General features: G+C 65.6%; 112 protein-coding genes and 2 tRNA genes (2 of these 114 cut by a window edge). 67 read left to right on the top strand and 47 right to left on the bottom strand.

The genetic code is table 11. From position 1 onward, the window contains the following. Positions 1–16 carry the 5' end (the start) of a polyprenyl synthetase family protein gene (locus E5162_RS05895; protein ID WP_135944155.1) on the bottom strand. It extends 935 nt beyond the left edge of the window, so 16 of the gene's 951 nt are visible here — the first part of the coding sequence; it begins with the start codon at positions 14–16; its stop codon lies beyond the left edge, outside the window. 200 nt (positions 17–216) lie between these two features. Here E5162_RS05895 and E5162_RS05890 point away from each other — a divergent pair, with 200 nt between their 5' ends. From E5162_RS05890 to E5162_RS05880, 3 genes are read left to right on the top strand one after another with little or no spacing between them, the layout of a single operon-like run. After that, on the top strand, positions 217–447 hold the full coding sequence (locus E5162_RS05890; RefSeq protein ID WP_135943989.1) for a putative signal transducing protein: 231 nt from the start codon (positions 217–219) through the stop codon (positions 445–447). After that, positions 444–1193, top strand: coding sequence for a tRNA1(Val) (adenine(37)-N6)-methyltransferase (locus tag E5162_RS05885; RefSeq protein ID WP_135943988.1), 750 nt, complete (start codon positions 444–446; stop codon positions 1191–1193). The genes E5162_RS05890 and E5162_RS05885 overlap by 4 nt, the downstream gene beginning before the upstream one ends. Before the next feature lie 45 nt (positions 1194–1238). Beyond that, on the top strand, positions 1239–2078 hold the full coding sequence (locus E5162_RS05880; RefSeq protein WP_233342155.1) for a S49 family peptidase: 840 nt from the start codon (positions 1239–1241) through the stop codon (positions 2076–2078). Positions 2079–2236: 158 nt separating this feature from the next. On the opposite strand, the gene meaB is transcribed toward E5162_RS05880, so the two are convergent. Continuing rightward, on the bottom strand, positions 2237–3274 hold the full coding sequence (gene meaB / locus E5162_RS05875) for a methylmalonyl Co-A mutase-associated GTPase MeaB (RefSeq protein ID WP_135943987.1): 1038 nt from the start codon (positions 3272–3274) through the stop codon (positions 2237–2239). 119 nt (positions 3275–3393) lie between these two features. On the opposite strand from meaB, the gene E5162_RS05870 reads away from it, so the two are divergent. Further along, on the top strand, positions 3394–4632 hold the full coding sequence (locus tag E5162_RS05870) for a DUF445 domain-containing protein (RefSeq protein WP_158291211.1): 1239 nt from the start codon (positions 3394–3396) through the stop codon (positions 4630–4632). Between the two features lie 70 nt (positions 4633–4702). Here E5162_RS05870 and E5162_RS05865 read toward each other — a convergent pair whose 3' ends face one another. Both E5162_RS05865 and E5162_RS05860 read right to left on the bottom strand, forming a co-directional pair. Continuing rightward, positions 4703–5134: a peptidase S1 gene (locus E5162_RS05865; RefSeq protein ID WP_135943985.1), complete on the bottom strand. Its 432-nt coding sequence runs from the start codon at positions 5132–5134 to the stop codon at positions 4703–4705. A 212-nt stretch (positions 5135–5346) separates the two neighbouring features. Next, entirely contained in the window at positions 5347–5847 is a 501-nt protein-coding gene (locus E5162_RS05860; RefSeq protein WP_135943984.1) for a CC0125/CC1285 family lipoprotein, read from the bottom strand. A gap of 247 nt (positions 5848–6094) precedes the next feature. Here E5162_RS05860 and E5162_RS05855 point away from each other — a divergent pair, with 247 nt between their 5' ends. Beyond that, positions 6095–6745 carry a hypothetical protein gene (locus E5162_RS05855; RefSeq protein ID WP_135943983.1) on the top strand — a complete coding sequence of 217 codons (651 nt, stop codon included), beginning with the start codon at positions 6095–6097 and terminating at the stop codon, positions 6743–6745. 15 nt (positions 6746–6760) lie between these two features. On the opposite strand, the gene E5162_RS05850 is transcribed toward E5162_RS05855, so the two are convergent. The 3 genes from E5162_RS05850 to E5162_RS05840 are packed head-to-tail and all read right to left on the bottom strand — an operon-like array spanning position 6761 to position 11394. Further along, positions 6761–7294: a hypothetical protein gene (locus E5162_RS05850; RefSeq protein WP_135943982.1), complete on the bottom strand. Its 534-nt coding sequence runs from the start codon at positions 7292–7294 to the stop codon at positions 6761–6763. Between the two features lie 6 nt (positions 7295–7300). After that, positions 7301–9433, bottom strand: a complete 2133-nt coding sequence (gene scpA / locus E5162_RS05845) for a methylmalonyl-CoA mutase (protein WP_371872211.1) — start codon at positions 9431–9433, stop codon at positions 7301–7303. Further along, on the bottom strand, positions 9430–11394 hold the full coding sequence (locus E5162_RS05840) for a methylmalonyl-CoA mutase family protein (protein ID WP_135943980.1): 1965 nt from the start codon (positions 11392–11394) through the stop codon (positions 9430–9432). Before E5162_RS05840 ends, scpA begins: the two co-directional genes overlap by 4 nt. Positions 11395–11561: 167 nt before the next feature. Here E5162_RS05840 and E5162_RS05835 point away from each other — a divergent pair, with 167 nt between their 5' ends. Continuing rightward, positions 11562–12383, top strand: a complete 822-nt coding sequence (locus E5162_RS05835; protein ID WP_158291209.1) for a DUF2793 domain-containing protein — start codon at positions 11562–11564, stop codon at positions 12381–12383. On the opposite strand, the gene E5162_RS05830 is transcribed toward E5162_RS05835, so the two are convergent. Beyond that, entirely contained in the window at positions 12369–13388 is a 1020-nt protein-coding gene (locus E5162_RS05830; RefSeq protein ID WP_135943978.1) for an alpha/beta fold hydrolase, read from the bottom strand. The genes E5162_RS05835 and E5162_RS05830 overlap by 15 nt on opposite strands. Before the next feature lie 83 nt (positions 13389–13471). On the opposite strand from E5162_RS05830, the gene E5162_RS05825 reads away from it, so the two are divergent. Then, positions 13472–14086: a YqaA family protein gene (locus E5162_RS05825; RefSeq protein WP_135943977.1), complete on the top strand. Its 615-nt coding sequence runs from the start codon at positions 13472–13474 to the stop codon at positions 14084–14086. 60 nt (positions 14087–14146) lie between these two features. Here the strand turns inward: E5162_RS05825 and E5162_RS05820 are convergent, their stop codons facing one another. From E5162_RS05820 to E5162_RS05800, 5 genes are all read right to left on the bottom strand, one after another. Then, positions 14147–14932 (bottom strand): slipin family protein, encoded by a 786-nt coding sequence (locus E5162_RS05820; RefSeq protein ID WP_135943976.1) that lies wholly within the window; start codon positions 14930–14932, stop codon positions 14147–14149. Positions 14933–14987: 55 nt separating this feature from the next. Continuing rightward, positions 14988–16451: an NfeD family protein gene (locus E5162_RS05815; RefSeq protein ID WP_135943975.1), complete on the bottom strand. Its 1464-nt coding sequence runs from the start codon at positions 16449–16451 to the stop codon at positions 14988–14990. Between the two features lie 105 nt (positions 16452–16556). Further along, positions 16557–17162: a mobile mystery protein B gene (locus tag E5162_RS05810; RefSeq protein WP_135943974.1), complete on the bottom strand. Its 606-nt coding sequence runs from the start codon at positions 17160–17162 to the stop codon at positions 16557–16559. Continuing rightward, on the bottom strand, positions 17159–17626 hold the full coding sequence (locus E5162_RS05805) for a mobile mystery protein A (RefSeq protein ID WP_135943973.1): 468 nt from the start codon (positions 17624–17626) through the stop codon (positions 17159–17161). Before E5162_RS05805 ends, E5162_RS05810 begins: the two co-directional genes overlap by 4 nt. Positions 17627–17830: 204 nt before the next feature. After that, positions 17831–17905: transfer RNA gene (locus E5162_RS05800), tRNA-Thr, on the bottom strand. Between the two features lie 323 nt (positions 17906–18228). Between E5162_RS05800 and murA the strand changes: the two genes are divergently transcribed. The 8 genes from murA (at position 18229) to E5162_RS05760 (ending at position 23189) form a co-directional block, all read left to right on the top strand. Further along, positions 18229–19494, top strand: coding sequence for a UDP-N-acetylglucosamine 1-carboxyvinyltransferase (gene murA, locus E5162_RS05795; RefSeq protein WP_135943972.1), 1266 nt, complete (start codon positions 18229–18231; stop codon positions 19492–19494). Between the two features lie 13 nt (positions 19495–19507). Then, on the top strand, positions 19508–19996 hold the full coding sequence (locus tag E5162_RS05790; protein ID WP_135943971.1) for a DUF2948 family protein: 489 nt from the start codon (positions 19508–19510) through the stop codon (positions 19994–19996). Next, positions 19993–20469, top strand: a complete 477-nt coding sequence (locus E5162_RS05785; protein WP_135943970.1) for a UPF0262 family protein — start codon at positions 19993–19995, stop codon at positions 20467–20469. Before E5162_RS05790 ends, E5162_RS05785 begins: the two co-directional genes overlap by 4 nt. Continuing rightward, entirely contained in the window at positions 20466–20909 is a 444-nt protein-coding gene (locus tag E5162_RS05780; RefSeq protein WP_135943969.1) for an arsenate-mycothiol transferase ArsC, read from the top strand. Before E5162_RS05785 ends, E5162_RS05780 begins: the two co-directional genes overlap by 4 nt. 152 nt (positions 20910–21061) lie before the next feature. Next, positions 21062–21280 carry a translation initiation factor IF-1 gene (gene infA, locus E5162_RS05775; protein WP_009800516.1) on the top strand — a complete coding sequence of 73 codons (219 nt, stop codon included), beginning with the start codon at positions 21062–21064 and terminating at the stop codon, positions 21278–21280. Between the two features lie 12 nt (positions 21281–21292). Next, complete coding sequence (locus tag E5162_RS05770; protein ID WP_135943968.1) at positions 21293–21916, top strand: Maf family protein; 624 nt, start codon at positions 21293–21295, stop codon at positions 21914–21916. Continuing rightward, complete coding sequence (locus tag E5162_RS05765; protein WP_135943967.1) at positions 21913–22983, top strand: ribonuclease E/G; 1071 nt, start codon at positions 21913–21915, stop codon at positions 22981–22983. Before E5162_RS05770 ends, E5162_RS05765 begins: the two co-directional genes overlap by 4 nt. 5 nt (positions 22984–22988) lie before the next feature. Beyond that, entirely contained in the window at positions 22989–23189 is a 201-nt protein-coding gene (locus E5162_RS05760) for a DNA gyrase inhibitor YacG (protein ID WP_135943966.1), read from the top strand. Between the two features lie 3 nt (positions 23190–23192). Here E5162_RS05760 and E5162_RS05755 read toward each other — a convergent pair whose 3' ends face one another. Next, positions 23193–24242 (bottom strand): PAS domain-containing sensor histidine kinase, encoded by a 1050-nt coding sequence (locus E5162_RS05755; protein ID WP_135943965.1) that lies wholly within the window; start codon positions 24240–24242, stop codon positions 23193–23195. 266 nt (positions 24243–24508) lie between these two features. Beyond that, on the bottom strand, positions 24509–27163 hold the full coding sequence (locus E5162_RS05750) for a TonB-dependent receptor domain-containing protein (protein WP_135943964.1): 2655 nt from the start codon (positions 27161–27163) through the stop codon (positions 24509–24511). A 191-nt stretch (positions 27164–27354) separates the two neighbouring features. Between E5162_RS05750 and E5162_RS05745 the strand changes: the two genes are divergently transcribed. Then, positions 27355–27430, top strand: a tRNA-Phe gene (locus E5162_RS05745). Between the two features lie 212 nt (positions 27431–27642). Further along, positions 27643–28944 carry an HWE histidine kinase domain-containing protein gene (locus E5162_RS05740; RefSeq protein WP_158291208.1) on the top strand — a complete coding sequence of 434 codons (1302 nt, stop codon included), beginning with the start codon at positions 27643–27645 and terminating at the stop codon, positions 28942–28944. A 121-nt stretch (positions 28945–29065) separates the two neighbouring features. Here E5162_RS05740 and E5162_RS05735 read toward each other — a convergent pair whose 3' ends face one another. Then, the gene (locus tag E5162_RS05735) at positions 29066–29731 is read right to left on the bottom strand and encodes a Fe2+-dependent dioxygenase (protein WP_135943962.1); all 666 of its coding nucleotides are present in this window, start codon (positions 29729–29731) and stop codon (positions 29066–29068) included. A gap of 95 nt (positions 29732–29826) precedes the next feature. On the opposite strand from E5162_RS05735, the gene E5162_RS05730 reads away from it, so the two are divergent. Then, positions 29827–30729 carry a hypothetical protein gene (locus E5162_RS05730; RefSeq protein WP_135943961.1) on the top strand — a complete coding sequence of 301 codons (903 nt, stop codon included), beginning with the start codon at positions 29827–29829 and terminating at the stop codon, positions 30727–30729. A gap of 157 nt (positions 30730–30886) precedes the next feature. Then, complete coding sequence (locus tag E5162_RS05725; protein WP_135943960.1) at positions 30887–31453, top strand: HdeD family acid-resistance protein; 567 nt, start codon at positions 30887–30889, stop codon at positions 31451–31453. 58 nt (positions 31454–31511) lie between these two features. Here E5162_RS05725 and egtB read toward each other — a convergent pair whose 3' ends face one another. The 3 genes from egtB to E5162_RS05710 all read right to left on the bottom strand — a co-directional run bounded on the left by egtB (position 31512) and on the right by E5162_RS05710 (position 34574). Further along, positions 31512–32807, bottom strand: a complete 1296-nt coding sequence (gene egtB / locus E5162_RS05720) for an ergothioneine biosynthesis protein EgtB (protein ID WP_135943959.1) — start codon at positions 32805–32807, stop codon at positions 31512–31514. 90 nt (positions 32808–32897) lie between these two features. Then, positions 32898–33218, bottom strand: a complete 321-nt coding sequence (locus E5162_RS05715; RefSeq protein ID WP_135943958.1) for a hypothetical protein — start codon at positions 33216–33218, stop codon at positions 32898–32900. A 51-nt stretch (positions 33219–33269) separates the two neighbouring features. Beyond that, positions 33270–34574, bottom strand: a complete 1305-nt coding sequence (locus E5162_RS05710) for a pyridoxal phosphate-dependent aminotransferase (protein ID WP_135943957.1) — start codon at positions 34572–34574, stop codon at positions 33270–33272. Positions 34575–34776: 202 nt separating this feature from the next. Here E5162_RS05710 and E5162_RS05705 point away from each other — a divergent pair, with 202 nt between their 5' ends. Further along, the gene (locus tag E5162_RS05705) at positions 34777–35751 is read left to right on the top strand and encodes an NADPH:quinone oxidoreductase family protein (protein WP_135943956.1); all 975 of its coding nucleotides are present in this window, start codon (positions 34777–34779) and stop codon (positions 35749–35751) included. Between the two features lie 3 nt (positions 35752–35754). On the opposite strand, the gene E5162_RS05700 is transcribed toward E5162_RS05705, so the two are convergent. Continuing rightward, entirely contained in the window at positions 35755–36756 is a 1002-nt protein-coding gene (locus E5162_RS05700) for a LysR family transcriptional regulator (RefSeq protein WP_233342154.1), read from the bottom strand. Positions 36757–36860: 104 nt separating this feature from the next. Here E5162_RS05700 and E5162_RS05695 point away from each other — a divergent pair, with 104 nt between their 5' ends. From E5162_RS05695 to E5162_RS05655, 9 genes are all read left to right on the top strand, one after another. Next, positions 36861–37499, top strand: a complete 639-nt coding sequence (locus E5162_RS05695; protein WP_188634448.1) for a hypothetical protein — start codon at positions 36861–36863, stop codon at positions 37497–37499. Then, a complete protein-coding gene (locus tag E5162_RS05690) occupies positions 37486–38181 on the top strand; it encodes a GNAT family N-acetyltransferase (RefSeq protein WP_135943955.1) in 696 nt (231 codons plus the stop codon). Before E5162_RS05695 ends, E5162_RS05690 begins: the two co-directional genes overlap by 14 nt. Before the next feature lie 3 nt (positions 38182–38184). Continuing rightward, on the top strand, positions 38185–38781 hold the full coding sequence (locus tag E5162_RS05685; RefSeq protein WP_135943954.1) for a cysteine hydrolase family protein: 597 nt from the start codon (positions 38185–38187) through the stop codon (positions 38779–38781). Between the two features lie 70 nt (positions 38782–38851). After that, entirely contained in the window at positions 38852–39934 is a 1083-nt protein-coding gene (locus E5162_RS05680) for an isoaspartyl peptidase/L-asparaginase family protein (protein WP_135943953.1), read from the top strand. Between the two features lie 3 nt (positions 39935–39937). Further along, positions 39938–40576, top strand: coding sequence for a TIGR02466 family protein (locus E5162_RS05675; protein ID WP_135943952.1), 639 nt, complete (start codon positions 39938–39940; stop codon positions 40574–40576). Between the two features lie 88 nt (positions 40577–40664). Then, positions 40665–41807: a homogentisate 1,2-dioxygenase gene (locus E5162_RS05670; RefSeq protein WP_135943951.1), complete on the top strand. Its 1143-nt coding sequence runs from the start codon at positions 40665–40667 to the stop codon at positions 41805–41807. Next, the gene (locus E5162_RS05665; RefSeq protein ID WP_135943950.1) at positions 41804–42826 is read left to right on the top strand and encodes a hypothetical protein; all 1023 of its coding nucleotides are present in this window, start codon (positions 41804–41806) and stop codon (positions 42824–42826) included. The genes E5162_RS05670 and E5162_RS05665 overlap by 4 nt, the downstream gene beginning before the upstream one ends. 43 nt (positions 42827–42869) lie before the next feature. After that, entirely contained in the window at positions 42870–43499 is a 630-nt protein-coding gene (locus E5162_RS05660; RefSeq protein ID WP_135943949.1) for a carbonic anhydrase, read from the top strand. A 75-nt stretch (positions 43500–43574) separates the two neighbouring features. Then, the gene (locus E5162_RS05655) at positions 43575–44588 is read left to right on the top strand and encodes a fumarylacetoacetate hydrolase family protein (RefSeq protein ID WP_135943948.1); all 1014 of its coding nucleotides are present in this window, start codon (positions 43575–43577) and stop codon (positions 44586–44588) included. Between the two features lie 37 nt (positions 44589–44625). Here E5162_RS05655 and hspQ read toward each other — a convergent pair whose 3' ends face one another. Continuing rightward, a complete protein-coding gene (hspQ, locus tag E5162_RS05650) occupies positions 44626–44961 on the bottom strand; it encodes a heat shock protein HspQ (protein ID WP_135943947.1) in 336 nt (111 codons plus the stop codon). A 249-nt stretch (positions 44962–45210) separates the two neighbouring features. Here hspQ and E5162_RS05645 point away from each other — a divergent pair, with 249 nt between their 5' ends. The 5 genes from E5162_RS05645 (at position 45211) to E5162_RS05625 (ending at position 50944) form a co-directional block, all read left to right on the top strand. After that, a complete protein-coding gene (locus E5162_RS05645; RefSeq protein WP_135943946.1) occupies positions 45211–46317 on the top strand; it encodes a Ppx/GppA phosphatase family protein in 1107 nt (368 codons plus the stop codon). A gap of 2 nt (positions 46318–46319) precedes the next feature. Continuing rightward, positions 46320–47036, top strand: a complete 717-nt coding sequence (locus tag E5162_RS05640) for an RlmE family RNA methyltransferase (RefSeq protein ID WP_206751048.1) — start codon at positions 46320–46322, stop codon at positions 47034–47036. Between the two features lie 30 nt (positions 47037–47066). Next, a complete protein-coding gene (locus E5162_RS05635; RefSeq protein ID WP_158291207.1) occupies positions 47067–47855 on the top strand; it encodes a Coq4 family protein in 789 nt (262 codons plus the stop codon). A 185-nt stretch (positions 47856–48040) separates the two neighbouring features. Beyond that, the gene (guaB, locus tag E5162_RS05630; RefSeq protein ID WP_135943944.1) at positions 48041–49516 is read left to right on the top strand and encodes an IMP dehydrogenase; all 1476 of its coding nucleotides are present in this window, start codon (positions 48041–48043) and stop codon (positions 49514–49516) included. 108 nt (positions 49517–49624) lie between these two features. Further along, positions 49625–50944, top strand: coding sequence for an RsmB/NOP family class I SAM-dependent RNA methyltransferase (locus tag E5162_RS05625; protein ID WP_135943943.1), 1320 nt, complete (start codon positions 49625–49627; stop codon positions 50942–50944). On the opposite strand, the gene E5162_RS05620 is transcribed toward E5162_RS05625, so the two are convergent. Together E5162_RS05620 and E5162_RS05615 are read right to left on the bottom strand one after the other, a co-directional pair. After that, positions 50908–51717, bottom strand: a complete 810-nt coding sequence (locus E5162_RS05620; RefSeq protein ID WP_135943942.1) for a sulfotransferase family protein — start codon at positions 51715–51717, stop codon at positions 50908–50910. The genes E5162_RS05625 and E5162_RS05620 overlap by 37 nt on opposite strands. Continuing rightward, positions 51710–52507 (bottom strand): sulfotransferase family protein, encoded by a 798-nt coding sequence (locus E5162_RS05615; RefSeq protein ID WP_135943941.1) that lies wholly within the window; start codon positions 52505–52507, stop codon positions 51710–51712. The genes E5162_RS05620 and E5162_RS05615 overlap by 8 nt, the downstream gene beginning before the upstream one ends. Positions 52508–52777: 270 nt before the next feature. Between E5162_RS05615 and guaA the strand changes: the two genes are divergently transcribed. Beyond that, positions 52778–54346 (top strand): glutamine-hydrolyzing GMP synthase, encoded by a 1569-nt coding sequence (guaA, locus tag E5162_RS05610; RefSeq protein ID WP_135943940.1) that lies wholly within the window; start codon positions 52778–52780, stop codon positions 54344–54346. Positions 54347–54350: 4 nt separating this feature from the next. Next, positions 54351–54551 (top strand): SlyX family protein, encoded by a 201-nt coding sequence (locus E5162_RS05605; RefSeq protein WP_206751047.1) that lies wholly within the window; start codon positions 54351–54353, stop codon positions 54549–54551. 8 nt (positions 54552–54559) lie between these two features. Here E5162_RS05605 and E5162_RS05600 read toward each other — a convergent pair whose 3' ends face one another. The 3 genes from E5162_RS05600 to E5162_RS05590 form a co-directional block, all read right to left on the bottom strand. Beyond that, entirely contained in the window at positions 54560–56584 is a 2025-nt protein-coding gene (locus E5162_RS05600; protein ID WP_135943938.1) for a CocE/NonD family hydrolase, read from the bottom strand. After that, positions 56581–57885, bottom strand: a complete 1305-nt coding sequence (locus tag E5162_RS05595; protein WP_135943937.1) for an ATP-grasp domain-containing protein — start codon at positions 57883–57885, stop codon at positions 56581–56583. Before E5162_RS05595 ends, E5162_RS05600 begins: the two co-directional genes overlap by 4 nt. Before the next feature lie 123 nt (positions 57886–58008). Further along, complete coding sequence (locus E5162_RS05590; RefSeq protein ID WP_135943936.1) at positions 58009–60495, bottom strand: NAD-dependent epimerase/dehydratase family protein; 2487 nt, start codon at positions 60493–60495, stop codon at positions 58009–58011. Positions 60496–60634: 139 nt separating this feature from the next. Between E5162_RS05590 and E5162_RS05585 the strand changes: the two genes are divergently transcribed. After that, positions 60635–61402: a cytochrome c oxidase assembly protein gene (locus tag E5162_RS05585; RefSeq protein ID WP_135944151.1), complete on the top strand. Its 768-nt coding sequence runs from the start codon at positions 60635–60637 to the stop codon at positions 61400–61402. Beyond that, positions 61399–61944 carry a CopD family protein gene (locus tag E5162_RS05580; protein ID WP_158291206.1) on the top strand — a complete coding sequence of 182 codons (546 nt, stop codon included), beginning with the start codon at positions 61399–61401 and terminating at the stop codon, positions 61942–61944. Before E5162_RS05585 ends, E5162_RS05580 begins: the two co-directional genes overlap by 4 nt. On the opposite strand, the gene E5162_RS05575 is transcribed toward E5162_RS05580, so the two are convergent. After that, positions 61854–62417 carry a DUF2231 domain-containing protein gene (locus tag E5162_RS05575; protein ID WP_135943935.1) on the bottom strand — a complete coding sequence of 188 codons (564 nt, stop codon included), beginning with the start codon at positions 62415–62417 and terminating at the stop codon, positions 61854–61856. The genes E5162_RS05580 and E5162_RS05575 overlap by 91 nt on opposite strands. A 24-nt stretch (positions 62418–62441) precedes the next feature. On the opposite strand from E5162_RS05575, the gene E5162_RS05570 reads away from it, so the two are divergent. The 3 genes from E5162_RS05570 to E5162_RS05560 are packed head-to-tail and all read left to right on the top strand — an operon-like array spanning position 62442 to position 65970. After that, the gene (locus E5162_RS05570) at positions 62442–63098 is read left to right on the top strand and encodes a cytochrome c oxidase subunit II (RefSeq protein ID WP_206751046.1); all 657 of its coding nucleotides are present in this window, start codon (positions 62442–62444) and stop codon (positions 63096–63098) included. Then, a complete protein-coding gene (ctaD, locus tag E5162_RS05565; protein ID WP_206751045.1) occupies positions 63095–65617 on the top strand; it encodes a cytochrome c oxidase subunit I in 2523 nt (840 codons plus the stop codon). Before E5162_RS05570 ends, ctaD begins: the two co-directional genes overlap by 4 nt. After that, positions 65614–65970: a hypothetical protein gene (locus E5162_RS05560; RefSeq protein WP_135943933.1), complete on the top strand. Its 357-nt coding sequence runs from the start codon at positions 65614–65616 to the stop codon at positions 65968–65970. Before ctaD ends, E5162_RS05560 begins: the two co-directional genes overlap by 4 nt. Before the next feature lie 24 nt (positions 65971–65994). Here E5162_RS05560 and E5162_RS05555 read toward each other — a convergent pair whose 3' ends face one another. Together E5162_RS05555 and E5162_RS05550 are read right to left on the bottom strand one after the other, a co-directional pair. Further along, positions 65995–66699 carry a GntR family transcriptional regulator gene (locus tag E5162_RS05555; RefSeq protein WP_135943932.1) on the bottom strand — a complete coding sequence of 235 codons (705 nt, stop codon included), beginning with the start codon at positions 66697–66699 and terminating at the stop codon, positions 65995–65997. Beyond that, the gene (locus E5162_RS05550; protein WP_206751044.1) at positions 66696–68060 is read right to left on the bottom strand and encodes a formimidoylglutamate deiminase; all 1365 of its coding nucleotides are present in this window, start codon (positions 68058–68060) and stop codon (positions 66696–66698) included. Before E5162_RS05550 ends, E5162_RS05555 begins: the two co-directional genes overlap by 4 nt. A gap of 111 nt (positions 68061–68171) precedes the next feature. Here E5162_RS05550 and hutI point away from each other — a divergent pair, with 111 nt between their 5' ends. From hutI to der, 17 genes are all read left to right on the top strand, one after another. Continuing rightward, positions 68172–69338, top strand: coding sequence for an imidazolonepropionase (gene hutI, locus E5162_RS05545; protein ID WP_371872219.1), 1167 nt, complete (start codon positions 68172–68174; stop codon positions 69336–69338). A gap of 1 nt (position 69339) precedes the next feature. Beyond that, on the top strand, positions 69340–70878 hold the full coding sequence (gene hutH, locus E5162_RS05540; protein WP_174234982.1) for a histidine ammonia-lyase: 1539 nt from the start codon (positions 69340–69342) through the stop codon (positions 70876–70878). Then, positions 70878–71681 (top strand): N-formylglutamate deformylase, encoded by an 804-nt coding sequence (gene hutG, locus E5162_RS05535; RefSeq protein ID WP_135943930.1) that lies wholly within the window; start codon positions 70878–70880, stop codon positions 71679–71681. The genes hutH and hutG overlap by 1 nt, the downstream gene beginning before the upstream one ends. A gap of 12 nt (positions 71682–71693) precedes the next feature. Then, positions 71694–73364 carry a urocanate hydratase gene (gene hutU / locus E5162_RS05530; RefSeq protein WP_135943929.1) on the top strand — a complete coding sequence of 557 codons (1671 nt, stop codon included), beginning with the start codon at positions 71694–71696 and terminating at the stop codon, positions 73362–73364. Positions 73365–73892: 528 nt separating this feature from the next. Then, positions 73893–74036 (top strand): hypothetical protein, encoded by a 144-nt coding sequence (locus E5162_RS14730; RefSeq protein ID WP_158291205.1) that lies wholly within the window; start codon positions 73893–73895, stop codon positions 74034–74036. Next, entirely contained in the window at positions 74036–74920 is an 885-nt protein-coding gene (locus E5162_RS05525) for a hypothetical protein (RefSeq protein ID WP_135943928.1), read from the top strand. The genes E5162_RS14730 and E5162_RS05525 overlap by 1 nt, the downstream gene beginning before the upstream one ends. 588 nt (positions 74921–75508) lie before the next feature. After that, positions 75509–75937: a hypothetical protein gene (locus E5162_RS05520; RefSeq protein WP_135943927.1), complete on the top strand. Its 429-nt coding sequence runs from the start codon at positions 75509–75511 to the stop codon at positions 75935–75937. 1 nt (position 75938) lies between these two features. Beyond that, entirely contained in the window at positions 75939–76472 is a 534-nt protein-coding gene (locus E5162_RS05515) for an RNA polymerase sigma factor (RefSeq protein ID WP_135943926.1), read from the top strand. Further along, positions 76469–76771: a hypothetical protein gene (locus E5162_RS05510; protein WP_135943925.1), complete on the top strand. Its 303-nt coding sequence runs from the start codon at positions 76469–76471 to the stop codon at positions 76769–76771. The genes E5162_RS05515 and E5162_RS05510 overlap by 4 nt, the downstream gene beginning before the upstream one ends. Positions 76772–76994: 223 nt before the next feature. Next, complete coding sequence (locus tag E5162_RS05505; RefSeq protein ID WP_135943924.1) at positions 76995–77579, top strand: NnrU family protein; 585 nt, start codon at positions 76995–76997, stop codon at positions 77577–77579. 59 nt (positions 77580–77638) lie between these two features. Beyond that, positions 77639–78022 carry a DUF6249 domain-containing protein gene (locus E5162_RS05500; protein ID WP_135943923.1) on the top strand — a complete coding sequence of 128 codons (384 nt, stop codon included), beginning with the start codon at positions 77639–77641 and terminating at the stop codon, positions 78020–78022. Between the two features lie 35 nt (positions 78023–78057). Further along, positions 78058–78600 (top strand): RNA polymerase sigma factor, encoded by a 543-nt coding sequence (locus E5162_RS05495; protein ID WP_135943922.1) that lies wholly within the window; start codon positions 78058–78060, stop codon positions 78598–78600. Further along, positions 78597–78956 (top strand): hypothetical protein, encoded by a 360-nt coding sequence (locus E5162_RS05490; RefSeq protein WP_135943921.1) that lies wholly within the window; start codon positions 78597–78599, stop codon positions 78954–78956. The genes E5162_RS05495 and E5162_RS05490 overlap by 4 nt, the downstream gene beginning before the upstream one ends. An 81-nt stretch (positions 78957–79037) precedes the next feature. Then, entirely contained in the window at positions 79038–79865 is an 828-nt protein-coding gene (gene panB, locus E5162_RS05485; protein ID WP_135943920.1) for a 3-methyl-2-oxobutanoate hydroxymethyltransferase, read from the top strand. 85 nt (positions 79866–79950) lie between these two features. After that, complete coding sequence (locus E5162_RS05480) at positions 79951–80649, top strand: tetratricopeptide repeat protein (protein ID WP_158291204.1); 699 nt, start codon at positions 79951–79953, stop codon at positions 80647–80649. Then, positions 80650–82092 carry an outer membrane protein assembly factor BamB family protein gene (locus tag E5162_RS05475; RefSeq protein ID WP_135943918.1) on the top strand — a complete coding sequence of 481 codons (1443 nt, stop codon included), beginning with the start codon at positions 80650–80652 and terminating at the stop codon, positions 82090–82092. A 45-nt stretch (positions 82093–82137) separates the two neighbouring features. Further along, positions 82138–83544, top strand: coding sequence for a ribosome biogenesis GTPase Der (gene der / locus E5162_RS05470; RefSeq protein WP_135943917.1), 1407 nt, complete (start codon positions 82138–82140; stop codon positions 83542–83544). A 20-nt stretch (positions 83545–83564) separates the two neighbouring features. Here der and E5162_RS05465 read toward each other — a convergent pair whose 3' ends face one another. From E5162_RS05465 to E5162_RS05455, 3 genes are all read right to left on the bottom strand, one after another. Next, positions 83565–83873 carry a type II toxin-antitoxin system RelE/ParE family toxin gene (locus E5162_RS05465; protein WP_135943916.1) on the bottom strand — a complete coding sequence of 103 codons (309 nt, stop codon included), beginning with the start codon at positions 83871–83873 and terminating at the stop codon, positions 83565–83567. After that, positions 83870–84124, bottom strand: a complete 255-nt coding sequence (locus tag E5162_RS05460) for a CopG family ribbon-helix-helix protein (RefSeq protein ID WP_135943915.1) — start codon at positions 84122–84124, stop codon at positions 83870–83872. Before E5162_RS05460 ends, E5162_RS05465 begins: the two co-directional genes overlap by 4 nt. A gap of 105 nt (positions 84125–84229) precedes the next feature. Continuing rightward, complete coding sequence (locus tag E5162_RS05455) at positions 84230–84634, bottom strand: MerR family transcriptional regulator (RefSeq protein ID WP_135943914.1); 405 nt, start codon at positions 84632–84634, stop codon at positions 84230–84232. A 58-nt stretch (positions 84635–84692) separates the two neighbouring features. Between E5162_RS05455 and E5162_RS05450 the strand changes: the two genes are divergently transcribed. After that, entirely contained in the window at positions 84693–85478 is a 786-nt protein-coding gene (locus E5162_RS05450; RefSeq protein WP_206751042.1) for a MauE/DoxX family redox-associated membrane protein, read from the top strand. A gap of 78 nt (positions 85479–85556) precedes the next feature. On the opposite strand, the gene E5162_RS05445 is transcribed toward E5162_RS05450, so the two are convergent. The 5 genes from E5162_RS05445 to E5162_RS05425 all read right to left on the bottom strand — a co-directional run bounded on the left by E5162_RS05445 (position 85557) and on the right by E5162_RS05425 (position 90897). Continuing rightward, entirely contained in the window at positions 85557–86273 is a 717-nt protein-coding gene (locus E5162_RS05445) for an SDR family NAD(P)-dependent oxidoreductase (RefSeq protein ID WP_135943913.1), read from the bottom strand. After that, positions 86270–87733 (bottom strand): amidophosphoribosyltransferase, encoded by a 1464-nt coding sequence (purF, locus tag E5162_RS05440; RefSeq protein ID WP_135943912.1) that lies wholly within the window; start codon positions 87731–87733, stop codon positions 86270–86272. Before purF ends, E5162_RS05445 begins: the two co-directional genes overlap by 4 nt. Then, positions 87733–88308 carry a CvpA family protein gene (locus E5162_RS05435; protein ID WP_135943911.1) on the bottom strand — a complete coding sequence of 192 codons (576 nt, stop codon included), beginning with the start codon at positions 88306–88308 and terminating at the stop codon, positions 87733–87735. The genes purF and E5162_RS05435 overlap by 1 nt, the downstream gene beginning before the upstream one ends. Positions 88309–88334: 26 nt before the next feature. After that, positions 88335–89705: a DNA repair protein RadA gene (radA, locus tag E5162_RS05430; RefSeq protein ID WP_135943910.1), complete on the bottom strand. Its 1371-nt coding sequence runs from the start codon at positions 89703–89705 to the stop codon at positions 88335–88337. 79 nt (positions 89706–89784) lie between these two features. Then, positions 89785–90897: a THUMP domain-containing class I SAM-dependent RNA methyltransferase gene (locus E5162_RS05425; protein WP_135943909.1), complete on the bottom strand. Its 1113-nt coding sequence runs from the start codon at positions 90895–90897 to the stop codon at positions 89785–89787. 168 nt (positions 90898–91065) lie between these two features. Here E5162_RS05425 and E5162_RS05420 point away from each other — a divergent pair, with 168 nt between their 5' ends. Then, complete coding sequence (locus E5162_RS05420; RefSeq protein ID WP_135943908.1) at positions 91066–91545, top strand: DUF411 domain-containing protein; 480 nt, start codon at positions 91066–91068, stop codon at positions 91543–91545. A 214-nt stretch (positions 91546–91759) separates the two neighbouring features. On the opposite strand, the gene E5162_RS05415 is transcribed toward E5162_RS05420, so the two are convergent. Beyond that, a complete protein-coding gene (locus tag E5162_RS05415) occupies positions 91760–92524 on the bottom strand; it encodes a LytTR family DNA-binding domain-containing protein (RefSeq protein WP_206751041.1) in 765 nt (254 codons plus the stop codon). Positions 92525–92703: 179 nt separating this feature from the next. Between E5162_RS05415 and E5162_RS05410 the strand changes: the two genes are divergently transcribed. Next, positions 92704–93153, top strand: coding sequence for a DUF2141 domain-containing protein (locus tag E5162_RS05410; RefSeq protein WP_135943907.1), 450 nt, complete (start codon positions 92704–92706; stop codon positions 93151–93153). 9 nt (positions 93154–93162) lie between these two features. Next, on the top strand, positions 93163–94665 hold the full coding sequence (locus E5162_RS05405) for a carotenoid oxygenase family protein (RefSeq protein WP_135943906.1): 1503 nt from the start codon (positions 93163–93165) through the stop codon (positions 94663–94665). A 79-nt stretch (positions 94666–94744) separates the two neighbouring features. Here the strand turns inward: E5162_RS05405 and rsmA are convergent, their stop codons facing one another. From rsmA to E5162_RS05375, 6 genes are all read right to left on the bottom strand, one after another. After that, positions 94745–95602 carry a 16S rRNA (adenine(1518)-N(6)/adenine(1519)-N(6))-dimethyltransferase RsmA gene (gene rsmA, locus E5162_RS05400; RefSeq protein ID WP_135943905.1) on the bottom strand — a complete coding sequence of 286 codons (858 nt, stop codon included), beginning with the start codon at positions 95600–95602 and terminating at the stop codon, positions 94745–94747. Next, positions 95599–96615: a 4-hydroxythreonine-4-phosphate dehydrogenase PdxA gene (gene pdxA, locus E5162_RS05395; protein WP_135943904.1), complete on the bottom strand. Its 1017-nt coding sequence runs from the start codon at positions 96613–96615 to the stop codon at positions 95599–95601. The genes rsmA and pdxA overlap by 4 nt, the downstream gene beginning before the upstream one ends. After that, entirely contained in the window at positions 96612–97856 is a 1245-nt protein-coding gene (locus tag E5162_RS05390) for a peptidylprolyl isomerase (protein WP_135943903.1), read from the bottom strand. The genes pdxA and E5162_RS05390 overlap by 4 nt, the downstream gene beginning before the upstream one ends. Positions 97857–97937: 81 nt before the next feature. After that, entirely contained in the window at positions 97938–100109 is a 2172-nt protein-coding gene (locus tag E5162_RS05385) for an LPS-assembly protein LptD (protein ID WP_158291203.1), read from the bottom strand. An 83-nt stretch (positions 100110–100192) separates the two neighbouring features. Then, a complete protein-coding gene (locus E5162_RS05380; RefSeq protein ID WP_135943901.1) occupies positions 100193–101290 on the bottom strand; it encodes an LptF/LptG family permease in 1098 nt (365 codons plus the stop codon). Beyond that, entirely contained in the window at positions 101287–102408 is a 1122-nt protein-coding gene (locus E5162_RS05375) for an LptF/LptG family permease (RefSeq protein ID WP_135943900.1), read from the bottom strand. Before E5162_RS05375 ends, E5162_RS05380 begins: the two co-directional genes overlap by 4 nt. A 201-nt stretch (positions 102409–102609) precedes the next feature. Between E5162_RS05375 and E5162_RS05370 the strand changes: the two genes are divergently transcribed. The 3 genes from E5162_RS05370 (at position 102610) to E5162_RS05360 (ending at position 104916) form a co-directional block, all read left to right on the top strand. Next, positions 102610–104088 carry a leucyl aminopeptidase gene (locus E5162_RS05370; RefSeq protein ID WP_135943899.1) on the top strand — a complete coding sequence of 493 codons (1479 nt, stop codon included), beginning with the start codon at positions 102610–102612 and terminating at the stop codon, positions 104086–104088. A 70-nt stretch (positions 104089–104158) separates the two neighbouring features. Continuing rightward, complete coding sequence (locus E5162_RS05365; protein WP_135943898.1) at positions 104159–104614, top strand: DNA polymerase III subunit chi; 456 nt, start codon at positions 104159–104161, stop codon at positions 104612–104614. Further along, a complete protein-coding gene (locus tag E5162_RS05360) occupies positions 104611–104916 on the top strand; it encodes an I78 family peptidase inhibitor (protein WP_158291202.1) in 306 nt (101 codons plus the stop codon). The genes E5162_RS05365 and E5162_RS05360 overlap by 4 nt, the downstream gene beginning before the upstream one ends. A gap of 22 nt (positions 104917–104938) precedes the next feature. On the opposite strand, the gene E5162_RS05355 is transcribed toward E5162_RS05360, so the two are convergent. Beyond that, a complete protein-coding gene (locus E5162_RS05355; protein ID WP_135943896.1) occupies positions 104939–106831 on the bottom strand; it encodes an ABC-F family ATP-binding cassette domain-containing protein in 1893 nt (630 codons plus the stop codon). Positions 106832–106924: 93 nt separating this feature from the next. Between E5162_RS05355 and ndk the strand changes: the two genes are divergently transcribed. After that, on the top strand, positions 106925–107347 hold the full coding sequence (gene ndk / locus E5162_RS05350) for a nucleoside-diphosphate kinase (protein WP_135943895.1): 423 nt from the start codon (positions 106925–106927) through the stop codon (positions 107345–107347). A 65-nt stretch (positions 107348–107412) separates the two neighbouring features. Here ndk and E5162_RS05345 read toward each other — a convergent pair whose 3' ends face one another. Further along, positions 107413–108864: a S41 family peptidase gene (locus tag E5162_RS05345; RefSeq protein WP_158291201.1), complete on the bottom strand. Its 1452-nt coding sequence runs from the start codon at positions 108862–108864 to the stop codon at positions 107413–107415. A 155-nt stretch (positions 108865–109019) separates the two neighbouring features. On the opposite strand from E5162_RS05345, the gene E5162_RS05340 reads away from it, so the two are divergent. Then, positions 109020–110291: a winged helix-turn-helix domain-containing protein gene (locus tag E5162_RS05340; RefSeq protein WP_135943893.1), complete on the top strand. Its 1272-nt coding sequence runs from the start codon at positions 109020–109022 to the stop codon at positions 110289–110291. A 6-nt stretch (positions 110292–110297) separates the two neighbouring features. On the opposite strand, the gene E5162_RS05335 is transcribed toward E5162_RS05340, so the two are convergent. Continuing rightward, positions 110298–111251, bottom strand: the 3' portion of a protein-coding gene (locus tag E5162_RS05335) for a sodium:calcium antiporter (RefSeq protein WP_135943892.1). The gene runs 90 nt beyond the window's last position; 954 of the gene's 1044 nt are visible here — the last part of the coding sequence; its start codon lies off the right edge, out of view; the stop codon is at positions 110298–110300.

The raw sequence follows: 111251 nt of genomic DNA, 5'->3' as shown, positions 1-111251 counted from the left end.
TGTCGCCTTCGGCCATCTCGTGCAGGCGCACTACCGGATTGATCCGGTTGCCTTCGATCGATTTCTGAGGAAGTCCGTTCACCGCAAGCCCCTTGCAGTCTCAGCCAATGGACCGGCACAATAGGTTTGGCCACACACCCCGGCAAGCGGCCGGGGCTGTGCGTGATGTCGCGGGGGAGTATCATATCCTGCGGGCCAGGCGAGCGCGGTGAGCACATGAAAGAAGTCTATTCCACGAACGACCCGGTCCAGCTGTCCTTTGTCGAGGCGGTCCTGAAGGACGCCAGGCTCAATCCGGTCACGCTGGATTCCCAGACGGCGAGCATTTTCGGCGGCGCCGTGCCCTGGGTGAACCGGCGCGTGCTGGTCGCCGACGAGGACTGGGAGCAGGCGCGCCAGGTGCTCAAGGATGCTCTGGGCGAGGCGTACAAACCGCCCAATCCATGACGCCGCAGGAGGCGGTCACCCGGGACGGATTCCTGGGCGGCCGGTTGACCCTGTGGCAGTCGGCGCAGGGCTACCGGGCCGGCATCGACGCCGCTTTGCTCGCGGCCAGCCTTGAGCTGGACGCGGGCGGCCGGGTGGTCGAGTTCGGCTGTGGTCCGGGCGCGGCTCTGCTGTCGGCGGCGCTGCGGTATCCTCAGGCGAGCTTCACCGGTCTCGAACGCGATCCCGAAGCGGCGGCCCTTGCCGCGCGCAATATCGAGGATAACGCCCTGGCGGCCCGTGTGCAGGTGATCGAGACCGATGCGCTGTCCTATCGGGCGGAGGAGGGCGGAGCGGACGCGGTGTTTTTCAACCCGCCCTTCTTTGAAGATGCGTCCAGCCTGCGCGCCCCGAAGGAAAACAAGCGCGCTGCGTGGATGAATGACACGACCCTGGCCGACTGGGTCAGGGCCGGCGCCAGCCTGCTCGCGCCGCGCGGATCGCTGACCCTCATCCACCGCGCCGATGCGCTGGACCTGGCATTGGCAGCCTGCCGCGTTGCGCATCTCGGCTCGATTGTGGTCCTGCCGGTCCACACCCATGCGAACCGTGCGGCCAAGCGCATCCTGGTGCGTGCGGTCAAAGCTGGCCGGGCCCCGCTGCAATTGCGCCCCGGCTTCGTGCTGCACGATGACGGGCCGGGCCAGTACACAGAGCTGGCCGACCGGGTGCTGCGCGGGACATCCGGCCTTGCCATGACACGCTGAGTACGACACCCCTGAACTCGAAAACTGGAAAACAGGAGATCCGCCTTGGCCGCGCTCGCCCCTCTCTCGCCCGTCATGCGCGGGATCCGCAAACTGCTTGGCCGTGACGGCCCGCTGGTTCCCATCGTCAGGCTGGAAGGCGTCATCGCCCCGGGCGGACGCGGCAACGCGCTCAACCTGGCCAAGGTGGAGAAGCTGCTGGCGCGCGCATTCGCGCCCGGCTCTGCGGCTGCGGTGGCAATACTCGTCAATTCGCCCGGAGGCAGCCCCGTACAGTCAAAACTGATCCACGACCGCATCCGGGCGCTCGCCGAGGAGAAGGACAAGACCGTCCTGGTCTTCTGCGAGGACGTGGCCGCGTCCGGCGGCTACATGATCGCCTGCGCGGGCGACGAAATATTCTGCGACGCGTCCAGCATCATGGGATCGATCGGTGTGATCTCGGCCAGCTTCGGCTTCACCGGCGCGATGGAGAAAATCGGGGTCGAACGCCGCCTGCGCACCGCCGGAAAGAACAAATCGCTCTCCGATCCGTTCAGCGAGGAGACCGAGGAACAAAGAACGCGGCTCGAGCGCCTCATGAACCGCCTGCACACCCATTTCATCGAGCTGGTGAAGACGCGCCGGTCCGGCAAGCTGGACGAGAGCGACGAGGAGCTGTTCACCGGTCAGGTCTATACCGGCGACGAGGCAGTCGAGAACGGGCTGGCCGATCATCTCGGCGAAGTGCGCAGCGTCCTAAAATCGCGCTATGGCAAGGATGTTCGGACCAGGCTGCTGACCGTACCCAAGGGCGGGATGCTGTCGCGGCTGCTCGGCCAGAGCGCGGCGAGCTTCGCCGAAACGCTGGAGAATCGCGAGATCTGGTCGCGCTACGGGTTGTAGGTCATGGGCTCTCTCACACTCACTCTGGTGCTGGTTCTCGGCGGATTCGTGCTGTTCTTCGCGATGCGCGGCCGCACGCGATCAAGAAACGATGCCGCACAGAGGGCCGCCCGGCGTGCAGTGGAGCGCCATCTCGGGCACCCCGGCAAACATACCGGTCAGGACTCCCCGGCCGGGCCTGACGCTGCGCCCGAAGAAGACACATCCGACGAAGAGGAGCCGCGTTCAGGCCCGCCGCGATAGCTTGCGATCAGGCGTTCGGCCGCTTCGCTGGCCGGCAGGCTGCCTTTCGCAACGGCGTCTTCCAGCGTCCCTGCGGCGTTTCTGACCCCGGCATCGGCGCGGAACTGGCTCAGCACGCGGTCCTCGACCATCGACCATAGCCAGCGCACCTGCTGCCCGCGGCGCCTCTGGTCCAGCTCGCCGGCCTCTTCCAGCGCCTTGCGATGCTTGGTGATGGTCTCCCACAGCGTGTCGATGCCGTCGCGCGTCAGCGCGGACCCGGTCAGCACGACCGGAGACCAGTTCTTCGAGGCCGGCGCAAACAGGTGCAGCGCCGCTTCGAGATCGCGCGCCGAGCGCCGCGCGCGCTTCTCGTTCTCGCCTTCGGCCTTGTTCACGAACAGGATTTCAGCCAGTTCCAGAATGCCCTTCTTGATACCCTGCAGCTCGTCGCCCGCGCCGGGCAGCATCAGCGCGACGAACACGTCGACCATGTCGGCCACGACCGTTTCGGACTGGCCGACGCCCACCGTCTCGACAATGACGACGTCATAGCCCGCCGCTTCGCACAGCAGCATGGATTCGCGCGTCTTGCGCGCGACACCGCCGAGCGTGCCCGCCGCCGGGGAGGGCCGGATGAAGGCGGCGCGGTCGACGGCCAGCTCGCCCATGCGCGTCTTGTCGCCCAGAATCGATCCCTTCGACCGGCTGGAGGACGGATCGACGGCAAGCACCGCCACCTTGTGGCCCTGGCCCGTCAGAAACTTGCCCAGAGCCTCGATCAGCGTGGACTTGCCGACGCCCGGCACGCCGGTCAGCCCGATACGCCAGGCATCACCGGTCCGGTCCATCACGGCGGTCAGGATATCGCGCGCTTCCTGCTGGTGATCGGCACGTGTGGATTCCACACGCGTGATCGCCTGGGCCAGCGCGGCGCGGTCGCCGGAAACAAGTCTGTCGGCAAGCTCGTTCATGGGGTCGAGTTCAAGGCGTTTTAGGCGGCGAAGGCAAGCATCCTGTCACCGCGATGCGCCGGCCCCGGCCTGAGCATGGCGCGGTGATTTCAGCGAGAGGGACGCCTATGGTGGACGTCATGACCGGATCCAGCCTTCATCCCGCCACCCGCATGCGCATTGCCGCGACCGCCGCGCTGGTGGCCATGGCCGTGCTGTTCACCGCCACGCATCTCTGGACCGACGATACCGGCGTCTGGGGCTATGTGCGCGCCTTCGCCGAGGCGGGGCTGGTCGGCGGGCTGGCCGACTGGTTCGCAGTGACGGCGATTTTCCGCCGCCCGCTCGGCCTGCCCATCCCGCACACCGCTGTCATTCCAAGAAACAAGCAGCGCATTGCCGATGCCGTCGGGCGCTTCATCGCCGACAATTTCCTCGACCCCGCCCTCGTGGCCGAGCGGCTCGAGCAGTCCGATCCCGGCGCGCAGATCGGACAGCTGATGGCCGACCGCTCCCAGGCGCGAAAGCTGGCGGACGGGCTGACCGGCGCGCTGCCCGACATTCTCGCCTTCCTCGACGACGAGGCCGTCGCGCGTTTCTGGCGCCAGCGTGTGGCCGAGCAGGCCCAGGGGGCGCGCCTGGCGCCCGCATTCGGCGCCGTGCTCGAAGCGCTCACCGCCGGGGGCAAGCACCAGGTCCTGCTCAACGCCGGGCTGGACGAGGCCTTCAAGGCCCTGTCCGAGCACGAGGACCGCATCCGGACCGCCGTGCGCGAGCAAAGTCCGCGCCTGCTGCGCTTCACGCGCATGGACCGCCGCGTGTCCGATGCGCTGATCGCGGCGATCGAGGACTTGCTGCACGACATGGCGGTCGAACCCGAACACCCGATGCGGATGCGGGTGACCGAACTGGTCAATGATTTCGCGATCGGCCTGCGTGACGATCCGGCCCTGCAGGCGCGCATCGAGACCATCGTGACCGAGGCGCTGGCTCACCCGGCGCTCGCCGGCATGGCCGAGGCAGGATGGCTGGAGGGCAAGCAGGCGGTCCTGAACGACGCGGCGCGCGGCGAGGAGTCCCGGATCGCGGCCTATGTCACCGACGCGCTGGTCTCGCTGGGCGAGGCAATTTTGAAGGACGAGGAGGCGCGCGCGGCCTTCAACGCCCGCCTGCGCCCGGTCGCGGTCCATCTGGCCGAACGCCACGGCCCGGACGTCGCGCGCATCGTCTCCGACACGATCGCCTCCTGGGACGCCGGGACCATCGTGGAGAAGCTGGAATCCAATGTCGGCCAGGACCTGCAATATATCCGCCTGAACGGCACGCTGATCGGCGGTCTGATCGGGGTGACCCTGCACGCCCTGACGCATATTCTCTAGACGCTCACGAAAAAGGCGCCGCCGGACGATCCGGCAGCGCCTGTCGCAAGGTCTGCAATAAAGCGATGACCTAGTATTCGGTGACGTACAGCGTCGCCGGAGCGTTGTTGCCTTGATAGACGCCGACCCAGATGTCGTACTGGCCCGAGGCGCTGAAGACGAGGGCCGGGTTGAGGCCGTTCACGTCGTCCGAGCAATACCACTGTCCGTCCGGCCCGTTGACGACCAGCGTGGTGTCGACGTTGGACCGGGCGCCGATGGTCATGCGGCCACCGCCCCAGTTCAGGCGGGCGTCGGGCGCATTCGCGATGGTGCCCGCGCAGCCCACACTCGCGGCGTCGAGCGTGCCGCCAGCGGTGATCTGGAGTTCGGACGGGTCGGGCATGAAGCCCGCGCTCAGCGAGTAGGAGCCGTAGGTCGGCGTCAGGGAATAATCCTGCGCGAGCGCGGCGGTGCTGGTGATGGCGGCGAGAGCCGCAGCGGCGAGTATCGTGTTTTTCATGGAAATCCCCCAATTGGATCTGGAACCGCCGGGCGGGTGTCGCCAGCCGGTGAACCTGCGCCGCTGGTACAATCCAGCCGGCTGCGGGCACGTACGAACGATGCCCCTGCGAGTATGAACGGAATGTGAGCGCGCGCCAGCTGGAATCGCGTTTTTTAAGCGCCGCGGCCGGTCACCCGGCATGGCTCGCCCACAAGGCCGCGCGGCCGGGCTCAGATCGGCTCTGCGCCGCCCATGGCCGCGAGGATCTGGCGCGCATCGTACGCACGTTCGGGCCGGTCCGCCCCGCGTCCGGCGATGATTTCCAGCGTCAGCGTCGTACGCCGCTCCTGACCGGGACTGATCCCGATCCCCAGGCCCACACCGCTGCTGCGATAGCCGCCCGAGCCGATCCCGCCGCCGACCGATCCGCCAAGGCGCACCGGAGAATCCTGTTGCCCCGTCCGCTCGCTGGCGCGGTCGACGATATCGAACCAGTCATATCCCGCCTGCAGGCTCAGCTCGGCGGCGCGGCGCAGCGCATAGCGTTCCACATCCGCGGGACTGGCATCCGGGCCTGCGGTGAAGCTGACCCGCCAGCGATCGTCCTCGATGCGCAGGCTGTCATAGCCGACGGCGCGCGCGCCATCCGCGGCCGGGCCGTAAACGGTCTGGGTCGGCGCGCAGGCGGCCAGCGCCGCGGCGAGGGAGAGGGCGGAAAGCGTGCGGATCATGAAGACCTCCAGGCGCGGGTGTCGCTCAAGCTCACGGCGATGATAGGCCATCGCGGCAGGACTGGCGAGCCGCGGGTCAATCCCCGCCTTCTTGCCGGGGGACGGCCCGCCGGTGCGTGTCAGCAATAACCTGCGATCAAGGCGTTAGGTTGCATGTCCCCATCGCCACGCGCGCCGTTCATCCACCCCTGCCAACGCCGCCCCTAGGCTTTGACCCGTGGATCAATGTCAGGGTGAGGAGCAGGCGATGAGAGAATGGATCAGCATGATGGGCGAGGTGGCCGGTCTGGCCGGGCTGGCCGGTGTCACGGCCGCCGGCCTGGTGGATACGCTGGGCAAGGCGGTCACGCCGGGCGGGCGCGGCCTTCCGATGCGCGGCTTTCGCGCTGTCGAGCGCGTTATCGACCATGCCGCGCCGGTCCTGCGCCTGGCGCTGGGCGAGCAGTACCGTCAGACGCTGGCGGAGGCCTATCGCGATGGGCGGCGGTCCGGAGATGCGCCTGCGCTCCTCAAGCTGGCCATCGGCCAGGGCCTCGACCGGCTGGAAGACAGCGGCACCGCCCTGGTCGACGACATGGCCCGCTCCCTCGGCCTGCTGGTCGAGCCGGGTGCGCGCGATACCGCCGACCAGACCCGCATGGCGCTGGAAACCGAGACCGATGCGGTCTTCCTGCTGGCCGAGTCCGAATACCGTACCACCGCCCGGCTGCTTGCCGGTGCGGTCGCGCTTCTCCTGTCTTTCGGTGTCTGGATCACCCTGCCGGCAGACATGCGCGTCGAAATTCCGCTCGTCCAGGCCATCCTGACCGGCCTCGTCGCCGTCCCGCTCGCCCCCGTCGCCAAGGACATCGCCAAGGCGATCGAGGGGCTGAGGGGCGGGGTGGTGAAGGGAGGGTGAGGGAGGTGTGTGACCTTATCTGGCGATCGAGGATGCAGAATTGACGTGGGAGGGACTGGTATAACCATTGTCCGCGATCAGGTGCCCCAAGGCATATCCTGTGAGACCGCCCGCCAAGCCGATAAAAGGAAACAGAATTAAATTCTCCAAAGCCTCCTGATAGAAGGAGAGCGCGACAAGTAGTCCAAACGCGGTGCCGCCAACTGCGACGGCTCTGGCCATGGGTTTCGGCTCCCGCCAACCCAGAATATGGCTTATTGCCCAACTCAACAGAATGAGAGGAGTACCGAAGGTAACCGTGACCGGAATCGCGAAAAGGAAGGCCAAGTGGGCAACAAAGAGCAGTGCCTCGCTCTCCTCGAATGAGAGACCTTCAGGGAGTGGAATGAGATAGGCGAATAGAGCTGAGGCTGCGATTGCGATCAGGGTTAGTACGCTGCCAAGAAGACCCGCAAAAAGCGGCGAGGTGATGAGGAGCGGAATGAGAGTGCCCCACTTCGCATCGCGAGGAATGCGTTCACGCTTCACGGACGCTCCTTTCTCGCGCATACAAACCTAACTCCCCAACTTCTCCAGCAATTCCATGGCGCTGTCCGCGATCACCGTGCCCGGAGGGAAGACCGCGGCGGCGCCCATCTCGATCAGGGTGGGGACGTCCTCGGGCGGGATGACGCCGCCGACGACGACCAGGATGTCTCCGCGCCCCTGGTCTTTCAGGGCATCGCGCAGCTCGGGCACCAGGGTGAGGTGACCCGCGGCCAGCGAGGAGGCCGCCACGACGTGGACGTCGTTCTCCACCGCCTGGCGCGCGGCCTCTTCCGGGGTCTGGAAAAGCGGGCCGATATCGACGTCCCAGCCCATGTCGGCAAAGGCGGAGGCGACCACTTTCTGGCCGCGGTCATGGCCGTCCTGGCCCATCTTGGCGATGAGGATGCGCGGGCGGCGGCCTTCGTTTTCGGCAAAGGCGTCGGCGGCGGCGAGCGCCTTCTTCACCTTCTCGTCGTTTCCGGACGCTTTCAAATACACCCCCTGAACCGATTGGATTTCGGCCTTGTGCCGGCCCCAGACCTTTTCCAGAGCGTCGGAGATTTCGCCGACGGTCGCATGTGCGCGTGCGGCCTCGACCGCGAGGGCGAGCAGATTGCCTTTCCCGCTTTTCGCAGCCTCGGTCAGCGCCTCTAGGCTCGTCTCGACCGCGCCCGCGTTGCGGTCGGCTTTCAGGCGCGCGAGCTTTTCAAGCTGTTCCTTGCGCACGCGCGCATTGTCCACGCGTAGCACGGGCACATCTTCGGGCTCGCTGGAGCGGAATTTGTTCACGCCGACAATCGTCTGGAGACCGGAATCGATGCGCGCCTGCGTCTTGGCCGCCGCTTCCTCGATGCGCAGCTTGGGCGTGCCGTCCTCGATCGCCTTGGCCATGCCGCCGAGGGAATCGATTTCCTCGATGTGCTTCAGCGCCTTGGCGGCCAGATCGTGCGTCAGCCGCTCCACATAATAGCTGCCGCCCCACGGATCGATCGCATCGGTCAGATGGGCTTCGCTTTCCAGCACGAGCTGGGTGTTGCGCGCGATCCGGGCGGAGAAATCGGTGGGCAAAGCCAGCGCCTCGTCCAGCGAGTTGGTGTGCAGCGACTGGGTATGCCCGTCCACGGCAGCCATGGCCTCGACCGCGGTGCGCGCGACATTGTTGAACACATCCTGCGCGGTCAGCGACCAGCCCGAGGTCTGGCAGTGGGTGCGCAGCGACAGCGATTTGTCGCTCTTGGGATCGAAGCGCTCCTTCATCAGCTTGGCCCAGATCAGGCGCGCGGCACGCAACTTGGCGACCTCCATGAAGTAATTCATCGAGATGCCGAAGAAGAAGGAGAGGCGCGGCGCGAACGCGTCCACGTCCAGCCCCGTCTCCACGCCCGCCTTCACGTATTCCAGCCCGTCGGCAATGGTGTAGGCCAGTTCGATATCGGCCGGGGCGCCGGCTTCCAGCATGTGGTAGCCGGAGATGGAGATCGAGTTGAAGCGCGGCATCTCCTCGGAGGTGTAGGCAAAGATGTCGGAGATGATCCGCATGGAGGGGCGCGGCGGGTAGATATAGGTGTTGCGCACCATGAATTCTTTCAGGATGTCGTTCTGGATCGTCCCTGAAAGCTGGTCGTGGCGCACACCCTGTTCTTCCGCGGCGACGATGTAGAGCGCCATTACGGGCAGCACCGCGCCGTTCATCGTCATCGACACGCTCATCTGGTCGAGCGGGATGCCGTCGAACAGCTGGCGCATGTCGAGAATGGAATCGATGGCCACGCCGGCCATGCCGACATCGCCCTTCACCCGCGCATTGTCGGAATCGTAGCCGCGATGGGTCGCCAGATCGAAGGCGACCGACAGCCCTTTCTGACCCGCCGCCAGATTGCGGCGGTAGAAGGCGTTGGATTCCTGCGCCGTGGAGAAGCCGGCATATTGCCGGATCGTCCAGGGCCGCTGGGTGTACATGGTGGGGTAGGGGCCGCGCACGAAAGGCGCCGCGCCCGGCCGGGTGTCGGCAAAGTCCAGCGCGTCGCGGTCTTCGGCAGAATAGGCCGGACGGATCTCGATGCCTTCCGGGCTGACCCAGCTCTCCGCGTCCGCCGCCTTGGCGGCCGCAGTCTCGGGGCTGTCCAGCTCGATCGCGGTGAAATCAGGATGAGCCATCACGCCACTCCCAGAATCGCGTGCGCGCGCGTCAGGTCTTCGACCGCATCGCTGCGCATGTGGATGAAATGGTCCGCGCCTGCGATCTCCATCGCCTTGCCCGCGACCCAGACCGCTTCGGCGCCCGCGTCCTTGAGCGCCTTGGCCAGATCGCCCGCTTCGCCCTCATAGGCCGTGTCAGTGCCGCAGATCACGGCAAGAGGGCGGCCCGACGCCTTGAACGCCGCGGCGCAGTCCTGAACCGAGCCGTAGACCTCGCCGCCCTCGGTCTCGATCCCGCCAACCGCGAGGCGGTTCTTCGCAAAGCCCGCGCGCGCATTGAAGTCGGCCAGCGCACCCAGCGTTGCCAGGAAGGCCCGGGGCCGCGACCCGGTCTTTTCCGCGTGCGCATCCGCATCGGCGCGCAGCGCCTCGAACGGCTCGGCAAAGCGCACCGGCGAGAGCGCCTCCCATGCCGGTTCGGGCTGCTCGCCCGCAGCGATCTGTGCGCCGGCACCGGCCGCCTCGATCCGGGTCTCGACCGATCCCTCGGGCAGCGATTCCGATTTCAGCGCCGGCGGGGTATGGTTCGCGGTATCGATCTCGGCATCCTTGGCGTCGAGTTCGGGATAGGTGCTCACCCCGATCAGCATCTCGCGCCCGCTGGCATAGGCGGCCCGGCGCGTCTCGCGCATTGTCGCGATCTCGCCCTGCAGCCAGCCGGCTTCCAGCGCGGGGACCACGCCGCCGCGCCGCTCGATGTCCTGGAACACGTCCCAGCCGGCTTGGGCCAGACGCTGGCCCAGCGTCTCGTGCAGATAGCCGCCGCCGGCCGGGTCCGCGACCTTGCCGATATGACTTTCCTCGCCGAGCATGATCTGGACATTGCGCGACAGGCGCCGGGCAAAGCCGGTCGGCGCGCCCTTGGCATCGGTAAAGCGCCGCGTCGTGATCGCGTCCGCGCCGCCCGCCGCCGCGCCCAGCGCGGCGCAGCTGATGCGGATCAGATTGGTCCAGGCATCGCGCGCGGTCAGCATGCGCCGGCTCGTCGTGACGTGCAGGTGCAGGCCGCGGTGCTCCTGTGAGCAGCCGAAGGCCTCCGCGACCTGGCTCCACACCCGGCGCGCCGCGCGCAGCTTGGCGATGGTCAGGTGAATGTCCGCATCGGCGGCCACCGAAAACTCCAGCGTTTGCGCGGCCTTGTCCGCGCTCAGGCCCGCATCGATCAGCGCGCGCATGTATCCCGAGCCCGATGCGCACAGAAAGCCCAGCTCCTGGGCCTCCGATCCGCCGGCCTCATGGACCAGCCCCGCATCGACGCGAAGCGCACGGAGGCCGGGCATGTGATCCTGCGTCCACTCTGCCGCCTCGGCCGCGAGCGCCATCTCCTGGTCGAGATCGCTGGACGAGACGCCGAGCCGCGCGGCACGTGCATGCGGGGACAGGCCCAGCCCGCCGCGCAGGTTTTCGCGTTCCAGGCCGCTCTGTTCGATGAGGGCCAGCAATAGAAGCGCCGCCTGCGACGCGTCCGGGGAGAGGGCCAGGTGCACCGGCGCCAGATCGAGCATCACCCCGTCGAGCGCGGTCTTCATCTCGTCCAGAGTGCGGATCGCGGTGCCGTGCCGTCCCTCGGGATCGATCTGGAGCAGGATTTCGCTTGCGCCGCCGCTCAGCTCTTCCAGCATGGCCGCATTGGCGCGTTTCGGGTCGCCATGGCCGACCGCCTGGCGGATGGCCCAGGGCAGATAGGCATCGCGCTGTGCGGTCAGTCCGCGCACGAAGGGCGCAGCGCCCGGCGCGCCGGTCTCCATGACCGCGTCCAGATCGCTGCGCGTGAACAGCGGGCCGCGTGCCAGACCGTCGGCAGTCTTGCGTTCGATCCGCGACAGCCCGGCGCCCTTGAGCGCTTTCTCCGCCAGCGCCCGCCATGCCGCGTCGTCGGCAGGGTCAAATCCGGCATTCAGGGAGTGAATATCTTCGGCCATGGATCATCTCTACATCGATTTTGGCCGGAGGTAACGCAAGGCCAGCCCTTCAGGTCAAGCGCCTGGCTGCTCGACGCGCGCCCGGGGATGGTCCGCGCCGCTCTCCCCGCCCGCACCGGGCCGCCTAGCATCGGGTGAGTTTCAAGCCAATGTGGAAAGAGGGCGAGATGAGCGAAACGAGCGAGCGGCTGGGCCTGCCATACCTGATGCCGGCCCAGGCCCAGAAGCATGTCACCGTGAACGAGGCGCTGCGCCGTCTCGATGCGCTGGTCCAGCTGTGCGTGACCAGCCGGGATATCGGCGAACAGCCCGAAACTCCTGCGGCCGGCGCAGCCTACATCCTCCCGCCGGATGCGTCCGGTACGGCCTGGACCGGCCAGCCGGCGGATACGATCGCGGTCTATCAGGACGGGGCGTGGGCCTTTCTCGCGCCGCACACCGGGTGGCGGGCCTTTCTGGCCGATGCGGGCGAGGGCGCGGTCTTCGACGGCGCGGCCTGGCGGCTGGACAGCGAGACGGTCTCGCGCCTCGATCATCTCGAACGCCTCGGGGTCGGCACCGCGGCCGACGACACCAACCGGGTGGCCGTGCGGGTCAATTCCGCGCTGTGGACCGCGCGCGAGACGGCAAGCGGGGGCACGGGCGATCTGCGCTATGTGATGAACAAGCAGGACGCGGCGAACACCCTCTCCATCCTGATGCAGAGCGGCTGGTCGGGCCGCGCGGAGCTGGGCCTGACCGGATCGGACGATTTCACGCTGAAGCTCTCGCCAGACGGGGTGAGCTGGCAGGACGTACTGCGCGCCCGCCAGGCGGACGGCGTGGTGCAAATCGCCGCGCTGGAAGCCGGCGCGCTACAACTGGACGCGCACACCCCGCTCTCCGCCTCCGCGCCGGGGCAGGCGGGCACGCTCTGCTGGGACAGCGATTTCGTCTATATCTGCGTCGCCCCCGACACCTGGAAGCGCGCGGTCCTAGCCAGCTGGTGAAGCGGCCAGGCGGTCGAACACCTCGCGCACCCGCTTGAACATGGGTTCGCTCATCGCATGGCCGCCCTGGGTCACGATCTGCAGCGTCGAGTGCGGCACCGCGCCGTGCAACCGCCAGGCCGCCTGCGCTGGGCAGACCAGGTCATAGCGTGTCTGCAGGATGTCCACCGGCATGGTCAGCCGGCCGGCCCCCTCGATCAGCGCATCGCCGTCCAGGAAGCACGCGTTTGAAAAATAGTGCGCCTCGATCAGGGAATGGGCGATCAGCCAGTCGCGCCCCTTTGCCTTGAAGGCCTTGAACACGTCGGCCCGGCTCATGCGCCGCCAGGACAGGATTTCCTCGAACGCGCTCCAGCGATAGATCAGGCTGGCCTCGACGTCGCCGGGGCCGGCTTGCGGGTCGGCCAGGCCATCCAGGCGCGGCGCGCCCTCGGCCAGCTCCGCGCGCATCGCCTCCAGCGCCCAGTCCATGAAGGTGAATGCGTCGTGCTGCACGGATCTGGGTGCATCGCGCATCAGCCAGTCGCGCGCATCGGGATGGATCAGCCCCGCCCCGTCCGGGCGATGCCACCAGGAGCATTCCTCGCGCGTGCCCAGCAGCACGCCCTCCACCACCAGCGCCTCGACCGCGTCGGGATAGGCCTCGGCATAGGCGATCGCCAGCGTCGCGCCCCAGGACGGCCCGAACACGAGCCAGCGCTCCAGGCCCAGATGCCGGCGCAGCGCCTCGATATCCTCGATCTGGTGGGCGGTGGTATTGGCCTCCAGCGAGACGTGCGGCGTGGAGCGGCCGCACCCGCGCTGGTCGAACTGGACGATCTCGAAGCGCGCCGGATCGTAATAGCGCCGGTGGCGCGGTCCGCTGCCCGATCCCGGTCCGCCATGCAGGAACAGCACCGCGCGCGCCCCCTGTGTCCCGGACCGCTCGAAATACAGGCTATGGCCCTCGCCGACCGGCAAATGGCCGGTCTCGAACGGTGTGATTTCGGGGTAAAGCGCGCTCATGAATGCGAAGCTAGCCAATCAGTCGCGTCAGGTCAGCGCAGTCGCGCATTGAACGCTTTGCCGTGTCATGCGTCCTTACCCCCATGAGCGATGAAACCCACGCCTCCTCGCAGGACAGGACAAGCCGGCTTTTACGATGGACGCGGGAGGGCAATACCCCCTTCGCGCTGTTCTGGCTGTCGATTGCGGAGAGTACCGTCTTTCCGATCCCGATCGAGATGATCATGACGCCGGTCATGCTCGCCGACCGTGCGCGCATCTGGATTTATGCCCTCATGGTGCTGGCCGGCTGCATCGTCGGCTCTTCGCTCGCCTATCTGGTGGGATATTTCTTCTTCGAGACCGTGGGCCAGGCCCTGGTGAACGCGCTCGGTCAGGGCGAAACCCTGCAGGAATTTCGTACCTATGTGGCCGAGAACGGGCCGATGGCGACCTTCCTGATCTCGATCACGCCGATCCCGCTCATCACCGCCAGCCTCGGCGCCGGGCTGGCGGGCATGAATTTCGCGATCTTCATCGTCATCGTGGGCTTCACCCGCGCGCTTCGCTATTTCGGCATCGCCGTGCTGGTCGCCCTGTTCGGCAAGGCGTTCGAGCGCTTTCTCGACGAACACATGACCGGACGGCGCAAGCGCTGGATCACCTGGGGCGTGACGCTTCTCACCCTGGCGGTGATCGCCTGGCTGATCTTTCGCTAGAGCATTTTCAGCGAATGTGGGGACCGATTTCGCGGTTCGAAAATGCGATAAAACACGGATCTACTCGGACGTCTTCCCGGTCAGTGAGCGGGTGATGTTGCCCAGCATGTCGATCGGCATCGGGAAGACGATCGTGTTCGCGCCTTCGTCCGCGCCGAGCTGTTGCAGCGTGGACAGATAGCGCAGCTGCATGGCGCCTTCCTGCGTGCCGAGCGTCTGGGCGGCATCGGCCAGCTTCTGCGCAGCCTGGGCCTCGCCCTCGGCCGAGATCACCTTGGCGCGCCGCTCGCGCTCGGCCTCGGCCTGGCGGGCAATGGCGCGGATCATCGACGGGTCGATATCCACGTGCTTGATCTCGACATTGGAAACCTTGATGCCCCAGGCATCGGTCTGCCCGTCGAGAATCTGCTGGATGTCGCTGTTCAGCTTGTCGCGCTCGGACAGCATCTCATCGAGATCATGCTTGCCCAGCACGCTTCTCAGCGTGGTCTGCGCCAGCTGGCTGGTCGCCATGGTGTAGTCGGAGACCTTGTTGATCGCCTTCTGGGCGTCGATCACGCGGTAATAGATCACCGCATTGACCTTCACCGACACGTTGTCCTGGCTGATGACGTCCTGGCTCGGCACGTCCTCGGCGAAGATGCGCATGTCCACCTTCACCATCTGCTGGACGAAGGGGATCAGGATGACGAGGCCGGGACCCACCGTGCCCGAATAGCGTCCGAGCGTGAACACGACCCCGCGATCGTATTCGCGCAGGATCTTGATCGCCGCGGAGAAGAACGCGCCCAGCACGGCGAGGACGGCCACGATGAGGCCGACATTGAGACCGATCTGTTCCAGCATGGGGTAGCTCCTGTTCAAGCTGAGGGGGCAGGGGTGAGCGGTTGGAGGTAAGGCGTCAGGACGTCTTCTTCACGGTCAGGGTCAGGCCGTCGATGCCGGTCACCACGACCGGGTCACCGGGCGCGAGCGCGTCCTTGGAGACGGCATGCCAGCGCTCGCCGTCGGCATGGACGAAGCCTTGTGTACCGGACCATTCCAGCACGCGCCCCTCCATGCCCTTCAGGCTTTCGCGCCCGGCCACGGGTTTTCGCGCCTGCGCGGCGAGCCCGTAAAACAGCGCGGCGAAGGTGAGGGCGCCCAGCGCGGCCGTCACCCCGGCGATCAGGCGCCAGTCGAGCCGCAGGGCCTCGATATCGGTATCGACCAGCATGACCGCGCCGAGCGCGAAGACCGCGAGCCCCGATATGGCGAGAATCCCGAACGAGGCCACGAACGCCTCCGCGATCAGCAGGCCTAGTCCCAGCACGATCAGCGCCGCCCCGGCATAACTCACCGGCAGCGTGTTCAGGCCGTAGAAGCCGACGATCAGGCAGAGCAGGCCGGCAATCGCGGTGACAGGCTCCAGCCCGTTATAGAAGCTCGCCAGGAGGCCGATAAATCCCAGATTGATCAGCAGGAAGGCGATATTGGGATTGGTGATGACCTGCAGGAAGGCGAGCGCGAAACCCGGCTCCACGCGCTCGATCGAGGCGCCGGCGAGGTCCAGCGTGACCTCGCGGCCCTCCACCAGGGTCAGCGTGCGTCCGCTGGCCTCCTGGAAAAGCGCATCCAGGCTCGGCGCGATAAGCTCGGCGACATTCATCTCCACCGCCTCGGCGGCGGTCAGGCTGACACCCTCGCGCACGGCGCGCTCGGCCCAGTCGGCATTGCGGCCGCGCAGCTCGGCCAGCGACCGGATCTGCGCCACCGAGTCGTTGACGACCTTGTTGCGCATGGCCTGGGCGGAGGAGGGGGCCGCTTCGGCCTCCCCGGAGCCATCTTGGGCCGGGCCATCCTGGACCGCGCCATCCTCGGCCTCGCTATCCTGGACCTCGCCGTCTGTGCTGTCGCCCTCCGGCGCGTCCTGCGGCGCGGCAGGCGGGTCGCTCGCCGGTCCGAACTCGACCGGCGTGGCCGCCCCGACCGTGGTGCCCGGCGCCATGGCGGCCAGGTGGCTGGCATAGAGGATATAGACGCCCGCGCTGGTCGCGCGCGCACCCTGGGGCGCGACATAGACGATGACCGGAACCTGGCTGGACAGGATCGCCAGATTGATCTCGCGCATCGCGTCGACCAGCCCGCCGGGCGTATCCATTTCGATGACAAGGGCGCGCGCGCCGTCTTCGGCGTCTTCGATCGCGCCGGTGATGAAGGCGGCATTGGCCGGGCCGATCACCCCGGTCAGCGGGGCGACGTGAACCGGGCGCGCATCCGCCGGCCCGGTGTCTTCTTGTGCGAGGGCCGACAGCGCCAGAAGTCCCGCCCCGGCGAGCGCCAGCATCGCGCCCGCGCGGCGACTCCATCCTCGAAGACCTGGCATGCCCGTCTCCCCGCAGCGTGACCTGTGCAGGTCAAACTAGCGCACAACACGCACGCGCCCAACGCGAATCGGGATGCGAGCGGGGTGGATGCGCCGGGGCGGAGGCTAGAGCGACGGATGCGGGGCTGCGCCGACGAACCCCAGCAGCGGGCCGATCTCGCCCCTGTCTGCGGCGCGAAGGGCACCGATATAGGCGCTGCGGCGCTCAGTGTCTGCCAGCAAGTCAAGCCCGCTCGCCCAGACAATCGGGACGTGGTGATAGACTTCTCGCAACAAAATATCGGCAGCAATCCGGGCGTGACGTCCATTTCCATTGGCAAAGGGGTGAATTTGCACCATGCGGTGATGAAACCGCGCCGCAGCTTCCAGCGGAGGCAGGACACTATTCCCGGCCCAATATTGCGCATCGTCGAGCAGCTGGCTGAGCTGGACTGAAATCTCGACGGGATCGATGCCGATGTTTTTCTCTGTCCGGCGATACTCACCTGCCCAGTCCCAGACATCGCCAAATAGCCTGCGATGCAGCGTCCTGATGAAGATCGGGTCGAAGATCGAGCCCTGGCGCCGCCGCGAGATCCAGGCGAGGCCTTGCTCGATATTGGCTTGTTCGAGCTCATCGAGCTGGGCGCGCGTCGTCACGTGCCGGAATTTGAGCCCCCGCATCTCATCCGGGTCGAGCGGGGTGGCTCCGTCCGGCTCGTCAGACGTCATCCGGCGTGCCAGAAGCCGGGCGGCATGTCGCGTGCCAGCTCGTCAGTCAGTTCGTCGATGCGCTGCGCCGTTTGCTCGCGAGGCAGGGATTGCTGCTCCAGCGCCATGTGCGCGCTTGCGCCCAGGACAAGGTCCTTGGCCACGCGGCGCGCCTGAGCCTGGATCATGTCCTCCACCCGTCCGGTGTCGGGTATCACGGCATAGACGAAGCGTCCGCCCATCGCCTCGGCAAGCTTGTGCATCTGGGCGATCGTGATCGCGCCGTCGCACTCATTGCGTTCGGCCTGATAGACTGCGGCGCGAGACACGCCCGCACGTGCGGCAACCTGAGCCCCGGACATGCCCAGCGCCTTGCGAAGCGTGGATAACCATCCTTCGCCCGGCGTCCTGAGCGTCTGGAGCTGAGCTGCCGCTGCGTCAACGATCTGAATATATTGGCGTCTGGCCGTCTCCCGCACCTTCATTGTATATCATCTCATATGCAATTTAATCAGAATGTATATCGTTTGATATACAAATTGCTCGTTTTTGTCAATCAAATGATATACAAAAGTGATTGATCTGCGCAGGACACGCGATAGGGACCGCCTCGACGGTGCAGGGCACGTGCGTTCGAAGTGCTCTTGCAGCGCAAGGCACACCCACTGAAATCCGCAACTGAAGAGAAATGGTGCCGCCACACAGATTTGAACTGTGGACCTCTCCCTTACCAAGGGAACGCTCTACCCCTGAGCTATGGCGGCGTGCGCGGCCGGTATGGCCCGGCGCGATCAGGTGGCGGGCTATACCCTATCATTTCTTCCTCGCCAAGGCCGGGGTTGACGCCGATTGCAGGTCGTCGCATCTCCGCGCTCATGACCGGTGACAAAGACACACAGCCCCAGGGTGGCAAAACGCAGTCGGAGCGCGAAAAGCGCCTGGCCGAGGCCTTGCGCCGCAACCTCAAACGCCGCAAAGCTGCAAAGAAACCCGATTAAGGCCGCGAGCCCGCCCCGATTTCGCCCGATGCCGGCGCAGACTGCATCGAGGCGGGCCGGGCGGGCGGCGGCATAAGGACGTTTGATTTATGGATCGCATTCGTATTCGCGGCGGGACGCCCCTGCACGGCGAGATTCCCATCTACGGCGCGAAGAATTCCGCGCTCAAGCTGATGGCCGCCGCGCTGCTGACCGATGAGCCGCTGATTCTCAAAAACATGCCGCGCCTGGCCGACACGCGCTTCATGGCCCAGTTGCTGGCTCATCTCGGCGTGGTCAGCGAGGAGCAGAATCATAACGTGCTGCACCTTCACGGCGAGCACCTGGAAGAGCCGTACGCGCCCTACGATCTGGTGCGCAAGATGCGCGCGACCTTCAACGTGCTCGGGCCTCTGGTCGCGCGCACCGGACGGGCCAAGGTCTCGCTGCCGGGCGGCTGTGCCATCGGCGCGCGTCCGGTCGACCTGCATCTCAAAGCGCTCGAAGCGCTCGGGGCCACGGTGGAGCTGGACGAGGGCTATGTCATCGCCTCCGCGCCCAATGGCCTGACCGGGGCCGAGATCGATTTTCCCATGGTCTCGGTGGGCGCGACCGAGCACGCCATGCTGATGGCCGTGCTCGCCTCGGGCCGGACCCTGCTGGAAAACTGCGCGCGCGAGCCCGAGATCGCCGATCTCGCCGACTGCCTGAACGCGATGGGCGCGAAGGTCAGCGGCGCGGGCACCTCCACCATCACCATTGACGGCGTTCCGCGCCTGTCAGGGACGACCTGGAGCGTGGTGCCCGACCGGATCGAGGCCGGCACATACGCGATTGCAGCCGCCGCGGCCGGGGGCGAGGTCACGCTGGTCAAAGCCGCGCCTGCGGCCAACCGCGCTTTGTGGGATGCGCTTCGCCGGGCCGGCATCACGATCGCCATCGAGGGCGAGAACGTCACCGTGTCGCGTGCGCCGGGCACGCCCATTCAGCCGGTGGACATCCAGACCGCGCCCTGGCCGGGCTTTGCCACCGATCTGCAGGCCCAGTTCATGGCGCTGATGGCGCTGGCCGACGGGACCTCGCTGATCCGCGAGACGATCTTCGAAAACCGCTTCATGCACGCGCCCGAGCTGACGCGCCTGGGCGCGCGTATCGAGGTGCACGGCAATGAGGCCGTGGTGCGCGGCCCGGCGGCCTATCGCGGCGCGCCGGTGATGGCGACAGACCTTCGCGCCTCTGTCAGCCTGGTGATTGCCGGACTGGCCGGGGAGGGCGAAACTCTGGTCAACCGGGTCTATCATCTCGATCGCGGCTTCGAGCATCTCGAAGAGAAGCTCTCGCGCTGCGGCGCCCGGATCGGGCGCGAAAAGGAATAGGAGGATTTCCCGCGTGGCTGATTTCAAACCCCTGCGTCTTAAAGCTGAAGACGGTGACGATCTGACGGTCGTGTCCGCGGCTCTGCAGGATGCGGTCGGCCAGCTTGGAGATTTTTCCTGGGATTCCCGGGCGCGCCGCTTTCGCATGCTGCTCAACCGGTATCGCTGGGAAGCGGCCGGCGATCGCGGCAAGGGTGAACGCGTGCGCACCGCGCTTCAGGTCGATTCGGTGCTGTCGGTGCGCTCGCGCAACGTGAAGCAGACCGCGCCGGACGCGGTCGTCTCGCTGCTCGCCCTGGCGTTCGAGCGCAAGGACGACGATCCCGAAGCCCCCGAGGGCACGCTCGTCGTCACGCTGGCCGGCGGCGGCGATATCCGCATCGAGGTGGAATGCGTCGACGTGATCCTGGCCGATGTGTCCGAGCCCTGGCGCGCGCGCGCTCGGCCGGCACATGAAACAGGGCCAGAAACAAGGACGGGAACAGGGGAGGCGGGCTCGTGAACGACAGCCATACCCTGGTCTCGGTGCATGTCGATCTGGCCACGATCGGGCGCGGCGAGGAGACGGTCGAGCATGAGCGCCGCGTCGCTATCGCCGATCTGCTCGATGCCAACAAATTCTATCCGGTCGGGTCGGAGGAAGGTCCCTACGACCTGCGCCTGGCGATCGAGGACGAGCGCCTGGTCTTCGACATCAAGCGCGAGGACGGCACGCCGGTGCGCGTCTTCGTCTTCTCGCTCGGCCCGCTGCGCCGGATCATCAAGGATTATTTCCTGATCTGCGAAAGCTATTACGCGGCCGTTCGCGATGCGCCGCTGGGCCAGATCGAGGCCATCGACATGGGCCGGCGCGGCGTTCACAACGAGGGCAGCACGCTGCTCAAAGAGCGCCTGGAGGGCAAGATCGAGGTCGATTTCGACACCGCGCGCCGCCTCTTCACCCTGATCTGCGCGCTGCACCGGAGGGCCGCATGAGCACGCCTGCGGCGGGTCCCGCCGTGGTGTTCGTGTGCGGCCGCAATTCGGTGCGCTCGCCCATGGCCGAGGCGCTGTGGAAGAAGACCTATGGCGAGGCCACGCCGTCGAGCTCTTTCGGGGTGCACCCGGCCGGGTATCCGGACGGCTTCATGGTCAATGTGATGAACGAGATCGGCGTCGACCTGTCGCGCTTCGATTGCCGCACGGCGGACGATGTCGCGGACGAACCCTGCGATCTGGTCGTGTGCCTGGCCGCCGAGGCCGAACCGGCCGCACGCGAGTTCGCGGAGTCTCGCGGCGCGCGCTACGAGCGCTGGCAGGTCTCCGACCCGGCCATGCAGGACGGCCATCACGGCGAGCGGCTGGAAGCCTTCCGGATCTCGCGCGACGCCATCGCCGCGCGCATCGAGCGCTTCGCCCGCGAGCACGCGTCCTGAGCCTGCGAGCGCGCGGCCTGAGTGTGCGCGCTCGACGGATAGGGGCGACACGACTATAAAGCGTCCAAGTCCGCCCGCCGGAGCCATCCGAGCGGGCGAAACGTTATTGATACATAGACACGTCACACGACGAAACGTCCAAGAGGAGCCGCATGGCGAAGGAAGAACTTCTCGAATTTCCCGGTGAGGTGGTCGAACTCCTGCCGAATGCCACTTTCAAGGTGAAGCTGGAAAACGATCACGAGATCATTGCCCACACCGCAGGCAAGATGCGCAAGAACCGTATCCGTGTGCTGGCCGGCGACAAGGTGCTGGTCGAGATGACCCCGTACGACCTGACCAAGGGTCGGATCACCTATCGCTTCAAATAGGCGGCACGCGCCATGACACAGGCGCCCGTGACAGAGGCGAAGTCCGCGTCCGGTGACGGCGCGCGCGTCCGCCCCCGCCTGATCCTGGCCAGCGCCTCGCCGCGCCGGCAGGAACTTCTGGTTCAGATCGGCTTTGCGCCGGACGCCATTCACCCCACCGATATCGACGAAAGCGAGCGCCCGGGCGAGACCCCGCGCGCGCTGGCCTTGCGTCTGGCCGTTTCCAAGCTGGCCGCCGCCGATCATCCCGGCTGCTACGTGCTGGCCAGCGATACCGTCGTCGGCGTGGGCCGCCGGATCCTGCCCAAGACGGAGACGGAGGCCGAGGCGCGCGCGTGCCTTGCCCTGATGAGCGGGCGCAATCACCGCGTCTTCACCGGCGTCGCCGTGCGCGCGCCGGACGGGCGGGAAGCGCACAGGGTCGCCGAGACCCGCGTCGCGCTCAAACGCCTGCACCCCGACGAGATCGACGAATATATCGCCAGCGGGGAATGGCAGGGCAAGGCGGGCGGTTACGCCATTCAGGGCCGGGCCGGGGCCTTCATCGAAAACCTGATCGGGTCCTATACCGGCGTTGTCGGCCTGCCCGTCTATGAAACCCGGCTTTTGCTGACCGGGCTGGGATATCGTCCATGAGAATCGTGACCGCCGACCATCTTGGCGAGACGCGCGTGGCCTTGATGGAAGGCGAACGCGCAGTGGAAATCCATCTTGAACGCTGGAGCGAGCGCGGCCGGCGCGCGGTGCGCGGCGAGGTCTATCGCGGCCGTGTGCGCCGGGTGGACGCCTCGCTCAACGGGGCCTTCATCGCGCTCGGCGCCGGGCCGGACGGCTTTTTGCCCTTTGGCGGGGCCGGGCGCCCGGACGAGGTGCACGAAGGCGCGGCCGTCGGCGTCCAGATCGTGCGCGAAGCCTTCCAGGAGAAGGGCCCCAGCCTCACCCTGTTCGAGGTCGAGCCCGGCGAGGCGCCCGAAACGGTCGTGCCTGCGCCGCCCGTGGCCGAACGCCTGGCCATGTTCTTCGAAGCCCCGGTGAAGACCGCGCAGGAGGCCGGCGTCGACATCGACGCGCTGGTCGACGAGGCGCTGGAGCGCGTGATCCCGCTGGCCGGCGGGGGTCATATCATCGTCGATCCGGTGGCCGCACTGACCGCCATCGACGTCGACGCGGCGGGACGCAAATCGCCCGGTGGCGGCGCGAAGATGGCGATGGAGCTGAACAAGGCCGCCGCGCGCGAGGCCGCCCGTCAGATCCGCCTGCGCGGCATTGGCGGTGTCGTCGCCATCGACTTCCTGCCGCTGAAGAAAAAGGCCGACCAGGGCAATCTCGTCGCCTCCATCAAGTCGGCTTTCCGCAACGATCCGGCCAAGGTCGACATCGCGCCGCCCTCGCGCTTTGCCATCGTGGAATTGTCGCGCCAGCGCCTGACCCGGCCGCTGCACGAGATCGTGTTCGAGCGCCCCGGACTGGAAACCGTGGAAACCTGCGCGCTCACCGCCCTGCGCGACCTCGAACGCGAAGGACGCAATGACCGCGCGGCCCGGCTGGAGCTGGCTGCGGGCAAGGAGGTCCATGCCTGGCTGAAAGCTGATCCAGCCGGCTGGCACAAGGCGGCCCGTCACCGCTATGGTGACCGCATCGCCCTGATCGAGAGCGAGGCGCTCGGCCCGCGCCAGAGCCTCGTCACGCCGCGCAGAGACTAAAAGCCATGACCCGTCCCGAGACAAAGACCGGCGCGCCTGCCGCCAAATGCCCGTCCTGCCGCAAGCCGGTGGACCCGGCCTTCCGCCCCTTCTGCTCGAAACGCTGCGCCGATGCCGATCTGGGCCGCTGGTTCTCCGGCGCCTACGCCATTCCCGGCGAGCCCGTCCCGCGCGAAGCGCTGCCGCCCGAAGAGGACGAGGACTAGGCGCTACTCGGTTGCAGGGATGGTGAGCGTGAAACAGGTCTGATCCGTGTCGGAGTCCACCGTCAGGCTGCCCCCGTGCGCGGCGGCAATCTCCGAGGAAATATAGAGTCCCAGACCCAGCCCCTGCGGGCTCGACTGCGGGTCGCCCTTGAAGAAGGGCCGGAACAGATTTTCGCGCGCAGCGCTGGAAATCGGCTCTCCCGCATTGGCGACGGCGATGGTCAGCTGCCCGTCCGCCTGCGTGGCCGTCAGCCTGACCGGTTCGCCCTCCACGCCGTGGCTGACCGCGTTGCCCAGCAGATTGGAGACAACCTGCATGATGCGGGACGCATCGCACATCACCGAACTGGACAGATCGGCCGTGTATTCGATGCGCGCGCCGGGAACGGTGTTCTCGATCTCCTCAACCACCTGGAAGATGCGCGAGTCCAGATCCTGGTGACGCTCGCGCTCGATGCCGATCCCGTCGCCAAGGCGCACCCGGGCGAACTCCATCATGTTGCGGATCAGCTCCGACATCCGGCTGGCACTGCCCTGCATGCTCTGCAGAACCTGCTGTGCGTTTTCGCTTTCTACCTCGCGCGACAGAAGGCGCAGCCCGGAAATGAACGAGCTGAGCGGAGTGCGCAGATCGTGGCCGAGAATGGCCAGGAATTGCTCTCGCAGCTCCGCTTCCTCGCGCTGTTTGGCGATCGTCTGGTCGCGCTCTTTCTCCGGCGTGACATCGCGGCTGGTGCAATAGATGCCGTCCGCTTCGGGAACCGCGACCCATGAGAGCCAGCGATAGCCGCCGAACTTTGCCCGGTAGCGATTTTCGAAGCGCAGGACCGGCTTGCCCTGCGTCACGTCTTCGAAGGCGGAATCCGACCGCTCGATATCGTCGGGATGCAGGAAGCGCCGATAGGCCTCGCCGACCATCTCCTCGCGCGTCCAGCCCAGCGTCGCCTCCCACGCCGGGTTGACCGCCACGAACCGGCCCTGCGTGTCCAGGATGCACATCGGGTCCGGATTGACCTGCCAGCTGCGCGACCCGATATGGTGCTCGTCCAACACTGCCCCCCTCCGATCGCGGCGCGAAAAGCCCGTATATAGCGTTGAGTATAACAGATTCCACTGTCCCGCGCGCTGAAGACGCCAGCCGGGCGCGGTAAGCCGTCACGCCCCTTTAAACCTGGTCAGGCCACCTCCGGCAGCCCCCCGGCCGCGCGCAATCTGACGATATCCTGTCTCGGCGGAGGTCAGGTCAATGGAAATCCATTGATTGGGGAGGCCGGTGACTCCTGCCACGCTGGCCAAGGCAATGCTGGCTCCCCGACCCCCTACCGCGCAAACTCCACCCTCAGATACGCCACGCGGCCGCGGGGATCGTGGACCTTGGTGTCGTAGCCAAGCGGGGTGTCGACGAAGGGGGCGGGCTCGTTGGTCAGGTTGAGAGCGCCGAGCACGAGGCGTCCGCGGTCCGGGCCGACGTCGAAATTATAGGCGAGCTGCAGGTCCAGCACCGTCCAGGCATCGATCGTCGCGCCGCCATTCTCGTCATCGGCATAGCTGGCGATATGGCGCAGACCCGCGCGCGACTGCCAGTTGGCATGGCGCCAGTCGAGCCAGGCGCTGGCGCGCCAGTCGGGCACGGAGCGGGCAAAATTGGTGAAGTTGCGATTGCCCGCCGCATCGACCGTGGTGCCCAGCACCGGATCGGTCAGGGTGAATTCGTCGATATAGCTCGCCTGCACGCCCCACCCCAGCGAGCCCAGCCCGATCTCGACCGGTGCGGCCGTCAGGCCGGCATCGAGCCCTTGCGCTTCGAGCGAGGGCGCATTGACGAAGCGCGCGCGCACCAGGCGCACATCGCCGATGGAGGAGAGCTCCACGCGCGGATCGTTATAGATTCCGTCATCGGCGAGATCGGCCGCCAGGATGGCGTTCGGATTCTCCTTCACGATCAACCCGTCATACTCGGCCCGCCACAGATCGATATTCGCCGTCAGGCCGCGCGCCTGCCACACCGCGCCCGCGGTCCACGTGTCGGCCGTTTCCGGGTCCAGGTCCGGATTGCCGACCGTGCGCACCGGCAGGAAGCTGGACGCAGAACCGGTATTGAGCGATTGCAGCGTCGTCGTCGCCGAGACCTGCTGGTGCAGGGAGGGCGCCCGGAAGGACTGCGCCCAGCTGGCGCGCAGGGTCAGCGCATCGCTCGCTTCGAACACCGCCGCGATCTTCGGGTCGGTGGAGGCAAAGCCGTCAATATCTTCGTAGCGTGCGGCCAGTTGCAGCTCGAGCCGGTTCGTGACCGGCACAATCGCGTCGGCGAACACGGCGTGCGCATCGCGCTCGCCCTCATAGTCCGGCCCGCCGATGATGAAGAGGAAATTGTCCGCGTTGAAGTCGGCGCCATGATCGACGCGCAGCGTCTCGCGGCGCAGCTGCAGGCCGAGCGCCGCGCTGACATCGCCGGCGGGCAGGGCGGCGAGCGCCGGTGTGCTGGCGACCGCTTCGACCACGCCGAGATCAGCACGCGAGCTGCGCACATCCTCGCCGATGATATAGTCGAGGACGGCCGGGCTGTTATAGCGCGGATCGGCGGGGTCGCGCACCACCGCGCCCGACCCGAACGGGTTGAAGTAATAGCATCCCGCGCTCTGGTCGCCCGCGCTGGCCGCGCCGGCGCCGGGACAGTCCGCGCCGCCGAAGCCGGCCAGCGCCGCGTCGAAATTGTCCGCCAGCGTATCGGTGATCGTGGCGCGCAGATCGTTGCGCGAATAGGTCGTGTTCAGTTCCAGCGTGACCGGCATCGCGCCCCAGCTGACGTCCTGCGCGATTTCGCCCGCGACGCGCCAGGTCTCGTGATTGAAGCGGCGCCGCGCCGCGCCCGCGCTCGCGCCCAGCGGACGGCCGAGCCAGACCACGTCCTCGCCGAACGGATTGCCGGGCAGGCCGGCATCGAGCAGGGGGAAGTTCAGATTGGGCAGGGAGGGCGAGTTGCCGCGCTCCACCGACTGGTCCGCCCCGCTGACGCGCAGGGCGTAGCGCACATCCCCGGCGTCTCCCGTCAGCGCGGCAAAGGCCTGCAGGCGCTCTTCCTGCGTGACGAGCGAGAAGAACTGGCCGTAATCGACCTGGCAGCTGCCCGGCGTGCCGGTCGCGTCGTCCGGCCCGGCCCGGTTCAAAATGCCGCCGCCCGCCTCGCACAGCGGATCGGCATAGCTCGCCATGCCCTGGCTCGGGACCAGATAGCTGCCCGGCTGGCCCAGCGACAGGCCGGTGCCCGGCACGAAATCGGTCTCGAACCCCTCCAGACCCTGCCGGTCCAGCCATTCCACGGCCGCCGTCAGGTGGAGACCGGCGCCAATTTCGCCCCCGGCAATGGCGGCCAGCTCATAGCCCGCGCCAGAGCCCTCATACTCGGTCGGTCCGCGCAGTTCGGCGGTCAGCTCGAACCCGGAGAAGTCGTCGCGCGTCATGACATTGACCACACCGGCCACCGCGTCCGATCCGTAGACCGGCGAGGCGCCGTCTTTGAGCACCTCGACGCGCGAGATCGCGATGCCGGGCACCAGGGCGTTCAGATCGACAAAGCTCGCCCCGTCATCGGCCGAGACGCTGGCCACGGTCTGGCGCTGTCCGTTCATGAGGACCAGGGTCGAGCCGAGCCCCAGCCCGCGCAGATTGACGCTGGACGTGCCCGACGTGTCGTTCTGCGTGCCGGGATCCTCGTTGAACTCCGATCCGGTGATCGAGGGCAGGAAGGCGAGCGCGTCGCCGAGATCGGCAAACCCGGCCGCCTCGATGTCCTCGCGCCCGATCCGGGTCACCGGACGGTCGGTGACCGAGGCCCCCGGCGCGCGTCCGCCGATCACCGTGACCACGTCCTTATCCCCGCCTGCCGCCTGGGCCAGGGCCGGGGAGAAGCCGGAAGACAGGGTCATCGCAGTTAGCGGTAAAATGGCGGCAGACAGCATGAGGCGCGCAGTCATGATATGTCCTGGTAACGGTTTGAGGAGCAGGGTTGATGGCGAGGTAGCAGCCTCGCCCCGCACCGGCAAGGCGCACGGCCGGGCGCACTGACAAAGCGGTGAGAAAGCCGCGTTTGAGGCATGGACAGCGTCATTTCAGTTTCTTATAAACCGCGCTCTCGCCAGCCGCCGTCGCGCGGTCTGGTCCGGGCGCCCGGGTAGCTCAGTTGGTAGAGCAGCGGATTGAAAATCCGCGTGTCGGTGGTTCGAATCCGCCCCCGGGCACCACTTCCCTCCCATCGTTTCATTAACCTCTCACGCGTTTTTCTCGCAGCGCAGGCGCGAGATTAGCTTCCTCTGTCACGCGTTCTGATATACTAATAATGGACGCCAAGGGGTTGAATGCGTTGGATCGTCGGGGGAATGCGCCAGCAGGGACACACCGCAGCGCCGCCAGCCGTGGCCCTGCCGGTCGCGGAGCGTCTCTCCTCGATCACATCATGGCCTTTGCCGCGCGTCTCGATACCGACGGACGGGTCCTAGACGTCAATCAACCCGCGCTCGAACTCGGGGATACCTCCGGGGACGACGTGCTGGGCAAACCCTTCTGGGAGTGCTTCTGGTGGAGCTACGATCCCGCCATCCAGTCTGAACTGCGTGAAGAAATCCGGCAGGCCGCAAACGGGGTGACGATACGCCGTGATGCCGAATGCCGGATGACGGGCGACCGGCTCGTGGCGATCGATTTCCAGCTGGCCCCGCGCCGCGACGAGTCCGGCCGGGTCGTCGACCTGGTCGCGTCGGGTGTCGACATTACCGAACGCAAGGCAAGCGAGCGGCGCCTGGCCGCCAGCGAAGCCCGCCTGCGGTCGGTCTTCACCTCGATCGATCAGGGCTATTGCCTGTGCGAGATCGAAACGGACGAGGCGGGATGCCCGATCGACTACCGGTTCGTCGAAGTGAACCCGTTATTCGAGGAAATGACGGGATTACACGACGCGCAGGGGCGCACCGCGTTCGACCTTGTCCCCGGCCTGGAGCGCCACTGGCTGGACGACTATGTACGGGTCGCGCTCGACGGCGAGACGCTGCGCTTTGAAAGCGAGTCCGAGGCGATGGGCCGCGTGTTCGACGTGTTTGCGGCTCCGGTCGAGCCGCGCGGTCACTTTGTGTTAGTTTTCAAAGACATAACAAAGACCAAAGAGGATGAGAAGCATCGCGCCCTGCTGGCTGGCGAGCTCAATCACCGGGTCAAGAATTCGCTGGCGACGATCCAGGCCATGGCCAACCACACCTTGCGCACGGCCTCGGATCTGGACTCCTTCGGCCAGGTCTTCTCCGGCCGCCTGCAGGCCATGGCCTCGGCGCACGATGTCACCTTCAGCAAGGACGGGGAGGGCGCCGCTGACCTGCATAGCCTGATCGAGGCCCAGCTCGGACCCCATGCGCCGTCGGAGCCTGAACGGCTGCGGCTGGACGGGCCGCGGATCAACCTTGCATCCACGCTCGCGCACGGCCTGGCGCTGGCCCTGCACGAGCTTGTGACCAACGCCAGCAAGTATGGCGCCTTCTCCAACGAGGCCGGCATCCTGGATCTCGGCTGGACGCTCGAGCGCCAGGACGGCGACCGGGTTCTGGTCCTGACCTGGCGCGAATCCGGCGGTCCACCCGCCCCGCCGCCCGAACGCGAGGGCTTTGGCACGCAGCTCATCACCGCGACGGTCAAGCATTCGCTGGGCGGCGAATTTCATCGTGAATTCAAGCGCGAAGGTCTGCTCGTCACGATCCGCGTTCCGCTCTAGAATATTTTCAGCAAAAGTGGGAACCGGTTTTGCGGTTCGAAAATGTTCCAGAACAATCGATTAGAGCAAATTCGTCGACTCTGAATTCGATGAGTTTGCTCTAGACGCCCGGCGCGCGCTCTCAGAGCTCCGCCCATTGGCGCAGCAGATTGGCCTTCGTCTTCAACAGCCTGTCCAGGATCGCGTCCGGCGCCTGGGTCTCGTTCAGCGCGCGGATCGTCTGGTCGAGGTCGAACAGGATTTCGCGTTGGTCGCCGCGCCGGATCAGGCTCTGGATCCAGCCCACGACCGCCAGGCGCTCGCCGGACGTGACCTGGGCCACACGGTGCAGCGCGCCGGTCGGGTAGACCACGGCCTGGCCGGGCTCCAGCTTGACCGCCGTCTCGCCCTCCAGCCCGTCAATGATGAGCTCGCCGCCCTGATAGCTGTCGGGCGCGCTCAGGAAGAGCGTGAAGGAGAGGTCGGCCCGGTGCCCGCTCATGACCGCGTCATCGACGTGCAGGCCATACTCCATGCCCGGCTTGTAGCGTGAAACCAGCATGCGGAATATGGATTTGGGCTGGGCGTAGGGTGCGAACAGGACGTGGCGCTCCAGCGCCAGGCGCACGTCGCGGCGCAGCGCGTCCAGCTTGGGTCCCGCCTTGGCCTGCTCGTTCGATTTGACCCGCTTCGCGGCCCAGCCGGCCGTCGCCTTGCCATCCTCGAACGCCGCGCTGTCACTGGCGATCAGGCCGGTCAGGCGGGTCACGTCGTCGGGGGTGAGAACCTGGTCGAGCAGGACGGTCATGGCATGAATGTGCGAATGATTGTTATTGTCATGGATGGACTCGTGATCTATCTAGGCCGCAATGACAAGCCAAGCAGACAGGAGCGTATCGCACCATGGGTATTCGTAAAACGCCACGCCTTCTCGCAGGCGTCAGCGCCATTGCCATTCTGGGTGCGGCCGGTTGCGGCGAGTCGCCGGAGGCCGAAACCGGCACGGCGCCGCAGTCTCAGAGCGGGCAGTCCGGCGCGGAATCCGCACCGGAGTCCGGGTCCCCAAGCGATGGCGCGGCCGAAGCGGCCCCCAACTACGCCATGGCGGGCGAAGGTGAGGGCGAAGGCGCGGGCGGTAATTCGGGCGGCGAGTTCGGGATCGACCCCGAGGCCGCGGCGAACGACCCGGTTATCTACCTGACCGCGCTCGAAGTCATGCGCGCACACTATGTGGCCGGCCTGGCCGCACTGGAGGCCGGCGAGCGCTCGGCGGGCGCGGCGATGTTCGCCCACCCGATTTCGGAGATCTATGTCGACCTCGAGCCGGTCATCGAGGAACGCGGCGTGGAGAGCTTCATCGACACGCTGAACGCCGCGTCGGTTGCTCCGTACGAAGGCGCAAGCGACAGCGAGATCGAAGCACGCGTGAACGACGTGCTCGCGGCGCTCGACCGCGCCGAGGCCGCCGCTCCGGCCTCCGACGATATGGTGGAAGTCCATGCCCGCGTGCTGGCCGACCTGATCGAACGCGCCGCCTTGCAATATGAATTCGCGCGCCGCGAGCCGGCAGCGGGCGAGGCCTATCTGGACGGTTACGGCTTTGCCCACACCGCAGCCCAGTGGGCCGACGCGCACATGGCCGAAATCGAGGGCGAGCATGGCGAGTTTGCAGAAGGTGCGCGCACCGCGCTTGAGCGCCTGCTGGCCGTCTTCGAAACGCCTGTCCCGCCGGAGAGCTATGCCTACACTGCCGACGAGGTGGTTGAAGCCAGCAACGCCGTTCAGTCCGCGCTTTCCAGGCTTTAGGCCGAGCGGACACATCCGGTCTGAAGAAGGGCGGTCCCGGCGGGGCCGCCCTTCTTGTTTCGCGCCCTGTTTCGCGCCGGCCGCGCGCCAGGAATTTGGAACCTCGGCTTTTGTCGTCGGTTCCCCCTGAAACCCGCAGTTTCAAGGAGGGCTTTCCATGTCGCGTCTCGACGAAAATGTGAAAACCACCATGGTCGCGCCGACCCGGACGACAGCCAGCCTTCTCGGCGTCCTCATGGTGGTGCTGGGCGTGCTGTCGATCGTGTTTTCCTATGCCGCCACTTTCGTGCTGACCGTCCTGATGGGCGCGCTCCTTCTGGCGGCGGGCCTGATCCAGCTTTTCGATGCCTTTTCAAGGCGCACGGCCGGTGACACGGCTCTGGAATTTTTCGTCGGTGTCATCTCCATCGTTGCCGGCATGCTGATCCTGGCCTCGCCGGCCATCGGCATTCTGTCGTTGACCGTCGTTCTGGGCATTTTCTTCGCGATCGACGGGCTCAGCCGTTTCTATTTCGCGTTCCGGCCCGCCTCCCAGTCCCGGCGCACCTGGCTGATGCTGGGCGGCGTGCTCAGCCTTATCCTGGCGGCCCTGATCCTGTTCGGCCTTCCAGGAAGCGCGAGCTTCACGATCGGACTGCTCTTCGGGATTTACGCCCTGTTCCTTGGCTTCTCGGTCTTCGTGATCGGCCGGAGCGTGAGCCGGGCCATCGAACGCGAGGCTTGAGCCACGCCCGGCCTCTCGCGCAGAAAAAAGCCCCGGCGCCCTCGCCGGGGCTTTTCCCCTAGGCGATCAGTTTCTTGGCCAGCCTTATCCCGCTGAACTGCCAGCGCGCGGCCGGGGGAAAGAAATTGCGATAGGTCTCGCGAATATGTTCCGCCGGGGTGGCCGCGCTCCCGCCGCGCAGGACCTGCTGGCTCGACATGAACTTGCCATTGTATTCGCCCACCGCGCCCGAAGGCGCCTCGTATCCGGGATAGGCTTCATAAGCGCTGGCGCTCCATTCCCAGACCCCGCCGATCACCGCCTGGGCCTCTTGGGTCCCGTTCAGCGCGCCGGGATGGCAGCGCGCGTCTTCGAACAGGAGCGAACCGCGAACCGGATGGTGCCGGGCGAGCAGCTCGAGCTCGTGTTCGGCCGGCAGCCGGCGTCCGGCCCATTCGGCAAAGGCGGAGGCCTCGTAACCACTTACATGGCAGACCGGCTCGTCGTCATTGAGCGGCCGCAAGCCCGCCAGCCTGTATTCCTCCCACCCCGTCTCGGCTTCGCGCCAGTAGAGCGGGTAGCGGATCGAATTGGCGTTGATGAAGTCCCAGCCGTCCGAAAGCCACAAGGAGGGCGTCCGGTAACCGCCATCCTCCACGAAGGCGCGAAATTCGCGATTCGTGACCGGACGGTTCGCGATTTCAAAGTCATAGGCGTAGCGTTTGTGACGCGGATACTCGTTGTCGTAGGCGAAGCCAGCGCCATGGGCGCCCAGCTCAACGACACCGCCCTCAAAGCCCAGCCAGTTTATTTCGCCGGTGCCGTGCCCGGCAGCCTGCGGGCCGCGTTGCTCGTAGGGAGCGAAGGGGCGGGGCGAGCGCGACAGCACGTGCTTGATGTCGGTGCAGATCAGTTCCTGGTGCTGTTGCTCGTGATTGATGCCCAGCTCGATCAGGGGCGCCAGCTCCGACCACTCATTATCGCTGACCGTCTCGATCAGCTCGGCGGTGATCTTCGTGATTCGCTGGCGGTAGGCTTCGACCTCGCGCAGCAGGGGGCGCGATAGCAGGCCGCGATCGGGACGGCTCCAGCGCTTGCCGAGCGCCTCGTAATAGGAGTTGTAGAGAAAGCCGTGCAACGCGTCGGCGCGCTCGTAGCCGGCCTTGAAGCGCAAGGCGATGAAGGTCTCGAAAAACCAGGTCGTATGGGCAAGATGCCACTTGGTGGGACTGACATCGTCCATGGTCTGGACCTGGCAGTCTTCGGGTTCCAGCGGCTCGGTCAGCGACTCGGTCTGGGCGCGGGTCCGCTCGAACCGCTCCCTCAGGACCGCCCGGTCTTCCAGGTCCGTTCGCATGGCAAGGGCGGGGTGCATGAGGCCTCCAATTCGGTCGTCTTCGCCAGTATTTCGCGGCGTCAGCGCAGGAACAAGACTAGAACGCAGAGCCGATTTGTCGACCCGGATCTATACGCTGAAGAACTCTCGCCAGATCACGATCACCACCGCGCCCTGAAACCAGATTGTCAGAGCGAAGCTGGTCGCACCGAACAATGCCGCGCCCATGAGGGCCAGCGCCCGCACGGGTCGCTGGAGGCGGGCCTGCCAGCGTTCGGAACGCGTGGCGTATGGTGAGGTGATGATCTCGTTGATGTCGTCAAAGCCGCCCCGCAGCAGCATGGCCGCGATCCAGAGGAGAGAGAACGCCCAGACCCATTGCATGATCCGGATCCAGGTTTGCATAACCGGGTCCTGCAGCAGGTCGTTCCATGGCAGGTCAAACGGCATGCATCACCTCCGCGCAAGCGCGTGCAGCCTAGCTCACGCAGACCTGCCCGCCTAGCGCGCAACCCAATCGCACAGCGCGTCGATCCCGTTTGCCACCCGCGGCGCGATCGTCCGCACGAACGCCTCGTCCAGCGTCTGGCCGGGCTCAATGGCGTCGAGCGCTGCCTGGCCGTCAAAATCGACAAAGGCGAGCCGCAGGGACAGCTCATGAGTGGATCGTCCGAAGGCGGAGCCGGGCAGGGTCGCGACCCCGGTCTCTTCGAGCAGGCGTTCACACAGCGCGGTGCTGTCGCCAATGCCGCGTGCTTGCAGCTGTTCGCGATGCGCGGAGAAGTCCGGGAAGGCATAGAACCCGCCCCGGATCGGGTTCAGCCGGGCTCCGGCGCCTTCCAGCTTGATGGTGGTGAAGCGGGCGATCGCCTCCAGGATGCGCCGCGACTTGTCGAGGTAGAGGTCCATTTCCGGACCGCCTTCGAACGCGGTGATAGCGGCGTGCTGGATGGGGGCAGAGACCGAGGTGTAGGTTTCGCTCGCCACCGAGGCCATGGCGTCCCTCAACCAGCCCAGCGCTTTGGGAAAGGCGAGGAATCCGAGACGCCAGCCTCCCGCTCCGGCCCATTTGGAGATCCCGTCGGAGATGATCGTGCCGCCGCGATAGATGCGCGCAGCCGAGACATGGCGGCCATCGAACTGAACTCCGCCGTAAATCTCGTCTGATAGCAACAACATGCGGTAGCGCTGCGCGGTTTCGGCAATCTCGGTCAGGGCTTCGCGTGTGTAGGCAGTGCCGGTCGGATTGCCAGGAGAATTCAGGATGAGCAGGCGCGGGCGTTCCGGGTCGCGAGCACATACCGTATCGAGCCCGCGTGCCGTCACGCCCTGCCCGTGCTCGATCTCGGTTGGAAGCCAGGTCACGCGGCGCCCCAGTATCTCGGCCTGTGGCGCGTACGAGACCCAGCTGGGCGTCGGGATGACCAGATCGCCGTAATAGGCCAGCTGGAGCAGGAACATCAGCTCCTTCGTGCCCGGGCCGATCAGGATATCTTCCGGCTCGAAATCGAGGCCCTGAGTGCGATGCAGATACCCGCAAATGGCGGCACGCAAGGCCGGAAGTCCCTGGACGGGAAGATAGTCCTTCTGATGCGCATTGCTGGCGAGTGCACGCTGCATGATGTCCGGGACCGGAAAGGGCGACTGGCCGAGGCCGAGCCGGCAGACGGTGCGGCCCTGCGCGGCCAGCCGCGCCGAGCGCTCATTGATTGCCAACGTCGCCGACAGTCCCAGGCCGCGCACATTCAGGCTGAGCTGGATACTGGGCGAGACCGGTCCGAGGTCGGCGGAAAAGGTGTCGGGCATGGGGCGCTCCGCCTGTGGCATCGAGAGCGTGTCAGGATGGCGGCGCGGTGCTCCGCCGTCTAGCCGGAGACGCGGGGAAAACTTGCCGCGGTCGCTGTGGCGGCGCTGTCCTGTGAGCCATCGCGATCGTGCATTGCGATGGCGGCCCCGCGGCCTTTATGGTCGTGCCCAAGCAACGTTAACCCAATGGAGAATAGCCCCCATGCGCGCTTTGGTCTGTGAAGAGTTTGCCCCGTACGAGGAGCTGTCGGTTCACGACGTGCCGGATCCCGAGCTGGCCGAGGGCATGGTCATGGTCGACGTCAAGGCGGCCGGGGTGAACTTCCCGGATGTGCTCCTCGTTGAGGGCAAATACCAGATGAAGCCGCCGACGCCTTTCGTGCCGGGTATGGAGGCGTCCGGGGTTGTGTCAGCGCTGGGCGAGGGCGTCCAGGGTGTGGAAATCGGGCAGCGCGTGATCGTGGCCACGATGCTGGGCGCGTTCGCGGAGAAGGTTCCTGCTGCGGCCAACCAGCTTGTGCCGATGCCGGATTCGATGAGCTTTGAGGAAGGCGCTGCTTTCACGACGATTTACGGCACGAGCTATCATGCCCTCAAGCAGCGCGCCGACCTGAAGAAGGGCGAGACGATCCTCGTCCTTGGCGCCGCAGGCGGCGTGGGTCTGGCCACGGTCCAGATTGCAAAGGCGATGGGCGCCACGGTGATTGCCGCCGCCTCCAGCGCGGAGAAGCTCCAGATCGCCAGCGACGCCGGTGCCGATCACCTTATCAACTATGCCGAGGACGACCTGAAGAAGGCGGTGAAGGAGCTGACCGGCGGCAAGGGCGTCGATGTCGTCTACGATCCGGTCGGGGGCGATCTGGCCGAGCCGGCGCTGCGCGCAACCGGATGGGGCGCGCGCTATCTGGTTATCGGGTTTGCGGCCGGAGACATCCCCAAGATTCCGCTCAATCTGGTCTTGCTGAACAGCCGCGATATTCGCGGCGTGTTCTGGGGCTCCTGGGCAGGCCAGTTCCCGCGCGAGAACGCCCAGAACATCAAGGAATTGTTCGACCTTTACGAGGCCGGAAAGATCAAGCCGCGCATTTCGGCGAGCTATGATCTTGAAGAGTTCAAGCAGGCCTTCGCCGACATTATGGAGCGCCGGGTCAAGGGCAAGGTGGTGCTGACCACCTGACCCCTACTTGACGATTCTGGGCTTCGGCCGCTCGCCGCGTGCGGTGACGGTTTCGACCTCGCTGAATTCGGCGGGCGGCACGAAGTCCTTTCGGAACCACGGATATTTCGCCGTGTCGAAAATATCGTCGAGCCATTCGAGGACCTTGCGGACCCGCGTCACGCGGCGTTGCTCGGGGTGGTAGAACATCCACAGCTTGACCGGGATGACCAGGTCGAGATCGAGGAAGACCAGGTCCGGGAAGCGCTGCGCGATATAGGTCGGGGCCATCGCGATGATGGAGCCTGACCGGATGGCTTCAAGCAGGACCGAGCTGGAATCGGTGGTCAGCGAGGGTTTCATCATCTTCTTGATCGCCTGGGCGTCGCTGGGCCAGGCGTCGCGTGTTTCCTCTTCGTAGCTGACCAGGTCGCCGAGCCGGTGCATCAAGGCGTCCACTAGGCCGTCCGGCCGTCCGTACGTGTCGAGATAGGCACGTGACGTGAACGGCACGAAGTGGAGCGTGGCCAATTCCTTAGGCACCAGGTCCATGCGCTTGTTCTGGGTGTATTGAAGCGTCACATCGGCATAGGGGTCGATGGGCTTCTCTCCCGCCTGGACCGTGGACAGCTCGAGCTTGATGAGCGGATTGGCCTCCACGAAGCCGGGAAGCTGCTTGGCGATCCAGTAGCTGGCGATTCCGTCCGGGGCCGTGACGCGCACGCGACCGGCCTCGGCCATGTCGGCCTGTCCCGCGACTCGCCCGATATCGTTGGCGGTACTTTGCATGGTCTGGACCAGCGTCCAGATGCGCTCGCCGACATCAGTCAGTTCCACGCCGTCGGCGCCGCGCGTCACAAGGCGCGCGCCGATGCGCATTTCAAGCTGCTCAAGCCGGCGACTCACTGTTGGCTGGACCACACCAAGAAGTCGCGCAGCCTTGCTCATCGAACCGGCAGACACCAGGGCGTGGAAGATTTTCAGGTCGTTCCAGTCGAATCGAGGTTCTCGTTCTGAACTGGACACTGATCAGCCTCCTGCTTTTTTACGCATGGGGTCCATTCCACTTTTGGTGCAGCGCGGCGCTCTAGAATTCGTTAAAGTTTTATTAACGGGTAGGCGAGGGCTGCATGACTGTACACACACGCTTTAGTGGAGCGCCGCGTTCGGACCAACCGCGCAACGCGCTCCTCAAGCAGATTTTGAGTCGCCGCGGTTTTGAGACCGCATTTGATCTAAGCACCATTGAGGCAGCGTTAACAGTCGGCGATAGCGTTCTGGGCGGCGGGCATGCCGATCCGCGCACCGTTCAGGCCTGCGAGGAGAAGACCCGCCGGTGCTTCTTCGTACGCCGCGACGCCGCTGGCGTGGTGGAGGGCTTCATCGCGCTGCTCTATCTCAACCGCGCCGGTTACCTGGCGCTGGTCGACGGGCAATTTTCACCTGTGCAGCCTCGGCTCGAACACCTGACCGACGCCGATGAGGACGCGGCGGCCATCTACGTCTGGTGTCTGGCCGGCCGGGGCGAAGAGACGCGCCGTGCGCTGGTGCGCGCCGTGACCGAGGCTCGCCGCCGCGCCTTCGAGCATATTCCGCTCTTTGCCCGCCCCGTGAGCCGCGAGGGCCGGATGATGACGGCCGCGCTAGACGCGCCCAACGGGCCCACGGCCTGGCTGGGCTGGATCCCCCAGGCTCAAATCCCCGAAGATCGCCAGCCCGACGTGTCTGAGCCTATAGAAGAGGGGGTGTCCGCCGATGGACGGATCTAGACCGGACGATTTCAACCGGGGCCCGGGACCCGTCACGGTTCGCGTGGTGCGCACGCTCGACGAGTTTCAGAAGATCGTGGCGATGCGCGCCCTGATCTACATGGCCGAGCAGGATTGCCCGTACGACGAGGAGTTCGACGGCAATGACCTGGCCGGCGCGACCCACCTGCTGGCCGAGATTAATGGCGAGCCGGTCGGATGCATGCGCGTGCGCTGGTTCTGCGAATTCGCCAAGGTCGAACGGTCCTGCGTGCGGCCCGACTACCGGTCTCACCGGATCGGTTATGTGATGATGGACCGGGCGATCGACCTGATCCGGGCCAAGGGCTACCGCAAGGTTCTGGGCCACGCCCAGGACCATCTTGTCGGCTACTGGGAGCGCTATGGCCTGCTCCCGCGAGAAGACCGCAAGACATTCGTATTCTCCGAGCGCTCCTACCGCGAAGTGCTCGGCGTATTCCCCGAACGAGAGGATGCCCTGACGCTGGATGTCGACCCGCTCATTCTGGATCGGCCTGAAGGCGCATGGGATCGGCCCGGGCCGCTTGACCGGTCCATAGCCCGGGGCGCAAAGTCCGGCGCACAAACTCAATCTGCGCAGAGTGAGACGGCGCGGTCGAAGGCTGGTGCCGGCACTTCCGGTGCCGGTCGCAGGAAGACCGGGCGCAAGGAAAAGGTCTAGATCATGAAACTTGGGGCTCCCATCCTGCTATGCATGGATCTTCAGCAGGAGTTTGTTGTGCCCGGTCGTCCCTGGGCTGATCCCGAAGGAGAAGAGATCGCTGAGATCTGCGTCACCGTACTGCGCGCCGCGCGCGAGGCCGGGTGGACGATCATTCATAGCCAGCTTCACCGCGGGGGTCCGATGCTTGACGGGCAGGGGCTGCACCAGTCGATCCCTGGATGCGAGCCCAAGCCCGGAGAGGTCTTGCTGCGCCGTGCCGGAATTTCCGCCTACGCCCATCCCGAACTTGATTCCATCATGCAGGGTGCAACCAGCGGAGTGGTTATGATCGGGTTTTCCGCGCCGATGTCGTTGACCACCACGCTTTATGATGCGGAAGACCGCGGCCAGCCGCTCAAGCTGCTGGAAGAGGCCTGCGGCTCGGCCGAGGTCGGCGACTGGAGCGCAGAACACACGCGCGGCCTGTGCATCGCCACGGCGCGAAAACTCAACCGCTCGGTCACACGCGATGATTTCGCCGATGTTTTCGGCGTGCGTATCCCCCATGAAATGCACCTTCGTACGCTGGCCAAGTCGCGTCTGCGTATCGTCCCGTAGGCGCTTGGCGCTTGCAGCTGTGTGCTTCGGCTGGTTTGTTTCATGCAATACGAACACGGGGAGGGTGTCGATGTTCTTTCATAGCGTAGCCGGTATTGTGATCGGACTGGCCGCTGGCCTGGGCCAGATGGAGATGGCTTCTGCAGATGGTGACCGCGAGCCCGCCTGGTCGATCGTGGTTCACGGCGGTGCCGGCGTGATCGAACGCGGCGACATGGATGAAGCCACGGAGACCGCTTATCGCGAGGCGCTCGAGGCTGCGGTCACCCGGGGCGGAACCCTGCTGCGCGAGGGGCGCTCGGCCCAAGAGGTCGTGGAACTCGTGATCCGCGATTTCGAAGACGATCCGAAATTCAATTCGGGGCGCGGCGCGGTCTTTACCGCCCAAGGCACCAACGAGCTTGATGCCTCCATCATGCGCGGTTCCGACCTTGCCGCCGGCGCCGTTGCCGGCGTGCGCGAGGTTCGTCACCCCATCTCGCTTGCAATTGCCGTGATGGAAGACAGCCCGCATGTGATGTTGTCGGGTGAGGGCGCTGAGGCTTTCGCCCTCGAGCAGGGCCTTGAGGTCGCTCCGCCCTCTCATTTCTTTACCGAGCGCCGCTGGCAATCGATGGAGCGCGCCCTGCGCAATCAGGGACTGCCTGTGCCCGCGCGGCCCGAAGGCGTCCCGGCACCAGAGCCGATCGAGGAAGGTGCGCTTGACCTGATGGAACGCGAACACGCGTTCGGCACGGTCGGTGTTGTCGTGAAGGACCGCAACGGGGACACGGTTGCAGGCACCTCGACTGGCGGGACGACCGCCAAACGCTGGGGCCGCATCGGGGATTCTCCGGTGATTGGCGCCGGCACCTATGCCATCGGCGATTGCGGCGTGTCGGCGACGGGGACGGGGGAGTATTTCATCCGCCTCGCGGTTGCGGCGCGCATCTGCACGAACGCCCGGGATGGTGTGCTTGACGCTGCCCAGGCCGGCCAGCTGGCTGCGGATCGTGTGATCCAGGCCGACCTGACTGCCCTCGGGGGCGATGGCGGCATTGTCATGCTCTATCGAGGCGTGCCGGTGTGGAGCTTTAACACGCCAGGCATGTACCGTGCCTCGCTGGTAGAGGGTGAAGAGCCGCGCGTGGCCATCTACGCGGACGAGGGCTGACGCGTGCCGGAGCCGGTTCTGCGCAATGTCTTCGCCACTCCGGTTATTGAGGCAGTCCTGGATGCCATGCCGGACCAGATCGGTACATTGAAAAGCACAATCCTGGAGCGCAGGCAAACTCACCCCGGTCAGGCATCGCGGTCCAATATTCTTGGCTGGCATTCCGATTCCAAGATGATCGAATGGGCCGGGAGCCCCGCTCAGCAGCTTGCCCGTTCCACGCTCGAAACCTGTATCGGCTACACTCACGATCTGGGGCGCGGCAAGGATGCCGGCCCGCGGTTCGAGTTCGGGATGGAGATGTGGGCCAATGTCTCTCCAGCCGGGGCGTCCAACCAGATGCATGCCCACCCGGGATCGTTCTGGTCGGCTGTCTTCTACGTGGACGATGGTGGGGATCCCGACGAGGGGCAGCTGGTGCTGCTCGATCCGCGCTTTCCCACCAATCGTGTGGCAGCGCCTGACATTGCCATGGGTGAACCGCCGGACCCCGGTCAGCCGCTGTCTCAGCTCCTGATCCGTCCTGAGATCGGCAAGGTGGTGATATTCCCGTCTTGGCTGATGCACGCGGTCCGCCCTCATAACGGCCCGCGCGACCGGATTTCCATCGCGATGAATATTCTCGTCAGACAGGTTGCTTAGTGGCGCCGGGCAGGGCACGGGGCTTTTAATTAGTTGCAAATGTAACTAGTTTCACGAAGACGCTTCTCGTTTCTGAACGGAGACTCCCATGGCCCGGAAATGGATTTACGCCTCGCGCCGTGAAGGCATCGCCTCGCGCCAGGCTCACGCAGACATGCCCGAAGGTACGTTCGAGCGCGAGATGAGCAAGGAGGGCTTCTTCGGCCCCGCCGCCTTCCTCCATCACAAGAACCCGCCGACGGGATGGACCGATTTCGACGGGCCGCTGAAACCGCGCGCCTTCGATCTGAACCGGCTCAATATCGCGGAGGCTTCGCCCTGGCAGTCCTCGCGCGTCCTGAATAATGCCGCGTGCGATATCCGCTTCTGGAAGCTCTCAGGCGCCATGCAGACGCTGGCGCGCAATGGGGACGGCGACCAGCTTCTCTTCATTCACGCCGGCAAGGGCGATCTCTATTGCGATTTCGGCCATCTGGCGTACGAACCGGGCGATTACATCATTCTGCCGCGCGGCACGATGTGGCGCCTGGCGCCGGACGACGAGACGGCGGTTCTGATGATCGAGGCCACCAACACCCACTACACGCTTCCCGACAAGGGGCTGGTGGGTCCGCACGCCATCTTCGATCCCGCGATGCTCGACGTTCCCGAGATGGATGACGCGTTCCGCGACCAGCAGGCCGAGGCCGGCGAATGGCGCGTCGAGGTGAAGAAGCGCGGCGAGGTCAGCACGATCACCTACCCGTACAACCCGCTTGACGCCGTCGGCTGGCATGGCGAGCTGCACCCGGTGCGGCTGAACGTCCGCGACATCCGGCCTCTGATGAGTCACCGCTATCACCTGCCGCCGAGCGCCCACACGACCTTCCTGTCGGATCGCTTTGTGGTGTGTACCTTTGCGCCGCGCCCGTTCGAAAGCGATCCGGGTGCGCTCAAGGTGCCGTTCTTCCACAATAACGACGATTACGACGAAGTGCTGTTCTACCATGCCGGCGATTTCTTCAGCCGGGACAATATCGATGCCGGCATGATGACCTTCCACCCGAGCGGCTTCACGCACGGGCCGCATCCCAAGGCGTTGAAGAACATGCTCAAGCAGACCAAGGAAGCGACAGACGAATACGCGGTGATGATCGATACGCGCGATCCGCTCGATGTCGGTGAGGGCGCGGCGAGCGTGGAGAATCCCGACTACGTGAATTCGTGGCGGCATCGTGAGCCGGCCGAGTGAGCGCACGCGATCTGATCCTCGACCCGGACTGGCATCTGGATGCGCTCGACCTTCAGGCTGGGCAGGCTGTCTTCGTCAAAGCATCGCGTAGCCTGCTGGAGGAGACCCCGTTCCTTGATGATCGGCTCGACCGAAGCGGTCTGGAGAGTCGGTCCGTCAGCCTGCAGGACTTGGCCAGGGCGGATATTTCCGCCCCCGCCCATTCCCCAGTCTTCATCTGGCATTCTGCATTTTGCGGGTCCACGCTCCTGGCCCGGCTGCTCTCCGGGACCGGGCATGGCCTGTGCCTGCGAGAGCCGGGCGTGCTCATGGCACTCTCCAGTCTCAAGCGGCATAATCATGCCGACGCGTTCCGCTCGCTGACTCCCGTGGTGTTCAAGGCGCTCGCCCATCAGGCCGGCCACGGCGAGCGCGTGATTTTCAAGCCGACGAACATCGTCAACAATCTTATCCTGGAAGCCGCACAGATATTCCCTGAGTCCCGCAACATCTTCATGACGAGTGAGCTCAGAGAGTTCCTGATCTCGATCGCGAAGAAGAATGAGTCCGGACGCGCGTTTGCACGCCGGATCTATGCCATGTTCGCACGGGACGGGTTGCGTGCCGGGTCGATCCCTCCCGACCAGGCCTTGTCTCTGACCGACATGCAGATCGCGGCACTGGTCTGGCTGATGGAGGTCGAGCAGATGCGCGCCGCCCAGACAGCATTGCCGGCCGAACGCTCCGCCTGGCTGGATGGCGACCGCTTCATCGGTGCGCCAGCCCCCGCACTGAAGGCGGCGAGCGCGTACTTCGAGCTTGGCTTCGACCCCGAGGAGATCGACACTCTCGTGAGCGGGCCTACGCTCAATCGCGATGCGAAGGACCCCGGCCGCGCCTACGGCGCCGGAGACCGCGCCCGCGAAGCGGATCGGATAACCGAGGCTATGGGGCCGGACCTGCAACGCATTGTGGATTGGGCGTTCAAGGTCTTGCCCGATATCCCGCGCGCCGACTATCTCGCACGCGCTCTGGTTTGATCGGATGCAGGCGAACAGACCCGGGCAGCAGGAGAAGAAAGCAATGACAATCCCCGATCCGCTTCGCGCGGGCTTTGAACGGTTTCGAGTCAGTCAGTTTGAGTCCCAGCGCCGCGTGTGGCGCGAGCTGGCCAAGGGCCAGAAACCGCACGCGCTGGTGATCGGCTGCGCCGATAGCCGAGTTGACCCGGCCGCCATCTTCGATGCCGGGCCGGGCGAGCTGTTCATCGTGCGCAATGTGGCCAACCTCGTGCCCCCTTATGAGCCGGATTCAGGCCACCACGGGGTCTCCGCGGCGCTGGAGTTTGCGGTCAAGACCTTGGGCATCGAACATGTCGTCGTGCTTGGTCACAAGGATTGCGGCGGCGTCCATGCGGCCGTGACCGGGGCTGCGGAAGGCACGGAGTTTGTTCATCGATGGATCAGCCCGCTTCAGTCAGCCCTCAGCGAAAGCCGCCATCACTGCGGATATGACGCGCCGACCGAGACGCTCTGCAACGATCTTGAATTGCGGTCGGTTCAGCATTCCCTGGACCGTCTGCTGAAATTTCCGTTCGTCGCCAAGGCAGTCGAGGCTGGGACGCTCGCTCTTCACGGTGCGCGGTTCGGCATCGCTGACGGCCAGCTGGAGTGGCTTGAGCGCAATGAAGGCTTTCAGCCCGTGAGCATTTGACGTTCCCGCGCGTTTGTCCCACGCACGGGCCTTGAAGGTGGACCCGACTTTTCCTGCTAGACGGAGACCTGCATAATGAAACTCGCTTCTCTCAAGAACGATACGCGCGATGGCCGCCTGGTCGTGGTCAGCAAGGATCTGACCTGGTGCGCGGACGCGACCCATATTGCTCCGACGCTGCAGGCTGCGCTGGACGACTGGGATCGCGCCGAGCCGGCGCTGCGCTCGCTGGCCGATGAATTGATGCGGGAGGCGATCCCGCGCGAGCGCTTCCATGAGCACGACGCCCTCTCGCCCTTGCCGCGATCCTTCCAGTGGGCGGACGGATCGGCCTACGTCAATCACGTGGAGCTCGTGCGCAAGGCGCGGGGCGCCGAGATCCCGGAGAGCTTCTGGACTGATCCGCTCATGTACCAGGGCGGCTCTGATGCCTTCCTCGCGCCGCGCGCCCCCATTCCGCTTGGCGATGATAGCTGGGGCTGTGATTTCGAGGCCGAAGTGGCCGTGGTGACCGGGGACGGTCCCCAGGGGCTTTCTGCCGACGAGGCGAAATCCAGGATCCGGCTCATCATGCTGGTCAACGACGTCTCCCTGCGCGGTCTCATCCCGGGCGAGCTGGCCAAGGGGTTCGGCTTCTTCCAGTCCAAGCCGCCGAGTGCGTTCAGCCCGGTTGCCGTAACGCCGGACGAGCTGGGCGAGGCCTGGGATGGCCACAAGGTGCATCTTCCCCTGCGCTCCACCTTGAATACCCGGCTGTTCGGCGAGCCCGAGTGCCATGTCGACATGACATTCGATTTTCCCCAGCTCGTGGCCCATGCCGCCAAGACGCGTCCGCTGACCGCCGGCACGATCGTCGGATCGGGCACGATCTCGAACAAGCTGGATGACGGTCCCGGCAAACCGGTCGATGAAGGTGGCAAGGGCTATTCCTGCATCGCGGAGATCCGGATGATCGAGACGATCAAGGACGGCTCTCCGAAGACGCCATTCATGACGCCGGGCGACACGATCCGGATCGAGATGGCCGACAAGGATGGCAAGTCCATCTTTGGAGCCATCGAACAGGAAGTCGTTCGCTACAGCCGCTAGCGACCACCTCAACCCCGGGCCTGACGGCCCGGGGTTTTCAGTTGAGGGGGGCGGAGCCGGCCTTGAGCACGTAGCGCGAGCCGTCAAAGCCTTCGAACAGCTCGATCGTTCGCGGATGACGCACCGCGCCGTTATGCGCGTCCGGCAGAAGGTTCTGTTCGGACACGTACGCCACGTAGTGGCTTTCCTCATTCTCGGCCAGCAGATGATAGAAGGGCTGGTCGCGACGCGGACGGATCGCGTCGGGGATGGCCTGGTACCAGTCCTCCGAGTTGGCGAATTCAGGATCGACGTCGAATATGACGCCGCGAAACGGAAACATCCGGTGGCGCACCACGTCGCCAATGGAGAATTTCGCGTCTCTTGCCTGCATGACCGGGTCTCCGTCCTGTTTGCGAACAAATCTATTTAGGGTGCGCCTGGCCCGCTTCGAGGGGGTGGAACTGTCTCTGCTCCTGGCCGGACCCGGACGGCAGCTTTCGATATGACACAGGCGTGTTATCATCGCGTTCAAACGACAGGTTGACGGCATCGGGATTCGTCTGACCGCGCGGTCGATTGTGTTGCACATCAGGCAGCCGCGCGAAATGGCATCCGGGCCCGTCATGTAAAGGAAAACATCATGGCCAAGGACGCTGCCGGCGAGGAGCCGGCGCGCCAGGGCCCAAATCGATCCCGGAAGGCAGGCCGGGGCGAACCGCTCTTAGGAGCGATCGATCTGGGTACGAATAATTGCCGGATGCTTTTGGCGCGCAAGACGCGCGAGGGGTTTCGCGTCGTCGATGCCTATTCTCGAATCGTACGGCTGGGCGAGGGGCTGGGTGCCAGCGGCCGCCTGTCCGATGAGGCGATGGAGAGGGCAATCGAGGCGCTGAGCGTCTGTGCGCAGCGCATTGAACGCAAGAATGTCCAGAAACTGCGCGCGATCGCGACCGAGGCGTGCCGCCGGGCAGCCAATGGCGTCCATTTTATCGAGCGCGTGAAGGCCGAGACGGGCCTCGATCTGGAAATCGTGACTGCCGAGGAAGAGGCGCGCCTGGCCGTCCAGGGCAGCCTGGATCTGCTGGACGAAACTCTGGATGCGGCCGTGGTCGTCGACATTGGCGGCGGGTCGACTGAATTGTGCTGGGTCGACCTGGCCGAGTGGCGGGCCCGCGGCGGACTGGCCGAGGGCGGTCGCCCGCCCTTGCGGGGCTGGTCGACCATGCCGATGGGCGTCGTCACCCTGTCCGAGCAGTTTCCGGAGCCGGAAGGCGAGTCCGAACGCGCCGAATGGTATGAGGCGATGAAGGCTCAGGTCCGTCAGTACATGAAACCGCCCAAGGGCGCGCGCCGACTGCGTCCGCTCTTCGAGACCGGCCGGGCCCACATGGTGGGGACGTCCGGGACAGTCACCTCGGTGGCGGGGGTTTATCTCAATCTGGATCGCTATGACCGCTCGCGGGTCGACGGCTTGTGGCTGGACAGTGCGGACGCGCGCGAGGTGTGCGCGCGTCTGGCGTCGAAAGATGCGGACGGCCGGTCGAAGGAAGGATGTATAGGAACCGAGCGGGCCGATCTCGTGCTCGCCGGCTGTGCCATTCTCGAGACCGTGATGGATTCCTGGCCGACCGAGCGCATGCGTGTAGGCGACCGCGGACTTCGCGAAGGTCTTCTGTTAAACCTCATGCGGAAGAAGCGCCGGCGCGGGCGACGTGGCCGCGGACGGTCCTCGGGAAAGGATAGCTAGCGATGAGCGACGATGGCGAAGAACGCCGCCGGCGCCGGTCCGGCCCCATGAAAAAGGGCGGGGATGCCCGCGCGGCCAAGCAGTTTCATACCAAGGTCAAGACCGCACGCGGCCGCAAATACTCCTCCAAGCTATGGCTGGAGCGGCAGCTCAACGACCCCTACGTCTTGCGTGCCAAGCAGGAAGGGTATCGCTCGCGCGCGGCGTTCAAGCTGTCCGAACTTGATGACCGCTTCCATTTTCTCAAGCCGGGTATGCGCGTGGCCGATCTCGGCGCTGCGCCGGGCGGCTGGGTCCAGATCGCGCTGGAGCGGGGGGCGTCGACGGTGGTCGGTGTCGACCTGATCGAGATCGAGCCGATCGGCAACGCGACCCTGATGGTGCTGGATTTCACCGAGCCGGATGCGCCGGACCGCGTCCGCGAGGCGCTGGGCGGACCGGCCGATGTGGTGCTCTCCGATCTGGCGCCGTGGACTACCGGGCACAAGCAGACCGACCATTTGCGGATCATGTCGCTGGTCGAGGCGGCGGCGTATTTCGCCATCGATACCCTGAAGCCGGGCGGCGTGTTTATCGCCAAGGTCTTTCAGGGCGGCGCCGAGGGCGACGTGCTCGACATGCTCAAGGCGCGCTTCGAGAAGGTCCGCCACGCCAAGCCGGACGCGAGCCGGGCTGAAAGTGCGGAAACCTACCTAGTCGCGACGGGTTTTAGAGTGTAAAGTGTTTTTCGAACAATGTTCGAGGTAAGCATGAGCGCTCCGGCTCGTTTCGATTCCCATTCGGTCTACACGCCTGATTTCCCCCATGGACCCGTGCGCCCGTTCCGCGCGTGGAAAGCCTTCTGGGGTCTGGTTGGAGACCGGGACGACACCCGCTTCGTGTTCGATTTCTTCCAGGCTGTGAACGGCAAGACAGCCGGCCCGTATTTCCGCCGCTATCTGGCAAGCGAGTTCGGTCAGAAGACGCTCGCTGACCCCGAATACATCGACACGCTGCTGCTCGACCGGCGCCGTCTTGAGGCGGCCGGGCCCGACAGTGTCGCCGCGGCCTACCTTCATTATCTCGACAGCGAGGGGCTCCATCCGCTTGGCGTGCACGATGCGGCCGTTGCCTCTGCGCCTGAACTCTATGCCCGGATGGATCGCGATTACCCGGAATATTCGGTCATGCGGCGGAGCACCTCGATCCTGCACGATCTGTATCACGTGCTGACCGGCTATGGCCGCGACCCGCTGGGCGAGGCGGTCCTGCTGGTCTTCTCCGGGGTCCAGAGCGGCAATCGCGGCGCGACCTGGCTCGGACATCTCGCCGGATTGCGCATCCGCTCGGAAATGAGGTCCTGGCCGGTCGGCAAGATGATGCGCAACACCACGCGGATGGCCAGGGAGGCCGACGATCTCGGGCTGACCGATCCGGCAAGCTATCTCCATCTGCCACTGGACGAAGCCCGCGCCCGGTTCAACCTCAAGCCGGATCCGGTCTACCGGCATTTGCGGGACACCTACACCGGACCCGAACCTGTGTCCGGCGCATCCTAGCTTCGACCCGCGCGGGCCGCCCCGGCGGACCTTCATTTCCTTTCGATCTCGTCGCTTTCCCGGACCCGCATCTCCCTGGCCGGGCCGGTCGGGTGTGCGCAGGGACGGGCGGGTGGCAGACCCGGCTCTTGCCTCGCCCTAAAAATCTGTTAAAGCGGCCCCGCAAGAGAGAAGGAGGTCTCCCCATGGAGATTCGCGAAGGTCTCACCTTCGACGATGTGCTCTTGCAGCCCGGCGCATCTGAAGTTCTACCCGCCGATGCGGATATCCGCACGCGCGTCACCCGTGACATTCCGCTCAACATTCCGATCCTGTCGGCCGCCATGGACACCGTCACCGAGGCGCCGCTGGCGATCGCGATGGCCCAGGCCGGCGGTCTGGGTGTGATCCACCGCAACATGACCAATGAGGAGCAGGCCGAAGAGGTCCGCCGGGTCAAGCGGTATGAGAGCGGGATGGTGGTCAATCCGATCACGATCAGCCCTGATGCACGCCTGGCCGAGCTGCAGGCCCTTATGGACCGGCACAAGATCTCCGGCATCCCGGTTGTCGAAGGCAGCGAGAACGGTGTGCCCGGCCGGCTGGTCGGTATCATCACGAACCGGGACGTGCGCTTTGCCGAGGACATGAACGAGCCTGTCGCCGACCTCATGACCTCCTCCAATCTGGTCACGGTCAGGCCGGGCGTGGACCAGGCCGAGGCAAGACGGCTTCTTCACAAGCACCGGATCGAGCGTCTTCTCGTCGTCGATGACGACAACCGCTGTGTCGGCCTGATGACCGTCAAGGACATGGAGAAGGCGCAGGCCTACCCTATGGCCGCCAAGGACGAGCATGGCCGTCTGCGCTGCGCCGCGGCGACGACCGTTGGCGATGCCGGGTTCGAGCGCGCCGAAGCCTTGGTCGACGCCGGCGTCGACGTCGTGGTCATCGATACCGCCCATGGCATGTCGCGGTCCGTGCTCGACCAGGTCCGGCGGATCAAGGCCGCGTCCAACCGCACCCAGGTCATCGCCGGCAACGTGGCCACGTATGACGGCGCTGCAGCCCTGTTTGATGCCGGTGCCGATTGCGTGAAGGTCGGGATCGGACCCGGTTCCATCTGCACCACGCGCGTGGTGGCCGGTGTGGGCGTGCCCCAGCTGACCGCCATCATCGAATCGCGCAAGGCGGCGGACAAGTTCGGCGGCACGATCATCGCCGATGGCGGCATCAAGTATTCCGGCGACATGGCCAAGGCCATCGCGGCGGGTGCGCATTGCGTGATGATGGGCTCGATGCTGGCCGGGACCGAAGAGGCTCCCGGTGAAGTCTTCCTTTACCAGGGCCGGTCCTACAAGGCCTATCGCGGTATGGGCAGCGTCGGGGCGATGGCGCGCGGATCGGCTGACCGGTATTTCCAGAAGGAAGTGTCGGACAAGATGAAGCTGGTCCCCGAGGGCATTGAAGGCCAGGTGGCCTACAAGGGGCCCGTCGGCCCGATCCTGCACCAGATGGTGGGAGGCCTGCGCGCGGCGATGGGCTATACCGGCGCGCTGAATGTCGCCGACTTCCAGGAGAAGGCGGTGTTCGTGAAGATCACCAATGCGGGTCTGCGCGAAAGCCATGTCCACGATGTGGCGATCACGCGGGAAGCCCCGAACTATCCGTCGCCGACCTGACCGCTGGCGGCGCAGTATCCTGAAGAGAGCGCATGGCTGACCGCTATGCGCTCTTTCCATGTCGGGCTGGTATGATCGGCCCATTCTTTTGAAGTTGAGGAGCGGCCCATGCGCGACGGCGGACGCATTGCAGGTGCCATCGAAATCGTCGATGCGGTTCTGAACCGGCACCAGCCGGTCAAGGACGCGCTGCGTGACTGGGGCAAGGCCCATCGCTTTGCCGGATCCGGCGACCGGGCCTGGATGTCCGGTCTGGTGATGGACGCGCTGCGCCACCGCGCCTCGTCGCGGGTTCAGATGGGACAGGACACGCCCCGGGGCCTGGTTCTCGGCGCGCTCCATCGCGGCTGGGGATTGAGCGCCGAGGCGATTGCCGAGCGCCTCGCCGACGATCCTCACGCACCCTCTGCTTTGAGCGAGGCCGAGCTTGCGGCCCTCGACGCGCCATCCGCAGATCTCCCGCTCGCTGCGCAGGCTGAGATCCCCGATTGGCTCGAACCCAGCTTCGTGCGCGCCTTCGGTGGCGATGCGGCGGCCGAGGGGCTCGCCATGGCCACGCGCGCGCCCGTCGACCTGCGCGTGAACACGCTGAAGACCGATCCGGAGAAAGCCCAGGCAGCCGTGGTCGCCAAGCTAAAGGACGCGGCGCTGAGCGAGCTGGTCGCGAACGCCATCCGTATTCCCGGCACCGATCCGCGCGCGAAGGCCCCTCCGGCCGATGCGATTCCCGCCTATGGAAAAGGCTGGGTCGAGGTCCAGGATATCGGGTCTCAGATTGCGGCCCTGGCGGCCGGCATGATCGAGGGTGGGCAGATCCTCGATTACTGCGCCGGCGCGGGCGGCAAGACGCTGGCGCTCGCCGCCCTGTCCGCCAACTCGGGACAGGTCCATGCCTGGGACTATGACTGGCGGCGCCTGCGCGCCATCTGGCCGCGGCTGCAAAGGGCGGGCGTCCGCAATGTGCAGGTCCATGACGGCAAGGAAGACGAGGCGCTGACAGCGCTGGCGGACAAGATGGACGTGGTCTTCATCGACGCGCCATGTACCGGCTCCGGCACCTGGCGCCGGCGCCCCGACTCCAAGTGGCGGCTCAAGCCGGAGGCGCTGGAGCGCCGCATCGCCGAGCAGACCGAAGTGCTGGAGCGGGCGAGCCGCTATGTACGCCCCGGTGGCCGGCTGGTCTACGTGACCTGCTCGATCCTGCCCGAGGAGAACGAGGATCGTGTGGCGGCGTTTCTCGAGTCCGCGCCGGACTTCCGGGCCGAGCCCGCTCTGGGCGCGATGATGGAGACGGGTCTGCTCACCGGCGAGGGCGAGGTTCAGGTCGGCGCCTGCGCGGGCCGCTTCGATGCACTCCAGCTTACCCCGGCGCGAACCGGGACTGACGGCTTCTACATCTGCGTGATGCGGCGCGGCGAGGGCGGGTAGCCCAGCTGCGCCAGGAGCGAGCTGATCTGCGAGATCGAGTGCGCCCGCGCCTTGAGCGGGGCAGGCGCCCGGCCGACACGGTTTCGGGTGAGGGGCTTGCTCAGCAGGGCCTCGCTGTCGCGCTCGGTGCCGACCAGGTCGAGACTTCGACGATGAAACTCGAACACGTCCCGTGGCATCTCCAGCTCCATGAAGGCGAACAGCGCTTTCAGCGTCCGCTTGGGCCTTTGAACGAGGTCTTCATAGCGGACGCGCAGACACCGTTGCGGGCCAATTTCGGCTTCAGCGCGCAGACCGGCACCGGCCAGCCGGGCCCAGTAGGTCAGGGCTGCCAGCGGATCGCGGACATGGTCGAAAGCCTGGCCCGTCTGCGGGTGGCGCCAGTCACGCTCCAGCAACGAGGCTGCGACGTCGCGCCCGTCCCTCACGACATGGACAAATTTCGCCTGCGGCAGCAGCCGCGCGAGGTCTGCGAAGACGACCACGTTCAGCGGGCTCTTGTCGACGATCTGCACAGAGTCGCCCGGGCCGAGCACGCCGATCAGCAATTGCGCCATGTTCTGCCGCACCGCCTCGGCATCGAGCGCGAAATCGGTCGAGTGCAATTGCCCGAGCGACGTTGAAAAGCTCTTCCACTGCATGACGATGGGTGGCGCCAGCACGGTATCCGAACCGCAGTATATTCCGGGATGGGTGGAGAGCAGGGCGCGCAGCAAGGTGAGGCCCGAGCGCGGGCAGCCGCCGAGAAAGACGGGGGCGGGCGCCTCACTCATAGCCGAGCCGGCGCAGGTCCGGACCGATAATCGCCTCGACGGTCTGGAGCTGGCGCCCGGTCAGGTCCTCGCGCCAGCGGCCGATGGCACGCGCGTCGATCGGCTGGGCCACTCGCTCGGCGCTGGTTTCGTTCTCACCGGCGTCCGGCCGGAAGATCCTCGTGTGATCCAGCGTCGCCGGATCGACCTCTTCGCCGAGAAACGAGAACAGTGCCGTCAGCGTGGCATCGGGAGACCGGGCGAGGTCTTCGTAGCGCAGCTGGTGAAACTGTCCGTCACCGGCCATGTCTTCGGCCGCGTGAACCGAAGCCTGCCACAGGCGCGCCGCCGCGGCCGGGTCGGTGACGATATCCATCGGCTGGCCCGTGCGGGCGTCGGTCCAGTCAAGCTTCAGCAAGGATGCGACCACGTCGCGCCCGTCGCGGATGACCGTGATCAGCGGGCTCGACGGAAAGAGATGACGCAGCTCTTTGAAATGCAGGGCATTGGCCGGAGTCTTCTCGGCAATGCGCTGGCCGGCATGGGTCTCGCTCAGGCCTGACAGAAAGCCGGAAATCGCGCGGGCGAACACGCCGTTGAGATGCGCTTCGTCAATCCCGGCCTGGCGGCTGAGCGTGGTCAGGCTGGTCTGCTTGATCTGTTCGGAGAGCGAGCACAAGGACGGGATTACCCGCAGCTCCGGCCCGCAATAGATGCTGCCCGTGGCGTTGAGCAGGGCGCGCAATAATGTGGTGCCCGATCGGGGCGCGCCGCCCACGAAGATCGGGCTGCCGGGGAGGGCGGCCGTCATCCTAAACTCCTGACCTGTCTTTTCTTTTTTCGCTAGGTGTCGGAGTCACGCCGCGATCGGCAAATTAAACTTCCGTCATGACGGACCTGTTTGGGCCATGGCTCCCAGGGAGGGATCGCCGCGAGCCCGGTGGTTTCAGGGCTTTCGCGCGCTCGTGGACGGCGGATTAAACATGAGTAGGGTTTCGGACAGGCGGGCGAAGTCGTGCGCACCTCGCCGACGCACAATCCCTCTGGTCACGCGTGGCGATCCGCGCTAATTGCGCCTCGCATGAGCTCGATTCAGGAACACCACGAGAAATTGCTCGTGATCGACTTCGGCAGTCAGGTCACGCAGCTCATCGCCCGCCGTCTCCGCGAGAGCGGCATCTATTGCGAGATTCATCCGTTCAACACGGTTGATGACGCCTTTCTGGACAGGTTCCGGCCCAAGGCCGTGATCCTCTCCGGCGGACCGGCCAGCGTGCATGGCGAAGGCACGCCGCGTGCCCCGCAATCGCTTTTCGAGCGCGGAATTCCGGTACTGGGGATCTGCTACGGCGAGCAGACCATGTGCGCCCAGCTCGGCGGCAGCGTCGAAGCGGCGGAGGAACGCGAGTTCGGCCGCGCGGATATCGAGATCGTCGCCGACAGCCCGCTGCTTGAAGGCCTCGGCGGGGTCGGCCACTCCGAACGCGTCTGGATGAGCCACGGGGACCGGGTCAATGCGATCCCGCCCGGCTTCCACCCGATCGCGGTGACGCGTCATGCGCCGTTCGCGGCCATTGCCGACGAGTCCCGCCGCTTTTACGGCGTCCAGTTTCACCCCGAAGTGGTGAATACGCCCCGCGGCGCGCTGATCCTGCGCAATTTCACGCACGAGATCGCCGCCATGAAGGGCGACTGGACGATGTCGGCCTTCAAGGATGAGGCCATCGCCAAGATTCGCGAGCAGGTCGGCGACGGCAAGGTCATCTGCGGTCTGTCCGGCGGGGTCGACAGCTCGGTGGCCGCCGTACTGCTGCACGAGGCCATCGGCGACCAGCTGACCTGTGTGTTCGTGGACACTGGCCTGATGCGCGACGGCGAGGCCGACCAGGTCGTCGACCTCTTCCGTGAGCACTACAATATTCCGCTCGTCGCTGCGTTCGAGGAAGAACGCTTCCTCTCCGCGCTCGAGGGCGTCAGCGACCCCGAAACCAAGCGCAAGACCATCGGCAAGCTCTTCATCGACGTGTTCGAGGAGAATGCGAAGCTGGCCGGCGGCGCGGACTTCCTGGCTCAGGGCACGCTCTATCCCGACGTCATCGAAAGCGTTTCCTTTGCCGGTGGCCCGTCAGTGACGATCAAGTCGCACCACAATGTGGGCGGGCTTCCAGAGCGCATGAACATGCAGCTCGTGGAACCCTTGCGCGAACTGTTCAAGGACGAGGTGCGCGAGCTCGGCCGCGAGCTGGGACTACCGGAGAGCTTTGTCGGGCGTCACCCCTTCCCGGGGCCGGGCCTGGCGATCCGCATTCCGGGCGCGGTCAGCAAGGACAAGGCCGACGTGCTTCGCCATGCCGACCGGATCTATATCGAGGAAATCAAGAATGCCGGCCTCTATGACGTGATCTGGCAGGCCTTCGCCGTCCTGCTGCCCGTCCAGAGTGTCGGTGTGATGGGCGACCAACGCACCTACGATCACGTTCTGGCCCTGCGCGCGGTGACCAGCGTCGACGGCATGACGGCCGACTATTTCCCCTTCGATCACGATTTCCTCGGCCGCGTCGCCACGCGCATCATCAACGAGGTGCGCGGCGTGAACCGCGTCGTCTACGACGTGACCAGCAAGCCGCCGGGGACAATTGAGTGGGAGTAGGGGCGTGAGCGAGGACCGTCTCGACAATCTGGAAACCCACATCGCCCAGCAGGAGCAGGTGATCGAGGATCTGTCCGAAGCGCTCGCGCTTCAGCAGAAGGACATCGAACGGCTGAAGGCGCGCCTCCTGCGGTCTGATGACCGCATTGCCGAGCTGGAGGCAGGCCTTCCCGCCGCTCCCGGTGAAAAGCCGCCCCATTACTAGCCTTTCGCCTAGACCAGGTCGCGCGGAATGGTCTGGCTCCAGCTGCGGCTGAACTGGCGCACATCGCCTTCACAGGCGTCGAGCTCTGCGTCGATATGGAAATTGTCCCGGTCGGCGCGCAGCACGGTTCGCGTGCGGCTGCTGACCGACCATGAGCCACGCGACAGGGAGCGCCACCATTCGGTCTCGCCCCGGGCCGAGGCGAAGTCGTCGCCCCTGGCCGAATAGACCTCGCGCGCCCGCGCGGTGACCGTCAGGTCGATATCGTCGAACCGCATCCGGCCCCGGTCGTCGGTCACTTCAAGGCTGGAAACCTGGCTGGCCAGGTCGTGGGAGACGCGCCAGGTGTGCTCGGGCGCGGCGAGCGTGGTCGTCTCGGGCGGGGGGGCGCTGACAGGATCGCCGAAATCGGGCAGGTCCTCGTCGCTTGCGCGCGGTGGCCGCACCGGCAGGTTCAGCCGGCTGGCGCGAGTCCACAGGGTCAGTCGTGCATCTTCGGGCGGGGTCCAGGCCAGAGGCCAGTAGACGCTGGAGATCGACAGCCGGATCCGGTGCCCTGCCGGGATCGTCTGCGCGATATGGTTCATCGGTACGCGCACCTTGTAGCGGCGCCCTGGCTCAAGGGTCCCGGGATGCGCGCGGCTGTCGCGATGGGTGAGGTTGAGAAGGCCATAGCTGATCCGGGTCGCCTGCTGGTCGGGCCTGATATCCGACAGGCGCACCGCGACAAGGGCCACCGGCTTGTCGGAGGCTATGTCGAGCTCCACCTCGGGGCTGCCCATGATTTCGATTGGTTCTTCAAGGCGCTCGGTCTGGAAGACCAGGGAGCCGCCATCCTCCAGGCGCTGATCGCCAGCAAGGTCCGGCCCGTTGGCGTAGGAACACCACTTGCCCGCATATAGGCCCAGCGTGACCGGTGACTGCACGTTGAGCGCTTCCTCTTCCTGACCGGTTTCGGTGTCATCCAGATTCATGCCCCGGCCCAGCCAGTAGGTCTGCGTCTCGATGCGCGGGGACGGCCAGGAATCCTCGGCCACCCACCGTCCCGGCCTGTGGTCGTATTCTGGATAGGGCGGGGCGCTGTCCTGCATCCAGGCGCGGATCATCGGTTCGGACTCCACTCCGTTCTCTTCGCCCTTCAGCCAGCGGTCCCACCAGCGGCGCAGTTCGTAGAGGAAGTCGATGGCCGGCCCGGGGCGCCCGATATGCGGATAGGTATGCCCCCACGGCCCCAGCAAGCCTTTGCGGGGTCCCGACAGGTTTTCCATCAACCGAAAGACCGTGTTGGTATAGCCGTCAGCCCAGCCGCTGACAGCGAAGACCGGGATGTCTACGGCTTCGTAATTCTCGCAGATCGACCCGTGGCGCCAATAGGCGTCGCGGCGCTGATGCTGCAACCAGGTTGTCAGCCACAACCCGCTGCCTTCCAGCCGCTCCTTCCACATATCGCGCCAGCGATCCCCGACCAGGGCCGGATCAGGCGGCATCGTGTTGAAGGAGAACATGACCGACGACCAGGACAGATTGTCGCCTAGCAATGTGCCGCCCATGTGATGGATATCGTCCGCATAGCGGTCGTCGCTGGAGGACACGGTGACCACGGCCTTGAGCTGGGGCGGGCGCATCGCGGCGATCTGAAGCGCGTTGAAGCCGCCCCAGGAGATGCCCATCATCCCGATATTACCGTCGCACCAGTCCTGTCCGGCGATCCATTCAAGCGCTGCAATCCCATCATCGAACTCCGATTGCAGGTATTCGTCGGTCAGCACGCCCTCGGATTCACCGCTGCCGCGGATGTCGAGCCGGATACAGGCGTAGCCGTGGCCTGCCAGATATTTATGCGTGATCTCGTCGCGTTCGGTCGTACCGAACCGTTTGCGGTACGGGATGTATTCCAGCACCGCAGGAACGGGCGAGGCGTCCGATCCCTTGGGCCGCCAGATGCGCGCGGCCAGGTTCAGCCCGTCTGTGACGGGAATCCAGACGTTTTCCTCTTCGATGATCTCGTGAGGGAAATCTTTGATGATGGTCATGAGGCCAGCGGTAGCGGCTTGATGTGAAAGTGCAGGGAATCGACGCAGCGCGCGAAGGCGTCCTCGATCATCTGCTCGGACTCACCACCGAGAAAAAGGTCGGCGAGCTCGTAACTATAGCTCTCCTGATAGAAGAGGCTGGAGAGTTGAAGCCCTTTCTCGACGTGAATCTTCGTATCGATATCGGGCAGAATGCGATCGAGCGCGGCAATCTCGTCCTTCGACGGGACACGCTCGACGATGCCATCGGCTTCGAACGATCGGACGATGAATTTCGCAGCGATGGCGTCCTTGCCCTTGCCTTGAGGCATGTCCGGCTCGCGTCCGCGGCACAGGTCGATGGGCACCTTGTGGTGGGAGTGTCCGTCGACCATGCGAAATTGCGGGGCGTGCGATTTGGATATCCGGGGATTGATCTCCAGCAGGTTGAGCACATCGGTTTCGGGGTCCCAGAAGAACTCCACGTTGAACGGCGCTGAATCAAAGCCGATCCGGCGCAGGAATGTCGATGCCTGCTCGGTTGCCTTCTTCACAACAGTCTCGGGCAACTCCGCCGGATACTGGAAGCGCGAGAAGCTGGAATTGAGCGCGCCGCCGCGCACCGAATCCACGCCGCCATAGATCGTCGTCTCGCCGTTGAAGACGTAGCCTTCCAGAGTGAACTGGCGCGGCGCAGAGATGATCTCCTCGGCCACGACGTAGTTACCGTCCACACTGTCAGGTGCGAAGTCTGACTCCAGACGAGCGAGGAACTGGTTGAACGGCTCGCCCATGAGGTGGATTTTCTGACGGCAGGCGTGAAGCGCCTTGTCCAGGTCCGAGGCGTCCCGGATCATGAAGCCCAGCACGGAGGAATGTCCTTTCACCGGCTTGAGCCAGAACGGGAAGTCCGGCGCGTCCTTGCGGGCCTGCTCCGGCTCGAACGGATTAAGGGCGCGAACCTCCGGGGTCTGTGCGGGCATGGCGGCCCGCTGCTCGCGGCGCATCCACCATTTGTGTTCGCACAGCGCGACCGCTTCCGGCTTCGCGTATGGAATATCGAAATCGCGGCACAGAAGTGACACCAGTGACGAGACCGGAAAATCCAGGTCCCCGATGATTGCATCCGGCTTGCCGCCTGCGTCCTCGATGCCAGCTTTGGCCCTTTGATAGAGATCGTCAAAATCGATCCGGCCATGGGCGGGCTGGACGTCGTCGTGGTGCAGGACAGGCTGGATTTTGGCGCTTTTCATTCCGGGCAATTCCCGGATGAGCGCGAGATTGTACTCGTCGGAACCAATCACAATGATGGTGGCGGTCATGGTGACCTCACGTCTGCTTCTGGAGCCGCAAAGCCGGCCTTCGAAGTATGCTAAGGCAACGGCAGCATTGCCGGATTGTTCCTGCCTCGCTGAAGGTCGTTCGACGTCCAAGGGGCGCTGACGCTAGACGATGAAGCGATCCCAGGAGCCGTAGGTCTTTTCGACCCGCCCCTTGGGCAGGCTCAGCGCAATCAGGGCGAGACCGGCGATCACACCGGCCAGGATCTGGACCAGATCGGCAGACAGGACGAAGGGCGCGACGATCAGCGCAGCGCCGAGCGGCAGGTTCAAGTAGCGCACTGCACGCGCCGATTCTGCGAAGGCGGTAACCGAGACTGTGATGGCCAGCGCGCCGATCAGGTGATCCATATTGGCCATCCAGCCTTCGGCTCCCAGCGTGAGGCGCGTGAACATCAGCCAGACCCCGATCGCGATGCAGCCCAGCAGTGGCAGAGGATAATTCACCCCGCCGAGCAACATCTCTTTGAGCAGAGCCGGGAAGGGGCGATGGAAATCGTCGCGTTCGCGCGTCTCGCCTTCGTCGGTATCGCCGACGAAGAAGATGCGCAGCAGCGGACGGCCCTTCTTCTTGCGGCGGACGAGGAATTGACCGCCCGCCACCAGCTCGTCGAGAGAGAAGGGCACCTGGAGCAGCATCGCCGCAGCCTGGATCAGGCACAGCGTGCACCACGTACCGATCACGATCGGCTGGATGATGATGAAGAAGATCGAGACCGCGCCGAGCGGCACGATCATGACGCCGAATGCGGTAACAAGCCACGGCATGGTTCGCCACCGCCGGTTCGTCCCCATGAGACCAGCCAGAATTTCCAGCATGTAGACGACGGCTCCGACGCCTGCGTCAGGGATCGGCCACGCCTTGGATACGCTGGAGGTCGTGATGTCTTCCGATCCGTTCAGCCCTTCTCCGCGCGTGCCGCTGAAGAACGGGTCCCAGACTCCATCGATATGGCCGAGCTGGAACGCCGTGAGATGGCGCGAGATCAGGAGGCCGACCAACGCCAGCGCGATAATGGGCAGGCGCTGCATCCAGGACGAGGGGGAGAATTCCCAGCCTGGCGGAATATCGGGCCCTGTCTGGGCGGCCGCCGGCGAGACCCCGGGAGAGGGGCGAACGCAGAGTGAAAAGCCGATCACCAGAGCCCCGACCAGGGTTTCGTTGAGATAGGCGTGTGCGGTCGGCGCCCAGAAGATCAGCGGCGCCCAGAGCAGCCAGAACCCGGCTGCGGCCACGACCCATCTCGCCCGCTCGAACCGCAACGACGTCGAGAGAAACGCGAAGATAGTGATCACGGCCCCTGAGAGGACGTCGCTCCACGCCAGCGCCGCCGACCCGTAATCCATCGACATCGGAGATGTGACGAGCCACAGGCCCAGCGCGGCGTTGAGCAGGTGTGCCCAGCGATTGCGGGAGTGTTCGGTGACCCGCTGCGTTTCGCGGCGTTCACGCACCCACTCGGGTGCATCGCTTTTCTCTGCCGCGGTATCCAGCCAGTCCGGCGCGGTCATGCCATGCGCCTCGTACCAGCCCATCGGATCGCGTTTCAGCGCATCGACGATCTTTGGCAAGGTCCGGCGTATGCTGTGTCTGGGATGCCATCCCAGCAGGCGTTTGGCGCGGGAGATGTCGAGCGCGTAATGGTCCTGGGCCATTTCCACCATGAAGGGGCGGATGAACGGCTTCTCGCCCTGGTCGATCGCGTCGGGGACCAGGGGTTCGGCTTTCTCCTGCGCCCAAGCGCCGACCTTGGCCACAGGCCCGGGAACGGACAGCGTCTCCCACTCCTCGGCGCCGTGGACGAGGCGTCCGATGTCGTCCTGAAGTTCCTGGTAGGCGACCGCCTCCGGTTCTCCGGCCAGGATTACGCATTCCTCCGGCAGGTCGCTGCGCTTCTCGATTGCGCGCCGGAAGACCTCGATCATGTCCTCGCGGTGGATCATCGACTGCCCGGCCTCGCCTTCGCCCGGGTAGAGCCGGCTTTTCAGATCGCGTTCGTAGATCCGGGCGATCTGATGGGCGAGCGTGGGCACGGCACTTTCATCGTCGTACAGTCCGGCAAGGTGCAGGAGCGTTACCGGAATGCTGCCGCGCTCGGCGCGGATGATCTCTTCGGTCTTCGCCTTCGATTGCGGATAGGCCCATTTGGGTTTGATCGGCGCGTCTTCGTCGATGCGCTCGCCCGGTTCGCCCGGTTCGTGCACGAGCATGGTGCCCGAATAGATGAAGCGCTCCACGTTCAGCTTGCCCAGCGCCCGCATCAGGTTGCGCGTGCCGGTTTCATTGACCTTCTCGTAGAGCGGGCTCTCTTCGCCACTGAAGTCGAAATAGGCTGCCAGATGCACGACGGCGGCAACATCCCGGCCGTACTCGGCGCAAAAGTCGTTCAAGGCCTGGTCGACGGCGTCTTCGTCCGACAGGTCCACTTCGTAGCAGGGCACGTTTGCGCCGCCACATTTCAGGTCGAGCCCAACGACCCGGTAGTCGTCTTTCAGGGCAGTCGTGACATCGCTGCCGATCGAGCCGGCCGCGCCGGTGACCAGTACAAGCGGACGCTCGGTGTCGGGGGTGCCGGATGTATCGTCAGTCATAGCCACCTAACCAGTCCTTTTAACGATTGTTCCAAGCGCCCTCCGGATCGGACCGGCGTGCTGGGAACTTGCGTCAGCGCTCCCCGGTTCTTCGGCGCAGGGAACGCTGGGGACCTCTGCTCGTTAGGCAGATATGAGCATGGTGGCGGCTTCGATCTCTAACACGCGCGCTTGGGTGCCGTATTGCGGCCCCGGCGCAGACCCCGCGTCGCTTCTCACCGACTGGAATCTGGATCCGCCCCTTCTGCTCGCTCTGGCCGCCGCGGCGGTCTGGATCGGCATGAAATTCGTGCGAACGCGCCACGGAGGAGCGGCTGCAGGCGCGTGGCTTGTACTGTTCGCGCTCTTCGTGACCCCCCTGTGCGCGATGAGTGCAGCACTGTTTTCGGTCCGCGTTGCAAACCACATCGCTCTGGTCGCGGCCGCCGCGCCGCCGCTGTCCGCCGCCATGGGACAGGTGCGGCCGATCGAGCGCGGAGCCGGATTCGCGACGATTGCGATCGGCGCCCACGTGGCGGTCTTCTGGCTCTGGCACGGGCCCGCGCCCTACGCCTTCGCGCTGAGTTACGATGCTGGCTACTGGCTGATGCAGCTTTCCCTCCTGGTCACGGCCATCGGATTCTGGCGCTGCGTCGGTGCGCGCTGCGACCGGCCGGTCGCGCTGGCCTCCATCCTGACCGGTTTCGTCGCGCAGATGGGTTTTCTGGGAGCGCTCATCGCCTTTGCGCCCGAACCGCTCTACATCCCGCATTTCGCCACGACAGCGCCCTGGGAGCTCAGCCCGCTGGCCGACCAGCAGCTCGCCGGCCTCCTGATGTGGGTGCCGGGAATGGTCCCATATCTCGCAGTCCTGGTGGTGGTGGTGCGCCGCTGGTTCGTCCGCCTCAATGCGGAGAGCCCCGCGTGATCGTCATCGCTTTGAAAGCGGCGCATATTTTCGCGCTGACGGTCTGGGCCGGCGGATTGATCGCCCTGCCACCACTCCTGCGCCGCAAGCAGGAGCTGGCCAATCGGGCCGTGGAAGTGCGCCTGCACCATTTCACGCGCTTCGCCTACGATGCGATCGTGTCGCCGGCTGCCCTGGTCGCCATCGGGACCGGAACCGCGTTGATCTTTTCCGGTGTGATGCTTGGCGACTGGCTGTTCTTGAAACTTGTTGCGGTGGCCGGGATGGGCGGCACGCACATGCTGATAGGCCGGGTGCTCGATCAGCTCGAAGCGCCCGAAGCCAAACCGACTGAGTTCCGCCGGATGGCATTGCTCCTTGCGGCAATTGTCTTCGTCACCGCGACACTCTGGCTCGTCCTCCACCGGCCGGTGGTTGATCGCGACCTGTTTCCTCAATGGATGCTGGAAGGTCAGGACAAGGACTTGCCGTTCATCGATGAGGCCGGCGGCTCCGGTTCCGCAGCTGCCCCGTCCTCCGGCGCCATGGCGGTCCCGACCTGATGTTCGAACACGAGTTTGCCCCCATGCCATCCGGCGATGCCCACGACCGCAAGGCCGATCCAGGACAGCACCAGCCCCCAGGGCAGGACCGCTGCCTGGCCTTCCTGGAGACGCCACGCCCAGCTTGCCCCGACGATCCCGATCAGAACCATCGCCGCGACGGCATGGCTCCAGGCAGCGGCCCGGCGCCGTACGCCGGGCACGAAGACCATCTCGCCCAGACCCGACAGCGCCGCGACGCACCCCATCGCGAAAGCTCCGCCGCTGGCCCACAATGCCGCGCGGACCCAGAACGGATCGCTCGTCCACCAGTAGGCGACATCGGCAAAGGCGGTCGCGAAAACCCCGGCAATGGGAAAGGCGACCAGCATCGCGTGCACCGGGTGGCCGGCGACCGCGATGCGCGAGTCGAGATCGTGCCAGGCCGGGTCTGCGGCGGAAGGATTGTGAGCAGGGTCTTTCGAACTCGGCATCGGTTTTGGTCTCCCCTTGCGGCCTTGGGTGCGGCCCTGGCGGTATCGGCCTGCTCCGGGCCCTTCTCTGCACTCGATCCCGCCGGTCCCGCGGCGCGTGATCTTGCGGCAGTGTGGTGGGTGATGATTGCCGGGTCGGCGGTCATCCTGAGCGGCGTGCTTGGCCTCATCGGCTATGCCTTCCTCAACCGCGACGGGTTGCGAGACGTTCCAGACCGCGTCTGGCTGATTGGCGGAGGTGTCGGCTTTCCGATGGTGGTTCTCACCGCGCTGCTGGCCTGGGCGCTACCGACGGGCGAGTCCATGACCGGCGCGCGCGGCGAGGTCTACGAAGTACAGGCCGAGGCCTATCAATGGGGCTGGCGCTTCTCCTATCCGGACGGCGCTCCCGGTGAAACCGGCAGTGAGGCGGGCGTTCTGTACATTCCGGCCGGCGAGCCGGTCGATGTCGCCGTCACGGCTGTCGACGTCATTCACGCCTTCTGGATTCCCCGGCTCGCCGGGAAGATCGATGCCATTCCCGGACAGACGACCCACCTGCGTATCCAGGCCGACGAGCCGGGTGAGTATCGCGGCCAGTGCGCGGAGTTTTGCGGCCTGGGCCATGCAGGCATGAATTTCATGGTTGTTGCCTATGCGCCGGGTGACACCGGCGCGGCAGGTGAGGGGGACGAGCGATGAGCGAGCAGGGCACAGGCCGCATGACGCCCATCGGGCTGCACCGCGCGCTCGACGCGATCTGGCGCGCGCCGAAGGGTTTGGCCGCATTTTCGACCGTCAATCACAGCGTCGTGGGCCGGCGCTTCATTGTGACGGCATTCGTGTTCTTCGCCATTGGCGGCCTGATGGCGATGCTGATGCGCGCCCAGCTCGCCCGCCCGCAGAACCCCTTCCTCGGGCCGGAGGTCTACAACCAGCTCTTCACCCTGCACGGCACGGTGATGATGTTCCTCTTCGCGATCCCGCTCATAGAGGGGGTCGCGCTCTACCTTTTGCCCAAGCTCCTGGGCGCTCGCGATCTCGCCTATCCGCGCCTGAGCGCGTTCGGCTACTGGTGCTACCTGTTCGGCGGTGTGGCGATCCTGGCCTCCTTCGTTTTCGGCGTGGCACCGGACGGCGGCTGGTTCATGTATGTCCCGCTGGCCTCGAAGGCCTATTCCCCCGGGATCAATGCCGATGTCTGGCTGCTGGGCGTCACCTTTGTCGAGGTCAGCGCGATCTGCGCCGCGGTGGAGTTTGTCGTCACCGTGCTCAAGGTCCGCACCGGCGGCATGGCCCTGCATCGCATGCCGCTGATGGCGTGGTATCTGCTGATCACCGCCGCGATGATGCTGGTCGGCTTCCCACCCCTCATTCTCGGCAGCGTGCTGCTTGAGATCGAACGCGCCTTCGGCTGGCCGTTCTTCGCGCCTGATGCCGGCGGTGCGCCGCTTCTGTGGCAACACCTGTTCTGGCTGTTCGGCCATCCGGAAGTCTACATCATCTTCCTGCCCGCGGCCGGCGTGGTCTCGACCCTTATCCCGGTTTTCGCGAGGACGAGGATCGTCGGCTATGCGTGGATCGTGGCCGCCATCATCGCGCTTGCCTTCCTCAGCTTCGGCCTGTGGGTCCACCACATGTTCACTACGGGAATTCCCCATCTGGCTCTGGCATTTTTCTCCGCCGCCAGCACGCTGGTGGCCATCCCCACGGCGGTCCAGATTTTTGCCTGGACCGCGACGCTCCTGAAGGGTCGGCTGCACCTCAGCCTGCCCATGCTCTACCTTCTGGGCTTTTTCTCGGTCTTCATCTTCGGCGGGCTGACCGGCGTGATGCTGGCGATCGTGCCCTTCGACTGGCAGGTCCATGACACCCATTTCGTGGTAGCCCACCTCCACTATGTGCTGATCGGGGGCTTCGTGTTCCCGATGCTCGCCGCGGTCTACTACTGGCTGCCGCTCATGACCGGGCGGCTCCCGGTGTTTTCCGTGTCCAGAACCGCCTTCTGGCTGATCTTCATAGGCTTCAACACGACCTTTCTGGTCATGCACCTCACCGGCCTTCTGGGCATGCCCAGGCGCGTATTCACATATGAGGCCGGGCTGGGCTGGGATCTGCCCAATCTGATCTCGTCCTTCGGCGGATTCGTCATGGCCGCGGGCTTTGCGGTCTTCACGCTCGATCTCGTGCTCCAGTTCCGCTTCGGCCGCCGCTTCCGGCGCAACCCCTGGAAGGGCACGACACTCGACTGGGCGATGCCTACCCCGGCGCCCAGCTATAACTTCGCGGCCTTGCCGCGCGTGTCGTCGCGCGATCCCCTGATCGACGATCCGGACCTCGGCGCACAGCTCGCACGCGGCGAGGGGTATCTCGGCCGCGTCCGGGACGGGCAGATGGAAACGCTCGGCGTCGACATGGCGACTGGCGAGCCCGATCAGATCATCGTCCTGCCGCAGAATGACTATCTCCCGATCCTCACCGCCCTCTCGCTGGCAATCTTCTTTGGCTGCTTCCTCTTCGGTTTCTACGCGTTCTCGCCGGTTGGGCTGGGCCTGGCGGCGGTGTGCGTCTGGCGCTGGCTGTGGAGCATGGGCGCGAAGAACGATGGCGAGCCGGAAGCTGCGGGGCTCGGCCTGGAGCTGCCGCTCTATCACAGCGCGGCCAGGCCGCCGGTCTGGCTAGGCCTGATCTACTTCCTGGTCGCCAACGGGACATTCTTTGCCTCGCTGCTGTTTGGTTATCTCTTCTTGTGGACCATCGCCCCGAACTGGCCCCCGCCGCGCATGATCGAAGGCGGCATTGGGCTGGCTGTGCTGACGGCATCGGGGCTTATCCTGTCCGCGGTGAGCGCCGGGCGGGCCAGGGCGTTGAACGCGTCGGCGAGGCCGGGCCGCGATCTGTTTCAGGCATTGGCCGGGATATTCTCGGTCCTTGGCGGGGCCGGGCTGGTTGCGATCCTGATCATGGCCGCGCCGCCGCCGACCGGACACGCTTACGGCGCCGCGACCGCCGCGCTGCTGGGCTATGGGTTCCTGCACGCCGGAGTGGGGGCGCTGTTCTCGGCATACGCCGTGGCGCGTGGGCAGGCGGGCTTCATCTCGCCAGTCCGGGCAACGGACGCCCGCGCTCCGGCGCTGTGGCACGCATATACGGCGGTCTGCGCGCTCGCGGGCCTGGTCTTCGTCTATGGCCTGCCGCTCGCGATGGGGGGTGGAGCATGAGCGGCGACGGGCGGTTTTCCGGCCTGAATCTTCTCTGGCTCGTAGCCGGATTCACGGTCTGGAGTTCCGGCTTCGTGCTGCTCTACGGCGTGCATGCGATCGGATGCCGGGCCGGGTGGCCGGGTATGGAGCTCGGACCTCTGACGGTCCAGCGCGCCGTTTTGCTGGCGATTTGGGCCGCCCATCTCGCGGCAGGCCTTGCGCTCTTCGTGCCGCTGCACAGCGCCGCGAAGCGCTGGACCGGTCCGGCTGGAGACTTCCTGAAGGGCGCTTCGGCCCTGGTGACACTCGCCGCACTCGTGTCGACCCTGTGGATCGGGGCGCCGGTCCTGTTCCTGGAAACCTGCCGATAGCGCTGCCGGTCGCGTCGGAGGCACTCAGATCTTCGAATGCAGATCGTAGCCGGGCGCATAGGAGAGGCGCACGCTGGTGATGGCTTGGCCCTGGTCCCAAGTGATGCGATCCACAACGAAGATTGCCGCCGCCGGGTCCGCGCTCAGCAAGCCGGCGCGCGACTCTCCCGCGACCTCAGCGGAAAACGTGATGTCGCCATGGGTGAAGCGCGCATTCTGGAGCAGCCATTCATTCGCGCTGATGGCCGAAAAATCGACGCGCTCCACGCCGGGTACGGCAGACAGGTTGATCCAGCGATCCTCGTGGAGGAAGGGCTTGTTGTCGGCAAAGTGCAGCCCGCTCAGGTGCAGCATGGCCGTCTCGCGGTCCAGCCCCAGCCGGGAGCTGATCGCGACCGGAGCCGGGCACACCGCGCGCTCCAGCAGCGTGTAGCGCCAGCTTGCATTGCGCTGTTCGACCTCTAGCCGGATGATGGGAATGTCGAGCACGACCCGGCTGACCGGATTCAGGGCGACGCGGGTGCCCGCACGGCGCTTGCGGTCGATCAGGCCGGCTTCGGCCAGCTCGCGCATCGCCCGGTTCACCGTCGTTCGCGCGCATCCAAACTCGATGGCAAGATCGGCCTCGTTCGGGATTGGCGCGCCCGGCAGCCATTCCTTGGTCTGGATCCGGCGCAGCAATTCGACATGCACACCGCGCCAGGACCTTGTGTCGAGCGTTTCGGTCATGCGCGCTCCCTCAATGATCGCAGCGCCGCGCGATAGCGCGAGACAATGGCGTCGCGGTGCACATGGCGGCCCTCGCGCACCATGTGACGCCCGGCCGACCAGACATCGCTCACCGCGCCGTCGCCGTGCGCGAACACGAAGCTGTCGAGAAGCGTGTCTCCCTCCCGCCCGTCCAGATCGAGGGACGCGGAATCGAGCGCCAACAGATCGGCCCATTCGCCTTGCGCCAGGCTCCCGCTCTCGCGGCCGGTTGCCTGCGCGCCGCCGCGCACCGCGCCCTCGAACAACGTCCGTCCTGTCGAGCTTTCCCGGGACGCCAGGATGGCGCGGCCCTTGTCACGAAGGCGTTGGGAATATTCCAGGAGGCGAAGCTCTTCACTCAGCGAGATACGGATATTGGAATCGGTCCCGATTCCGAACAGTCCACCCTGTGTGAGATAGTCGGCTCCGTCGAAAATCCCATCGCCGAGACTGGCTTCCGTCACCGGGCAGAGGCCGGCGACTGCGCCCGACCGCGCCAGCCGCGCCGTTTCGGCGGCAGTCATGTGGGTGGCATGAACGAGACACCAGCGCTCATCGACTTCGTGCGCGTTCATCAGCCAGTCGACCGGGCGCTGGCCATAATGGGCCATGACCTCGTCCACCTCGCCGGTCTGTTCAGCGATATGGATGTGCACCGGCCGGTCCGGCGCCAGGGTGAGACAGTCTGCAAGACCCTCCCGGTTCACCGCTCTCAAGGAGTGGGGCGCCACGCCGATGCCCGCATCCGGGCCGAGGCGCTCCACGATCTGCGAGCTGCGCTCGAACAGGGCGGCGAACCGGTCGCCGGAATTTCCGAAGCGCACCTGTCCGCGTCCGAGCGGCGACCCGTCGCACCCGGCCTGCTGGTAGAGGACCGGTAGCAGCGTCAGACCGATACCGCTCTGGTCCGCCGCGGCAGCGATGCGCCCGGCGAGCTCGGCCAGGTCGTCATACGGCGTCCCGTCCGGCGCGTGGTGGATGTAGTGAAATTCACCCACGCAGGCATAGCCCGCTTCCAGCATCTCCATCTGGCCGAGCGCGGCGATGGCCTCCAGGTCGTCGGGGCCGACCGCGTCCAGAAAGCGATACATCAGTGCACGCCAGGTCCAGAAACTGTCTCCGGTGTCGGCGGCGCGCGCCTCGGTGAGGCCGGCCATCGCGCGCTGGATCGCGTGGGAGTGAAGATTGGCCGGAGCCGGCAGCAGGACGCCGACGCGGAGCGCATCGCTATCGCGCCCGTCGGCGAGCGCCTCGATCCGGCCGTCATCCCCGATCGTCACCTGAACGCCAGCGCGCCAGACGCCGCTGGCCAGTGCGTGTTCTGCCCAGATTTTCTGCACGCCGGACCCCATTGACACGTTAATATGTGCACACATAATGCAGCTAAACGCGAGTTATTCAAGGTGGCGCCCGTGCCCGCAACCCTTCTGACAAACGCAAGACTGGCCACGATGACCGAGGGCGGGACGCCCTACGGCCTGATCGAGAACGCGGCGGTCGCGATCGAGGGCGAGACGATTGCCTGGTGCGGCCCGCACGATGACGTGCCGGCCGCATTCAAGACCGCGCGCACGGTCGATCTGGACGGACGCCTCGTCACGCCGGGTCTGATCGATTGCCACACCCATATCGTGTTCGGCGGGGACCGGGCGCGCGAGTTCGAGCAGCGTCTGGAGGGGGCGAGCTACGAAGAGGTCGCCAGGGCCGGCGGCGGCATCCTGTCCACGGTTCGCGATACCCGGGCCGCCAGTGAAGACGCCCTTCTGGAGCAGGCCCTGCCGCGCGTCGATACGCTTCTGCGCGAAGGCGTGACGACGCTCGAGATCAAGTCGGGCTATGGCCTGACGATTGAGGACGAGCTGAAAATGCTGCGCGTGGCGCGCCGCATCGCCGAGGTCCGGCCGGTGCGCGTTCGTACCACCTATCTTGCCGCTCACACCGTCCCGCCCGAGTATGAAGGCCGCGCGGACGCCTATATCGACGACGTGGTCCTGCCGGGCCTCGACGCGGCGCATGAGGCCGGGCTCGTCGATGCGGTCGATGGCTTCTGCGAGGGCATCGCCTTCTCGACCGCCCAGATGGCGCGCGTCTTCGATGCGGCCCGAAAGCTGGGTCTGCCGGTCAAGCTGCATGCCGAACAATTGTCCAATCTCGGCGGCTCGGCGCTGACGGCGCGCTATGGTGGATTGTCCGCCGACCACCTTGAATATATTGATGAATCCGGTGCGAAGGCGCTCGCCGAAGCGGACACGGTCGGTGTGCTGGTCCCGGGGGCCTTCTACACGCTGCGCGAGACAAGGCTGCCGCCGCTCGCCGTGCTGCGCCGGGAAGGCGTCAGGCTCGCTGTGGCGACCGACTGCAATCCTGGAACCGCGCCTCTCACCTCGCTTCTGCTGGCGATGAACATGGCCGCGACCCTGTTTCGCGTCACCCCGGAAGAGGCGCTTGCCGGAACCACGCGCAACGCCGCGCGGGCGCTGGGCTTGAGTGATGCCGGAGTGATCGCTGCGGGCTGCCGTGCCGATCTCGCCGTGTGGGATGTCCGCCACCCGGCCGAGCTGACCTACCGCATCGGCTTCAACCCGCTGCATACCCGCGTCTTTGCAGGAGATTTCTAGCATGAAGCTCGTTCCGGGCGGCGCGACGCTCTCTCAACTGGAAAGCCTCTACCGGTCGGGCGGCGGTCCGGTCACGCTGGACCGATCCTGCCGGGCAGTGGTCGAGACGGCGGCGCAGTGTGTGGCCGAAGCCGCCGCCGGGGACGCGGCCGTCTATGGGGTCAATACTGGCTTCGGCAAGCTGGCCAGCGTCCGCATCGCGCCTGAAGAAACCGCCCATCTTCAACGCAATCTGGTCCTGTCCCATTGCTGCGGCGTGGGCGAGGCCATGCCCCCGGAGATCGTACGCCTGATGATGGCGCTCAAGCTGCTGTCGCTGGGCCGGGGTGCGTCCGGAGTAGGCTGGCAGACCATTGTCCAGATCGAAACGCTGATCGAAAAAGACCTTTTACCTCATATACCTGCGCAAGGTTCCGTAGGCGCGTCCGGGGATCTCGCGCCACTGGCACACATGGCGGCGGCGCTGATCGGAGAGGGCGAGATCGTCCTTGAGGGAGAGGTTCTGCCCGCGCGCGAGGCGTTGCAGCGCGCCGGTGTGGAGCCGATCGAGCTCGGTGCCAAGGAAGGGCTGGCCCTCATCAATGGTACTCAGTTTTCAACCGCTTACGCGCTCGCAGCGCTGTTCGAGGCCTGGATCTGCGCGCGGAGCGCGGTGGTCACCGGCGCGCTGTCGACCGATGCGGTGATGGGGTCCACGGCTCCGTTTGAAGAGGAAATTCATACACTTCGCGGTCATCGCGGGCAGATCGAAGTGGCTGCCGCGTTGCGGGACCTCATGGAGGGCTCCCAGATCCGCGAAAGCCATCGCGATGGCGACAGCCGCGTCCAGGATCCCTATTGCATAAGATGCCAGCCCCAGGTCGCCGGGGCGTGTGTGGACCTTTTGCGCCAGGTTGCGCAAACCCTTGAAATCGAAGCTAATGCCGTCACTGACAACCCGCTCGTCCTGACCTCGACCGGCACCATTGTGTCGGGGGGTAACTTTCATGCCGAACCGGTTGCCTTTGCCGCCGACCAGATCGCGCTGGCCGTGGCCGAGCTCGGGGCGATTGCCCAGCGGCGCATCGCGGTCATGGTCGACCCGGCCTTGTCTCACGGACTTCCCGCCTTCCTGACGCCGGCGCCGGGACTGAATTCCGGCTACATGATCGCGGAGGTGACGTCGGCGGCTTTGATGAGTGAAAACAAGCATTTGGCCACGCCATGTTCGACCGATTCAACGCCGACGAGCGCCAATCAGGAAGACCATGTCTCGATGGCTGCCCATGGGGCGCGACGCCTGATGCAGATGACTCAGAATCTCGCGCAAATCATTGCAATTGAATGGCTTTGCGCCGCGCAAGGCATCGAGCTTCGCTCTGAAGGCCGGTCCAGCCCGCGCCTGGAGGCGGCGATTGCCAGCCTGCGCGAGGATTGCCCCTCGCTGATGGAGGATCGCTATATGGCGCCCGAGCTCGCCCGCGCGGCAAAGCATGTCAGGGCAGGCGATCTCGCCCGGGCGGCAGGCATCGGAGGCCATCTGAAGCTGGAGCCGCGGTGATGGAGCCGGTTACGGTCACGCGCGGGTCCGGACCACTGGTTCTGGCGGTACCACATGCGGGTATCTGGGTACCAAAGCCGCTTCACGCGCGGCTAAATCCATGCGCAGAATCGCTATCTGACACCGATTGGCATGTCGATCGCCTCTATTCGCGACTGGTGCCGGACGCGACGATGGTGCGCGCCAATTTTCATCGCTATCTGATCGACGCGAACCGCGATCCGGAGGGTCACAGCCTCTATCCGGGGCAGAACACGACCGGCCTCTGCCCGGTCACCGACTTCGACGGCAACCGGCTCTACCGCGAGGGAGAGGAGCCGGATGAGGCCGAGCAGGCCGAACGGCGTGAGCGCTATCACAGCGCCTATCACGGCGCATTGCAGTCAGAGATAGAGCGCGTGCGCGCCGAACACGGGATCGCGCTGGTCTATGACTGCCACTCCATCCGGTCCGAGATCCCCTACCTGTTCGAGGGCCGGCTGCCCGACTTCAATATCGGCACCAATGAAGGGCGGACCTGCGCGCGCGAACTGCAGGCCGCAATGGAAGAGGTGTGCCGGTCGGCGAGGGGGTATTCGACGGTCGTGAATGGCCGCTTCAAGGGCGGATGGACGACGCGTCACTACGGACGCCCGGACGAGGGCGTTCACGCCGTCCAGATGGAGCTGACCCAGTCGGCCTATCTGCAATCGGAAGCCCCGCCCTTTGCCTATGACGAAGCGAAGGCGGAGCGCCTGCGCCCGGTCCTCAAATCGGTTCTCGACACATTGCTGGCGCACCTGCGCGGTCTCCAACCCGGATAAGGAAAACCTCCCATGTCGACCTCACGCCGCAATACCCGCGACATCTATCCGCCCACGGGGACGCAGATTTCGGCCAAGTCCTGGCTGACCGAAGCGCCGATGCGCATGCTGATGAACAATCTCCACCCCGACGTCGCGGAAAACCCGCACGAGCTGGTCGTCTATGGCGGGATCGGCAAGGCGGCGCGCAGCTGGGAGGATTTCGACCGCATCGTGGAAAGCCTGAAAAGCCTTGAGGACGACGAGACGCTGCTGGTCCAGTCGGGCAAGCCGGTCGGGGTGTTTCGCACCCACACCGATGCGCCGCGCGTGCTGATCGCCAATTCCAACCTGGTGCCGCACTGGGCGACCTGGGACCATTTCAGCGAGCTCGATCGCAAGGGTCTGATGATGTACGGCCAGATGACGGCCGGCTCCTGGATCTATATCGGCACGCAGGGCATCGTGCAGGGCACGTTCGAGACCTTCGCCGAGGCCGGGCGCCAGCATTATGACGGCGATCTCTCCGGCAAGTGGATCCTGACCGCGGGGCTGGGCGGCATGGGCGGGGCGCAGCCGCTCGCCGCCGTTATGGCCGGGGCGTGCTGCCTCGCCGTGGAGTGCGATTCCACCCGCATCGATTTCCGCCTGCGCACCCGCTATCTCGACGAGCGCGCGGAGACGCTGGACGAGGCGCTGGCGATGATCGAACGCTGGACCAAGGCGGGCGAGGCCAAATCGGTCGGCCTGCTCGGCAATGCCGCCGAGATCTTCCCCGAGCTGGTACGCCGCGGCGTCGCCCCGGACATCGTCACCGACCAGACCTCCGCCCACGATCCGGTCAATGGCTATCTGCCCAAGGGCTGGTCGATCGCCGAGTGGCGCGAGAAACGCGAAAGCGATCCCAAGGCGGTCGAAAAGGCCGCGCGCGCGTCGATGAAGGAGCATGTCGCGGCGATGGTCGCCTTCTGGAATCGCGGCATCCCGACGCTCGATTACGGCAATAATATCCGCCAGGTGGCCAAAGAGGAGGGGCTGGAGGATGCCTTCGCCTTCCCCGGCTTCGTGCCCGCCTATATCCGCCCGCTCTTCTGCCGCGGCGTCGGCCCGTTCCGCTGGTGCGCGCTGTCCGGCGATCCGGAAGACATCTACAAGACCGACGCGAAGATGAAGGAGCTCTTCCCGGAAAACGAGCAGCTTCACACCTGGCTCGACATGGCGCGCGAGCGCATCGCGTTTCAGGGCCTGCCCGCGCGCATCTGCTGGATCGGGCTGGGCGAGCGCCACCGCGCCGGGCTCGCCTTCAACGAGATGGTGGCCAGCGGGGAGCTGAAAGCCCCCGTCGTGATCGGGCGCGATCATCTCGATTCCGGCTCCGTCGCCTCGCCCAACCGGGAAACCGAGGCGATGAAGGACGGCTCGGATGCCGTCTCCGACTGGCCGCTTCTCAACGCCCTGCTTAACACCGCGTCGGGCGCGACCTGGGTCTCACTCCATCATGGCGGCGGGGTCGGGATGGGCTTTTCCCAGCACGCCGGCATGGTGATCTGCGCCGACGGCACCGACGCCGCAGCCAGGCGCCTCGAGCGCGTCCTGTGGAACGACCCGGCCACCGGCGTCATGCGCCACGCCGACGCCGGCTACGACCTCGCCCTCGACTGCGCACGCGAGCACCAGCTGACCCTGCCGGGGATATTGGGGTAGGGTGAGGCGGGCGGCATCCGACCCTTCGAGGCCCGGCTGCGCCGGGCACCTCAGGGTGAGGGGGATGGGCGACATCGGCTGTGGGACAGTCGATTCAACGCCTCCTCGTCGACCCCACCCGCTTCCCTCATGCTGAGGCGCGAGCAAAGCGAGCCTCGAAGCATCCGATGGCAGGTGAAACCGCTTCCCCCTCTGTCCTGACGAAAGTCAGGACCCATGGAGGGCAGGGCGCCGGTTTTGAGGACGGCATTTCACGATCTCTGGATCCCCGGTCAAGCCGGGGATGACGAACAATATATACTTTTAAACATCTTAACCCCCGTCGTCATTCCGGGCGGAGCGAAGCGGAGACCTTAGAACCCAGAGAGGACAGGGCGCCGTCCGTCCCCCCTGTCCACGCTACACACCCCGGCGAAACCCCGCTCCCTTGCCAGTGCGCGCCCTTCCTGCGCAAACTCGCCGTACGCGCGAAGTTTTCACGCAGAGTCGGCGCGCGCAGTGTACGGTCCGGTCTCGTCGAAAGCCGCATTGAGCGCGACTGCGCCGCCGCCCCGCGCTCCCGGGCTCACCGCCGTGGTGGAGTACACCGATGAAGCGCCGTCGCGCTATCGCGAGCGGTTCGAGGCGGGCGAGGTTTATCGAAGCCTGGTGAGTGACGGGGAGCTGGAGTGATGCTGGAAACGATCTATCTGTCCATTGTTGCGGCGCTATTCGCTCTTGGAGCATGCTCTGCCGGCCAAGGTTCGACCCCGCGACACGGTGCCGAAAGCTGTATCGAAATCGACAGGGTCTATACGCCTCCCCTTCGGCCAGGGGATAGCGGACGTGTCCGTGTCATCCAGCGCCGAGTGCCTTGCCCGGCTGGTGAGGAAAATCCGGAAGAGCCGCCCTTTCGTAACGAGATTGCCGCCGCCCGCCATCTGGCACGGGAAGGCTTTCCAGTGGAGGTAACACTTCACGTGAATCCATTCTTCGATGAGAACGAAACTGATGTGGCGCGCCTCATCATTCCGTCAGAATGGTTCGACCCGAATGTGCCACCGCTGATGCTTGAAATCGCGGATGGGGAACTGCGCGGATACAGAATCTATACGCTAGCAGCACTCGTCGATGGACAGTATCGCAACCGAAGGCAAGTTAATCACGAACAGGTCGAGAGTTACCATCAGATTGCGCTCTCCGGCGCAAATCTTGAGGACACGGTTGCGCCTCAGATTGCCGGACTATCTCGCGAAAGACGCGAATACTTTACATTTGCTAGAAGCGACGATAACGGCCTGCAGTTGTTTCATCGTAACAGTCGTTTCGCGACAAAAGACCAATACTGGACCAGTGGTCCCGAAGATCGTCACTCTATCAAAATTGTATGCCGTGCCGAAGACCTCGACGGGAGTGGGCCACCGCAGGAGCCGCTGGAGTACTCCCTCTGCTCGATGGGCTTCATGGCAGCTCCGTACATCCGTGTGAACATGATGCTGTTGCATAGCCAGGTCGATGATTGGCGGTTTCACCGCGAGCAGGCCTTGTCGCTCGTGGAAAGCTGGAGAGCTGAATAATTGTAAAACGGGGACACAGACCAGCTCACCCTGCCGGGGATATTGGGGTAGGGTGAGGGCGCCCGTCATCCGACCCTTCGAGGCCCGGCTTTCAGCCGGGCACCTCAGGGTGAGGGGGATGGATGACATCGACTCGTTAAGCTAAATTTATCAGCTACTTAAAACCAACCCGCCTCCCTCATGCTGAGGTGCTCGCCGCAAGGCGAGCCTCGAAGCATCGGGGGGCAGGTGAAACCGCTTCCCCCTCTTTCCTGACGAAAGTCAGGACCCAGGAAAGGACGGGGCTGCGTCATCGGATGACGGCACGTGATGCTCTCCGGGTCCCAGCCTTCGCTGGGAAAGAATAGTTCTCATCGGTCTTTAAATAACCCCAACTCCTCGTCACCCCGGATCGGTCTCCGACCGTTCGGGGTGACAGGTTTCTTCTCTCTCGGTCCTACCTCCACGTCTCACTCCCAGCGAAAGCTGGGACCCAGGAGAGGGCGCGCCCATCCAAAATAAATTTCACCCGCCTGCATCCAGACCCGTCTCTCGCGGCCACTTACTCTCGAACCGCCCGGAATGACGGGCAGGAGAGGAGACGGAAAAATGAACGATTACGGAGCCGCAGACTTCTTTTCCAGCTATTGGTGGCTGCTCTTCCCGCTGGCCTTCTTCGTGGCCGGCGGCTGGAACAGCGTGATGCGCTACCAGCGGACCAAGGCGAAGATCGATCTGATCAAGACCTATGCCGCCGCCGGCAAGGAGGCGCCGGCCGACCTGATCGCCAGCCTGGACCGCGACGATGAGGACGAGGAAGACTGGAGCGGCATGGGCACGTCGTCGTCGTCGGGCAGCTCCGGCGGCGGATCGGCCTTCCTGGTCGTCCTGTTTGCCGGGCTGGCGGGAGTGTTCGCCTATGCCGGCTATAGCGAGATGCTCGGCCGCAATGAGGAATTCTACTTCGTGGCGATGATACTGGGTGTGCTGTCGGTCGCCTTCCTGGGCGCGAGCCTCTTCGGCGGCCGCCGCAAATAGCATGGCGCGCGGGGGGGATGACAGCGCGCTGATTGCCTCGGCCCGGGCCGGTTCGGACCTCGCGTTCGGCCGGCTCGTGGATCGTCACGGACAGGCGGCGCGGAACTTTGCGCGCCGCCTCGCGGCCAATCCGGCCGATGGTGACGATATCGCGCAGGAGGCTTTCCTTCATGCCTGGACGCGGCTGGGCGATCTGCGTGAGCCGGAGCGGTTCCGCTCCTGGCTTCTGGCCATCGTCTGGCGCAAGGCGCGCGAGGGCCGACGGGCCGAGGCCCGGCGCGGACGCCGCGAGGAGGCGTTTGCCAGCGTGCAGCCCTGCGATACCGGAATGGCGGGCGAGGCCGCGATGGCGGCGGCCCGGGCGCTGGCCCGGCTCACCGTGGAGCAGCGCGGCGCCATCGCGCTCTGCCTGGCCGGTGGGTGGACCCATCAGGAAGCGGCGGAGATTCTCGATTTGCCGCTGGGTAGTGTAAAGTCCCATATTGCCAGAGGGCGCGCCCGCCTGAGCGAGCTTCTGCAAGGACAAGACCGATGACCGATGACGACCTGATCCACGCTCTGGGCGCGCTCGATGCCCCCGCCTTCGATGCGGATTTCCGGGCCGGTGTGATGGCACGCGGCGCCCGCCGCCGTCTGGTGCGCGAAGTCCTTGTCGGTCTCGTCCTGCTGACGATCACGGTGCCGGCCCTGGCCTTCAGCGGTCCCGCGCTCGGCGAAGCCGGCCGTGTGCTGGGTGAGACGCTCGCCCCCGTCCTCGTCGCCGGTCTCGTGGTGTCCGGTCTGGCATGGCAGGCCTATCGCTATCTTGATCGCGGTCTGACGCGCGCCGGGTAGGGCTTTCTACGCTTGCCTTCCGATGGTTCGCGGGCAGGACGGGGCAAGAGCGTGTTTGAGCCTCTGATTTACTTCGGCCTTCGCCGGGAACAAAATCCTCCGGGGACGCCCCCCCCATCGGCACGCCGGCCACACACCGGGCAAAACCTGCGCGGTGACGTGTGTCATTCTCGCCAGCGCTGCCGGACTCGGCCTAGTCTCCCCCCGATTGTGGGAGGGCCTGATGGGCGTCTTGATTGTCGGACTGGTTATTTTTCTGGGTGTGCATTCGATCCGCCTCGTCGGGCTGCGCGACGTGACCGCGCGCGCCATGGGCGAGGGGCTGTTTGCCGTCCTCTATTCTCTGTTGTCGGCCATCGGGCTGGCGCTGATCGTCTATGGACACATTCTGTCGCACCCGTCGCCAGAGCTGTGGCTGCCCCCGGCCTGGACGCGCACGGTCGCGCTTGTCCTGGTACCGGCGTCGCTGGTCCTGGTCGTGGCGGCCTATCTGCCCACGCACATCCGCTCTCAGCTTCGCCATCCGATGACGATTGGCGTGCTGCTGTGGTCGGCGGCGCATCTGGTCGCCAATGGCGAGCTGGCCAACATCATTCTGTTCGGCAGCTTCGCGGCCTGGGCGGTGGTCACGCTGCTTGAAGACTTTATCCGCGGCGGCGAGTTCGAGAATCCCGGACGCTTTAAGGCCGATGCCGCCGCGATCGTGATCGGGCTCGCGCTCGCCGGCCTGCTGGCGCTGTTCCATATGCAGCTCTTCGGCGTCGCGGTGATCGGGTTTGCATCCGAAGTCACACCCCCCGGCATCTAGGAGTCAGATGTCCGGGAATATCGGTTGGCCGGACACAGCTGACACAAAGGAGATACCCCATGGATGAGGGTCTGTTGGTTCCACTCGGCCTGTTTGCGATGGTTGTCGCCATTGTCTGGCTGTCCATGCATTTTACCTCGCGTAACCGCAGAGCCGTGCTCGATACGGTGCGCGAGGCGGTCCGCGAGGGCCAGCCGCTGTCGCCGGAGACGGTCCGCGCGCTCGGCATGCCGAAGAAATCGTCCGGCGGCGATCTGAAACCCGGTGCGATCCTGATCGCGATCGCGCTGAGCTGCCTCGTGCTGGGCTGGTCCATCAGCATGGTCGAGCCGGAAGAGGCCAGCGAAGTGCTGCCCATCATGACAGCGATTGCGAGCTTCCCCGGCTTCATCGGCGTCGTGCTGCTGCTGTTCGGCTGGTTCGGGCGCAAGCGTGACGACTGAAGCAGCCAGTTTGCCGGCTTAAGGATGGATCGCCCGTGGATCTGAGCGATGAAGAGCTGGTCTCGCTGGTGGCGGCGGCGCAGGACGCCGCCGCCTTCGGCGAGCTTGTGCGCCGCTATCAGGGCCTGGTGCGGGCGATGCTGATGCGGATGTGCCGCAACCACGCGCTGGCCGAGGATCTGGCCCAGGACACCTTCGTGCAGGCCTATCGCAAGATCGATGCGTATTCGGGATCGGGCAGCTTCAAGGCCTGGCTGTGCCGGATCGCCTACACCCAGTTCCTGATGCAGGCGCGCAAGACCCGGGCTTCGCGGCGCACCGAGGACGCCCTGGCGCGCGAGCCCGAAGAGATCGGGGCCGCCCCGTCCACGGCCGGCCAGTCGCTCGATCTCGACCGGGCGCTGGCCACGCTGAAAGCCGATGAGCGCACCTGTGTCATTCTCTGCTACGCCAACGGGCTCAGCCATGGCGAGGCAGCCGAGATCACGGGGCTGGCGCTGGGGACGGTGAAGTCCCATGTCAATCGAGGGCGCGACAAGCTGCGCGCCTGGTTCGAGCAGAGGGAGATGGCCGCATGACCGGTTCGACCGACCCATCCTTCAATTCCGGCTTCGACGCACACCTGTCGGCGATGTTCGACGAGGCGCGCGCACCGCTCGAGACGCGCTATGCGCGCGACGAGTTTACCCAGACGCTGATCGCGCGGCTGGAACGGCCCGAGCGGGCGCGCTTCTGGGCGCTCGCCGCGGCGGGCGGCGCCGGTGCGCTTCTGGCCGGAAGCCAGCTGCCGCGCGCCGGAGCCTGGCTGGGCGAGACGCTGCCCCAGGTGTCCATGGCCGGGGCGGGCATCGAGCCTCATTTGCTGGTCGGCGCGATTGCCGCTGCCTTCGCGCTGGCCTTCGCCGCCGTGATGCCGCGCCGGGGCGCGCTTTAGCGCATCGCGCGACCGATTGTGCCGATACGAAAGCGGGTTATGGTGCGCGCATTCGCGAGCCAGTGACTGAAGGTAGCCTCCATGTCCGCCCAATCCGAGACACCGGTCAAACGCCAGACCCCGCCCTCCATCCGTGCCCGCAAGGGCGGTGAGCCCATTGTCTGCCTGACCGCCTACGACGCGCCGACCGCGGGTCTTCTCGACCCCCATTGCGATGTGCTGCTGGTCGGAGATTCGCTGGGCATGGTCGTGCACGGATTGCCGAGCACGATCGGGGTGACGATGGAGATGATGATCCTGCACGGCCAGGCGGTGATGCGCCGCGCGCGCCAGGCGCTGGTGGTGATCGACATGCCGTTCGGCAGCTACGAGAAGAGCCCGCAGCAGGCCTTCGAGAACGCGTCGCGCATCCTCGCCGAGACCGGCGCGCAGGCGGTCAAGCTGGAAACCGGCGCTTTTGCCGCCGAAACCGTGCGCTTCCTGACCGAGCGCGGCGTGCCGGTGATGGGCCATGTCGGCCTGCGCCCGCAGGCCTCGCTGGCCGATGGCGGCTTCAAGGCAAAGGGCCGCAGCCAGACCGAGCGCGACCGCGTGCTGGAAGAGGCGCGCCTGACCGACGAGGCGGGCGCGTTTTCCATCGTCATCGAGGGCACGTCGCAGGATCTGGCCGAAGAGATCAGCGCGGCGGTCAGCGCGCCGACCATCGGCATCGGCGCGTCGGCGAAATGCGACGGCCAGGTTCTTGTCGTCAACGACATGCTGGGCCAGTCCGACTGGGTGCCGCGTTTCGTGAAGAAATACGCCGATTTGCGCGGGTTGACCGACGAGGCCGCGCGCCGCTTTGCCGAGGAGGTCCGCGCGCGCAGTTTTCCCGGCCCCGAACACGTCTATCATGTGAAGGCTGGCTAAGCAGCACGCCCGTATTGCCCGGCCCGCCGCCTGCGGCTAGGGTCCCGCCACGTTTTAAAACCTCGAAATTTCCGGAGCGCCCCGATTGGCCGACGTATTCGACGAAGTCGAAGAAGAACTTCGCAAGGAACGCTATACCCAGTTGTTCAGGACCTACGGGCCCTGGGTGCTGGGCGCTGCCGCCGCGGTGATCCTCGGTGTGGCCGGTTATCAATGGTATGGCGCGAACGAGAGCGCGAACCGGGCCGCTGCCGGTTCGCAGATGATGGAGGCCATCGAGGCCTACCAGTCCGGCGATACGGCGCGCGCCGACGCGGCCCTGACCACGCTGGCCGAGGACGGTACGCGCGGCTACCGGGCACTGGCGCTGATGCAGCGCGGCGCCCTGGCGCTGGAAGCGGGCAACCGGGACGAGGCGGCCAGCTTCTTCGAACAGGCCGCGAGCGCCGCTCCGGACCGGCTGACGCGCGACACCGCGCGCTACAAGGCGCTGCTGATCGAGCAGAGCGAGCTGTCCTATGACGACGTCGTGCTGCGGGCCGAACCGCTGACCGAAGGCACGGGCCCGGCCGGTCCACTGGCCCGCGAGCTGATGGGACTTGCCGCGATCCAGGCCGAGCGCTGGGACGAGGCGCGCAGCCATTACGAACAGATCGCGTTTTCGCTGGACGTTCCGCAAAATCTCCAGCGCCGGGCCGGCGAAGCCCTGGCCCTGATCGCACAGCGCGCACCGGCCCCCGCGGCCGAGGCGCAGACCCCGGCGAGCGAGGGTGAGGAAAACTAGATGGTGACCATGACCCAATTGCTGCGCCTGGCCGGCTTTGGCGCCTGCGCGCTTGCCCTGAGCGCCTGCGGCGCGGGCGAACGGCTGAACGCCCTGAACCCGTTCTCGGGCGAGGAAACCGACGATCCGAACGCGCCGGCCGCCTCCGAACGTATCTCGGTGCTGGCCTTTGAGCAGACGATCGAGCGCTCCGACCAGTTCGGTCAGCCGATCGACCTGCCCGGTACCTACACCAATGACCGCTGGCCGCAGCCGGACGGCTATCCCAGCCATGCCATGCAGCACACCGCCGCCGACGGCGATCTGAACCGCGTCTGGCGTGTGCGCGCCGGCCAGGGTTCGGCCCGCGACCGCCGCATCAATGCGCGTCCGGTGGTGCTCGACAACGTGATCTACGCGATCGACGCGGAAGGACGTATCTCGGCGCACAACGCGGAAACCGGCGACCGGCTCTGGGACCGGCGGATCCAGCGCAACCGGGTCGAGACGCAGAACGACGACGGGGGCGGCTTCGGCCTGTCTTTCATCCCGTTCGTGGGCGGCAGCGGTGGCGGCGGCGCGGACCGCATGGCGTTCGGCGGCGGCATTGCGGTCGATGGCGGGCGTGTCTACGCCCACCGCGGCGCGGAGTTCGTCGTGGCGCTCGACGCCAGTACGGGTGAGGAAATCTGGCGCCAGACCGCCTTCACCCCCTTCCATTCGGCCCCGACCGTTTCTGATGGCCGCGTCTTCCTGACCACCGACGATAACGAGCTGTTCGCCATCGACGCCACGTCCGGCGAAGTGCTCTGGACCCATCGCGGTATTTCGGAAAGCGCGCGTCTGCTGACCGCGCCGAGCCCGGCCGTGTACGGCGAAATCGTCATCGCGCCCTACAGCTCGGGTGAGCTGGTCGCGCTGCGCGTGTCGAACGGTTCGGTTCTGTGGTCGGACTCCTTGACGCGCACCGGCGGCCTCACGCCGATGTCGACGATCAACGATATTTCCGGCAGCCCGGTCGTGACCAATGACCGCGTCTACGCCATGAGCCATTCGGGCATCCTGGCCGCGTTCAACCTGAATACGGGCGAACGCATCTGGACCCAGGAGATTGGCGGCCTGCACGTACCCTGGCTCGTCGGCGACTATCTCTACCTCATCACGACCGAGGCCGAACTCGTCGCGCTGGACCGCCACACCGGCCAGTTGCGTTGGCTGACCGAGCTTGGCGCCTTCCGCAATGCGGAAAAGCGCCGCCAGCGAATCGCCTGGGCCGGTCCGATCATGGCCGGCGGACGCCTGGTCATCGGCAGCTCGCGCGGCAGCCTGCTGCTGGTGGATGCCAGCACCGGCGAAATCATGGGCGACCGCGATGTGGGCGAAGCTGTGTTCGTCCCGCCAGTCATTGCCGATCAGACCGTGTATGTCCTCAGCGATGACGGTCGGCTCTCGGCCTACCGCTAGGACGCGTGGCCGGTTCTTCCGGCCGCACGCAGAAGGAATACTGCCATGAGACCGCCGGTTCTTGCGGTGGTCGGCCGACCCAATGTCGGCAAGTCCACCTTGTTCAACCGCCTTGCGGGCAAACCGCTGGCCATCGTCGACGACCGGCCCGGCGTCACGCGCGACCGGCGCGAGGCGCGCGGCCGGCTGGGCGATCTCGATTTGCTCCTGATCGATACCGCGGGCTATGAAGACGCGCGCGACGGGATCGAGGCACGCATGCGCGCCCAGACCGAAGCGGCGCTGAAAGAGGCCGATGTCTGCCTGTTCATGATTGACGGGCGCGACGGCGTCACGGCGCTCGACGAGCGCTTCGCCGAAGTCCTGCGCGAGGCCGACAAGCCGGTCGTGCTGGTCGTCAACAAGTGCGAAGGCAAGCAGGGCGACGAAGGTCTGCTGGAAAGCTGGGGCCTGGGCCTGGGCGAGCCGGTGCCGCTGTCGGCTGCGCACGGCGAAGGCATGGCCGAGCTTTATAGCGCGGTGCTGACGGGCCTGCGCACGCTGGGCATGGGCGATGAGAAGAAGACACGCGCCCGCCGCAATCTGGACGATCTGTTCGATCCCGACGCCGAGGATGAGGACGAGGACGACAAGCCGCCGCTGCGCATTGCGGTGGTGGGCCGACCCAATGTGGGCAAGTCCACCCTGGTCAATGCCATGATCGGCGAGGAGCGCATGATTACCGGCCCCGAGGCGGGCCTGACGCGCGACGCCATTGCCGTGGAATGGGAATGGGACGAGCGCCGCGTGCGCCTGCACGACACGGCCGGTCTTCGAAAGCGCGGCAAGGTGGATGACCGGCTCGAACGCATGAGCGCGGCCGACACGCTGCGCGCCATCAAGTTTGCCGAAGTCGTCCTGTTGCTGGTCGACGCAGAACGCCCATTCGAGAAGCAGGACCTGACCATTGCCGACCGGGTGATCACCGAGGGGCGCGGCCTGGTCGTCCTGATTTCCAAGTGGGACACGGTCACCGACAAGCAGAAGACGCTGCTGTATCTGCGCGAGGAATTCGACCGGATGCTGCCCCAGATCAAGGGGGCGCCGCTTCTGCCCATCTCAGCCCAGACCGGGCGGGGCCTCGACCAGATCATGCCGACCGTGGATAAGCTGCACAAGAACTGGCGCGCCAAGGTGAAGACGCGCGATCTCAATGACTGGCTGCGCGAGATGACCGAGCGTCACCCGCCTCCGGCCGTGGACGGGCGCCGGGTCAAGCCGCGCTATATCGCTCAGACCAAGGGCCGCCCGCCCACCTTCGTGATGATGTGCTCGCGCGCCTCCTACCTGCCCGAGAGCTACAAGCGCTATCTGGTCAACGGTATTCGCGAAGCCTTCGGCATGCCCGGCGTGCCGATCCGCCTGATCGTGAAGGGCGGGAAAAACCCCTACGTGGACCAGAAGAAGAAATAGGGGCCGGCGGCGGGCCGGCGTCAGCCGGGCTTCAGCCTGTCATCCAGCGCCCGCGCCAGATCGCGGGCGGCGTGGAACACTGCCACAATTGTCACCGCATCAAGGGTGACCTGGTAGACGATCAGGTAGGGCAAATCAGCGACGCTGAGTTCGCGGGTCTCCGGGTAGCGTCCAGGACGGCCCAGGGCTGGAAACTCGGGCAGTTGCTCTGCCGCGCTGACGATAGCCTGATACACGCTCTGCGCGGCGGTGAGGTTGTCCAGCGCGATGTAGTCCACGATCGCTTCAAGATCGCGGGCGGCGGGTTCGGCAATGACCAGACGCTTCAACGCGGCCAGCCGTGCTTCGCGGCGATACCCGCAAACACGTCATCGGCGGGCAGGACCTTGCCGTCCCGGGCGGCGGCAACACCGTCGTTGATCCGCTCCATCTGCCAGGCATTGGCTTGAAGATACTGCTCGATGGCCTGATTGACGATGTAGTTGCGCGACCGGTCCATCGCGCCCGCCAGGGCGTCGATTTCCGCCACCTTGTCGGTGCGCACGGTGATGGGTTCGGATGCGGAGCGCTGCGCCATCATGTAATCCTTTGTGATCAGTTGTAATCATACCACCATAGGCCGACCTGTCCAAGCGCCTCCGCCCTGGGGCGGGTCGACTGGTGACAGGGCCAGAGCCCGCGGGTCTCAGACCTCGAATGCCGCCAGGATGGGGCAAGGTCCGGCCGGGTCGCCCGCACAGTCGCGCGCCAGCCGGGTGAGGGAGTCGCGCGCCCGGCTCATCTCGGCAATCTGTTCGTCCAGCCGGGCAATGCGATTGACGGCGAGCTCTCTGGCTCGCGCGTGATCCTGCCCGGCGTCGAGCGCCAGGAGCTCCCCGATCTCCTCCAGCGAAAAGCCGGCGGTTTGCGCCTTGCGGATGAAGCGCAGGCGCCGCAAATCCTCATCGCCGTAGCGCCTTATGCCGCCAGCGCGTGAAGGCGTGTTCAGCAATTGCTTGCGCTGATAGAAGCGGATCGTCTCCACTCCGACACCGCCCGATTTGGCCAACTGGCCGATGGTGCGCATATTTCCCTCTTGATCCCGTACCATGGTACGGAACTTATATAGGGGGCCTGCCCGTTATGACCAGAACAGGAAGGCGGCCCGAATGACAACGACACACACACCGGCACAGACCGGCTCCAGGACGGCGAGTCTGTATCGCATGGTGATGGACAAACATGTCTGTCCCTATGGCCTGAAAGCGAAGCATTTGCTGCGCTCGAAGGGCTATGAGGTCGACGACCATCATCTTGAAACGCGTGAGCAGACCGAGGCCTTCAAGGCCGAGCACGACGTGAAGACGACGCCGCAAATCTTCATCGATGGCACGCGCATCGGCGGCTATGACGCCCTGCTCAAGCATTTCGGCAAGGAGGCCTCCGACCCGGAGGAGACCAGCTACACGCCGGTCATCGCACTGTTTTCCATCACGGCGCTGATGGCGCTAGCGGCGAGCTTCGCCGTATTCGGCACAATCTTCACGATTCATGCGGCCGAGTGGTTCATCGCCTTCAGCATGGCGATCCTGGCGCTGCTCAAGCTGCAGAATGTCGAGACCTTCTCGACCATGTTTCTCAATTACGATCTGCTGGCCAAGCGCTGGGTGCCGTATTCCTACGTCTACCCGTTTGCCGAGGGCGCGGCCGGTATCCTGATGATTGCCGGGGCGCTGACCTGGGTGTCCGTGCCGGTCGCACTCTTCATCGGCACGATCGGCGCGGTGTCAGTGTTCAAGGCGGTCTATATCGACAAGCGCGAGCTGAAATGCGCGTGCGTGGGCGGAGGCAGCAATGTGCCGCTGGGCTTCATCTCGCTGACCGAGAACCTGATGATGATGGCCATGGCCATCTGGATGGGCCTGAAGGCGGTGGGGGTAGTCGGCCTCGCCTGACGCCAGGCAAGCGGCTGAACGAAAACGCCCCGGCGAAGCTCGCCGGGGCGTTTGTCTTTCGGGAACCGGGCCGCGGGTTTAACCGCGCTCGAACTTCACGATCTCGCCATTGCGGGTTTCGGACGGCAGGGCCAGTTCGACGAAAAGCGGCGCGACCTCGTCGGGATGGGGCAGGGTCTCGGGATCCTCCCCCGGGGCGGCCTTGGCGCGCATCTTGGTGCGTGTTGCGCCGGGGTCGACGAGATTGGCCGTGAGGGCGCAATCCTCCAGCTCCTTCGCCCAGCTTTGCACCAGCGCGTCCAGCGCGGCCTTTGAGGCGGAATAGGCGGCCCAGTAGGCGCGCCGGCTAGTCGAGGCGCCCGAGCTGGTAAACAGCGCGCGTCCGGCATCTGAGGCCCGCAAGAGCGCCTCGAACGCGCGGATGAAGCGGGCGGGCACGATCGTGTTCACGCCCAGGACCTCGTTCCAGGTCTTTGCGGTGATCTGGTGGGCGGGCGTGATCTGACCCAGAACGCCCGCATTGCAGACCAGGATGTCCAGCTTGCCCCAGCGCTCGGCAATGACGCCGGCGAGCTTCTCGATGCCTTCCGGGTCCATCAGGTCGAGCGGCACCAGCGTGCACTGGCCGCCGGCCGAACGGATCTCGTCGTCGAGCTGTTCGAGTGCGCCGGTCGTGCGCGCGGTCGCGATGATCTGCGCGCCTTCGGCGGCAAGCGCCTTGGCCACGGCATAGCCGATCCCGCGCGAGGCCCCTGTGACCAGGGCAACGCGGCCTTCAAGTCGTTTCTCGCTCATGCATCCACCAGGAAGGAGAGTTGCTGCTCTTTCGCCGCGATCGCCCGGTCGCGGTCGATCAGGCGGGTCGGGTATTCACCCGTGAAATAATGGTCGGCAAGCTGGGGCGCCGCATCGTTGCGCGCTTCCTGGCAGACCGCCCAGTACAGGCCGTCGACCGACAGGAAGCCGAGCGAGTCGCAGTCGAGCATTTCGCGCATGCGCTCGGAATCGTGGCTGGCAGCCATCAGCTCCTCGCGCATCGGCATGTCGATGCCGTAGAAATCGGGATGGGTGATGGCCGGGCAGGCGGAGCGGAAGTGGACTTCCTTCGCGCCGGCCTCGCGCACCATGCGCACGATCTTCTTCGAGGTCGTGCCGCGCACGATGGAATCGTCCACGAGCAGGACCCGCTTGCCCTTCAGGGCGGCCGCGTTAGCCGAGTGCTTGCGCCGGACCGACAGGTCGCGCTTGGCCTGGGTTGGCTGGATGAAGGTCCGGCCCACAAAGTGGGAGCGGATGATGCCGAGATCGAACGGCTTGCCGATCTCGGTGGCGTAGCCGAGCGCGCTGGTCATGCCGGAATCCGGCACCGGCACCACGACATCGATATCGGCCGGGCATTCCTGGGCCAGACGGATACCCATGCGCTTGCGCGCCTCATAGACCGAGCGCCCGGAAATCACCGAGTCGGGGCGCGCGAAATAAATATACTCGAACGCGCATGTCCGGGCAGGTTCGGCCGGGGCGTAGCGCCGGCTCTCAATTCCGTTATCGGACACGATCACCGCTTCGCCGGGCTCCACCTCGCGGATAAAGCGCGCGCCGATCATGTCCAGCGCGCAAGTCTCGCTGGCGAAGATCACGCCGTCATCGAGCTGGCCCATGACCAGCGGACGGATGCCCAGCGGGTCGCGCGCGCCGATCAGCTTGTCATTGGTGAGGGCGACCAGGGCAAACGCACCCTCGATCTGGCGCAGGGCCTGGAGCAGGCGTTCGGCCGAATTGGTTTTGCGCGAGCGCGCGGCGAGCTGGATGATGACCTCGGTATCCGAGGTCGACTGGAAGATGGCGCCCGAGGCGACCAGCTCCTCGCGCAGGGCGCGCGCATTGGTCAGATTGCCGTTATGGGCCACCGCGACGCCGCCGCCGCGTACATCGGCATAGAGCGGCTGGACATTGCGCAGCGCACCCGAGCCGGAGGTGGAGTAGCGGTTATGCCCGATCGCCATGCGCCCTTTGAGGCCCGCCAGCGTGTCGGGGTCGGTGAAATTGTCGCCCACCAGGCCCAGCCGGCGTTCGGAATGGAAGCCCAGCCCGTCGTAGCTGGTGATGCCGCACGCCTCCTGCCCGCGGTGTTGCAGCGCGTGCAGGCCGAGCGCGACGAGCACCGACGCGTCGTCGACATCGCGAACAGCGAAGACGCCGCATTCCTCGCGCGCCTTGTCGCTGGCGGCATCGTAGGTCAGGGAGGGGATCATCAATTCGGGTCCTCGTTTGAGCGCTCGATAAGGCGTCCGATCGGGTCGTCGTCAAGGTCTTCGCGCGGCCGGTCTGCAGCGCCCTCCGCCCAGGTGCCTTCCGGGGCGAGCGACTGGAGCAGGTCGGCCGTCGCCTCGGCCAGCGGATAGACCTGCGCGCCTTGCAGCCAGGCTGGCTGGGCCCCGGGCAGGGTGTTCTTGAACACCAGCACCACCAGGCCCAGCAGCAGGAGGCCGCGGACCACGCCGAACGCGAAGCCCAGCGTGCGGTCGATCGCGCTGACGTCCTCGCCATCCTTCACATTGCGTTTCAGCGAACTGGTGACGAAGGATATGGCCAGATAGACCACCAGGAAGACGATGGCCATGGCCAGCAGGTTGGCAATCACCGCGCTGTTGATGAATTCGCGCATCACCGCGCCGATCACCGGCTGGCACCACAGGGCCGCCAGCGCCGCGCCGACAAAGGCGGTCACGGTCAGCGCCTCGCGTACGAAGCCGCGCATCAGGGCCATGACGCCGGAGATGAAGAGGACAAGAAGGGCGACGAGGTCGAAACCGGCCAGACTGTCCATGGTCAACTCCCCTTGCGCCGCGATTGCTACTGGTTGTCAGGATCGAGATGGCGAACTAGCGCCTGCACGGTTGAAAATCCGGTTACACGAAGTGCGCTGTCTTCCGCTCCGGCCGGCGTCAGTGCGGACTTGAAGCCCAGCTTGGCTGCTTCCTTCAGGCGCGCATCGGCGCGCCCGACCGGGCGCACATCGCCGGACAGGGCGATCTCGCCGAACACGACCCCGTCTGCGGGCAGGGGAGTATCGAAGTGAGAAGAGACCAAAGCTGCCGCCACCGCCAGATCCGCCGCCGGCTCGGATATCTTCAATCCGCCGGCCACGTTCAGATAAACGTCACGTCCGCCAAAGCCAAGCCCGCATCGCGCCTCCAGCACGGCCAGAACCATGGCCAGGCGGCCATTGTCCCAGCCCACGACCGCACGCCGCGGCGTGCCGAACGCGGCCGGGGCGACCAGGGCCTGAATCTCGGTCAGCACCGGGCGCGTGCCCTCCATGCCGGCAAACACCGCCGCGCCCGAGGCCGCTTCGCCGCGCCCGTCCAGGAACAGGGCCGACGGATTGGCCACTTCGCGAAGGCCGATATCGGCCATCTCGAACACGCCGATCTCGTCGGTCGGTCCGAAGCGGTTTTTCACCGCGCGCAGGATGCGGAACTGGTGGGCGCGCTCGCCTTCGAAATAGAGCACGGTGTCGACCATGTGTTCGACCACGCGCGGCCCGGCAATCTGGCCCTCCTTGGTCACGTGGCCGACCAGGATGACCGCGGTATTACGCTTCTTGGCAAAGCGCACCAGCTCCTGGGAGCAGGCGCGCACCTGGGCGACCGTGCCCGGCGCGGCGGCCAGCTGGTCGCTCCACAATGTCTGGATGGAATCGATGATGACGATGTCGGGCTGTTCGGCCTTCAGCCCGTCGAGCACGGTTTCCAGCGAGGTCTCCGCCGCCAGCGCGACGGCCGCATCGGAGAGGCCCAGCCGCCGCGCGCGGCGGCGCACCTGATCGGCCGCTTCCTCGCCGGACACATAGACGGCCTTCGCGCCCGCATAGGCGAGGCGCGCGACCGCCTGCAGCAGCAGCGTCGACTTGCCGATCCCCGGATCGCCGCCGACCAGGATGGCGGACCCGGGCACCAGCCCGCCTCCGACCACTCGGTCGAACTCGGCAATGCCGGTCTGCAGCCGGGCCGGATCCTCGGTCGCGCTGCCCAGGTCGACCAGCTCCAGGCGCGAGCGGCGCGTCGTCCGCTTGCGCACGCCGGCCTGGGAAGAGAGCGGCGCCTCGGACGAGGCCTCCTCCTGAAGCGTATTCCAGGATCCGCAACTGTCGCACCGGCCGGCCCATTTGGCATGGACGTCGCCGCACGACTGGCAGACATAGACGGACTCCGAACGCGCCACGGGTTTCAGCACTCCTGACAGGATTCAACACACCACGGATATCTGACCCGATTCGCCTCTTGCGGCCTCGCCCTTGGGCTCAGGCCGGACGCGCGGTCAGGTAGAGCTTCACCGTGATGCCGCCATGGTCGACCGGCGCGCTCTGATAGGCAAAGGACAGGCCGGTGGCACGCGCCAGCTTCTCGTCATCGGTCACCAGCCCCGCGCGCCAGCCAGCAAAATCGCGCCGGGCCGCGTCACCGAAGGCACGATACAGCGCGGCAAGGCGGGCCTTGTTGCCGATGCGTCCGCCATAGGGCGGGTTGGAAAGGATCAGCCCGGCCGGGCCGTCGGGACGGGTCAGGGCGCTCATCGGCTGCTGTTTGAACACAGTCAGGTCCGTCACGCCGGCCCGCTCCGCGTTCTCGCGCGCCATGCGCACCGCATTCTCGTCCCGGTCGTAGCCGTAGAAGCGCACACCCTCCGGCACGGTGCGCTCCTGCGTGCTGACGCCCGGATCGCGCCCGGCATCGTAGGTAGCCAGCTGCTCGAAGGCGAAGGTCCGCGCCCGCCCGGGCCACAGGCCGGCGGCCATCTCGGCGGCCTCGATCGCGAACGTGCCCGAGCCGCACATTGGATCGATCACCGGCTCGGTCCCGGCAAACCCGGCCTGGCGCAGGAAGAGGGCGGCCAGCGTCTCGCGCAAGGGGGCCTTGGCGACGGCCAGCTTGAAGCCGCGCTTGTGCAAGGGCTCGCCCGAGCTGTCCACGCTGAGCGTGCAGACATTATTGTCGATGCGCACCCGGATCGTGACCGGCGCATCGTCGTCGACCGGGCTGCCGAAGGCCTCGCGGATCGCGGTTTCAATGCGCTCCTGCGCGGCGCCGGCATGATAGATTTTCGAGCTGCGGCAGCTGGCCTCCACCCGCACCGGCACGCCGGGCTTCAGGAGCGCCCCCCAGTCCAGCTTTCGCGCCCGCTTGTCGAGCTGGGACAGATGGACGACGCGGAAGCTCGCGAACTCGACGAGGATGCGCGTGGCCCCGCGCACGGCGCGATTGGCCCGCCAGACATCGCTCCAGCCGCCCGAGGCCGACACCCCGCCGCGCTGCGCCTGCGCGCCATGAAAGCCGAGGCTACGCACCTCCTCGCACAGCGTGGCCTCCAGGCCGGGCGCGGTCACGAAGTAGAGCTGAAGCGGAGTGGAGGTCATGAGATCGGGGAACCGGGCTTCCAGGCGATAAGGTGCATAAGTAGAGCAGGCGCGCGGCAAGCCCTATAGCAGGTCGCAGGTGCCAGGAGACTCATCACGAGCCGCGAAACCGGCTATGCTTGTCGCCATTCTGGCGGTGATGACCGCGATGCATGAGAGTGCTTTTCCATGAAATTCGTCCCTGTATTGCTGGCCGGCCTGCTCGCGATGGCCGGTGCCGGAACAGCTCTGGCGCAGGCCCCGGCTTCCGATGCCCACGCATCCCATGCCCATGACGAGGCTCACGAAATGGTCGTGCACAAGACGCCCTGGTGCGGATGTTGTGCGAACTGGGTCGAGCATATCGAAGCCGCCGGCTTCGCCGTGCGCGTCGAGGAGCACGAGGACCTCTCTGTCATCAAGGCCGAGGCCGGCGTGCCCGGCGATCTGCAAAGCTGTCACACCGCGCGCGTGAACGGCTATGTCATCGAGGGCCACGTGCCGGCCGAAGACATCGCGCGCCTGCTCGCCGAGGGTCCGGACGCGCTCGGCCTCGCCGTGCCCGGCATGCCGGCCGGGTCTCCGGGCATGGAAGTCCCCGGCCGCAGCGATGCCTACGAGGTCGTTCTGTTCAGCGAAGAGGGACGCGAGGTCTTCGCGCGGCACTAGCAGGGGGCGGGTCATCCGCTCCCACCGCTCCACGCTCTCTGGATCCCGGAGCAAGTCCGGGATGACGAAGCTTCATAGTAGTCTCAAAAACCCCACCCCTTCGTCATTCCGGGCGAGCAGAGCGAGACCCGGAATCCAGAGAGGACAGGGTGCCGTCATCCGACCCCTCCCGCATACCGAGGCGCGAGCAAAAGCATCGCAGGCCAAACCCCGCCTAGAACCAGCCCGCCTCGCGCAGCGTGCGCGCATGGGTGCGGCTGACGGGCGCCTGCACGCCGGTGCTGAGCGTCAGCGTGGCGCGGCCACCGCTCTTGTTCGCGTCGGTGACGGCCTCGCGCGCCACCCACCAGGACCGGTGCGTGCGTGCGCCGTCCAGTGCCTCCACCGCGGCAATCGCGTCGCTCAGACGCATCAGGATCAGGCTGTCGCCGAGCGGGGTGTGGACGCGCAGATAATGATCCTCGGCCTGCAGTGCGAGGATGGGCGCCTCGCGCAGCCGGACGGGAAGTTTCTCGGTGAGCGCCGCGCCGATGGCCGGTCCCTCGCCGGGGCCGCCATCGCCCGCTCCTGCGCGTGCTGACCCCGATCCCCCCATGCGCCCTTCCACAACCATGGTGATCGTCACGATCACGATGGCGATCACCCAGACGAAAAAGAAGATCATCGGCAGAATTTCGAGCGGGAAGGGACCATCGGTCAGGTACTGGACCAAGGCCACGGCCAGCGTCACCGGCAAGGTGACGGCGATCGACTGGGCCACCGCGTAGGCGGGGCGGGGCCAGTCGCCGAGATGGCGGTCGAACACACGCTCGAACGCGTAGGCGGCGATCAACCCGAGCCCCATCAGCGAAGTCCAGTAGATCCACACCCAGGGCATGCCGAACTCGTTGGTGTTGTAGGGACCGAGAATCGCCAGGATCGTTCCCTGGACGAGCACCAGCCCTACCGGCGGTGCCAGCCTGCGCAGTGTCGTTTTCATTCACTTCCCCCGGTACTGCCCGCCCCGATCGCGTGCCGTTCGCGATGCGTGAATGAACATCTAGCGTAATTCGCGAACGCTTTCAGCCAGCTTGCGAAAACCGGGTGGAAGCGGCGGCCCGGCCCGGGCTGTGTGGGTCTCGAACCTGAAACCAGAACCCACACGAAAGGCCCGTATCCATGACCACGTTGACCCTCACAAACATTCTCGGTGCCGCGGCGCTCGCACTCGTCGCAACCGCGGTCGCCGCCGAGGCCGATCCGTCCCCGAACCCGGTCCTCACCCTGCGGGTGGAACAGATCGAGCAGGCGCAGGGCCGCCTCATGATCGCGGTGTTTTCCGATGGCGAGAGCTGGTCGGGCGGACAGCCCGCCTTCACCGCCAGCGCTGCAGTGGAAGGCTCCGAGGTCGAACTTGAACTCGGCGCCGTACCCGCGGGCGAATACGGCGTGAAGCTCTATCACGACGTGGACGGGGACGGCGAGCTTGACACCAATCTGGTCGGCATCCCGACCGAGCCTTTCGCCTTTTCCAATAGCGCGATGGGCAGTTTCGGCCCGCCCGCCTGGGAGGCTGCCGCCTTCGGCGTGGGCGAAGACAACACCGTTCACACCATCAGCTTTCGCTAGGAGGTTTCCATGACCGAGATGTCACGACGCCATGCCCTGACCCTGTTTGCCGCTGTCGGCGGCGCAGCCGGTCTCGGCGCCCCGGTCAGGGCGCTGTCGGGCGACCCGATCTACGAGGCCTTTCAGGCCAATGCCCGCAACGACCCCTGGACGCTGGGCGTGCGCGATGCCCCGGCCTCCGGCTTTGACGGCGAGGCGCGCCGTCTGCACGGGCGCCTGCCGCGCGGCCTGTCCGGCACGCTCTACCGCAACGGTCCGGGACGCTATTCGCGCCAGGACTGGCGCTACCGCCACTGGTTCGACGGCGACGGCTTCCTCCAGGCTTGGCAGCTTGACGGCAACCGCATCGCCCATCGCGGGCGCTTCATCGAAACCAGCAAGTGGCAGGCCGAGGAAGCGGCGGGCCGTTTCCTGACGCCGGCCTTCGGTTCGATGCCGCCGGATGCGGGCGGTCTGACCGGGCCGGATGACATGAATGTCGCCAATACCTCGGTGATGATGCTGAACGGCGAGCTCCTCGCCCTGTGGGAGGGGGGATCGGCCTGGTCGCTCGACGCCGACACGCTGCAGGCCCGCGGGCCGCGCCGCTGGGGCAGCGGGCTGGACGGCGTGCATTTCTCCGCTCACCCCAAGGTCGAGCCGGAGACTGACATCGTGTGGAATTTCGGTCAGGACGCCCATGGCGGCCGGCTCGTGCTCTGGAAGATCGGTCCGGACGGTACGCTCCTGGATGCGGGCCTGGTGGACGAGATCGGCACCGGCATGATCCACGACTTCATCATCACCGAGCGCTCGCTGGTCTTCCTGGTCGGCAATCTGCACCACGAACGTCTGCGCCTGCCTTTCCTGGACGGGTTTGCCTGGCGCGGCGACGTGCCGATGACGGCCATCGCGATCGACAAGAATGACTGGAGCCAGCGGCGCAGCTGGGACTTGCCGCCCGGCTTCCTGTTCCATTTCGGGGGCGGCTGGGAAGAACGCGACGGCACGATCCGTCTCGATGCCGCGCTCTCGCCGAACGCCGATGTCATCCTGGAAGATGTCCGCGACATCATGCGCGGCGTGCCCTGGGCGGGTAATTCGCGCATGCAGCTGGTCACGCTCGGGGCGCGCGGGCATTTCCGCATCGAGACACCGGGCGACGGGCTGGCCGAATTTCCCCAGGTCGATCCGCGCTATACCGGCAAGCGGCGCCAGTATACCTGGCATGTCGACTGGACGCCGGACCAGGCGCGCGGGGCCACCGCAATCGCGCGCCGCAACGTGCTGACCGGTGCCTTCGACCACTACGATCACGGTCCGGGCGTCTATGTCGAGGAGCCGCTCTTCATTCCGGCCAGCCGCCGGTCTGCTGAAGGCGAGGGCTGGATCGTGCACACCGCGCTCAATGCCGAGGCCCGCGCGACCGAGCTGCACGTCTTCGACGCGCTCAACCTCTCGGCCGGCCCCCAGGCGAGCTGGCGTCTGCCCTATGCCTGCCCGTTCGGCTTCCACGGCTGCTGGCGCGGGTGAGGCGCCCCGGGGCGCGGGAGGAGGGCGATATCAGGTGAATCCGAGCCCGCCCTCTTGCCCGTGTCCTCTTTGGACGCCGTCACGATCCCTTGGCGGCGCGCCAGGCGCGGGCGAGATCCATGAAGCCCTGCGGGGGGATGGTTTCGGCGCGGGCGCCCGGATCGATCCCGGTTTCCTCCAGTAGCGCTTCGGACGTTGTCGCGGCCAGATTGGCGGCCTGGCCAAGAGATTTTCGCAGGGTCTTGCGGCGCTGGCCGAACGCGCTTTCGGTCACGATCGACAGCGCCGCGACATCCTGAAACCGGTCGGCTTCGGCCAGCGGTTCGAGGACCACGACCGCGCTGTCCACCTTGGGCGGCGGGGTGAAGGCGCGCGCGGGCAGGGTCATCGCGTATCGCGAGCTTGCGCGGGCTGCGGTGAGGATAGCCAGGCGGCCATATTGTTTCTCGCCGACGCGGGCGACGACACGCTCGGCGACTTCCTTTTGAAACATCAAAACCAGGCGCTCCCACCAGGCAGGATCGGCCTCCAGCCACTTGATGAGCAGGGCCGTGCCCACATTATAGGGCAGGTTGGAGGCGAGCAGGCGCGGGCCTTCGGGCACGAGTGCGGGCTCGTCCACTTTCAGCGCATCGGCTTCCTGAACGCTGAGACGCCCGCCGAACGCTGCAGAGATCTGCTCGAGTGCGGGCAGGAAGCGGCTGTCCTTCTCGATCGCCAGGACGCGCCCGGCGCCTTCCTCCAGCAGTGCGCGCGTCAGGCCGCCGGGACCGGGACCGACCTCGAACACGGTGGCCTGACTCATATCTCCGCACAGGCGCGCGATTTTTCGCGTCAGGTTGAGGTCGAGCAGATAGTGCTGACCGAACCGCTTGTCGGCGTTGAGGCCGTGAGCCGCGATCACCTCGCGCAGCGGGGGAAGGGTGTCGCCGCTCATGTGAGCGCACTCTGACGGTTCTCGGCCATCGTGGAAGCCAGCCGGATCGCGGCGATGAGGCTGTCGGCCCGCGCGAGGCCGCGTCCCGCGATATCGAAGGCCGTACCGTGGTCGGGCGAGGTACGTATGATCGGAAGGCCCAGCGTGGTGTTCACGCCGCCATGGAAGTTCAGCGTCTTCACCGGGATCAGGCCTTGATCGTGATAGAGGCAGACCGCGGCATCGTAGCGTGCGCGCGCCTCGGCATGAAACATCGTGTCCGGCGGCATGGGGCCTGCGACGTCATGGCCCTCGGCGCGCAGCGTCTCCACCGCCGGGGCGACCATCTCGATCTCTTCGCGACCGAGCGCACCGCCTTCACCGGCGTGCGGGTTCAATCCGGCTATGGCCAGGCGCGGAGAGGCCAGTCCGAAATCGGTTCGCAGCGCGGCAAGCGTCACGCGCGCGGTGTGAAGGATCGCTTCGGTCGAGAGCGCATCGAGTGCACCGCGAAGCCCGAGATGGATGGTGACGAGAACGGTCTTCAGTTCGGGCGCGGCGAGCATCATCATAGGGCCGCGCGGTCCGTCCCAGGCGGCATGCGCGGTGAGATGCGCCACGAATTCAGTGTGGCCGGGAAACCGGAAACCCTGCTCGTACAGCACAGCCTTCGAGATCGGATTGGTGACGACGCCGCCGGTCCGTCCGGCCAGCGTGTCGCGCACGCACGCTTCGATCGAGGCGATTACAGCGGCGGCATTCGCAGGCGCCGGATGTCCGGGCCGGGCCGGTTCCGGCAAGGGGACGGGACGCACGGGCAGCGCCTGAGAGAAAATCTCGCCGGCCTGTTCAGGCTCGCAGGCACGCGGAGCGGGCAGGTGGAGGCGATCTGCGATCTCGCGCAACTGGTCAAGATCGGCGTAGGCGATGAAGTCATGGCGGCGATCCTTGAGCGCGGTCCAGGCCCTGAGAGTCAGTTCCGGGCCGATACCGGCCGGATCGCCAAGGGTTACCGCGAGCGGCGGGCGCTTCACCGGATCTCGATCGTCGCTTCGCGGCGCAGATCGCGCAGCCAGCGGCGCGACAGAAGCGAGAGCTGCTGACCGCGCAGCTGATCTTCCATCTGGTCTTCGCTGGGAATGCCGGCCCCTTCGATCGAACGTCCGCACAGAACGAAGGACTGGAGACCGGCGGCGGTTTCCAGAAGCGGCGTGGCCTCCACCGGCTCCAGGCCGGTGACGGCGTTGCGGATCGTATCGACCAGCGCGTTGGCGCCAATGGTGCCGAGGTCGGTGACCAGGACGCCCTCGATATTCTCCACGCGCGTCTCGACCGCGTCGCAGGACTCGATGGAGCCCACCGCGCGCGAAAGCCGGGAGCGCGCATCCTCGGTGATGCGCGAGCCTGGAAGCGTGATCTGGATGAGTTCGAGCTGCTCGACCACGGAGCTGTCCCGGCGGTCGATGAGGGCCACGATCAGGTAGCCGCCGGGAACGCGAACGGGCCGGGAAATCTGGCCGGGCTGGCTGAACTGGGCGATGATTTGCTGAACCTGCGGCGAAAGCTGGCTGATCGCCTGCCAGCCGGTATCGCCGCCGGCCGACGCGCTGGGCGCGGCGGAAAACTGGCGGGCCACCGCCGGGAAGGGCGCGCCCTGGGAGAGCTGCTGGAAGACGGTCTGAATCGCGGCTTCGGCCTGACTGGTATCGCCGGAGCCCGGGGCCTCGATAAGGATCTCCCCAAGACGGACCTGAGGCTCGGAGGCCCCTTCTATGACCCGTTCACGGGCCACCTCGATCTGGTTGTCGGACACGCGCACCCGGCTGCCATAGCGACCATTGACCAGAATCTGCCAGGCGATTTCGGCGCGAATCTGGTGGCGAAGCGTCTCGATATCGACTCCGGCGGAGGCCAGGTCCTGATCGATTTCTTCCAGGGTCGATCCGTTACGCGCCGCGATGTCGCGAAGCGATTCCGTGACTTCCTCTTCCTCAACCTCGACCTCGAAGTCGCGGGCGGACTGGAGCTGCAGCGTTTCCTCGATCAGTCCGTCGAGTGCCTGCTCCTGGATGCGGGCCAGCGTTTCCTCGTCGGGCTGAATGCCGGCCGAGGTGAGGATGAGCATCATGCGGTTGCGCACGTCCAGCGTCGTGATCGGCTCGTCATTGACGACCGCCGCGATGCCTTCGACCTGCTGGGCCGGTGCCGGAGCGGCGAAGAGCATGGCCGCGGCGAATGCCGGCACCAGAGAGCAAATGAGAGACTTGAACGCCATGACAACCTGTCGGGTCGGGAGAAGGAAGCGAGAAGATACCGATCAATATGGGCGAAGCAATGACGCAAGACGGTCGCGCGATCAATCGTCCTGAAGGGCGCCGAGTGTGAAGAGGGTGAGCTGGAAGCGGACCGAGGTTCTCGGACCGAGGTTACCGATGTTGTAGTTTTCACGTTCGTAGATGATGTCCAGCCGGGTGCACTCATCCTCGTAGGAGAGGGAGGCCTGCGCAGTCCGGGTTTCGTCGGTGTCGAGGTCGCGGCGGGCTGCCGCTCCGACGCTCCAGCGATCGGTCAGCTCGAACGACACCGAGGCTGCGATCTCCTCATCGTCGTTTTGCCCGGGCGCCTCTGCAGTCAGCTTGGTATAGCGCAGCGCGCTGCCCACGCGCCAGGCCGAGAAGGTTCCGCGCACGTCGCTGCGGTTCAGGCGACCGCTCTCGCTGTCGAAGCGGTTGCGGGAGTCGATCGAGAAGCCGGCGAGATCAATGCCGAATTCGGCGACCCAGTCGGAATTCTCGTTGTCGAGGCCTGTCCCGGCTCCGAACGGAACCTCATTGTCGAGACGGTAGCTCCGGCCCGCAAAGACCTCTGCGTCCGGCAGCCACTCGCTGACCGTATCCAGCTCGAGCAGCATGCCGACATCGGCGCGCTGCCCGTTTTCCCACAGGTCGTAGCCGCCGGCCCGGTTGCGGCTGAACAGCGAGACCGAATCGATATCGACGATCTGGCTGTCTTCGTTGGGCGGACGTTCGCCGTCATCGACACCGGTGGCCGACACCAGGTGGACGCGCGGCGCAATGATGGTCTGCCCCCAGCTGTCCATACGAGCGAAAGGCCAGCTGATGTCGGTGCCCACCGCGCCCAGGGCGCGTGTGAAGTTGCGCGAGCCGGTCTCGACACCTGCCCCGTCGGTCTCGGTGACCGCATAGGCGTCGATCCGCCCGATCGCATAGGGCTCGAAGCGTACGCCGAGGGGCAGAATGGTCGAGCGGTTCCAGCGCAGTCCGGCGCTGGCACGCAAGTAGTCGTCGCCGTCCTCGCGCACCAGATTGGCGGTGGAAAGCTCGCTCTCCAGCAGGCCGGCCCAGTCCGGGAAGGGCAGATCGGTCAGCAATTGTCCGATGGGAGCGATATGGGGCAGGGCGTCGTCGTTCTGGCCTTCGAACAAGGACGTCACGCGAATGGCCGCGATATCGGAATAATAGTTCTGGCCCTGCCCCTGCAGATAGATCTGGGAGGCCAGGTTCCGGTTAGGCATCTCGTAAATGCCACGGCCGATATCCGGGCTTTCTGAGAAATCGTACCGGCGCAGATACAGATCGCCCGACGTCGCCTGAACGCCGAAGCCCCAGCGCCAGCGCGGCGTGAAGTTGAATCGGCCTTCGGCAAAAGTGTGCCAACGCAATTCCTCGGCGCCGAAAAAGCCGTCCTCGTCGAATTCCTGCTCGTAGGTTGCACTGCCGGAAAAGGCGAACTCGCCCGAATAGAAGCGGCGGCGGTATTGCAGCTCCAGGCTCGGATTGACCTCGCTCATGTAGCGCGGCGCCACCACGAGGTCGGAATGCGGCGAGATCACCCAGAGATAGGGTTGCTTGTAGCTGAAGCCGAGACGGTTGGAAAAATCGACGCTGGGAATGAGAAAACCCGAACGGCGCGGCGTAGACGGATCGGCGTGGGCGAAGATCGGCGCGTAAAGAATGGGCGCGCCGAGGATCTCCAGCCGCACATTGCGATAGTAGATCATCTGGTCGTCGAGATCGCGCGTCACGCGGCTGGCCCGCAGACGCCAGGTGGGGGAGCCGCTGCCGTCCTCGCACAAATCGCATGCGGTGTAGTAGCCGCGCGTCATCTCCAGCGAGCCGTCGGCGCGCCGCACGGCAACCGAAGCGGCGGCCTTGCCGTCATTCTCGAGCAGGGTGGCGAAACCATAAGCGACGCCTTCGCTCATCTCGGAGTCGAGCTCGATCGACTCCGCCAGCGTTGCCGGTTCGTCGCCCTGAAAGAGACGGACATTGCCGCGGGCGATGACGCGTCCGGTTTGCGGATTGTATTCGATTTCGTCGGCAAAAAGCGTGCGCTCGCCGCTTTGCATGCGCACATTTTCGCGCGCGAAGAGGCGTTGGTTGTCGCGATCGTCAATCAGCACGCCGGCTTCGAGATAGACCGGTTCGCGCGCATCGGGGGCGGCGTCGCCAACCGCTTGCGCTTTTGCTCCGGCAGTCAAAAGCGCGGCCACAGCGCATGCCGTCATCAAGCTCCGCATGGAACCCCTTTCACCCCGGACCTACCCCGTAGCCTGCGTGTCTATCCAATCGCAGCGCAGGCGTCCACGCATCAACCGTCTTCGGTGTAGGCCACGTAGAACATGGCCGCGAGAATAAAGAGTGCCGGTGCACTCCAGGCTGCACTGATTGTATCGATCGTCCCGGACCGGCCAAGACTTAGCATCAACTCCTGCAGGAAGTAGAGCAGGAAACCTGCCGCCCCGCCGGCGAACGCGAATCCGGCCGCGCCGCCAAGACGCACCAGGCGCAGAGTGGCCGCGATGGCAAGCAGAGCCGCCGCGACGATGGTCAGGGGTTGGGCAAGGAGGCTCTGGAACCGTAATTCATAGGGACGCGTGGACAGCCCCGCAGCCCGCGCCGATGCGATGACGCCGGGCAGATCCCAGAACGAAATTCCGCCCGGCGATCGAGCGCGCTCGAACAGGGCCTGGCGCCCGATCGAAGTCTGCAGGGAAATTTCCCCGAGCTTTTCGCGCGGCGCGTCGGCGGTCAGCTCGACCGCCTCGTCGAGAACCCAGAATCCGGAACTCAGGCGGGCCGACTCCGCTTCGATGCGGCGCACGAGAATCGGGGCGCCGGCTTCGGATCGCAGATAGATGCGGAACACCGGAGTGAATATCTGGCCTTCCTCGGCGTCGAACCGTGAGGCCGTGATGATGTTGAAGCCGTCCGGCGAGGTCTCGCGCAGCCAGACCGGGCCCGCCGACACCGAAGTCATCCCGGTCTGCCCATCCAGAATGGTCTCGCGGATCGTCTCGAAACGAGCATTGCTCATTGCTCCCAGCGGGCTGAGCACCGCAGTCCCGGCCACGCCGATCACGAAGGCGAGAGAGGCAGCGGGCAGCAGGATGCGCCAGGCCGAATAGCCGGCTGCGCGCATCACGATCAGCTCGCTGCGCCGGTTGAGCCGGAAAAAGGCCCAGAGCGTGCCGAACAGAACAATGAAGGGCAGGGTCTCCTGGATGAGGAGAGGCGATTTGAGCAGGGTCAGTCCCAGAGCCTGAAGCGCCGTGAGGTCGGCGCGCGTCGAGATGTCCCGCGAGGTCTCGACGAAGTCGACGAGGATGATGACGGCACTGATCACGCCGGCCGACGCGAGGATGCCGAGCAGCGTCTGCAGGATGAGGTAGCGCGCCAGGCGGCTCATGCGGATGCCTCCGCGTGCGCGCGCCTGAACCGGCGCAGGAACCTGACCGGGCGGTTCAGGATAATCAGGCCGATGACAATTCCCCCGACCGGAAGCGCGTACTGGACAACGTTATAGGCCATGTTGTCGCTGGCCGCGGCCTGAACGGCAAACCCGGCCAGCCTCAGGATCATGGCTCCGGCCCCGGCTAGGATGATGAAGCGTGCGTAGCCTGTGCGCCTGTGTTCGACAGCGAAGAAGGCGCAGGCCGCAAACAGGGCAAAGACCAGGTTGTAGAGCGGAGCGGCAAGCCGGTAATGGCCTTCGGCATACAGCACGGCTGCCGAACGCGCCCGGACGATGTCGGCGGCAGTCGGCATCAGAAGCTCGGGCAGAAAGCGGTCGCTTTCCTTGAAGAAGAAGGCCGAGGCCGGATCGAGGAAGGCGTTGAGCTCGAATTCGTAACGTTCGAAGGCGAGTGTGGACAGCTCGCCCTGTTCGTCGGTCTGGGAGAGCTGCCCGTTCTGCAACAGCATGACCGGTCCGCGAGAGGTGCGTGTGATCAGCCCCGTCCCGGCCGCATAGGCCCGGCTTTCCGTGCCGCGTCCGTCCTGGATGAACACGTCGCTCATCACGCCGTTATCGTCGAGGGAGCGCGTGTAGAAGGTCACGTTGCCGCCGAGGTCGGTGAATTCACCCGGACGCATGAAGTCGGCCACAAGATCGCTGCGGATCTCGTAGACGCTCTCGCGCATTTCCCGGAAGGCGACAGGCTGAACGAAGAGGTTGATGACCAGATTGCCCAGCATCGCGAAGACGGCGATGCGAATGAAGGGCGACATGCGCTGACCGCGGCTCATGCCGGCGGCCGCCCCCACGGTCAGCTCTGAATCGCTGATCAGGCGGTTCATCGAGATGGCGACGGCAAGAAAGACCGCGACGGGCAGAATCATCGCGATGATCTGGGGCATCGCCAGCAGAGTGATCCAGACGAAGGCGAACGCGGTTTCGCGCTCGCTGGAGATCAGCTCGATATTGGACAGGGACTGCGTCATGACGGCCAGGCCGGTCAGCGCCAGCAGGGCCGTCAGGAGCGGCCACAGACCCTGCCTGAACAAATATCGCTGAAACAATGTCATCGTGGCGCAGGTCCGGGGTCGAAAAAGTGGCGGCGGAGCGCCAGATCATGAAGGCAGAGACTTCTAACGTGACCCGCGATCGGATACCACTCACGCCATGAGTCAATGTGTAGCCGGTTTTCCTGCCCTGTCGGCCCACCCCCGGGTACGCGTCAGATCGGACGAGCCGTTCAATCCCGTGAACCAAGAAAGAGACGTGACATGAAGATCAAGTTTGCTGAAACCGCTTCCGGTGACACGCTGGCCGTGCCGGCCTACTCGCGCACCACGCTGTCCGACCCGGCGACCGCGCTGGACGAGAAGACCGGAGGTGCGATCAGCCGCGCGATCAAGGCGTCCCGTTTCAAGGGCGAGGCCGGCGATGTGGTCGAGATCGTCAGCCCCAACGGCGTGGATGCCGCGCGGATCGTCGTCTTCGGACTGGGCGAGAGCAAGGACGCGGACGGCAATGTGTTCGAGAAGGCCGGCGCGAGCGTGGTCAAGCACCTGCTCAATACCGGTGCCGACACGGTCTCCTTTCATCTCGACGGTGTGACCGACACCGAGAGCGCGGCGCGCACGGCTCTGGGCGCGACCATGGCGGCCTATCGATTCGATGCCTACCGCACCAAGCTGAAAGCCGACAAGAAGCCGTCGTTGAAAACGGCCGAGTTCGTGGTGTCCGACGAGAAGGCCGCGAAGAAGTCCTGGAAATCCTGGGAAGCGGTGGCCGACGGTGTGAAGACCGCGCGCGATCTCGTCATGGAGCCGGCCAACATCCTCTACCCGACCGCCTACACCAAGCGGGTGAAGGAAAAGCTGGAGAAGCTCGGTGTCGAGATCGAGGTGCTCGGCGAGAAAGAAATGGAGAAGCTGGGCATGGGCGCGCTTCTGGGCGTCGGCCAAGGCTCTGTACGCGAAAGCCAGCTCGTCATCATGCGCTGGAATGGCGGCAAGGACGGCGAGAAGCCGCTCGCCTTTGTGGGCAAGGGCGTGTGCTTTGATACCGGCGGCATCTCTTTGAAGCCGGGACTTGGCATGGAAGAAATGAAAGGCGACATGGGCGGTTCGGCTGCCGTGGTTGGCCTGATGCATGCCCTGGCCGGTCGCAAGGCGAATGTGAACGCGATCGGCGTGATCGGTCTGGTCGAGAACATGCCGGACGGCAATGCGCAACGTCCGGGCGATATCGTCACATCGCTGTCCGGTCAGACGATCGAGATCCTCAACACCGACGCCGAGGGCCGGCTCGTGCTCGCCGACGCTCTCTGGTACACGCAGGAGCGCTTCGATCCGCGCTTCATCATCGACCTGGCCACGTTGACCGGGGCCATCCTGATCACCCTCGGTCACGAGCATGCGGGCGTTTTCTCCAACGATGACGAGCTGGTCGACAATCTGACCCGGGCCGGCAAGGCCTCCGATGAAACGGTCTGGCGTCTGCCTATCGGAGCGGAATACGATCGTCAGATCGATTCCACGGTGGCCGACATGAAGAATCTCGGCGAGGGCCGCAATGCCGGGTCGATCGCCGCGGCGGTCTTCCTGCAGCGCTTCGTCAACGAGAAGCCGTGGGTCCATATCGACATTGCCGGCACCGGCATGCAGACCGGATCGAAGGATCCGCGCAAGCCGTCGTTCGGAACCGGTTACGGGGTCCGTCTGCTCGACCGGCTCGTGCGCGACTACTACGAGGGCTAGCGCCTGGACGATCCAAAGGGCGGTCTTGAACGGGCCGCCCTTTTTTCATGCCTGAAGGGAGACAGCCGGCGTGGCCGAACTCTGGTTCTACCATCTTGAGCAAGCCAGCGTGGACGAAGCCCTGCCCGAGCTGCTGACCAAGCTGCTTGCTCGCGGGGGGCGGGCGGTGGTCGCAAGCCAGGATGAGGCCCGGCTTGAGGCCCTGGACGCACATCTGTGGACCTTCCGCGACGATGCCTTTCTGCCGCATGGACGTGACAGCGAGCCCCAGGCGAGCCGACAACCTGTCTTGCTTTCCACAGAGACACGGAACGTTAACGGCGCCAGCATGCTTTTTCTTCTCGACGCGACACCGATCGAGATCGAAACGCTGGCAGACTGGGATCGCGTCGTGGTGATGTTCGAAGCTCGGGACGAGGGCGGCGTGAGCTGGGCCAGAGAACTCTGGTCGGCGGCCCGTAAGGGCGATGCCGAGGTGTCCTACTGGCGTCAGAACGACCAGGGGCGATGGGAGAAGAAAGCATGATACGCATATTCGCGATGATTTCGCTGGCCGGACTGGTTCTGGGGGCCTGCGCGGCCAACCAGGACGTGACCGAGGTGGACATGTCCGAACTCGATGAAGACGGCGCGGAGGCGCGCGAGTGCGCGGCCGATCAATACCAGATGCTGGTGGGTCAGCCGGGCACAGAAGTCCATACGCCCAGCCTGCCGCAGCCGCACCGGATTTACGGCGAGGGCGACATGGTCACCATGGACTATCGCCCGGAGCGCCTGAATGTCGTCATTGGCGGAAATGGCGAGGTGATGGAGGTCAAGTGCGGCTAGGGTCTCGCTCGCCGGGCGCGGTCTAGAGCCCGGCTTCGGCCCGGGCCGTCTCGAACGCTTCTTCGGCCTCGAGCCAACTCAATTCTGCCTCTTCGATGAGATCTTCGGCCCGGGCGCGCTTCTTGTTCAGCTCTGTGGCCAGAGCGGGGTCCTTTTCCCAGAGGCCGGGCGTGGCCAGGCCGGCATCGATCTTGGCCAGGACGCCCTTCAGTCGCTCGGCTTCCTTTTCCCATCTGGCCGCCTCGGCCTTGAGGGGCTTGAGACGCTCGCGCGCTTCTGCGGCGTCGCGCCGGCGCTCGGTCTTCTGTCCGCCCGTCGGCCTGGCCTGTCCTCGCGGGCGCGTCTCTTCCTCACCTTTCAGCACAAGCCGGCGATAGTCGGCCAGATCGCCCTGATAGGGGGCGATCGTCCCGTCCGCACAAAGCCAGAGCCGGTCGACACACGCCTCGATCAGGTGGCGGTCGTGGCTGATGATCAGCACCGCGCCTTCGAAGGCATTGATTGCCTCGATCAGGGCCTGACGGCTGTCCATGTCGAGATGGTTGGTCGGCTCGTCCAGTATCATCAGGTGCGAGCCGTGAAAGCTGATGAGGTTCATCAGAAGGCGTGCCTTCTCGCCCCCTGACAGCGATTTGGCGGGTGTTTCCTGACGGTCTCCGGGCAGCCCGAAACGGGCCAGGCGCGAGCGGCGCTGGGCCTCTGTCGCATCTTCCATCAGCTCCAGAATATGGTCGTAGGCGCTCTGGTTGGGATGCAGGGCGTCGATCTGGTGCTGGTTGAAGTGGGCGATTTCTGCCTTCTTGTGCATGCGGAAACTGCCGTCCAGCAGGTCGACATGCCCCGTCAGGAACTTCGCGAAGGTCGACTTGCCCGATCCGTTGCGACCCAGAAGACCGATCCGGTCATCGATATCGATGCGCAAATCCATCCCGGTCAGGACCGGATTTTCGGGCGAGTAGCCCGTTGCGCCGTCCTCGATCCGGATCAGCGGATTGCCCATGCGCCTGGGTGCATCGGGAAACTCGAACGGGGCTACGGGATTGTCGACGCTGGTTGCCACCGGCTCCATCTTTTCCAGCATCTTGACGCGGGACTGGGCCTGCTTGGCCTTGCTCGCCTTCGCCTTGAACCGGTCGACGAAGCTTTGAAGGTGTCGGCGCTTCTCTTCCTGGCGCTCTTTCAGCTTCATCTGAAGACGCTGGCGCTCGGCCAGCTGACGTTCGAACTGGTCGTACCCGCCTTCCCAGATCGTCAGCTTTCCCTCGTTTAGATGCGCGATCGCGTCGACGCTGGCGTTGAGCAAATCGCGGTCGTGGGAGATGACGAGCGCGGCACCGGGGTAGCGCTGCAAGTGGGTTTCCAGCCAGATCGCGCCTTCAAGGTCGAGATAGTTGGTCGGTTCGTCCAGGAGCAGAAGATCGGGTTCGGCGAACAGCGTGGCGGCCAGCGCCACGCGCATGCGCCATCCGCCGGAGAACTCGGCGCAGGGGCGCAGCTGGGCGTCAGGCGAAAAACCGAGCCCATGCAGGATGGAACCGGCCCGCGCTTCGGCCGAATGCGCATCGATGTCGGCAAGGCGCGTCTGGATGTCGGCAATGCGGTTGGGATCGGTAGCCGTCTCTGCCTCGGCCAGGAGTGCGCTGCGCTCGGTATCGGCCTCCAGCACGTAGTCCATCACCGTCGTCGGGCCGCCGGGTGCTTCCTGCGCGACCGAGCCGAGCCGGGCGCCAGGCTGCAGCGAGACCGACCCGTCATCGGGCGTGGTTTCGCCACGGATCAGCCGGAACAGGGTGGACTTGCCGGTGCCGTTGCGTCCCACCAGTCCCATCTTGGTCTTGGCAGGCAGGAAGAGCGTCGCCTGATCGAACAGGCGCCGGCCTTCAATGTGATATGTGAGGTCGTTGATGTGCAGCATGGGCGATGCCGGTTAGCACGGCTTCACACGCCGGAAAAGCGCCGCTATAAGCCGCCGCAACTTCCTCCCCATCCAGCCAGAAGGAATTTACCGATGGCCGTTCAACGCACTTTCTCGATCATCAAGCCGGATGCTACTGCGCGCAACATCACCGGCAAGGTCAATGCCAAGATCGAAGACGCCGGTCTGCGCATCATTGCCCAGAAGCGCATCAAGATGACGCGCGAGCAGGCCGAAGGCTTCTACGCCGTCCACAAGGAGCGCCCCTTCTTCAACGACCTGGTTTCCTTCATGATTTCCGGCCCGGTCGTGGTTCAGGTTCTCGAAGGCGAGAACGCGATCGCGAAATACCGTGACGTGATGGGCGCGACGAACCCGGAAGATGCCGCCGAGGGCACCATTCGGGCCAGCTTCGCCGAGTCCATCGAAGCCAACACCGTGCATGGCTCCGACGCGCCGGAAACCGCCGCGCAGGAAATTCCGTTCTTCTTCAAGGAAGACGAGATCGTCGGCTAAGCCAGGCCGCACCGGCCGCAAGGCAGAAAAAAGCCCCGGCGCTGCTTGCGCCGGGGCTTTTTTGTTCATTTGCGCTCCTGAATGTAGGCAATCGCGGCGTTCAGCATCACGTCCTGTTCGCTGCGGATCGCCGGGGCGGGCAGGAAGACATCGGGCGTGAGGGGATGGGTCTCGCGCTCCCCGTTCGGGCGGATGATGAGCGCCTTGGGATAGCCGACCAGAAATTCGGAATGGGGCAGGGTGAAGTGCTCCATGGCGCCATAGGTGGTCGCCATGTCAGTGGTCGGCTCCCCCATGATCGTGCCGAAGCCGTAATCCTGGATCAGGGCGCCGGTCGATACCGCATTCGAGAAGGAGAAGCGGTTGACCAGAACGTAGACCTCGCCATCGAAACGCTGGCCCTCGCGGGGTTGGGCATAGGGGATCTCGTACGAGACGGTTTCGCCGGGCTCGGCGGCCGCGTAGAGTTCGGCCAGGCGGGAGGAAGCGCTGGTCTCACCTTCGGTCAGGGCGTCGACGCGCGCCTGGTTGGAGGCGATCGTGGACTCGCTCACCTTGATCTGGAAGTCGGAGGCGAAGCGGAAAGGCTCGTCCGCGAACCAGGCGACAACCGGGTCTGAATAGGAATTATCCCCGCCCGGATTGTCCCTCAGGTCCAGGATCAAGGCCTCGGCGCCCGCTTCGATAAAGTCCCGATAGGCAGCATCGATATAGGCGATGAAGGCTCGCGTTGCCTCTGGATCATAGGCCTCTTCGGGCGTCGTGGCATCGACATTATAGAACGCACCGGGGCGAAGGTAGGCGATCGTTTGGTCCACCATTCGGGCTTCGCGCCCCGCTAAGGAGAAGGCATTCTCGATACCCACCGAGTTACGCAGCTCGTCCAGCGATGCGGCGGCGATCCGGGCCCGGGCCCGCTCGCCCTGGCGTTCATAGGCGATGTCGAACGAGTCCGGCTCGCCGTATTCGAGCCAGAAATAATAGAGTTCGGAGCCTTCAAGCTGGCTGTACGCCAGGGCGGGCGTGTCGGCGGCGATATTGCGCGTCAGCCGGGCCAGCCAGACCGGATTGACCTGGCCATCGATAGACAGGATGCGGTCGCCGGGTTGAACCGGGCTGTCGGCCGGGGCCTCGGTCACGATCACCTCGCCTTCATGCACGCGCAGGCTGAGAGGAAAGAATCGTCCGGTTTCCAGATGATCGTTCCAGTCAGGGTGAGGGCTCACGATCCTGGTGTGCGCGATGCGCGCCAGAGCGGCGAAGCGCTGGGCGATCTCGTGAAACTCACCCAGCTCCACCGGTCCGTCGATCTGGCGGATGAGTTCGTCATAGCGCTGATCGAAGGCCGAGCGGGGCGTGTGCACGAACAGATCGTTCTGTGCGGCCTCAAGCCCCTCATACAGGGCGACGAGGTCGGCCTCGGCCTCCTGCTCTGACACTGTCTGCGCGGTCGCGGAAGCGCAAGAGAGCGCAAGGGGAAGGATCGAGATCAAGGATATCAAGGTTACGGGTTTCAAGGCAGGCCTCTTTTTATCAGGCCGGGTTGTCCGACCGGGTGAGAACATGTCTTCCACCTCGCCACAAGCGCTTCTAACCTGCCATGACCGGGGCTTCCCGATCATCTGACCTTTTTCTCCCCCGGCCGGATTTTTAAAGAGCAAAGGGGTGTGCGATGGGCGAGGCTGCGCCCTTCCAGCTGCTTGAATGGCAGGTCGAGCCGGTCCGCAAACGCCTGATCGGGCCGGACGGGGAGCGCGAGGTCGAGCCGCGCGTGATGGATTTGCTCGTCCTGCTCGCGGCTCGCCCCGGCGAAGTGCTGTCGCGTACCGAGATTGGCGCCGCGGTCTGGGGCGGCGTTCACGTCAACGACGATGCGCTGGGCCGGACGGTGTGGAAGCTGCGCCAAGCCCTCGGCGACGACGCGCGAACACCGCGCTTTATCGAAACCGTGCCCAAGCGCGGCTACCGCCTGATTGCGACGCCCGAGGTCATGCCCGCGCAGGCGCCGGTCTTCGCCGCCCCGCCTCGGCAGCGCGGCCGCAGACGGCTTCTCGCCGGTGGCGCTGTGATCGGCCTTGCCCTGATCGCTGCGTCGATGTTCATGCTGCGTCCGGAGGTGGACGCCCCGGACGCCGACCCCGGCCCCGATCCGGAGGCAGAGAGCGCGCCTGAAAATCCGGATGCGGTCACCTTGCGCCGGGCCGATGCCTTCTATCACCAGTTTACCCGAACCGATAACGAAGCGGCGCTGCGTCTCTACGAAGCGGTGCTCGAAGGTGATCCGGATAATGGCGCCGCACTTGCCGGCCTGTCGAACGCGCTCACACAGCAGGTCATCCGCTGGCGCGGCGAAGCGGGTACCCCGATTGAGCGCACAAGCCTGGGTGAGGCATTGGCCTCCGGCTATCTCGACACCGAGGAGGCGCAGCGCGTTCTGACACGTGCGCGCAGGCTGGCCGAAGCGGCGATACGGGAAAATCCTGCGCATGCGCGCGCCTATCGGTCGCTCGGGCTGGTGCTGGCGGCACAAGGCGAATTTTCCGCCGCCGAAGACGCTTACGCGCGCGCCCTCGTGATCGATCCCGACGCCTGGGGGGCGCTCATCAATCTCTCAGAAATGGCCAGCTTCCGCGGTGATGAGGCCGCCGCGCTGTCCTATCTGGAACAGGCCTATGAGGTGATGGCGCGCACCTATGATGCGCGGCCGCTGGAAATCCGGCCCTGGCACAGTGAAGTCGGCCTGTCGGTTGCGGCCCGCCATGATGAGCGCGGATCGCTGGGCGAGGCCGAACTCTGGTATCGCCGTGTGCTGTCCTCCGATCCGCTCAACCAAGCGGCCGTTCGCGGGCTTGCGGGCGTCCTGTCACGCGCCGGAGATGCAGGTGCGGCGGATGCGTTGTGCGCCGACTTCGAGCGGCGCACGGGACAGGCGTGCGAGCCGTAGGGCGGCTCAGAAAAAGAGAACCCCGACGGTCACGGCATAGAAGGCGAGAATGAGGGCGCTTTCAAAGCCGATGCCGGCAAATCCCACGCGTTGCCGGCGCAGCAGCCCGAGCATGAGCACGGCGGTCATCAGGATCGACATCGAGATCGTGAAGACCGCACCCGTCGGCATCGCGTGGTAGAGCGATCCGCCCCGGTAGGCGATGTCGGAAAACGACAGGAAGAGCGTGTCGAAAGCGTTCCCGCCGAGTATTCCGCCGACTGCAAGCGTGAGCGCTCCACGCCGCACGGCCGCAATTGACGTTACCAGCTCGGGCAGGGAGGTCGCGATGGCAGTAAACAGCCCGCCGATTGCGACCTCGGACAGCGGCGTACGGTCCGCGAGCACGACGGCGAACTGGCTGATGCCGAAGCCGGCCAGTCCGGTGAGCAGAGCCAGAAGGGCGAAACTCGTCCACGGTGGCGCGCCCGGTGTCTCGCCGTTTTCCTCAGGCGCCCCCTCGGCTTCGTCTTCCTGCGTTTCGCGCGTCATTTCGGGCGTCCACATGGGCGCCGTACGCGCACGGCGCACCAGCTGCAGCCCGAACCCATAGGCGGCGAGCATGACGATTGTCGACGGGTGGATGCCGGCGATCGTGAAATCCGGTCCCGAATAGGTCACGAGCGGGATTGCCAGCATTGCCAGGAGCAGCGCCCCTTCGGTGATATTGGCCAGAGAGGCCGCTGCGTGTTCGAGATTGGCGCGGCGGTAGACCAGATCGGCGATGGCAAGAAAGGCGGTCTGGACGGCTATGCCGCCCACCGCGTTCGAGCTCGACAAGGCGGGAAAACCCTGTGCGGCGGTTGCGACCGACGTGATGATGCCGGGCAGGGACGTGGCCGCGCCCAGCAGCACCGCGCCGACCAGCGCTTCCCCCCAGCCGGTGCGGTCGGCAATCACGTCGCACCGCTCGGCGAGTTG

Origin of the sequence: Marinicauda pacifica (assembly GCF_004793635.1) — a bacterium.
Lineage (GTDB): Bacteria > Pseudomonadota > Alphaproteobacteria > Caulobacterales > Maricaulaceae > Marinicauda > Marinicauda pacifica.
The sequence above is the reverse complement of the archived record's forward strand: the minus strand, read 5'-3'. Positions and strand labels throughout refer to the sequence as shown.

Bases quoted from the DNA above. Each gene is read 5' to 3' on its own strand.
- E5162_RS05515 (WP_135943926.1), top strand. From the start codon at position 75,939: ATGGCGCGCGGGGGGGATGACAGCGCGCTGATTGCCTCGGCCCGGGCC.
- E5162_RS05680 (WP_135943953.1), top strand. From the start codon at position 38,852: ATGTTCTTTCATAGCGTAGCCGGTATTGTGATCGGACTGGCCGCTGGC.
- E5162_RS05525 (WP_135943928.1), top strand. From the start codon at position 74,036: ATGCTGGAAACGATCTATCTGTCCATTGTTGCGGCGCTATTCGCTCTT.
- E5162_RS05500 (WP_135943923.1), top strand. From the start codon at position 77,639: ATGGATGAGGGTCTGTTGGTTCCACTCGGCCTGTTTGCGATGGTTGTC.
- ctaD (WP_206751045.1), top strand. From the start codon at position 63,095: ATGAGCGAGCAGGGCACAGGCCGCATGACGCCCATCGGGCTGCACCGC.
- E5162_RS05765 (WP_135943967.1), top strand. From the start codon at position 21,913: ATGAGAATCGTGACCGCCGACCATCTTGGCGAGACGCGCGTGGCCTTG.
- E5162_RS05505 (WP_135943924.1), top strand. From the start codon at position 76,995: ATGGGCGTCTTGATTGTCGGACTGGTTATTTTTCTGGGTGTGCATTCG.
- E5162_RS05575 (WP_135943935.1), bottom strand. From the start codon at position 62,417: ATGCCGAGTTCGAAAGACCCTGCTCACAATCCTTCCGCCGCAGACCCG.
- E5162_RS05370 (WP_135943899.1), top strand. From the start codon at position 102,610: ATGAAGATCAAGTTTGCTGAAACCGCTTCCGGTGACACGCTGGCCGTG.
- rsmA (WP_135943905.1), bottom strand. From the start codon at position 95,602: ATGAGCGGCGACACCCTTCCCCCGCTGCGCGAGGTGATCGCGGCTCAC.
- E5162_RS05625 (WP_135943943.1), top strand. From the start codon at position 49,625: ATGCGCGACGGCGGACGCATTGCAGGTGCCATCGAAATCGTCGATGCG.
- E5162_RS05490 (WP_135943921.1), top strand. From the start codon at position 78,597: ATGACCGGTTCGACCGACCCATCCTTCAATTCCGGCTTCGACGCACAC.
- E5162_RS05850 (WP_135943982.1), bottom strand. From the start codon at position 7,294: ATGCGCGAGAAAGGAGCGTCCGTGAAGCGTGAACGCATTCCTCGCGAT.
- E5162_RS05780 (WP_135943969.1), top strand. From the start codon at position 20,466: ATGAGCACGCCTGCGGCGGGTCCCGCCGTGGTGTTCGTGTGCGGCCGC.
- E5162_RS05385 (WP_158291203.1), bottom strand. From the start codon at position 100,109: ATGACGGCATGCGCTGTGGCCGCGCTTTTGACTGCCGGAGCAAAAGCG.
- E5162_RS05375 (WP_135943900.1), bottom strand. From the start codon at position 102,408: ATGACATTGTTTCAGCGATATTTGTTCAGGCAGGGTCTGTGGCCGCTC.
- panB (WP_135943920.1), top strand. From the start codon at position 79,038: ATGTCCGCCCAATCCGAGACACCGGTCAAACGCCAGACCCCGCCCTCC.
- E5162_RS05715 (WP_135943958.1), bottom strand. From the start codon at position 33,218: ATGCCGTTTGACCTGCCATGGAACGACCTGCTGCAGGACCCGGTTATG.
- hutI (WP_371872219.1), top strand. From the start codon at position 68,172: ATGACCGAGGGCGGGACGCCCTACGGCCTGATCGAGAACGCGGCGGTC.
- E5162_RS05585 (WP_135944151.1), top strand. From the start codon at position 60,635: ATGGTGGCGGCTTCGATCTCTAACACGCGCGCTTGGGTGCCGTATTGC.
- purF (WP_135943912.1), bottom strand. From the start codon at position 87,733: ATGATCCCCTCCCTGACCTACGATGCCGCCAGCGACAAGGCGCGCGAG.
- E5162_RS05815 (WP_135943975.1), bottom strand. From the start codon at position 16,451: ATGCCAGGTCTTCGAGGATGGAGTCGCCGCGCGGGCGCGATGCTGGCG.
- E5162_RS05890 (WP_135943989.1), top strand. From the start codon at position 217: ATGAAAGAAGTCTATTCCACGAACGACCCGGTCCAGCTGTCCTTTGTC.
- E5162_RS05705 (WP_135943956.1), top strand. From the start codon at position 34,777: ATGCGCGCTTTGGTCTGTGAAGAGTTTGCCCCGTACGAGGAGCTGTCG.
- infA (WP_009800516.1), top strand. From the start codon at position 21,062: ATGGCGAAGGAAGAACTTCTCGAATTTCCCGGTGAGGTGGTCGAACTC.
- hutH (WP_174234982.1), top strand. From the start codon at position 69,340: ATGAAGCTCGTTCCGGGCGGCGCGACGCTCTCTCAACTGGAAAGCCTC.
- E5162_RS05595 (WP_135943937.1), bottom strand. From the start codon at position 57,885: ATGACCGCCACCATCATTGTGATTGGTTCCGACGAGTACAATCTCGCG.
- E5162_RS05640 (WP_206751048.1), top strand. From the start codon at position 46,320: ATGAGCGACGATGGCGAAGAACGCCGCCGGCGCCGGTCCGGCCCCATG.
- E5162_RS05450 (WP_206751042.1), top strand. From the start codon at position 84,693: ATGACAACGACACACACACCGGCACAGACCGGCTCCAGGACGGCGAGT.
- E5162_RS05555 (WP_135943932.1), bottom strand. From the start codon at position 66,699: ATGACCGAAACGCTCGACACAAGGTCCTGGCGCGGTGTGCATGTCGAA.
- E5162_RS05360 (WP_158291202.1), top strand. From the start codon at position 104,611: ATGATACGCATATTCGCGATGATTTCGCTGGCCGGACTGGTTCTGGGG.
- ndk (WP_135943895.1), top strand. From the start codon at position 106,925: ATGGCCGTTCAACGCACTTTCTCGATCATCAAGCCGGATGCTACTGCG.
- E5162_RS05760 (WP_135943966.1), top strand. From the start codon at position 22,989: ATGACCCGTCCCGAGACAAAGACCGGCGCGCCTGCCGCCAAATGCCCG.
- E5162_RS05685 (WP_135943954.1), top strand. From the start codon at position 38,185: ATGAAACTTGGGGCTCCCATCCTGCTATGCATGGATCTTCAGCAGGAG.
- E5162_RS05855 (WP_135943983.1), top strand. From the start codon at position 6,095: ATGAGAGAATGGATCAGCATGATGGGCGAGGTGGCCGGTCTGGCCGGG.
- E5162_RS05660 (WP_135943949.1), top strand. From the start codon at position 42,870: ATGACAATCCCCGATCCGCTTCGCGCGGGCTTTGAACGGTTTCGAGTC.
- E5162_RS05590 (WP_135943936.1), bottom strand. From the start codon at position 60,495: ATGACTGACGATACATCCGGCACCCCCGACACCGAGCGTCCGCTTGTA.
- E5162_RS05825 (WP_135943977.1), top strand. From the start codon at position 13,472: ATGAGCGATGAAACCCACGCCTCCTCGCAGGACAGGACAAGCCGGCTT.
- E5162_RS05390 (WP_135943903.1), bottom strand. From the start codon at position 97,856: ATGGCGTTCAAGTCTCTCATTTGCTCTCTGGTGCCGGCATTCGCCGCG.
- E5162_RS05860 (WP_135943984.1), bottom strand. From the start codon at position 5,847: ATGATCCGCACGCTTTCCGCCCTCTCCCTCGCCGCGGCGCTGGCCGCC.
- E5162_RS05600 (WP_135943938.1), bottom strand. From the start codon at position 56,584: ATGACCATCATCAAAGATTTCCCTCACGAGATCATCGAAGAGGAAAAC.
- E5162_RS05730 (WP_135943961.1), top strand. From the start codon at position 29,827: ATGGGTATTCGTAAAACGCCACGCCTTCTCGCAGGCGTCAGCGCCATT.
- E5162_RS05735 (WP_135943962.1), bottom strand. From the start codon at position 29,731: ATGACCGTCCTGCTCGACCAGGTTCTCACCCCCGACGACGTGACCCGC.
- E5162_RS05835 (WP_158291209.1), top strand. From the start codon at position 11,562: ATGAGCGAAACGAGCGAGCGGCTGGGCCTGCCATACCTGATGCCGGCC.
- guaA (WP_135943940.1), top strand. From the start codon at position 52,778: ATGAGCTCGATTCAGGAACACCACGAGAAATTGCTCGTGATCGACTTC.
- E5162_RS05645 (WP_135943946.1), top strand. From the start codon at position 45,211: ATGGCCAAGGACGCTGCCGGCGAGGAGCCGGCGCGCCAGGGCCCAAAT.
- egtB (WP_135943959.1), bottom strand. From the start codon at position 32,807: ATGCACCCCGCCCTTGCCATGCGAACGGACCTGGAAGACCGGGCGGTC.
- E5162_RS05445 (WP_135943913.1), bottom strand. From the start codon at position 86,273: ATGAGCGAGAAACGACTTGAAGGCCGCGTTGCCCTGGTCACAGGGGCC.
- E5162_RS05865 (WP_135943985.1), bottom strand. From the start codon at position 5,134: ATGAAAAACACGATACTCGCCGCTGCGGCTCTCGCCGCCATCACCAGC.
- E5162_RS05435 (WP_135943911.1), bottom strand. From the start codon at position 88,308: ATGGACAGTCTGGCCGGTTTCGACCTCGTCGCCCTTCTTGTCCTCTTC.
- meaB (WP_135943987.1), bottom strand. From the start codon at position 3,274: ATGAACGAGCTTGCCGACAGACTTGTTTCCGGCGACCGCGCCGCGCTG.
- E5162_RS05415 (WP_206751041.1), bottom strand. From the start codon at position 92,524: ATGAAAACGACACTGCGCAGGCTGGCACCGCCGGTAGGGCTGGTGCTC.
- E5162_RS05655 (WP_135943948.1), top strand. From the start codon at position 43,575: ATGAAACTCGCTTCTCTCAAGAACGATACGCGCGATGGCCGCCTGGTC.
- E5162_RS05695 (WP_188634448.1), top strand. From the start codon at position 36,861: ATGACTGTACACACACGCTTTAGTGGAGCGCCGCGTTCGGACCAACCG.
- E5162_RS05805 (WP_135943973.1), bottom strand. From the start codon at position 17,626: ATGAAGGTGCGGGAGACGGCCAGACGCCAATATATTCAGATCGTTGAC.
- E5162_RS05830 (WP_135943978.1), bottom strand. From the start codon at position 13,388: ATGAGCGCGCTTTACCCCGAAATCACACCGTTCGAGACCGGCCATTTG.
- E5162_RS05615 (WP_135943941.1), bottom strand. From the start codon at position 52,507: ATGACGGCCGCCCTCCCCGGCAGCCCGATCTTCGTGGGCGGCGCGCCC.
- E5162_RS05425 (WP_135943909.1), bottom strand. From the start codon at position 90,897: ATGACCTCCACTCCGCTTCAGCTCTACTTCGTGACCGCGCCCGGCCTG.
- hspQ (WP_135943947.1), bottom strand. From the start codon at position 44,961: ATGCAGGCAAGAGACGCGAAATTCTCCATTGGCGACGTGGTGCGCCAC.
- E5162_RS05620 (WP_135943942.1), bottom strand. From the start codon at position 51,717: ATGAGTGAGGCGCCCGCCCCCGTCTTTCTCGGCGGCTGCCCGCGCTCG.
- der (WP_135943917.1), top strand. From the start codon at position 82,138: ATGAGACCGCCGGTTCTTGCGGTGGTCGGCCGACCCAATGTCGGCAAG.
- E5162_RS05635 (WP_158291207.1), top strand. From the start codon at position 47,067: ATGAGCGCTCCGGCTCGTTTCGATTCCCATTCGGTCTACACGCCTGAT.
- E5162_RS05405 (WP_135943906.1), top strand. From the start codon at position 93,163: ATGACCGAGATGTCACGACGCCATGCCCTGACCCTGTTTGCCGCTGTC.
- hutU (WP_135943929.1), top strand. From the start codon at position 71,694: ATGTCGACCTCACGCCGCAATACCCGCGACATCTATCCGCCCACGGGG.
- E5162_RS05455 (WP_135943914.1), bottom strand. From the start codon at position 84,634: ATGGTACGGGATCAAGAGGGAAATATGCGCACCATCGGCCAGTTGGCC.
- E5162_RS05340 (WP_135943893.1), top strand. From the start codon at position 109,020: ATGGGCGAGGCTGCGCCCTTCCAGCTGCTTGAATGGCAGGTCGAGCCG.
- E5162_RS05355 (WP_135943896.1), bottom strand. From the start codon at position 106,831: ATGCTGCACATCAACGACCTCACATATCACATTGAAGGCCGGCGCCTG.
- E5162_RS05510 (WP_135943925.1), top strand. From the start codon at position 76,469: ATGACCGATGACGACCTGATCCACGCTCTGGGCGCGCTCGATGCCCCC.
- E5162_RS05725 (WP_135943960.1), top strand. From the start codon at position 30,887: ATGTCGCGTCTCGACGAAAATGTGAAAACCACCATGGTCGCGCCGACC.
- E5162_RS05740 (WP_158291208.1), top strand. From the start codon at position 27,643: ATGGCCTTTGCCGCGCGTCTCGATACCGACGGACGGGTCCTAGACGTC.
- E5162_RS05420 (WP_135943908.1), top strand. From the start codon at position 91,066: ATGAAATTCGTCCCTGTATTGCTGGCCGGCCTGCTCGCGATGGCCGGT.
- E5162_RS05885 (WP_135943988.1), top strand. From the start codon at position 444: ATGACGCCGCAGGAGGCGGTCACCCGGGACGGATTCCTGGGCGGCCGG.
- E5162_RS05690 (WP_135943955.1), top strand. From the start codon at position 37,486: ATGGACGGATCTAGACCGGACGATTTCAACCGGGGCCCGGGACCCGTC.
- E5162_RS05710 (WP_135943957.1), bottom strand. From the start codon at position 34,574: ATGCCCGACACCTTTTCCGCCGACCTCGGACCGGTCTCGCCCAGTATC.
- E5162_RS05410 (WP_135943907.1), top strand. From the start codon at position 92,704: ATGACCACGTTGACCCTCACAAACATTCTCGGTGCCGCGGCGCTCGCA.
- E5162_RS05380 (WP_135943901.1), bottom strand. From the start codon at position 101,290: ATGAGCCGCCTGGCGCGCTACCTCATCCTGCAGACGCTGCTCGGCATC.
- E5162_RS05750 (WP_135943964.1), bottom strand. From the start codon at position 27,163: ATGACTGCGCGCCTCATGCTGTCTGCCGCCATTTTACCGCTAACTGCG.
- hutG (WP_135943930.1), top strand. From the start codon at position 70,878: ATGGAGCCGGTTACGGTCACGCGCGGGTCCGGACCACTGGTTCTGGCG.
- E5162_RS05870 (WP_158291211.1), top strand. From the start codon at position 3,394: ATGACCGGATCCAGCCTTCATCCCGCCACCCGCATGCGCATTGCCGCG.
- murA (WP_135943972.1), top strand. From the start codon at position 18,229: ATGGATCGCATTCGTATTCGCGGCGGGACGCCCCTGCACGGCGAGATT.
- guaB (WP_135943944.1), top strand. From the start codon at position 48,041: ATGGAGATTCGCGAAGGTCTCACCTTCGACGATGTGCTCTTGCAGCCC.
- E5162_RS05770 (WP_135943968.1), top strand. From the start codon at position 21,293: ATGACACAGGCGCCCGTGACAGAGGCGAAGTCCGCGTCCGGTGACGGC.
- E5162_RS05840 (WP_135943980.1), bottom strand. From the start codon at position 11,394: ATGGCCGAAGATATTCACTCCCTGAATGCCGGATTTGACCCTGCCGAC.
- E5162_RS05670 (WP_135943951.1), top strand. From the start codon at position 40,665: ATGGCCCGGAAATGGATTTACGCCTCGCGCCGTGAAGGCATCGCCTCG.
- E5162_RS05560 (WP_135943933.1), top strand. From the start codon at position 65,614: ATGAGCGGCGACGGGCGGTTTTCCGGCCTGAATCTTCTCTGGCTCGTA.
- E5162_RS05820 (WP_135943976.1), bottom strand. From the start codon at position 14,932: ATGCTGGAACAGATCGGTCTCAATGTCGGCCTCATCGTGGCCGTCCTC.
- E5162_RS05460 (WP_135943915.1), bottom strand. From the start codon at position 84,124: ATGATGGCGCAGCGCTCCGCATCCGAACCCATCACCGTGCGCACCGAC.
- E5162_RS05475 (WP_135943918.1), top strand. From the start codon at position 80,650: ATGGTGACCATGACCCAATTGCTGCGCCTGGCCGGCTTTGGCGCCTGC.
- E5162_RS05520 (WP_135943927.1), top strand. From the start codon at position 75,509: ATGAACGATTACGGAGCCGCAGACTTCTTTTCCAGCTATTGGTGGCTG.
- E5162_RS05810 (WP_135943974.1), bottom strand. From the start codon at position 17,162: ATGACGTCTGACGAGCCGGACGGAGCCACCCCGCTCGACCCGGATGAG.